Origin of the sequence: Pseudomonas sp. NMI542_15 (assembly GCF_021283425.1) — a bacterium.
Taxonomy (GTDB): Bacteria; Pseudomonadota; Gammaproteobacteria; order Pseudomonadales; family Pseudomonadaceae; genus Aquipseudomonas; species Aquipseudomonas fortuita.
Map to the genome: position 1 here is coordinate 1 of NZ_JAJSRO010000025.1, position 95,222 is coordinate 95,222.

At 61.8% G+C, this 95,222-nt stretch carries 89 protein-coding genes and 1 other RNA gene; 56 read left to right on the forward strand and 34 right to left on the reverse strand.

Annotation, left to right across the window (positions count from 1 at the left end; translation table 11 throughout):
• Positions 1-544: 544 nt before the first annotated feature.
• Positions 545-2,008, reverse strand: coding sequence for an ATP-dependent RNA helicase RhlB (rhlB, locus tag LU684_RS25600; protein ID WP_232895193.1), 1,464 nt, complete (start codon positions 2,006-2,008; stop codon positions 545-547).
• Positions 2,009-2,108: 100 nt separating this feature from the next.
• On the reverse strand, positions 2,109-2,765 hold the full coding sequence (locus tag LU684_RS25605) for an alpha/beta hydrolase (protein ID WP_016489000.1): 657 nt from the start codon (positions 2,763-2,765) through the stop codon (positions 2,109-2,111).
• A gap of 332 nt (positions 2,766-3,097) precedes the next feature.
• Between LU684_RS25605 and LU684_RS25610 the strand changes: the two genes are divergently transcribed.
• The 4 genes from LU684_RS25610 (at position 3,098) to LU684_RS25625 (ending at position 7,255) form a co-directional block, all read left to right on the forward strand.
• Positions 3,098-4,126 carry an amino acid ABC transporter substrate-binding protein gene (locus tag LU684_RS25610; protein ID WP_232895194.1) on the forward strand — a complete coding sequence of 343 codons (1,029 nt, stop codon included), beginning with the start codon at positions 3,098-3,100 and terminating at the stop codon, positions 4,124-4,126.
• Positions 4,127-4,193: 67 nt separating this feature from the next.
• Positions 4,194-5,372: an amino acid ABC transporter permease gene (locus LU684_RS25615; RefSeq protein WP_023048689.1), complete on the forward strand. Its 1,179-nt coding sequence runs from the start codon at positions 4,194-4,196 to the stop codon at positions 5,370-5,372.
• A 10-nt stretch (positions 5,373-5,382) separates the two neighbouring features.
• Positions 5,383-6,480 carry an amino acid ABC transporter permease gene (locus LU684_RS25620; RefSeq protein WP_232895195.1) on the forward strand — a complete coding sequence of 366 codons (1,098 nt, stop codon included), beginning with the start codon at positions 5,383-5,385 and terminating at the stop codon, positions 6,478-6,480.
• A gap of 10 nt (positions 6,481-6,490) precedes the next feature.
• Entirely contained in the window at positions 6,491-7,255 is a 765-nt protein-coding gene (locus tag LU684_RS25625; protein WP_016498022.1) for an amino acid ABC transporter ATP-binding protein, read from the forward strand.
• 129 nt (positions 7,256-7,384) lie between these two features.
• Here LU684_RS25625 and algW read toward each other — a convergent pair whose 3' ends face one another.
• A complete protein-coding gene (gene algW / locus LU684_RS25630; RefSeq protein ID WP_016488995.1) occupies positions 7,385-8,545 on the reverse strand; it encodes a Do family serine endopeptidase AlgW in 1,161 nt (386 codons plus the stop codon).
• 168 nt (positions 8,546-8,713) lie between these two features.
• Between algW and LU684_RS25635 the strand changes: the two genes are divergently transcribed.
• From LU684_RS25635 to cysN, 3 genes are all read left to right on the forward strand, one after another.
• Positions 8,714-9,472, forward strand: coding sequence for a Nif3-like dinuclear metal center hexameric protein (locus LU684_RS25635; RefSeq protein WP_016488994.1), 759 nt, complete (start codon positions 8,714-8,716; stop codon positions 9,470-9,472).
• Positions 9,473-9,641: 169 nt separating this feature from the next.
• A complete protein-coding gene (gene cysD / locus LU684_RS25640; RefSeq protein ID WP_003251799.1) occupies positions 9,642-10,559 on the forward strand; it encodes a sulfate adenylyltransferase subunit CysD in 918 nt (305 codons plus the stop codon).
• Between the two features lie 16 nt (positions 10,560-10,575).
• Complete coding sequence (gene cysN / locus LU684_RS25645) at positions 10,576-12,477, forward strand: sulfate adenylyltransferase subunit CysN (protein ID WP_232895196.1); 1,902 nt, start codon at positions 10,576-10,578, stop codon at positions 12,475-12,477.
• 223 nt (positions 12,478-12,700) lie between these two features.
• Here cysN and LU684_RS25650 read toward each other — a convergent pair whose 3' ends face one another.
• From LU684_RS25650 to LU684_RS25660, 3 genes are all read right to left on the reverse strand, one after another.
• A complete protein-coding gene (locus tag LU684_RS25650; protein WP_232895197.1) occupies positions 12,701-12,970 on the reverse strand; it encodes a bacteriocin immunity protein in 270 nt (89 codons plus the stop codon).
• A complete protein-coding gene (locus LU684_RS25655; protein WP_232895198.1) occupies positions 12,964-13,284 on the reverse strand; it encodes an S-type pyocin in 321 nt (106 codons plus the stop codon). Before LU684_RS25655 ends, LU684_RS25650 begins: the two co-directional genes overlap by 7 nt.
• 160 nt (positions 13,285-13,444) lie before the next feature.
• Positions 13,445-13,924: an Lrp/AsnC family transcriptional regulator gene (locus tag LU684_RS25660; RefSeq protein ID WP_016488989.1), complete on the reverse strand. Its 480-nt coding sequence runs from the start codon at positions 13,922-13,924 to the stop codon at positions 13,445-13,447.
• A 127-nt stretch (positions 13,925-14,051) separates the two neighbouring features.
• Here LU684_RS25660 and LU684_RS25665 point away from each other — a divergent pair, with 127 nt between their 5' ends.
• Complete coding sequence (locus tag LU684_RS25665; protein ID WP_210668276.1) at positions 14,052-15,245, forward strand: methionine gamma-lyase; 1,194 nt, start codon at positions 14,052-14,054, stop codon at positions 15,243-15,245.
• A 93-nt stretch (positions 15,246-15,338) separates the two neighbouring features.
• Here the strand turns inward: LU684_RS25665 and LU684_RS25670 are convergent, their stop codons facing one another.
• Positions 15,339-15,776, reverse strand: a complete 438-nt coding sequence (locus LU684_RS25670) for a YhcB family protein (protein ID WP_016488987.1) — start codon at positions 15,774-15,776, stop codon at positions 15,339-15,341.
• 135 nt (positions 15,777-15,911) lie between these two features.
• Between LU684_RS25670 and LU684_RS25675 the strand changes: the two genes are divergently transcribed.
• The 3 genes from LU684_RS25675 (at position 15,912) to zapE (ending at position 19,101) form a co-directional block, all read left to right on the forward strand.
• The gene (locus tag LU684_RS25675) at positions 15,912-16,547 is read left to right on the forward strand and encodes an alpha/beta hydrolase (protein ID WP_016488986.1); all 636 of its coding nucleotides are present in this window, start codon (positions 15,912-15,914) and stop codon (positions 16,545-16,547) included.
• A 25-nt stretch (positions 16,548-16,572) separates the two neighbouring features.
• Positions 16,573-17,922: a tryptophan--tRNA ligase gene (locus LU684_RS25680; RefSeq protein WP_060517465.1), complete on the forward strand. Its 1,350-nt coding sequence runs from the start codon at positions 16,573-16,575 to the stop codon at positions 17,920-17,922.
• Between the two features lie 84 nt (positions 17,923-18,006).
• Positions 18,007-19,101: a cell division protein ZapE gene (gene zapE / locus LU684_RS25685; protein WP_060517467.1), complete on the forward strand. Its 1,095-nt coding sequence runs from the start codon at positions 18,007-18,009 to the stop codon at positions 19,099-19,101.
• A 126-nt stretch (positions 19,102-19,227) separates the two neighbouring features.
• Here zapE and LU684_RS25690 read toward each other — a convergent pair whose 3' ends face one another.
• Both LU684_RS25690 and LU684_RS25695 read right to left on the reverse strand, forming a co-directional pair.
• Positions 19,228-20,148 carry a GlxA family transcriptional regulator gene (locus LU684_RS25690; RefSeq protein ID WP_172455912.1) on the reverse strand — a complete coding sequence of 307 codons (921 nt, stop codon included), beginning with the start codon at positions 20,146-20,148 and terminating at the stop codon, positions 19,228-19,230.
• Positions 20,149-20,337: 189 nt separating this feature from the next.
• Positions 20,338-21,378 carry an NADP(H)-dependent aldo-keto reductase gene (locus LU684_RS25695; protein ID WP_016488982.1) on the reverse strand — a complete coding sequence of 347 codons (1,041 nt, stop codon included), beginning with the start codon at positions 21,376-21,378 and terminating at the stop codon, positions 20,338-20,340.
• A gap of 258 nt (positions 21,379-21,636) precedes the next feature.
• Between LU684_RS25695 and rplM the strand changes: the two genes are divergently transcribed.
• The 7 genes from rplM to LU684_RS25730 all read left to right on the forward strand — a co-directional run bounded on the left by rplM (position 21,637) and on the right by LU684_RS25730 (position 26,498).
• Positions 21,637-22,065: a 50S ribosomal protein L13 gene (gene rplM / locus LU684_RS25700; RefSeq protein ID WP_003260798.1), complete on the forward strand. Its 429-nt coding sequence runs from the start codon at positions 21,637-21,639 to the stop codon at positions 22,063-22,065.
• A 14-nt stretch (positions 22,066-22,079) separates the two neighbouring features.
• Entirely contained in the window at positions 22,080-22,472 is a 393-nt protein-coding gene (gene rpsI / locus LU684_RS25705; RefSeq protein WP_003260797.1) for a 30S ribosomal protein S9, read from the forward strand.
• A 262-nt stretch (positions 22,473-22,734) separates the two neighbouring features.
• On the forward strand, positions 22,735-23,328 hold the full coding sequence (petA, locus tag LU684_RS25710) for a ubiquinol-cytochrome c reductase iron-sulfur subunit (protein WP_016488981.1): 594 nt from the start codon (positions 22,735-22,737) through the stop codon (positions 23,326-23,328).
• On the forward strand, positions 23,328-24,539 hold the full coding sequence (locus tag LU684_RS25715; protein ID WP_024717460.1) for a cytochrome b: 1,212 nt from the start codon (positions 23,328-23,330) through the stop codon (positions 24,537-24,539). The genes petA and LU684_RS25715 overlap by 1 nt, the downstream gene beginning before the upstream one ends.
• Positions 24,539-25,318, forward strand: a complete 780-nt coding sequence (locus tag LU684_RS25720) for a cytochrome c1 (RefSeq protein ID WP_016488979.1) — start codon at positions 24,539-24,541, stop codon at positions 25,316-25,318. The genes LU684_RS25715 and LU684_RS25720 overlap by 1 nt, the downstream gene beginning before the upstream one ends.
• 117 nt (positions 25,319-25,435) lie before the next feature.
• Positions 25,436-26,059 (forward strand): glutathione S-transferase N-terminal domain-containing protein, encoded by a 624-nt coding sequence (locus LU684_RS25725; RefSeq protein WP_016488978.1) that lies wholly within the window; start codon positions 25,436-25,438, stop codon positions 26,057-26,059.
• 10 nt (positions 26,060-26,069) lie between these two features.
• Positions 26,070-26,498: a ClpXP protease specificity-enhancing factor gene (locus LU684_RS25730; RefSeq protein ID WP_016488977.1), complete on the forward strand. Its 429-nt coding sequence runs from the start codon at positions 26,070-26,072 to the stop codon at positions 26,496-26,498.
• Positions 26,499-26,549: 51 nt separating this feature from the next.
• On the opposite strand, the gene LU684_RS25735 is transcribed toward LU684_RS25730, so the two are convergent.
• The 5 genes from LU684_RS25735 to LU684_RS25755 form a co-directional block, all read right to left on the reverse strand.
• On the reverse strand, positions 26,550-26,768 hold the full coding sequence (locus tag LU684_RS25735) for a YgdI/YgdR family lipoprotein (RefSeq protein ID WP_016488976.1): 219 nt from the start codon (positions 26,766-26,768) through the stop codon (positions 26,550-26,552).
• Between the two features lie 161 nt (positions 26,769-26,929).
• Positions 26,930-27,508 carry a BON domain-containing protein gene (locus tag LU684_RS25740; protein WP_016488975.1) on the reverse strand — a complete coding sequence of 193 codons (579 nt, stop codon included), beginning with the start codon at positions 27,506-27,508 and terminating at the stop codon, positions 26,930-26,932.
• A complete protein-coding gene (locus tag LU684_RS25745) occupies positions 27,505-28,098 on the reverse strand; it encodes a phosphoheptose isomerase (RefSeq protein WP_012274070.1) in 594 nt (197 codons plus the stop codon). Before LU684_RS25745 ends, LU684_RS25740 begins: the two co-directional genes overlap by 4 nt.
• Before the next feature lie 86 nt (positions 28,099-28,184).
• Positions 28,185-28,556: a YraN family protein gene (locus LU684_RS25750; protein WP_016488974.1), complete on the reverse strand. Its 372-nt coding sequence runs from the start codon at positions 28,554-28,556 to the stop codon at positions 28,185-28,187.
• Positions 28,556-30,373: a penicillin-binding protein activator gene (locus tag LU684_RS25755; protein ID WP_016488973.1), complete on the reverse strand. Its 1,818-nt coding sequence runs from the start codon at positions 30,371-30,373 to the stop codon at positions 28,556-28,558. The genes LU684_RS25750 and LU684_RS25755 overlap by 1 nt, the downstream gene beginning before the upstream one ends.
• A gap of 186 nt (positions 30,374-30,559) precedes the next feature.
• Between LU684_RS25755 and rsmI the strand changes: the two genes are divergently transcribed.
• The 18 genes from rsmI to lpxC all read left to right on the forward strand — a co-directional run bounded on the left by rsmI (position 30,560) and on the right by lpxC (position 50,000).
• The gene (gene rsmI / locus LU684_RS25760; RefSeq protein WP_016488972.1) at positions 30,560-31,435 is read left to right on the forward strand and encodes a 16S rRNA (cytidine(1402)-2'-O)-methyltransferase; all 876 of its coding nucleotides are present in this window, start codon (positions 30,560-30,562) and stop codon (positions 31,433-31,435) included.
• Positions 31,436-31,502: 67 nt separating this feature from the next.
• An RNA gene (rnpB, locus tag LU684_RS25765) (RNase P RNA component class A) lies at positions 31,503-31,878 on the forward strand.
• A gap of 309 nt (positions 31,879-32,187) precedes the next feature.
• On the forward strand, positions 32,188-32,643 hold the full coding sequence (gene mraZ / locus LU684_RS25770; protein WP_019439042.1) for a division/cell wall cluster transcriptional repressor MraZ: 456 nt from the start codon (positions 32,188-32,190) through the stop codon (positions 32,641-32,643).
• Entirely contained in the window at positions 32,640-33,587 is a 948-nt protein-coding gene (gene rsmH, locus LU684_RS25775; protein ID WP_016488970.1) for a 16S rRNA (cytosine(1402)-N(4))-methyltransferase RsmH, read from the forward strand. The genes mraZ and rsmH overlap by 4 nt, the downstream gene beginning before the upstream one ends.
• Positions 33,584-33,877: a cell division protein FtsL gene (gene ftsL, locus LU684_RS25780; protein ID WP_016488969.1), complete on the forward strand. Its 294-nt coding sequence runs from the start codon at positions 33,584-33,586 to the stop codon at positions 33,875-33,877. The genes rsmH and ftsL overlap by 4 nt, the downstream gene beginning before the upstream one ends.
• Entirely contained in the window at positions 33,877-35,616 is a 1,740-nt protein-coding gene (locus LU684_RS25785; protein ID WP_161775544.1) for a peptidoglycan D,D-transpeptidase FtsI family protein, read from the forward strand. The genes ftsL and LU684_RS25785 overlap by 1 nt, the downstream gene beginning before the upstream one ends.
• Entirely contained in the window at positions 35,613-37,103 is a 1,491-nt protein-coding gene (locus tag LU684_RS25790) for a UDP-N-acetylmuramoyl-L-alanyl-D-glutamate--2,6-diaminopimelate ligase (protein WP_371919270.1), read from the forward strand. Before LU684_RS25785 ends, LU684_RS25790 begins: the two co-directional genes overlap by 4 nt.
• Positions 37,096-38,463 (forward strand): UDP-N-acetylmuramoyl-tripeptide--D-alanyl-D-alanine ligase, encoded by a 1,368-nt coding sequence (locus LU684_RS25795; RefSeq protein WP_096426727.1) that lies wholly within the window; start codon positions 37,096-37,098, stop codon positions 38,461-38,463. The genes LU684_RS25790 and LU684_RS25795 overlap by 8 nt, the downstream gene beginning before the upstream one ends.
• Complete coding sequence (mraY, locus tag LU684_RS25800; RefSeq protein ID WP_016488965.1) at positions 38,463-39,545, forward strand: phospho-N-acetylmuramoyl-pentapeptide-transferase; 1,083 nt, start codon at positions 38,463-38,465, stop codon at positions 39,543-39,545. Before LU684_RS25795 ends, mraY begins: the two co-directional genes overlap by 1 nt.
• Positions 39,546-39,551: 6 nt before the next feature.
• The gene (gene murD, locus LU684_RS25805) at positions 39,552-40,898 is read left to right on the forward strand and encodes a UDP-N-acetylmuramoyl-L-alanine--D-glutamate ligase (RefSeq protein WP_232895199.1); all 1,347 of its coding nucleotides are present in this window, start codon (positions 39,552-39,554) and stop codon (positions 40,896-40,898) included.
• Positions 40,895-42,109, forward strand: coding sequence for a putative lipid II flippase FtsW (gene ftsW, locus LU684_RS25810; RefSeq protein ID WP_016488963.1), 1,215 nt, complete (start codon positions 40,895-40,897; stop codon positions 42,107-42,109). Before murD ends, ftsW begins: the two co-directional genes overlap by 4 nt.
• A complete protein-coding gene (gene murG, locus LU684_RS25815) occupies positions 42,099-43,178 on the forward strand; it encodes an undecaprenyldiphospho-muramoylpentapeptide beta-N-acetylglucosaminyltransferase (protein ID WP_016488962.1) in 1,080 nt (359 codons plus the stop codon). Before ftsW ends, murG begins: the two co-directional genes overlap by 11 nt.
• Complete coding sequence (gene murC, locus LU684_RS25820) at positions 43,171-44,619, forward strand: UDP-N-acetylmuramate--L-alanine ligase (protein WP_016488961.1); 1,449 nt, start codon at positions 43,171-43,173, stop codon at positions 44,617-44,619. The genes murG and murC overlap by 8 nt, the downstream gene beginning before the upstream one ends.
• Positions 44,616-45,572, forward strand: coding sequence for a D-alanine--D-alanine ligase (locus LU684_RS25825; RefSeq protein WP_016488960.1), 957 nt, complete (start codon positions 44,616-44,618; stop codon positions 45,570-45,572). The genes murC and LU684_RS25825 overlap by 4 nt, the downstream gene beginning before the upstream one ends.
• A gap of 5 nt (positions 45,573-45,577) precedes the next feature.
• Entirely contained in the window at positions 45,578-46,447 is an 870-nt protein-coding gene (locus LU684_RS25830) for a cell division protein FtsQ/DivIB (RefSeq protein WP_012274056.1), read from the forward strand.
• A gap of 14 nt (positions 46,448-46,461) precedes the next feature.
• Complete coding sequence (gene ftsA / locus LU684_RS25835; RefSeq protein WP_016488959.1) at positions 46,462-47,724, forward strand: cell division protein FtsA; 1,263 nt, start codon at positions 46,462-46,464, stop codon at positions 47,722-47,724.
• A 55-nt stretch (positions 47,725-47,779) separates the two neighbouring features.
• A complete protein-coding gene (gene ftsZ, locus LU684_RS25840) occupies positions 47,780-48,976 on the forward strand; it encodes a cell division protein FtsZ (RefSeq protein WP_016488958.1) in 1,197 nt (398 codons plus the stop codon).
• 112 nt (positions 48,977-49,088) lie between these two features.
• Positions 49,089-50,000: a UDP-3-O-acyl-N-acetylglucosamine deacetylase gene (gene lpxC / locus LU684_RS25845; protein WP_016488957.1), complete on the forward strand. Its 912-nt coding sequence runs from the start codon at positions 49,089-49,091 to the stop codon at positions 49,998-50,000.
• 80 nt (positions 50,001-50,080) lie between these two features.
• Here the strand turns inward: lpxC and LU684_RS25850 are convergent, their stop codons facing one another.
• Together LU684_RS25850 and LU684_RS25855 are read right to left on the reverse strand one after the other, a co-directional pair.
• Complete coding sequence (locus LU684_RS25850; protein WP_060517476.1) at positions 50,081-51,037, reverse strand: hypothetical protein; 957 nt, start codon at positions 51,035-51,037, stop codon at positions 50,081-50,083.
• A gap of 100 nt (positions 51,038-51,137) precedes the next feature.
• Complete coding sequence (locus LU684_RS25855) at positions 51,138-51,605, reverse strand: DUF721 domain-containing protein (RefSeq protein WP_023048838.1); 468 nt, start codon at positions 51,603-51,605, stop codon at positions 51,138-51,140.
• Positions 51,606-51,936: 331 nt separating this feature from the next.
• Here LU684_RS25855 and secA point away from each other — a divergent pair, with 331 nt between their 5' ends.
• The 4 genes from secA (at position 51,937) to LU684_RS25875 (ending at position 57,812) form a co-directional block, all read left to right on the forward strand.
• Complete coding sequence (secA, locus tag LU684_RS25860; RefSeq protein WP_016488953.1) at positions 51,937-54,672, forward strand: preprotein translocase subunit SecA; 2,736 nt, start codon at positions 51,937-51,939, stop codon at positions 54,670-54,672.
• Positions 54,673-54,865: 193 nt separating this feature from the next.
• Positions 54,866-56,083 (forward strand): bifunctional glutamate N-acetyltransferase/amino-acid acetyltransferase ArgJ, encoded by a 1,218-nt coding sequence (argJ, locus tag LU684_RS25865; RefSeq protein WP_096426724.1) that lies wholly within the window; start codon positions 54,866-54,868, stop codon positions 56,081-56,083.
• 155 nt (positions 56,084-56,238) lie between these two features.
• The gene (locus tag LU684_RS25870) at positions 56,239-56,871 is read left to right on the forward strand and encodes a glutathione S-transferase family protein (protein WP_023048840.1); all 633 of its coding nucleotides are present in this window, start codon (positions 56,239-56,241) and stop codon (positions 56,869-56,871) included.
• Positions 56,868-57,812, forward strand: coding sequence for a Nudix family hydrolase (locus tag LU684_RS25875; protein ID WP_016488950.1), 945 nt, complete (start codon positions 56,868-56,870; stop codon positions 57,810-57,812). The genes LU684_RS25870 and LU684_RS25875 overlap by 4 nt, the downstream gene beginning before the upstream one ends.
• A gap of 141 nt (positions 57,813-57,953) precedes the next feature.
• On the opposite strand, the gene LU684_RS25880 is transcribed toward LU684_RS25875, so the two are convergent.
• Genes LU684_RS25880 through LU684_RS25890 form a run of 3 tightly spaced genes read right to left on the reverse strand, consistent with a single transcriptional unit; the run spans position 57,954 to position 61,502 of the window.
• Complete coding sequence (locus tag LU684_RS25880; RefSeq protein WP_016488949.1) at positions 57,954-58,520, reverse strand: cob(I)yrinic acid a,c-diamide adenosyltransferase; 567 nt, start codon at positions 58,518-58,520, stop codon at positions 57,954-57,956.
• A gap of 1 nt (position 58,521) precedes the next feature.
• On the reverse strand, positions 58,522-60,546 hold the full coding sequence (locus LU684_RS25885) for a sensor histidine kinase (protein ID WP_102689063.1): 2,025 nt from the start codon (positions 60,544-60,546) through the stop codon (positions 58,522-58,524).
• 38 nt (positions 60,547-60,584) lie between these two features.
• Positions 60,585-61,502, reverse strand: a complete 918-nt coding sequence (locus LU684_RS25890; RefSeq protein WP_232895200.1) for a putative 2-dehydropantoate 2-reductase — start codon at positions 61,500-61,502, stop codon at positions 60,585-60,587.
• A 100-nt stretch (positions 61,503-61,602) separates the two neighbouring features.
• On the opposite strand from LU684_RS25890, the gene LU684_RS25895 reads away from it, so the two are divergent.
• From LU684_RS25895 to LU684_RS25905, 3 genes are all read left to right on the forward strand, one after another.
• A complete protein-coding gene (locus tag LU684_RS25895) occupies positions 61,603-62,088 on the forward strand; it encodes a YajQ family cyclic di-GMP-binding protein (RefSeq protein WP_016488946.1) in 486 nt (161 codons plus the stop codon).
• A 114-nt stretch (positions 62,089-62,202) separates the two neighbouring features.
• On the forward strand, positions 62,203-63,045 hold the full coding sequence (locus tag LU684_RS25900; protein ID WP_016488945.1) for a mechanosensitive ion channel family protein: 843 nt from the start codon (positions 62,203-62,205) through the stop codon (positions 63,043-63,045).
• A gap of 188 nt (positions 63,046-63,233) precedes the next feature.
• Positions 63,234-64,478, forward strand: coding sequence for an MFS transporter (locus LU684_RS25905; protein WP_023048842.1), 1,245 nt, complete (start codon positions 63,234-63,236; stop codon positions 64,476-64,478).
• Positions 64,479-64,609: 131 nt separating this feature from the next.
• On the opposite strand, the gene LU684_RS25910 is transcribed toward LU684_RS25905, so the two are convergent.
• The gene (locus LU684_RS25910; RefSeq protein ID WP_016488943.1) at positions 64,610-66,157 is read right to left on the reverse strand and encodes an AmpG family muropeptide MFS transporter; all 1,548 of its coding nucleotides are present in this window, start codon (positions 66,155-66,157) and stop codon (positions 64,610-64,612) included.
• Between the two features lie 43 nt (positions 66,158-66,200).
• A complete protein-coding gene (locus tag LU684_RS25915; protein ID WP_016488942.1) occupies positions 66,201-66,554 on the reverse strand; it encodes an MGMT family protein in 354 nt (117 codons plus the stop codon).
• Between the two features lie 151 nt (positions 66,555-66,705).
• On the opposite strand from LU684_RS25915, the gene LU684_RS25920 reads away from it, so the two are divergent.
• From LU684_RS25920 to groL, 5 genes are all read left to right on the forward strand, one after another.
• Positions 66,706-67,716, forward strand: coding sequence for a DUF481 domain-containing protein (locus LU684_RS25920; protein WP_016488941.1), 1,011 nt, complete (start codon positions 66,706-66,708; stop codon positions 67,714-67,716).
• Between the two features lie 91 nt (positions 67,717-67,807).
• A complete protein-coding gene (locus tag LU684_RS25925) occupies positions 67,808-68,539 on the forward strand; it encodes a HugZ family pyridoxamine 5'-phosphate oxidase (protein ID WP_145913712.1) in 732 nt (243 codons plus the stop codon).
• A 67-nt stretch (positions 68,540-68,606) separates the two neighbouring features.
• A complete protein-coding gene (locus LU684_RS25930) occupies positions 68,607-69,068 on the forward strand; it encodes an FxsA family protein (protein ID WP_023047345.1) in 462 nt (153 codons plus the stop codon).
• Between the two features lie 244 nt (positions 69,069-69,312).
• Entirely contained in the window at positions 69,313-69,606 is a 294-nt protein-coding gene (locus LU684_RS25935; RefSeq protein WP_016488938.1) for a co-chaperone GroES, read from the forward strand.
• 48 nt (positions 69,607-69,654) lie between these two features.
• Positions 69,655-71,298, forward strand: coding sequence for a chaperonin GroEL (groL, locus tag LU684_RS25940; protein WP_016488937.1), 1,644 nt, complete (start codon positions 69,655-69,657; stop codon positions 71,296-71,298).
• A gap of 185 nt (positions 71,299-71,483) precedes the next feature.
• Here the strand turns inward: groL and LU684_RS25945 are convergent, their stop codons facing one another.
• Positions 71,484-72,212, reverse strand: coding sequence for a phosphatase PAP2 family protein (locus tag LU684_RS25945; RefSeq protein ID WP_016488936.1), 729 nt, complete (start codon positions 72,210-72,212; stop codon positions 71,484-71,486).
• A 183-nt stretch (positions 72,213-72,395) separates the two neighbouring features.
• On the opposite strand from LU684_RS25945, the gene colR reads away from it, so the two are divergent.
• From colR to LU684_RS25970, 5 genes are all read left to right on the forward strand, one after another.
• Positions 72,396-73,079, forward strand: a complete 684-nt coding sequence (gene colR / locus LU684_RS25950) for a two-component system response regulator ColR (RefSeq protein ID WP_016488935.1) — start codon at positions 72,396-72,398, stop codon at positions 73,077-73,079.
• Complete coding sequence (locus LU684_RS25955; RefSeq protein WP_016488934.1) at positions 73,069-74,379, forward strand: sensor histidine kinase; 1,311 nt, start codon at positions 73,069-73,071, stop codon at positions 74,377-74,379. Before colR ends, LU684_RS25955 begins: the two co-directional genes overlap by 11 nt.
• A gap of 108 nt (positions 74,380-74,487) precedes the next feature.
• Complete coding sequence (locus tag LU684_RS25960; RefSeq protein WP_016488933.1) at positions 74,488-75,168, forward strand: class I SAM-dependent methyltransferase; 681 nt, start codon at positions 74,488-74,490, stop codon at positions 75,166-75,168.
• Positions 75,169-75,174: 6 nt separating this feature from the next.
• Positions 75,175-75,873 carry a lipopolysaccharide kinase InaA family protein gene (locus LU684_RS25965; RefSeq protein ID WP_016488932.1) on the forward strand — a complete coding sequence of 233 codons (699 nt, stop codon included), beginning with the start codon at positions 75,175-75,177 and terminating at the stop codon, positions 75,871-75,873.
• Entirely contained in the window at positions 75,873-76,103 is a 231-nt protein-coding gene (locus LU684_RS25970; RefSeq protein WP_232895201.1) for a hypothetical protein, read from the forward strand. The genes LU684_RS25965 and LU684_RS25970 overlap by 1 nt, the downstream gene beginning before the upstream one ends.
• Positions 76,104-76,192: 89 nt before the next feature.
• Here the strand turns inward: LU684_RS25970 and LU684_RS25975 are convergent, their stop codons facing one another.
• The 12 genes from LU684_RS25975 to LU684_RS26030 all read right to left on the reverse strand — a co-directional run bounded on the left by LU684_RS25975 (position 76,193) and on the right by LU684_RS26030 (position 92,382).
• Positions 76,193-77,380, reverse strand: coding sequence for an MFS transporter (locus tag LU684_RS25975; RefSeq protein ID WP_232895202.1), 1,188 nt, complete (start codon positions 77,378-77,380; stop codon positions 76,193-76,195).
• Between the two features lie 619 nt (positions 77,381-77,999).
• Positions 78,000-81,044, reverse strand: coding sequence for a multidrug efflux RND transporter permease subunit (locus LU684_RS25980; protein ID WP_232895203.1), 3,045 nt, complete (start codon positions 81,042-81,044; stop codon positions 78,000-78,002).
• A 12-nt stretch (positions 81,045-81,056) separates the two neighbouring features.
• A complete protein-coding gene (locus LU684_RS25985) occupies positions 81,057-82,205 on the reverse strand; it encodes an efflux RND transporter periplasmic adaptor subunit (RefSeq protein ID WP_016488928.1) in 1,149 nt (382 codons plus the stop codon).
• 235 nt (positions 82,206-82,440) lie between these two features.
• Positions 82,441-83,538 carry a DUF1513 domain-containing protein gene (locus LU684_RS25990; RefSeq protein ID WP_016488927.1) on the reverse strand — a complete coding sequence of 366 codons (1,098 nt, stop codon included), beginning with the start codon at positions 83,536-83,538 and terminating at the stop codon, positions 82,441-82,443.
• A 2-nt stretch (positions 83,539-83,540) separates the two neighbouring features.
• On the reverse strand, positions 83,541-84,605 hold the full coding sequence (locus LU684_RS25995; protein ID WP_060517493.1) for an imelysin family protein: 1,065 nt from the start codon (positions 84,603-84,605) through the stop codon (positions 83,541-83,543).
• Between the two features lie 20 nt (positions 84,606-84,625).
• Positions 84,626-86,053 carry a di-heme oxidoreductase family protein gene (locus LU684_RS26000; protein ID WP_232895204.1) on the reverse strand — a complete coding sequence of 476 codons (1,428 nt, stop codon included), beginning with the start codon at positions 86,051-86,053 and terminating at the stop codon, positions 84,626-84,628.
• A gap of 110 nt (positions 86,054-86,163) precedes the next feature.
• Complete coding sequence (locus tag LU684_RS26005; protein WP_016488924.1) at positions 86,164-86,550, reverse strand: hypothetical protein; 387 nt, start codon at positions 86,548-86,550, stop codon at positions 86,164-86,166.
• A 13-nt stretch (positions 86,551-86,563) separates the two neighbouring features.
• Positions 86,564-87,046 carry a hypothetical protein gene (locus LU684_RS26010; protein WP_024717456.1) on the reverse strand — a complete coding sequence of 161 codons (483 nt, stop codon included), beginning with the start codon at positions 87,044-87,046 and terminating at the stop codon, positions 86,564-86,566.
• A 142-nt stretch (positions 87,047-87,188) separates the two neighbouring features.
• Positions 87,189-88,526 carry an imelysin family protein gene (locus LU684_RS26015; RefSeq protein ID WP_016488921.1) on the reverse strand — a complete coding sequence of 446 codons (1,338 nt, stop codon included), beginning with the start codon at positions 88,524-88,526 and terminating at the stop codon, positions 87,189-87,191.
• Between the two features lie 158 nt (positions 88,527-88,684).
• A complete protein-coding gene (locus LU684_RS26020; RefSeq protein ID WP_016488920.1) occupies positions 88,685-90,739 on the reverse strand; it encodes a putative bifunctional diguanylate cyclase/phosphodiesterase in 2,055 nt (684 codons plus the stop codon).
• A 250-nt stretch (positions 90,740-90,989) separates the two neighbouring features.
• Positions 90,990-91,586 carry a superoxide dismutase gene (locus LU684_RS26025; protein ID WP_016488919.1) on the reverse strand — a complete coding sequence of 199 codons (597 nt, stop codon included), beginning with the start codon at positions 91,584-91,586 and terminating at the stop codon, positions 90,990-90,992.
• 196 nt (positions 91,587-91,782) lie between these two features.
• Positions 91,783-92,382 carry a LysE/ArgO family amino acid transporter gene (locus tag LU684_RS26030; protein ID WP_016488918.1) on the reverse strand — a complete coding sequence of 200 codons (600 nt, stop codon included), beginning with the start codon at positions 92,380-92,382 and terminating at the stop codon, positions 91,783-91,785.
• A 101-nt stretch (positions 92,383-92,483) separates the two neighbouring features.
• Here LU684_RS26030 and LU684_RS26035 point away from each other — a divergent pair, with 101 nt between their 5' ends.
• The 3 genes from LU684_RS26035 to LU684_RS26045 form a co-directional block, all read left to right on the forward strand.
• A complete protein-coding gene (locus tag LU684_RS26035) occupies positions 92,484-93,374 on the forward strand; it encodes a LysR family transcriptional regulator ArgP (protein ID WP_016488917.1) in 891 nt (296 codons plus the stop codon).
• 49 nt (positions 93,375-93,423) lie between these two features.
• Positions 93,424-94,419, forward strand: a complete 996-nt coding sequence (locus LU684_RS26040) for an NAD-dependent epimerase/dehydratase family protein (protein WP_016488916.1) — start codon at positions 93,424-93,426, stop codon at positions 94,417-94,419.
• Between the two features lie 87 nt (positions 94,420-94,506).
• A partial coding sequence (locus LU684_RS26045) for an ATPase (protein ID WP_232895205.1) occupies positions 94,507-95,222 on the forward strand: 716 nt, incomplete at its 3' end.

Here is a 95,222-nt window from a genome sequence, read left to right on the forward strand (position 1 = left end):
ACCCAAGGGCAGCGGAAAATCTGTGGGAGCGGGCTTGTCCCGCGAAGAGGCCGGCACAGGTCAGTGGTGTTTGCGCGTCACCGGCTTTAGCAGCTCATCGGGCGGCATTTCGCACTTGATCTTGCGCCCAGAAGGAAAACACCCAGGAAGGGCCGCGGCGGGGCGCTGGTAGATTGCTGTCTGATGGCCGGGGCTTTGCCCCGGTTCGCGGGGCAAGCCCGCTCCCACAGGTGCTTTGCTGAACCCAAGGGCAGCGGAAAATCTGTGGGAGCGGGCTTGTCCCGCGAAGAGGCCGGCACAGGTCAGTGGTGTTTGCGCGTCACCGGCTTTAGCAGCTCATCGGGCGGCATTTCGCACTTGATCTTGCGCCCAGAAGGAAAACACCCAGGAAGGGCCGCGGTGGGGCGCTGGTAGATTGCTGTCTGATGGCCGGGGCTTTGCCCCGGTTCGCCGGGCAAGCCCGCTCCCACAGGTTCTTTGCTGAACCCAAGGGCAGCGGAAAATCTGTGGGAGCGGGCTTGTCCCGCGAAGAGGCCGGCACAGGTCAGTGGTGTTTGCGCGGCACCGGCTTTAGCAGCTCATCGGGCGGCATTTCGCACTTGATCTTGCGCCCCAGCAGCTCTTCGATCGCCGGCAACTGGTACGAGTCATCCTCCCCGGCAAAACTGATCGACACGCCACTGGCCCCCGCGCGGCCGGTACGGCCAATGCGGTGCACGTAGTCGTCCGGGTCTTCTGGCAGGGTGAAGTTGATCACGTGGCTGATACCATCGATATGGATGCCACGCCCGGCCACGTCGGTGGCCACCAGCACCGTGATGCGCCCTTCGCGGAAGTTTTCCAGGGTGCGGATGCGCTTGTGCTGGGGCACATCGCCCGACAGCTGGGCGGCATTGATGCCGTCGCGCACCAGTTTTTCCTCGATGCGCCGCACTTCGTCCTTGCGGTTGGCAAACACCATCACCCGTTCCCAGTTGTTCTGGGACACCAGGTTGTACAGCAGCTTGTATTTGTCGCTACCCGCCACTGCATACACGTGCTGCTCGACCGTTTCGCTGGCCACGTTTTCCGGCTCGATCTCGACGATGGCCGGGTTGGTGGTCCACTGCTTCGCCAGGTTCATCACGTCGTCGGTGAAGGTGGCGGAGAACAGCAGGGTCTGGCGCTCGCTTTTCGGTGGTGTCTGGCGAATGATCTGGCGCACTTGTGGGATGAAACCCATGTCGAGCATGCGGTCGGCTTCGTCCAGCACCATCACCTCGACCATGTCCAGGTGCACTTCGCCGCGCTGGTTGAAGTCCAGCAGGCGGCCCGGGGTTGCCACCAGGATGTCGCAGTGGCGTGCTTCAAGGGCTTTGAGCTGCTTGTCGAAGTCCATGCCGCCAACAAAGCTCATGACGTTCAGGCCGGTGTACTTGGTCAGCGCCACGGCGTCCTTGGCGATCTGCACCACCAGCTCGCGGGTAGGGGCGATGATCAGCGCGCGTGGCTCGCCCATGTAGCGTTCCTTGGGCGGTGGCGTCTGCTGCAGTTGGGAAATGATCGAGATCAGGAACGCCGCAGTCTTGCCGGTACCTGTCTGGGCCCGGCCAATGGCGTCCTGACCACGCAGGGTATACCCCAGCACCTGCGCCTGGATCGGCGTGCAGTACGGGAAGCCCAGGTCGTGGATGGCGTGCATCAGCTCGTTGGACAGCTTGAAGTCGTGGAAGCGGGTCTTGCCTTCCTGCGGCTCGACCACGAAGTCTTCCGGTTTCCACAGGCTGGCCTGTGGCTTGGGCTTGCGCTCGCGACGCGGTTTGTCCTTGGCCGCTTTGTTGGCAGGTGGCGTAGCAGCAGCGGGTTGTTCAGCCTTTGGGGCGGGGTTGGCATGCGCTACGGCCGGTTTTGCTGCGGGCCGGGCCTCGCTGGCGGGTGCGGGCGCAGGCGGTGCCACGCTGGCAGCAGGAGCAACGGCGTGTGGCGCGGCGTCTCCCTTGCCGAATATTTTCTTGAGTGCTTTGAGCACGATCGTCTCATCAACTGATTAAGGAATGTACGCCGGGCAGTGTAATGCAAGATCCGGGCGCGGCGTAGTGGAATACTCCCACAACTACAAGAGAGCCAGCCTATTGCAGCTGTTTGCTCAACCATTCGTAGATGTCGTTCAGTTCTTCGACCACCACTTCGTGTTCCATCGGGTATTCGTGCCAGCGGGCGGCGACGCCCCAGGTGTTCAGGTACTCGAAAGCGGTGCGGCCCATGGACGGGATCACCACCGGGTCATGCACGCCATGCAGGCACAGGGCCGGGGTGCGCTGCTGGCAGGCACTCAACTGGTGCTGGTCGTTGAAGGTGGGGGCATAGGTGGACAGGGCAATCACCCCACCCAGTGCTTCTTGCCACTTTATATAGGCAGTGTGCAGCACCACCGCGCCACCTTGGGAAAAACCGGCCAGGAAGATACGGGACAGGTTGATGCCTTTGGCCTGCTCGGCCTTGATCAGGGCAACCACTTGCTCGGCTGACGCTTCCAGCTGCGCTTCGTCAATGGCGCGGGCCGGGGTCATGGCCTTGATGTCATACCAGCTGGGCATGGCATAACCGCCATTTATGGTGACTGGCCGGGTCGGGGCCTGGGGCATGATGAACCGGGTGCTGAGCAGGCGCTCCTGCATGAATTCGGCTACCGGTAGGAAGTCGTAACGGTCGGCCCCCAAACCGTGCAACCAGATCACACAGGCATCAGCGGTTTTCTGTGGTTCGAGAATCAGCGGGTTGGTCATGACTGCTCCGAAAGTGTGCGGGTCTTGTTATGGCGTGCGTGAAAAGAAGGCGCTGGAAATGATTGTCGGAAAAAGAATGTCGCAACGATACAACTTTCCCCACTTGACGAGCGCTTAAACGCTACAGCCAGAGAATCTGGTACGCGCTTTGCAATTCAATCTGCGATGCAAAGGGCAGGCCGAAACGGTAACACCCTTTGCACGCGAAGGCTGTCACAGAACAGTCCATTGCGCCAAGTGACCCAATAACAAGCCAATACGGGTCGGATACGCCTCAAAAGGGTGCGGTGCAATTCCGGCTCGATACAACAAGAGCGATTTGGAGGTTGTGAATGAAGATGTTGAAAACCACCCTGGCAGTCCTGACCGCTGCCGCCGCACTGGGCGCCGTGAGCAATGCCCAGGCCGGCGCCACCCTCGATGCGGTCAAGAAGAAGGGCTTCGTCCAGTGTGGCGTGAGCGACGGTCTTCCGGGCTTCTCGGTACCTGATGCGCAAGGCAAGATCGTCGGTATCGACGCCGATGTCTGCCGCGCCGTGGCCGCTGCCGTGTTCGGCGACGCGACCAAGGTCAAGTTCAGCCAGCTCAACGCCAAGGAACGCTTCACCGCCCTGCAGTCGGGCGAGGTCGACGTGCTGTCGCGCAACACCACCTGGACCAGCTCGCGCGATGCCGGCATGGGCCTGGTGTTTGCCGGTGTCACCTACTACGACGGGGTTGGCTTCCTGGTCAACAAGAAGCTGGGTGTATCCAGCGCCAAAGAGCTCGATGGCGCAACCATCTGTATCCAGGCCGGTACCACCACCGAGTTGAACGTGTCGGACTTCTTCCGCGCCAATAACCTGAAGTACACCCCGATCACCTTCGACACCTCGGACGAAAGCGCCAAGTCGCTGGAGTCGGGCCGTTGCGACGTGCTGACCTCGGACAAGTCGCAGCTGTTTGCCCAGCGTTCCAAGCTGGCCGCGCCGACCTACTACGTGGTACTGCCGGAAACCATCTCCAAGGAGCCACTGGGCCCGGTGGTGCGTAAAGGCGACGAGGAGTGGTTCAGCATCGTCAAGTGGACCCTGTTCGCCATGCTCAACGCCGAAGAAGCAGGCATCACCTCGAAAAATGTCGAGGCCGAAGCCAAGGGCACCAAAAACCCTGACGTCGCCCGCCTGTTGGGTGCGGATGGTGAGTACGGCAAGGACCTCAAGCTGCCCAAAGACTGGGTAGTACAGATCGTCAAGCAAGTCGGCAACTACGGTGAAGTGTTCGAGAAGAACCTGGGCCAGAGCACCGACCTGAAGATCGACCGTGGCATGAACGCCCTGTGGAACAACGGCGGCATCCAGTACGCGCCACCCGTGCGCTGATGGTTGCACCCTGCGGCGGCATCCCGCCGCTGCAGGCTGTTCGAATCCCTACTGTCCGGGGCACTTCATGCAAAATCAAATCGGCGCACCCAAGGGCTTGTCCCTTAACGATCCGCGTGTGCGCGCGTGGCTGTTCCAGATCCTCACGATCGTCTTCGTGGTCGGCCTGGGCTGGTACCTGTTCCACAACACGCAAACCAACCTGCAACACCGGGGTATCACCTCGGGCTTCGACTTTCTCGACCGCAGTGCCGGCTTCGGCATCGCCCAGCACCTGATCCCCTATGTGGAATCCGACAGTTATGCGCGGGTGTTCGTCATCGGCCTGCTCAATACCCTGCTGGTCACCTTCATCGGCGTCATCCTGGCGACGGTTCTGGGCTTCATCATTGGGGTGGCTCGCCTGTCACCGAACTGGATGATCAACAAACTGGCGACCGTGTATGTGGAAACCTTCCGCAACATTCCGCCGCTGCTGCAGATCCTGTTCTGGTACTTCGCCGTGTTCCTGACCCTGCCGGGACCGCGCGGCAGCATCAACATCGACGATATGTTCTTCATCAGCAACCGTGGCCTGAACATGCCGGGCGCGTCCATGGCCGATGGCTTCTGGCCGTTCGTCGTTGCCTTGGGGGTGGCGATTGCCGCCACTGTCGTGATGGTGCGCCTGGCCAACAAGCGCTTCGATGAGACCGGCGTGCCGTTCCACAAGTTCTGGGGGGGGCTGGCGCTACTGCTCGTCATCCCGGGCCTGAGCGTGCTGTTGTTCGGCAGCCCGGTAAGCTGGGAGGTGCCGCAGCTCAAGGGCTTCAACTTCGTCGGTGGCTGGGTGCTGATCCCCGAACTGCTGGCGCTGACCTTGGCGCTGACTATCTACACGGCAGCTTTCATCGCTGAAATCGTGCGTTCTGGCATCCGTTCGGTCAGCCATGGCCAGACCGAGGCCGCGCGCTCGCTGGGCCTGCGCGAGGGCCCGACCCTGCGCAAGGTGATCATTCCCCAGGCACTGCGGGTGATCATTCCGCCGCTGACCAGCCAGTACCTGAACCTGGCGAAGAACTCGTCGCTGGCGGCCGGTATCGGCTACCCGGAGATGGTCTCGCTGTTCGCCGGCACCGTGCTCAATCAGACCGGCCAGGCTATCGAGGTGATCGCCATCACCATGAGTGTCTATCTCGCCATCAGCATCAGCATTTCGCTGCTGATGAACTGGTACAACAAGCGCATTGCGCTGATCGAGCGGTGAGGATACGCCTGTGAATGCCCATGTTTTCAAACCCGATATGCCGCCACCGGTGAAAACCGTCGGCGTGCTCGCATGGATGCGTGCCAATCTGTTCTCCAGCTGGCTCAACACGCTGTTGACCCTGTTCGCCATCTACCTGGTATGGCTGATCGTACCGCCGCTTGTTCAGTGGGCGTTGATCGACGCCAACTGGGTCGGCACCACACGCGCCGACTGCACCAAGGAGGGCGCCTGCTGGGTGTTCGTGCAGCAGCGCTTTGGCCAGTTCATGTACGGCTACTACCCGGCCGAGCTGCGCTGGCGGGTGGACCTGACGGTGTGGCTTGCCGTCATCGGCGCTGCGCCGCTGTTCATCAAGCGCTTCCCGCGCAAGGCCTTCTACGGCCTGGGCTTCCTGGTGCTGTACCCGGTACTGGCCTACACCCTGCTGCACGGTGGGTACCTGGGCCTGGAGAGCGTACCGACCAGCCAGTGGGGCGGGCTGATGCTGACCCTGGTGATCGCCACCGTGGGTATTGTCGGCGCCTTGCCACTGGGCATCCTGCTGGCCTTGGGCCGGCGTTCGAGGATGCCGGCCGTGAAGGTGGTGTGCGTGACCTTCATCGAGTTCTGGCGCGGCGTGCCATTGATCACCGTGCTGTTCATGTCGTCGGTGATGCTGCCGTTGTTCCTGCCCGAAGGCATGAGCTTCGACAAGCTGCTGCGGGCGATGATCGGCGTGATCCTGTTCCAGTCGGCGTATATCGCCGAGGTGGTGCGCGGTGGTGTGCAGGCCATCCCCAAGGGCCAGTACGAAGCTGCCGCCGCCATGGGCCTGGGCTATTGGCGTTCGATGGGCCTGGTGATTCTGCCGCAGGCGCTCAAGCTGGTGATTCCCGGCATCGTCAACACCTTCATTGCCCTGTTCAAGGACACCAGCCTGGTGATCATCATCGGCCTGTTCGACCTGCTGAACAGCGTCAAGCAAGCCGCCGCCGACCCGGCCTGGCTGGGCATGGCTACCGAGGGCTATGTGTTCGCCGCCCTGGTGTTCTGGATTTTCTGTTTCGGTATGTCCCGCTACTCCATGCACCTGGAGCGCAAGCTGGACACTGGCCACAAGCGTTAGGAGTTTCGAAATGAGTGAAGCGATCAAGCAGCCTGCCGGCCCCGAAGGCATCATCCAGATGCAGGGTGTGAACAAGTGGTACGGCCAGTTCCATGTGCTCAAGGACATCAACCTGAACGTGCGCCAGGGGGAGCGCATTGTGCTGTGCGGGCCATCCGGCTCGGGCAAGTCCACCACCATCCGTTGCCTCAACCGCCTGGAAGAGCACCAGCAGGGGCGCATCGTGGTCGATGGCGTCGAGCTGACCAACGACCTCAAGCAGATCGAGGCCATCCGCCGTGAAGTGGGCATGGTGTTCCAGCACTTCAACCTGTTCCCGCACCTGAGCATTCTGGAAAACTGCACCTTGGCGCCGATGTGGGTGCGCAAGATGCCGCGGCGCAAGGCCGAGGAAATTGCCATGCATTATTTGGAGCGCGTGCGTATTCCCGAGCAGGCGCACAAGTACCCGGGGCAATTGTCGGGTGGCCAGCAGCAGCGTGTGGCGATTGCCCGTGCGCTGTGCATGAAGCCGAAGATCATGCTGTTCGACGAGCCGACCTCGGCGCTGGACCCGGAAATGGTCAAGGAAGTGCTCGATACCATGGTGGGCCTGGCCGAAGACGGCATGACCATGCTCTGCGTGACCCACGAGATGGGTTTTGCCCGCACCGTGGCGAACCGGGTGATCTTCATGGACAAGGGGGAGATTGTGGAGCAGGCGGCGCCGGATGACTTCTTCGACCGGCCGCGCAGTGACCGGACCCGGTTGTTCCTGAGCCAGATCCTGCATTGATGCTGTTTGGGCTGCGCGGCAGCCCTTCACGGGCACGCCCGCTCCCACAGGTTTAGCGCTGGCTTTGGAGCCAGCGTAGTTCCTGTGGGAGCGGGCGTGCCCGCGAAGGGCCGCAACGCGGCCCTGGGTTTATTTCTCTTCCTGGCTGGCAGCCGGCGCCGGCGGCGGCCGCAGCCCCACCTCGGCAACCAGCTTCAACTGCTGCCCATTGCGCATCACCTCGATGGTGATCTTCTCGTTGGGTTTGATCCGCGCCACTTGGTTCATCGACTTGCGGCCATCACCGGCCGGTTCGCCGTTGATGCTCAGGATCACGTCACCCAGTTGCAACCCGGCCTTGGCCGCCGGGCCTTCGCGGAAAATACCTGCAACCACGATACCCGGGCGGTCCTTCATGCCGAACGATTCGGCCAGCTCCTGGCTCAGCGGTTGCACCTCGATGCCCAGCCAGCCACGGATCACCTGGCCGTGCTCGACGATCGACTTCATTACCTCCAGTGCTAGTTTCACCGGGATGGCGAAGCCAATGCCTTGTGAACCACCGGACTTGGAGAAAATCGCGGTGTTGATGCCAACCAGGTTGCCATTGGCATCGACCAGCGCGCCGCCCGAGTTGCCGGGGTTGATCGCTGCGTCGGTCTGGATGAAGTCTTCGTAGTTGTTCAGGCCCAGCTGGTTACGGCCGGTAGCGCTGATGATACCCATGGTCACGGTCTGGCCGACACCAAACGGGTTGCCGATGGCCAGCGACACGTCGCCGATGTGAATGGTGTCCGAACGGCCTATGGTGATCGCCGGCAGGTTCTTCAGGTCGATCTTCAGCACCGCCAGGTCGGTTTCCGGGTCGCTGCCGATCACGCGGGCCAGGGTTTCGCGGCCATCTTTCAGGGCCACGACGATCTGGTCGGCGCCGCTGGTGACATGGTTGTTGGTCAGCAGGTAGCCCTCGGGGCTCATGATCACCGCCGAGCCCAGGCTCGACTCCCAGCGGCGCTGCTTGGGCAGGTTATCGCCGAAGAAGCGGCGGAACTGCGGGTCCTCGAACAGCGGATGTGCGCTTTTGTTCACCACCTTGGTGGTGTACAGGTTGACCACTGCAGGGGCAGCCAGTGTCACGGCGTCGGCGTACGACACCGGGCCTTGCATGATCCGCGTGGTCTGCGGTGCCTGTTGCAGGTTGACGTCCTGACTGGGCAGGCCTACCCACTCCGGGAAGCGCTGGATGATCAGCATGGCGATCAGTACGCCGGTAAGCAGGGGCCAGCCAAAGTAACGCAAAGCCTTGAACATGAACGAATCCTGGAAAGAGCGAGGGCCAGTGGCCGCGCAGTGGGGCATGAGCGCGCGGGATCATACACCGGTTCCCCCAGTGCCGGCGACGGCCCATAATGGCCGGCATTATACGGGCGTTCCATTGGCGTTGCGCCCGAGAAAAGCGCAGTTTTCGAGGAGATTTTCATGGCCGTCGCTCTAAACACCCTGGTCGAGGAAGCCGAGCGTTACCTGGGCAGCGCGAAGATCCAGGATTATTGCCCCAATGGCCTGCAAGTAGAGGGCCGGCCGCAGGTCAGCCGTATCGTCAGTGGTGTTACCGCCAGCCAGGCGTTGCTGGATGCTGCGGTCGAGGCCCAGGCCGACCTGGTGCTGGTGCACCATGGTTACTTCTGGAAGGGTGAGAACCCGTGCATCACCGGTATCCGCCAGCGTCGTCTGAAAACCTTGCTGAACAACGACATCAGCCTGCTGGCGTTTCACCTGCCGCTGGATGTTCACCCGGAGGTGGGCAACAACGTGCAGCTGGCGCGGCAACTGGACATCACCGTCGAAGGGCCGCTGGACCCGGAGAACCCCAAGGTGGTCGGGTTGGTCGGCTCACTGGCCGAACCTGTGACTGCCCGCGATTTTGCCCGGCGGGTTCAGGAAGTGCTGGGGCGTGAGCCATTGCTGGTGGAGGGGGAGCAGATGATCCGCCGGGTCGGCTGGTGCACCGGTGGCGGGCAGGGTTACATCGACACGGCGATTGCCGCCGGGGTGGACCTGTACCTGACCGGCGAGGCGTCGGAGCAGACCTATCACAGTGCGCGCGAGAATGGCGTCAGTTTCATTGCTGCCGGGCACCATGCCACCGAGCGTTACGGGGTGCAGGCGCTGGGCGATTACCTGGCGCGGCGGTTTGCCGTGGAGCACCTGTTCATTGATTGCCCCAATCCCATTTGATATCAGCGTTGCCCGCGAAAGGGCCGGCCCTGGCAGCCCAAACCCGCAGTCATATCGTTAGACCTTTTCGATCTAGCCCGCCTCCTAAATAGAAGCAGCCGCTGTGATAAAGTGGCTCGCTCGAACACGGCCCGCAGGCCGTCCATAAGATCGTTTTTCGTGAGTAGCCATGGTCGACAAACTGACGCACTTGAAACAGCTGGAGGCGGAGAGCATCCACATTATCCGCGAGGTGGCCGCCGAGTTCGACAACCCGGTGATGCTGTACTCGATCGGCAAGGATTCCGCCGTGATGCTGCACCTGGCGCGCAAGGCCTTCTTCCCGGGCAAGCTGCCGTTCCCGGTGATGCACGTCGACACCCAGTGGAAATTCCAGGAGATGTACAGCTTCCGCGACAAGATGGTCGAGGAAATGGGCCTGGAACTGATCACCCACGTCAACCCTGAGGGTGTGGCGCAGGGCATCAACCCGTTCACCCATGGCAGCTCCAAGCACACCGACATCATGAAGACCCAGGGCCTGAAGCAGGCACTGGACAAGCATGGTTTCGACGCCGCCTTTGGTGGCGCGCGCCGCGACGAAGAGAAGTCGCGGGCCAAAGAGCGTGTGTATTCGTTCCGCGACAGCAAGCACCGCTGGGACCCGAAGAACCAGCGCCCCGAGCTGTGGAACGTGTACAACGGCAAGGTCAACAAGGGCGAGTCGATCCGCGTGTTCCCGCTGTCGAACTGGACCGAGCTGGACATCTGGCAGTACATCTACCTAGAAGGCATCCCGATCGTGCCGCTGTACTTCGCCGCCGAGCGTGAAGTCATCGAGAAGAACGGCACCCTGATCATGATCGACGACGAGCGTATCCTCGAGCACCTCTCCGAGGAAGAGAAAGCCCGTATCGTCAAGAAGAAGGTGCGTTTCCGTACCCTCGGTTGCTACCCGTTGACGGGGGCTGTCGAGTCGGAAGCCGAAACGCTGACCGACATCATTCAGGAAATGCTCCTGACGCGCACTTCCGAGCGCCAGGGCCGGGTCATCGACCACGATGGCGCCGGTTCCATGGAAGACAAGAAACGTCAGGGCTACTTCTAATTTTCAGGGTTACTCCATGTCGCACCAATCCGATTTGATCAGCGAAGACATCCTCGCTTATCTGGCTCAGCACGAGCGCAAAGAACTGCTGCGTTTCCTCACCTGTGGCAACGTGGATGACGGCAAGAGCACCCTGATAGGGCGCCTGCTGCACGACTCGAAGATGATCTACGAGGACCACCTCGAAGCCATCACCCGTGATTCGAAGAAAGTCGGCACCACCGGCGAAGAAGTCGACCTGGCACTGCTGGTCGACGGTCTGCAGGCCGAGCGCGAGCAGGGCATCACCATCGATGTCGCCTACCGCTACTTCTCCACCGCCAAACGCAAGTTCATCATCGCCGACACCCCTGGCCACGAGCAGTACACCCGCAACATGGCCACCGGTGCGTCCACCTGTGACCTGGCGATCATCCTGGTCGATGCCCGCTATGGCGTGCAGACCCAGACCCGCCGGCACAGCTACATTGCCTCGCTGCTGGGCATCAAGCACATCGTGGTCGCAGTCAACAAGATGGACCTGAAGGGCTTCGATGAAGGCGTCTTCGAGTCGATCAAGGCCGACTACCTGAAGTTTGCCGAAGCCATCAACCTGACCCCGAGCAGCCTGCACTTCGTACCAATGTCGGCGCTCAAGGGCGACAACGTGGTCAACCACAGCGAACAATCGCCGTGGTACGCCGGCCCGACGCTGATGGAAATCCTCGAAACCGTCGAGGTTGCGGCCGACCGCAACTTCACCGATTTGCGCTTCCCGGTGCAGTACGTGAATCGCCCGAACCTGAACTTCCGCGGCTTCGCCGGCACCATCGCCAGTGGCGTGGTGCACAAGGGCGACGAAATCGTCGTGCTGCCGTCGGGCAAGAGCAGCCGCGTCAAGTCCATCGTCACCTACGAAGGTGAGCTGGAAAACGCCGGCCCAGGCCAAGCCGTGACCCTGACCATGGAAGACGAGATCGACATCTCCCGTGGCGACCTGCTGGTACATGCGGACAACGTGCCGCCAGTGACCGATCAGTTCGACGCCATGCTGGTGTGGATGGCCGAGGAGCCAATGCTCCCGGGCAAGAAGTACGACATCAAGCGCGCCACCAGCTATGTGCCGGGCTCGATTGCCAGCATCACCCACAAGGTCGATGTGAACACCCTGGAGCAGGGCGCTGCCAGCGCGCTGCAGCTGAACGAAATCGGCCGCGTGAAGGTAGCGCTGGACACCTCGATCGCCCTGGACGGCTACGACAGCAACCGCACCACCGGTGCGTTCATTGTCATCGACCGCCTGACCAACGGCACCGTCGGTGCCGGCATGATCATCGCGCCACCCGTTCTGCCACACGGCAGCACCGGCCAGCATGGCAAGCAGGCCCACGTGTCTACCGAAGAGCGCGCCCTGCGCTTCGGCCAGCAGCCAGCCACCGTGCTGTTCAGCGGCCTGTCCGGCGCTGGCAAGAGCACCCTGGCTTATGCCGTGGAGCGCAAGCTGTTCGACATGGGCCGTGCGGTGTACGTGCTGGACGGCCAGAACCTGCGCCACGACCTGAACAAGGGCCTGCCGCAAGACCGCGCCGGCCGCACCGAAAACTGGCGCCGCGCCGCCCATGTGGCGCGCCAGTTCAACGAAGCCGGCCTGCTGACCCTGGCTGCGTTCGTGGCCCCGGATGCCGAAGGCCGCGAACAGGCCAAGGCCCTGATCGGCAAAGACCGCCTGGTGACGGTGTACGTACAGGCTTCGCCGCTGGCATGCCGCGAGCGTGACCCGCAAGGCCTGTACGCGGCCGGTGGCGAAAACATCCCGGGCGAAAGCTTCCCGTTCGATGTGCCGCTGGATGCCGACCTTGTGATCGACACCCAGGCCATCAGCGTGGATGAAGGTGTGAAACTGGTGCTGGACGTGCTGCGTCAGCGCGGCGCGATCTAAGCGCTGGCCTGCAAGAAAAAACCCGCTTCGGCGGGTTTTTTTATGCGCGTAATCCTTGGGTTGTGCGGAGCCTTTAAGGCCAACCGCTTTGTTGAGAATCTGAAAGTTTGCGCGATCACTGTAGGAGCGGCTTTAGCCGCGAACACCGGCAGAGCCGGTGCCATGTACCGCCGCTGGCAAAGGTTCTTCGCTAAGCCTCTGAGCTGCATCCAGACCTGGCAGGCTAGTTAATTTTAATTCTGAACACTGCAAGACCCTTTGACGCTCTCCATTCCAAGACGCGCGCCATGACCTGCTCGGCGCATCTTCCCCGATCTTCCTCGGGGTAATAGATAAGGTCAGCGCCATCAGGATGCTGAACCACTTCGATAAAGTGTTCCAGCAATCGATCCTGCCAAGCACGCGAGCCTGTCGCCTGAATCAACGCCTCAACAATCAGCCGGAACTCACTGTATGAATAGTCGGCCAGGCTGTGTTTCAGGCAGATCACCATGACGTCTCCGATGAAAGCGCGTATTGCATGGCACTCATGATCCGCAGGTTTTCAGCGTCGTACATCAACCCACCCCACTCGGGCGGGCTCAGGTGGCCTATCTGATAAGAACGCAGACCCTTTACCGTCTCATGGAATGGCGCCCGAGGGGGCCAGCCTTTCTTGAGGCGGTTGAGTTGGGCGGGGATGAATTGCTGGCTGTAGACTGGGTCTTCTGCGATTGCCAGCCAGAAGGATTGGGAGAAATGGTCGAAGCTGTGGAATGTCCGACCTTCGAGTTTACGGATGATGAATTCTGGAAGAAGGCTGGCCATAGAGTCGTCCCTGAGTTGAAGGCAGGGAAAGTGTGCCTGGGGACGAGTTTTTTTTATGTCAGAGGTAGGGGGTATGGAAGTAGGCACGTTCCTGATGATTAGAAGGAGATTTCTTAGATGTGCTTTCCTACACCGGATTTTCCGTTTTCTCGGATTTGTCTTAAATATGTTTCTCTGACACTGGTATCACCCGTTTCTCCTTCACCGCCTTGTAGGAAAAACTCGAATAGATCTCCTTCACCCCCGGCAGGCGTTGCAGCACTTCACGGGTGAATTCCCCGAACGACTCCAGGTCCCGCGCCAGGATCTCCAGCAAAAAGTCATAGCGCCCGGAGATGTTGTGGCAGGCGACGATTTCGGGAATCTCCATCAGCCGCTGCTCGAACGCCAGCGCCATGTCCTTGGTGTGCGAGTCCATCATGATGCTGACGAACGCGGTCACGCCAAACCCCAGTGACTTGGGCGAGAGGATGGCCTGGTAGCCGGTGATGTAGCCGTTGTCTTCCAGCAGTTTGACCCGACGCCAGCAGGGCGAAGTGGTCAACGCTACCTGGTCGGCGAGTTCGGCAACGGTCAGGCGGGCATTGTCCTGCAAAGCGGCAAGCAGGGCGCGGTCGGTTCGGTCGAGGCTTGAAGGCATGTTTTGCCCTCCTGGTCCGTTGATTGTTGTTTTTATTCCAGCAAGCACGCAAATGCGTGGGCTATTTTGGAAAAAATCGGGCAGCTCGGTGGCATAAGCTTATAACAAACCACAAGAGGCTGTTGCCATGCGCGACTCCCATAACAACACCGGTTTTTCCACGCGGGCCATTCACCATGGCTACGACCCGCTTTCCCACGGAGGCGCCCTGGTGCCGCCGGTGTACCAGACCGCTACCTATGCCTTCCCCACTGTTGAATACGGCGCTGCTTGCTTCGCCGGGGAAGAGGCAGGGCACTTCTACAGCCGCATCTCCAATCCCACCTTGGCCTTGCTTGAGCAACGCATGGCCTCGTTGGAGGGCGGTGAGGCGGGATTGGCGCTGGCGTCGGGTATGGGCGCCATTACCTCGACCATCTGGACCCTGTTGCGCCCCGGTGATGAACTGATCGTCGGGCGCACCCTGTATGGCTGTACCTTCGCGTTTCTGCACCATGGGATTGGCGAGTTCGGAGTCAAGATTCACCATGTCGACCTCAATGACGCCAAGGCCCTCAAAGCGGCGATCAACAGTAAAACGCGGATGATCTACTTCGAAACGCCGGCCAACCCCAATATGCAACTGGTCGACATCGCAGCGGTGGTCGAGGCTGTACATGGGAGCGATGTGCTTGTGGTGGTCGACAACACCTACTGCACGCCGTACCTGCAGCGGCCACTGGAGCTGGGGGCGGACCTGGTGGTGCATTCGGCGACCAAGTACCTCAGCGGCCATGGCGATATCACCGCCGGCCTGGTGGTGGGGCGCAAGGCGTTGGTCGACCGCATTCGCCTGGAAGGGCTGAAAGACATGACCGGGGCAGTCTTGTCGCCCCATGACGCTGCGTTATTGATGCGCGGTATCAAGACCTTGGCGCTGCGCATGGACCGGCATTGCGCCAATGCCCTGGAGGTGGCGAAGTTCCTGGCCCGGCAGCCCCAGGTGGAACTGATTCACTATCCGGGCTTGCCGTCGTTTGCCCAGTACGACCTGGCACGGCGGCAGATGCGTTTGCCGGGCGGGATGATTGCCTTTGAGCTCAAGGGCGGTATCGAGGCCGGGCGGCGCTTCATGAATGCCCTGCAGCTATTTGCGCGGGCGGTGAGCCTGGGGGATGCCGAGTCGCTGGCGCAACACCCGGCCAGCATGACGCACTCCAGTTACACGCCCCAGGAGCGCGCCCATCACGGGATATCGGAGGGGCTGGTGAGATTGTCGGTTGGTCTGGAGGATGTGGAGGATCTGCTGCTGGATATCGAGGAGGCGCTGGGGCATCTGTAGAAGCGGCCTTGTGCCGCGAAAAGGGCCCGCAGCGGCAAGAACACGGCATACACAAAAAAGGCCTCTTGCGAGGCCTTTTACAGGTTCAGTGGATCAACGCTTGAGCCCGTAGCTCTCGTCCAGCATGCCCGGCGAGTTCGGCGCTTTTGGCGCATAGTCGCGCGGCACTTCGGCGGTGTCTTTCGGTGGGGTCAGGCGGTCACGCGGGCCTTGCGGCGCTTCGGAATGCAGGGCAGCCAGCAGGCGCTGGCGAGTGACTTCATCAAGGGCCAGGCTGTTGGCGCCTTCAGCCAGGTGATCCTGTACGTCCTGGTAGCTCTGGGTCAGTTTCTTGACCAGCATGGCAGTGCTGTTGAAGTGGGTGACCACTTCGTTCTGGTAGCTGTCGAAGCGCTTCTGGATGTCATCCAGTTGGCGCTGGGTGTTGCTGGGTGCTGCGTTGGGCAGCAGGCGGGCAACAATGAAACCGACCGCCACGCCAATGACCAGGGCCAGGGTTGGCAACAACCAAACAAGGAGCGAGAGTTCCACGAGTCCTTCCTCTATAAACGGCTTTGCTTTACGTTAACGGCTCAGACCTGCGCTGTATACCGCGAGCGATCGCAAATCAGAACAGAATTTCACACCTAGACGAATCGACCCTTCCCGAGGTCACGGAGTAGTGCCTTGCTTGTCCGCGAAACCCCCTTGTTCATCGATGGCCCCGCCGGCCAGCTGGAAGCCTTGTACCTGGACGTGGCTGACGCCCGTGGCGCGGTGCTGATCTGCCACCCCAACCCGGTCCAGGGCGGCACCATGCTCAACAAGGTGGTCTCGACCCTGCAACGCACCGCCCGTGATGCCGGTTACGCGACCCTGCGTTTCAACTACCGTGGCGTCGGCCAGAGCGCCGGCAGCCATGACATGGGGGCCGGCGAAGTGGCCGATGCCGAGGCCGCGGCAGCCTGGCTGCGTAGCTCGCACCCAGAGTTGCCGCTGGTGTTGATGGGCTTTTCGTTCGGTGGTTTCGTTGCCACCAGCCTGGCCGGGCGACTTGAAACTGCAGGCGTCGAGTTGCAGCACCTGTTCATGATCGCCCCGGCGGTCATGCGCCTGACCGCCGAATTCCCGCTGCCGCAGCGCTGCCCGGTGACCGTGGTGCAGCCGGACGCCGACGAAGTCGTCGCACCGCAGCTGGTTTACGATTGGTCCGACAGCCTGACGCGCCCCCATGAGCTGCTGAAAGTGGCAGAATGCGGACACTTCTTCCATGGCAAGCTGACCGATCTGAAGGATCTGCTGCTGCCGCGCCTTTCGAACTGAGCCAAGCCTGAATAAGCGAACACCCATGACCACGCGCATTCTTACCGGTATCACTACCACCGGCACTCCGCACCTGGGCAACTACGCCGGCGCCATTCGCCCTGCGATCCGTGCCAGCCAGCAGCCCGGTGTCGACTCGTTCTACTTCCTGGCCGACTACCACGCCCTGATCAAATGCGATGACCCGCTGCGCATCCAGCGTTCACGCCTGGAAATCGCCGCCACCTGGCTGGCCGGTGGCCTTGACCCGGACAAAGTGACTTTCTATCGCCAGTCCGACATCCCGGAAATTCCCGAACTGACCTGGCTGCTGACCTGCGTTGCCGCCAAGGGCCTGCTCAACCGCGCGCATGCCTACAAGGCCTCGGTGGACAAGAACGTCGAAAATGGGGAAGACCCGGACGCCGGCGTGACCATGGGCCTGTTCAGCTACCCGGTGCTGATGGCCGCGGACATCCTCATGTTCAACGCCAACAAGGTGCCGGTCGGCCGTGACCAGATCCAGCACGTGGAAATGGCCCGCGACATCGGCCAACGCTTCAACCACCTGTTCGGCCAGGGCCAGGACTTCTTCGCCCTGCCAGAGGCGGTGATCGAGGAAAGCGTGGCCACGCTGCCAGGCCTGGACGGGCGCAAGATGTCCAAGAGCTACGACAACACCATCCCGTTGTTCACCAGCGCCAAGGACATGAAAGACGCCATCTCGCGCATCGTGACCGACTCGCGCGCGCCGGGTGAAGCGAAAGACCCGGACAACTCGCACCTGTTCACCCTGTACCAGGCCTTCTCGACGCCGGAGCAATGCGCCGGGTTCCGCGAAGAGCTGTTGCAGGGCCTGGGCTGGGGTGATGCCAAGCAGCGCCTGTTCCAGTTGCTGGATGGCCAGCTGGCGGAAAAACGCGAGTACTACCACCAACTGATCGCCCGCCCGGCGGACCTGGAAGACATCCTGCTGGCCGGTGCCGCCAAGGCCCGCAAGATTGCCACGCCGTTCCTCGAGCAACTGCGCGAAGCCGTTGGCCTGCGTTCGTTCCGCAGCAGCGTGCAGGCCACCACCGAGGTGAAGAAGAAGTCAACCAAGAGCGCGCGCTTCGTCAGCTTCCGTGACGAAGACGGCAGCTTCCGTTTCCGCCTGTTGGCCGCTGACGGTGAGCAACTGCTGCTGTCGCGCAGCTTCGCTGACGGCAAGAGTGCTGGCGCCGTGAGCAAGCAGCTGCAGCAGGGTGGCGAGGCCGATGTACGGGTAGAAGGCCTGAGCTTCGGCCTGTGGCTCAATGGCGAGCAGGTCGCCGACGGGCCGCAGTTCGACAGCGCGCAAGCCCGTGATGCCGCCATTCAGAGCCTGCGTGATGCCCTGGCACCACAGCAGGACTGAGGCATATTGACGCAAGTCTGATTGCCATTAAGCGGGCCTGTCGCTACAGTGACGGCCCGTTTTTTGTTGCCTCGCTAACGAATTATGACTCCCTTAGAACGCTATCAAGCAGATCTGAAACGTCCCGACTTCTTCCATGACGCGGCGCAGGAAACTGCGGTGCGTCACTTGCAGCGCCTGTACGACGACCTGGTAGAAGCGCAGAACAACAAGCCGGGCATGTTCGGCAAACTGTTCGGCAAGAAGGAGCAGACCCCGGTCAAGGGCCTGTATTTCTGGGGTGGGGTAGGGCGAGGCAAGACCTACCTGGTCGATACCTTCTACGAAGCGCTGCCGTTCAAGCAGAAGATGCGTACGCACTTCCACCGCTTCATGAAGCGTGTGCACGAGGAAATGAAAACCCTCAAGGGCGAGAAGAACCCGCTGACCATCATCGCCAAGCGCTTCAGCGAAGAAGCCCGGGTGATCTGTTTCGACGAATTCTTCGTGTCGGACATTACCGATGCGATGATCCTCGGCACTCTGATGGAAGAGCTGTTCAAAAATGGTGTGTCGCTGGTGGCCACTTCCAACATCGTGCCAGACGGCCTTTACAAGGACGGCCTGCAGCGTGCGCGCTTCTTGCCGGCCATCGCCATGATCAAGCAGTACACCGACGTGGTGAACGTGGATAGCGGGGTCGACTACCGCCTGCGCCACCTGGAGCAGGCCGAACTGTTCCACTTCCCACTCAATGACGCGGCGCACCAGAGCATGCGCGCCAGCTTCAAGGCGCTCACCCCTGAGTGCACGCAGGCGATCGAGAACGACGTGCTGATGATCGAGAACCGTCCGATCAATGCCCTGCGCACCTGTGACGATGTCGCCTGGTTCGACTTCCGCGCCCTTTGCGATGGGCCGCGCAGCCAGAACGACTACATCGAACTGGGCAAGATCTTCCACGCCGTGCTGCTGAGCAATGTGGAGCAGATGGGTGTTGCCACCGACGACATCGCCCGCCGCTTCATCAACATGGTGGACGAATTCTACGACCGCAACGTCAAGCTGATCATCTCGGCCGAGGTGGAGCTGAAAGACCTGTACACCGGCGGGCGCCTGAGCTTCGAGTTCCAGCGTACCCTGAGCCGGTTGCTGGAGATGCAGTCGCACGAATTCCTGTCGCGCGCACACAAGCCGTAAGATTTTTGGGGCCGCTTTGCGGCCCATTCGCGACGCAAGGCCGCTGCCACATTGATCGGCGCACGCTGGGCATTTGTGGGAGCGGCCTTGTGCCGCGAATGGGCTGCAAAGCAGCCCCGCAAGGCCTCAAGCCTCTTGCATGAACTGCTGCCGATACTGGTTCGGCGACAGCTCGGTGTGCTGGCGGAACAGCCGCGCAAAGAAACTGGCATCGTCATAACCGACCTCGTAGCTGATGGTCTTGATGCTCTTGCGTGTGCTCGACAGTAACCCCTTGGCGGTCTCGATCCGCAGCCGTTGCAGGTAGTGCAGCGGCTTGTCACCCGTTGCGCCCTGGAAGCGGCGCATGAAATTGCGGATGCTCATGCCGTGGTTGCGGGCAACGTCCTCGAAGCGGAACTTGTCGGCGAAGTGCTCCTCCAGCCAATGCTGAATCTGCAGGATGATCAGGTCCTGGTGCAGCTTCTGCCCGCCAAAGCCCATGCGCCCCGGGGTGTAGTTGCGCTGCACTTCGTAAAGAATGTCGCGCGACACGGCGCGGGCCACGTTGGCACCGCAGAAGCGCTCGATCAGGTAGATGTACAGGTCGCAGGCCGACGTGGCCCCGCCGGCGCAATAGATATTGTCGGCGTCGGTCAGGTGCTTGTCCTGATTCAACCGGATCTTCGGGAAGCGCTCGGCAAAGCTGTTGAAGAAGCGCCAGTAGGTAGTCGCCTCCTTGCCATCGAGCAGGCCGGACTCGGCCAGCCAGAACACGCCACTGGCCTCGGCGCACAGCACCGCGCCGCGGGCATGCTGTTCACGCAGCCATGGGAGCACCTGTGGATAACGTTGCAGCAGGTTGTCGAAGTCGTCCCAGTAGGCCGGGAGAATGATGACGTCGGCGTCGTCCAGGCCACCGTCGACCGGAAGCTGCACATTGCTGAAGCTGTCCACCGGCTGGCCGTCGGGGCTCACCAGGCAGATCTCGAACATGGGCTGCAAGCCCAGGCCTAGCTGCTTGCTGTAACGTAGGCTGGCGAGGTGAAAGAAATCCTTGGCCTGCATCAAGGTCGAAGCAAACACCTTGTCAATGGCCAGGATGCTGACGCGCCGCAGCGACGCGGAGGGTTGGGTAAACATCATTGTCATTGTTCTTATAGGGTAGAGTGGTCAATCACCGGCTGGATCGTCTTATTTTTTGGCGATTGTGTCTACCCCGTGTAGCGGCGGGGCTGCAATGCAGCCCCTTTCAGCTCAAGGCGCCGGGTTCGGCTGCGCCTGGTGTATGGCTTCGATCGCTGCCAGCAACTCATCGCTCAGGCTCAGCTCAAGGCTCGCCAGGTTGCTGTCCAGCTGTTGCAGGCTGGTCGCGCCAATGATGTTGCTGGTCACGAACGGTTGCCGGGTGACGAACGCCAGGGCCATCTGCGCCGGGTCCAGGCCGTGCTCGCGGGCCAGCTGCACATAGCGGCTGCAGGCTGCGACGGTCTGCGGGTTGGAGTATCGGGCAAAGCGGCTGAACAGGGTCAGGCGCGCGTTGTCCGGCCGTGCGCCGTTCTCGTACTTGCCCGAGAGCATGCCGAAGGCCAGCGGCGAATAGGCCAGCAGGCCGCACTGCTCACGGATTGCCACCTCTGCCAGGCCCACCTCGAAGCTGCGGTTGAGCAGGTTGTACGGGTTCTGGATCGACACCGCCCGCGGCCAGCCCCGGCTATCGGCCAGTTGCAAGAATTTCATGGTGCCCCACGGCGTTTCGTTGGACAGGCCGATGTGACGGATCTTGCCCGCCCGTACCTGCTCGTCGAGTACCTCGAGGGTTTCTTCCAGCGGGGTGAAGTGGTCCTGTGGCAGGTGCTGGTAGCCCAGCTTGCCGAAGAAGTTGGTGCTGCGTTCCGGCCAGTGCAGCTGGTACAGGTCGATACGGTCGGTCTGCAGGCGCTTCAGGCTCTCCTCCAGCGCCGCCACGATGTGCTGGCGGTTGTGCTTGAGCTGGCCGTCGCGAATGTGGCTGATGCCGTTGCCGGGGCCTGCCACCTTGCTGGCCAGCACCCAGTCGTCGCGGTCACCGTTGTCGCGGAACCAGTTGCCGATGATGCGCTCGGTAGCCGCGTAGGTTTCCGGGCGCGGCGGCACCGGATACATCTCGGCGGTGTCGATGAAGTTGATCCCGGCGGCCTTGGCCCGGGCAATCTGTTCGAAGGCTTCGGCCTGAACGTTCTGTTCGCCCCAGGTCATGGTGCCCAGGCACAGGGCGCTGACATTGAGGTCGGTACGGCCGAGCTGACGGTATTCCATCGGTTAGACACTCCTTGGCAATAGATGCCCATCAAAGCAGGTTGAAATTTTTCTCGCAATCTGGATAATTCAGCCCCTCTCCGCGTGGCGGAAGTGATGCACCATCACGCAGGAAGAACCCCGTCGAACATTGGCGTGCCCGACCCGAGCCCCCAAAAGCGTCTGTGTTCGGCTGCGCGCTTGCCCTTGGCAAGCTGTGCACTATCCAGTAAGATTCGCCGTCTATTTTTCGCTGGGCGGCCTCTGAGGCTTTAGAGAATGAAAACTTTTACTGCTAAACCGGAAACAGTAAAGCGCGAGTGGTTCGTAGTCGACGCCGCTGGCCAGACCCTGGGTCGTCTGGCTACCGAAATCGCTAGCCGTCTGCGTGGCAAACACAAACCAGAATACACCCCTCACGTTGACACCGGCGACTACATCGTCGTTATCAACGCCGAGCAGGTTCGTGTGACAGGTGCCAAGTCTTCCGACAAAATGTACTACTCCCACTCCGGCTTCCCGGGCGGTATCAAGGAAATCAACTTCGAGAAGTTGATCGCCAAGGCCCCTGAGCGTGTTATCGAAACCGCGGTCAAAGGCATGCTGCCTAAGAACCCGCTGGGTCGCGACATGTACCGCAAGCTGAAAGTGTACGCGGGTGCTGCTCACCCACACACTGCTCAGCAGCCTCAAGAACTGAAGATCTAACGGGATAGTTCATTATGTCGGCGACTCAAAATTACGGCACTGGCCGTCGCAAGACCGCAACCGCTCGCGTATTCCTGCGTCCGGGTACTGGTAACATTTCCATCAACAACCGTTCTCTGGACGTGTTCTTCGGTCGCGAAACCGCTCGCATGGTTGTTCGCCAGCCACTCGAGCTGACCGAAACCGTTGAGAAATTCGACATCTACGTCACCGTTTCCGGTGGTGGTGTCAGCGGTCAAGCCGGTGCGATCCGTCACGGTATCACCCGCGCTCTGATGGAATACGACGAAACCCTGCGTGGCGCTCTGCGTCGTGCTGGCTACGTCACCCGCGACGCTCGTGAAGTTGAGCGTAAGAAAGTGGGTCTGCGTAAAGCGCGTAAGCGTCCTCAGTACTCCAAGCGTTAATACCGCTTCGGCAGTCGAAAAAAGCCCGGTTCCTTGGAACCGGGCTTTTTTTTTGGCTTGAACTAACCTGTCAGCATGTCAGTGGCCGCTTGTCGCATAGACGCAGATCAAGCAAAGCGCGGGTTGTGGCCCTTGCTTGGGTAATCACCTTGTCAGTGTGTGGTTTTGTTTCTTACCATGGCTGCCAAATTTTAGTGCCATTGACACAACCTAAGTACGAGCCTGGTTCAACAGGCCAAGCAAGCTGATGGGAGAGGACTGAATGAGCAATGACGGCGTCAACGCAGGCCGGCGCCGCTTCCTCGTAGCCGCGACATCCGTGGTCGGGGCAGCGGGAGCAGTGGGGGCTGCGGTACCGTTCGTGGGGTCATGGTTTCCCAGTGCCAAGGCGAAAGCCGCGGGTGCACCGGTGAAGGTCAATATCGCCAAGGTCGAGGCCGGGCAGCAGATGGTGGCTGAGTGGCGTGGCCAGCCGGTGTTCATCGTGCGCCGAACGGAAGAAATCCTTGGCAACCTGAAAAAAATTACGGGTGACCTGTCTGATCCAGAGTCCAAGGCTTCGGTGCAGCCGACCTACGTCGACCCTGAGGTTCGCTCGATCAAGCCGGAAATCCTCATTCTCGTCGGCCTGTGCACGCACCTGGGCTGCTCGCCCACCTTCCGCCCGGAAGTTGCGCCTGCTGACCTTGGTCCGAAATGGGTGGGTGGCTATTTCTGCCCGTGCCACGGCTCCCACTACGACCTGGCCGGCCGTGTCTACAAGTCGCAGCCGGCACCTCTCAACCTGCCAGTGCCGCCGCACTCTTACGAGTCGGACGATATCATCGTCATCGGCGTCGACCAGGAGAACGCATGATGAGCAAGTTCATGGACTGGATTGATGCTCGCTTCCCCGCCACAAAAATGTGGGAAGACCACCTGAGCAAGTATTACGCGCCCAAGAACTTCAACTTCCTGTACTTCTTCGGCTCCCTGGCATTGCTGGTACTGGTCAACCAGATCGTCACCGGTGTGTGGCTGACCATGAGCTTCACGCCCTCGGCGGAAGAGGCGTTCGCTTCGGTCGAGTACATCATGCGTGACGTGGAATACGGCTGGATCCTGCGCTACCTGCACTCCACCGGTGCGTCGGCGTTCTTCATCGTGGTCTACCTGCACATGTTCCGCGGCCTGCTCTACGGCTCCTACCAGAAGCCACGCGAGCTGGTCTGGCTGTTTGGCATGCTGATCTACCTTGCGCTGATGGCGGAAGCCTTCATGGGTTACCTGCTGCCGTGGGGCCAGATGTCGTACTGGGGTGCCCAGGTAATCATCTCCCTGTTCGGCGCCATCCCGGTGATCGGTGACGACCTCACCCAGTGGATCCGCGGTGACTACCTGATTTCGGGCATCACCCTGAACCGCTTCTTCGCCCTGCATGTGGTCGCTCTGCCCATCGTGATTCTCGGCCTGGTGGTGCTGCACATTCTTGCTCTGCACGAAGTGGGTTCGAACAACCCCGATGGTGTCGACATCAAGAAGAAAAAGGACGAAAACGGCATTCCGCTGGACGGTATCCCGTTCCACCCTTACTACACCGTCAAGGATATCGTTGGCGTGGTGGTGTTCCTCTTCGTGTTCTGTGCTGTGGTGTTCTTCTTCCCGGAGATGGGTGGTTACTTCCTGGAAAAACCGAACTTCGAGCAGGCCAACGCGTTCAAGACGCCCGAGCACATCGCGCCGGTGTGGTACTTCACACCGTTCTACGCGATCTTGCGCGCGGTACCTGACAAGCTGATGGGCGTGATCGCCATGGGTGCGGCCATCGCTGTGCTGTTCGTGCTGCCCTGGCTTGACCGCAGCCCGGTACGTTCCATGCGTTACAAGGGCTGGATCAGCAAGCTCTTCCTGCTGGTGTTCTGCGTGGCCTTCGTCATCCTCGGCGTGCTGGGCGTGCTGGCGCCGACACCTGGGCGTACCTTGCTGTCGCAGGTGTGCACGGTGTTGTACTTCGCCTACTTCCTGCTGATGCCGTTCTACACAAGGCTCGAGAAGACCAAACCGGTTCCGGAAAGGGTGACTGGCTGATGAAAAAGTTGATTGCAGTATTTTTGCTGGCAGTGATGCCTGCCTTTTCCTTCGCTGCCGAACATGGCCTGGAGCTGGACAAGGTCGATATCGACCTGACCGACAAGGCGGCCATGCAGGACGGTGCGCGCACCTTTGCCAACTATTGCATGGGTTGCCACAGTGCCAAGTTCCAGCGTTACGAGCGGGTGGCTGATGACCTGGGCATCCCTCACGAGCTGATGCTCGAGAAGCTGGTGTTCACCGGCGCCAAAATCGGTGACCACATGCAGATCGGCATGAAGCCCAGCGACGCAAAGACCTGGTTCGGCGCTGCGCCACCCGACCTGACCCTGGTCGCCCGTGTGCGGGGTACCGACTGGCTGTACAGCTACCTGCGCAGCTTCTACGAAGACCCGTCGCGCCCTTACGGGGTGAACAACAAGGTGTTCCCGAACGTGGGCATGCCTAACGTGCTGGTTGGCCTGCAGGGTAACCAGGTGGTTGGCTGCAAGCAGGTGCAGACCGTGGTCGATGGCAAGAAGCAATTTGACCCGTTGACCGGCAGCCCGATCACCCATGAAGCCTGTGACCAGCTGACCATTACGCCGAATTCCGGTACCCTGACGACCGAGCAGTTCGACGAGAAGGTCAAGAACCTGGTGACCTTCCTGGCCTATTCGGCCAACCCGGTCAAACTGGAAAGCCAGCGCATTGGTACCTACGTGTTGCTGTACCTGGCTTTCTTCTTCGTATTCGCCTACTTGCTCAAGCGTGAATACTGGAAGGACGTGCACTGATCACGCAGTAGTTTCTGGTTGTTGAACGCGCCCGGGGCGCCCTGGCAGTTTTGCCAGGGTACCCCGGGCGCGTTTTCATTTACAGTTGCACAAGCATCCCGTGCGAGGAGCCGCTACATGGGCGCAACCAACAGGTTAGCCTGCTATTCCGATCCCGCTGATCATTATTCTCATCGGGTACGCCTTGTGCTGGCCGAGAAGGGTGTCAGCGTCCAGGTCATCGATGTCGACCCCAGTCGCCTGCCGGCCAGGCTGGCCGAGGTGAACCCTTACGGCAGTGTGCCGACCCTGGTCGACCGTGACCTGGCGTTGTATGAGTCGACCGTGGTGATGGAATACCTCGAGGAGCGTTACCCGCACCCACCGCTGATGCCGGTGTACCCGGTTGCGCGGGGTAACAGCCGTTTGCTGATGCACCGCATCCAGCGCGACTGGTGTGCCTTGGCCGACACCGTTCTGGACGCGCGCAGCACCGAGGCCGCCCGTGCCGAGGCACGCAAGGCCCTGCGCGAAAGCCTGACCGGTGTTTCACCATTGTTCGGTGAGTACGCCTGTTTCATGAGTGAGGAGCAAAGCCTGGTCGATTGCTGTCTATTGCCCATACTCTGGCGTTTGCCGGTGTTGGGTATCGAATTGCCGCGGCAAGCCAAGCCGCTGCTGGATTACATGGAGCGGCAGTTCGCTCGCGAGCCTTTCCTGGCGAGCCTGTCCTCTGTAGAACGTGAAATGCGCAAGCTTTAAGGAGCTGTTGATGAACTCCAGTCGCCCCTATCTGGTTCGAGCACTGTATGAGTGGATCGTCGACAACGATTGCACGCCCCACATGCTGGTCAATGCCGAATACCCGAAAGTCCAGGTGCCGGATGGTTTCGCCAGTGATGGTCAGATCGTCTTGAATATCTCGCCAAGTGCCGTGCGCAGCCTGCACATGGATAACGACGCAGTCAGCTTCGAGGGCCGCTTCAGTGGCGTGGCCCATTCGCTGTTCGTGCCGGTTGGCGCCATCCTGGGCATCTATGCCCGTGAAAATGGCCAAGGCATGGTCTTCGAGCTGGAGTCGCCGATGGATGGCGACGAGCTGGAAGAGGATGATGTGCAGCCGGACGACGATGGCCCGCCGGAAGGGGGTGGCCAGCCGCCGCGCCCAAGTGGTCGGCCAAGCCTGAAAGTGGTCAAGTAACAAAAAAGGCGATCCAAATGGATCGCCTTTTTCTTTGCCGCCAACTTCGGGTTACAGGTCGCTGATAGTGCGTACCTGGTCCTTGTTGATGCGGGTGCGCTTGCCATCGAGTTGCTGGAACTCGTAGAAGCCTGCATCGCGGTCGTACTTCGGTGCGTCGACAGCCTGGATTTCACGGCCATCGTTGAGGGTGATCAGGCTTGGCGTGGAGCAGCCGGCCAGGGTGGCGAAGGTGCCGATCAGCAGGGCAGGCAGCAGAAGCTTTTTCATGCGGTGTTTCCTGGGTTTCTGAAAGGTGGGGCATTGTTGTTGCTTGTACTGGCCCTTTCGCGGGTAAAACCGCTCCCACAGGAATGCACAAGGCTTGAAAGCTGTGAGATCCCTGTGGGCGCGGGTTCACCCGCGAAGAGGCCGGTGCAGGCAGCAATGAATCAGTCGATGTACTCGAACAGCTTGACGATCTTCTGCACACCCGACACGCCCTGTACCACGGCGGTGGCCGAATTGGCCTCCTGTTGGGTCACCAGGCCGAGCAGATAGACGATACCGTTTTCGGTAATCACCTTGATGCGCGAGCTTGGCACGGCGCTGTCACCCAGCATCTGGGTCTTGATCTTGGTGGTCAGCCAGGCGTCGTTGTTGCGTGCCAGGATGGAGGAGGGTTGCATCACCTGCAGTTCGTTGTGCACTTTCTTGACGCGCTGTACCTGGCTGGCGGTTTGCTCGGCGAGGCTCTTGAGGTCGGCGCGTGGGGTCTGGCCGGCCAGCAGGACGATGCCGTTGTAGCTGCTGACAACAATGTGCGAGCCCTTGTCCAGGTCAGGGCTGGCCTTGGAAATGTTCACCGAGGCCTTGGTTTCGATCAGCGAGTCGTCGATCTTGCTGCCAATGGTGCGCGTACCGCGATCGTCTTCGATCGGCGAATTGCGCGTAGAAGTAAGTACCGAGCTGCAACCGGTGACGCTCAGGCACAGAGTCAGGGCCATCAGGCCGAGGCGCATAGGGGTCATTCTTCACTCCCGAACAGTTGGCTGTCGATCAGATCGCACAGGCAGTGGATCGCCAGCAGGTGGACTTCCTGGATGCGTGCAGTAACCGTCGAGGGTACGCGGATTTCCACGTCTTCGGGCAGCAGCAGCGAAGCCATGCCGCCGCCGTCGCGGCCGGTCAATGCTACGACAATCATTTCGCGGTCATGTGCGGCCTGGATCGCCTGGATGACGTTGGCCGAATTGCCGCTGGTGGAGATTGCCAGCAGAACGTCGCCGGGCTGGCCCAGGGCGCGAATCTGCTTGGAAAAGACTTCGTTGTAGCTGTAGTCGTTGGCGATCGAGGTCAGGGTCGAGCTGTCGGTGGTCAGCGCGATGGCTGGCAGGCTCGGGCGCTCGCGCTCGAAACGGTTGAGCAGTTCCGACGAAAAGTGCTGGGCATCACCGGCCGAGCCGCCGTTGCCACAGGCGAGCATCTTGCCCTCGTTGAGCAGCGCATTGACCATGACCAGGCTGGCCTGCTCGATGTGCGGTGCCAGGATGTCCATTGCCTGTTGCTTGGTATCGATGCTGGCCTGGAACAGCCGGCGAATTCGGGATTGCATGTCCATCTGGTGACCTTAAGTGGGGCGGTGGCCTTTGCGACGCGCAACAACGACCAGCCCGCGAAACATAGAGCAAAAAAAACGAAGTGGGTTCAGCATTCGAAGGCGTTTTTCAGCCATTGAAGCGGCCTGCCTGCATGGTGGCTGCCCTGCAGGGCGACTACGTCGAAGCGGCAGGGGTGGTTGCCCCAGTGGGGCGCCTTCTGCAGGTACCGGCTGGCGGCGAGCACCAACCGTTTCTGCTTGCGCCCGTCGATGCTGGCGAGGGCGCCACCGAAGCACGCGTGCAACCGGTAGCGGACTTCGACGAATACTACTGTATCGGCGTCAAGCATGACCAGATCAAGCTCACCGCCTTTGCATCGCCAGTTACGCGCCAGCAGCTGCAGGCCCTGCCCTTGAAGGTACTCAAGGGCTTGGGTTTCTGCTGCTTGCCCGGCGCTTGTGGGCGACGCTGTTGGCATCAGCGCGCGGTGTCAGGCAGGCGCTTGACCTGGCCGCCGGCAAACTCGGCCCATGGCAGCTGGCGCTCGATACGCTGGTTGGCGTTGATGCTCAGGCTGCCCGAAAGGCCCTGGACACGGTTGTCCGGCAGCGCTTTCAGCTGGCCCAGGCGCGGCGCCAGGCTGTAGGCATCGACGCCCATGGCATACAGGCGGCCAAGGCTGCCAGCGGCCTGCGGCCACTGCTGTACCACTTGCTGGCGCAGGCTGTTGCTGGTGTCGAGCAGCCACGGCGTTTCGCAGAAGCGGATGCCGTTCATGTCATTGTACTGGTTGACGTCGCCGCTGGCGCTGTACAGGTTCGAGGTGGCATAGACCGGGACGTCACCGGCGTACTGGAAGTTCAGGGTCGGCTTGATCTGCTGGGCCTGTTGCGGGGTCGAGGCCAGGAAGATGAAATCGATATCCTGGCGGCGCGACGGTTGTGCGGCGATGCTGCCGCCTACCGTGCTTTGCAGGCTCTTGGCGCGGCCTTCGCTCTGGCGCAGCTGGAACAGGTCGGCGATCTGTTGGGCGAGGGCAACCGGCTGGGCAATGCGCTCGGCAGCGAGCAGGGTGCCGCCATTGCCTTCCCAGTCCTGGCGGAAGGCGGCCAGCACGCGGTCACCCCATTCGCCACTCGGCACCAGGGCCACGGCGCGGACCATGCCGTCGGCGCGAGCGCGGCGGGCGACTTCGCGTGCTTCATCTTCGGCAGCCAGGCCGAACTGGAACAGTTGCGGCGGGGCCTTCTGGCCGGCGTCGGCGTAGTTCAGGGCCAGTGTGGTGATCGGCAGTTGCGGTTTGGCGGCCAGTTGTTTGACCAGTGGCTTTTCAAGCGGGCCGATGACCAGTTGCACGCCGGCGGCCTGGGCCTGGCGATAGAAATCGTCTAGCGAGCCGATGCGCGAGCTGTCGAACACTTGCACCGCAGGCGCTGGCTGGCCAGCTTGCTGGGCCTGGAAGTGGGCGGCCATGAAACCGTCACGCAGGGCGCGGGCAACACCGGCAAGCGGGCCTTCCTGGGGCAGCAGCAGGGCGATCTTGGTCAGTGGCTGGCTGGCCAGCTCCTTGAGCTTGGTCAGCGCCAGCGGCAGTTGCTGGGCGGCAGGGTGGCCTGGGTGCTGTTTGACCCAGGTATCGATGGCCGCTTGCTGCTGCTCCAGGGTGCCGGCGCTCTTCACGGCGAAGGCGAGGCTGGTCCAGCCGGCCAGGGTCTGGTCGTTGGCTGGCTGCTGCAGTTGCTCTGCCGGCAACGAGGCGACCAGTGCCCAGATGGCGTCATTGTTGGCGCTGGCAGCCTGGCCGCTGAGCAGCGGGGCCAGCAGCACGCGCTGTTGCGCGGCAGCCAGGGTCTGGCCGTCGGCTTCAAGGGCGGCGGCGTGCACATTGTAAGTGCGCGCTTGCTGCTCCGCCGGCAGCTCGGCTACACGTTGCAGGCTGGGGTGAGCCAGGGCAGTCAGGGCCGCCTTGGGCTGGTTTCGACTCATGGCCAGCTCGGCCGCGAGGGTGCTGGCGAACACTTGCTGGGCCGGCTTGAGTGTGTCCAGCGGGACTTGCTCAAGAATGCGTGCGGCGCGTGGGAAGTCCTTCTGCTTGTAGGCCAGGTCGGCCGCGCTCAGGCGCAGCAGGGCGGCATCTTCCGCTGACTTGCTGGAAGCGGCTTTTTCGAGCAGTTGCTCGATGCTGGCATCCGGGGTGCGTGGCAGTTCGCCCAGGCTGGATGAGGGCGAGCTGGCGCAGGCTGCCAGCAGGGCAGCGAGGCAGAGGGCTGTGAGCAGCCGCAGGCAAGCGATCATGTAAAGGTCCTGTTACTCGATCAAGTTGGCCGGCAATTGTACCCAAGCACTGGCCGGGGCGCGATGTTGCTGTGCTGATCCTTCACTATAGGTGGCCTGCCGCCGATCGCTGGCGAAGTTCTTTGCGCCCTGTTGCAGGCGCTCGGGCTACAATGGCGCCTTTGATCCGAATGACAGGTGTGCGCAGTGACTGATGTGGCAGGGGCTTCGAAATCCACGGTGGGGACGCTGTATGTGGTGGCAACCCCCATCGGCAACCTCGACGACATGAGCGCCCGGGCGCTGAAGGTGCTGGCGGATGTGGCGCTGATCGCCGCCGAAGACACCCGCCATTCGATCCGCCTGCTGCAACACTTTGGCATCGACACACCGCTGGCGGCCTGTCATGAACACAATGAGCGTGATGAGGGCGGGCGTTTTCTCACCAAGCTGCTGGCTGGCGAGAACGTGGCACTGGTTTCCGATGCCGGCACGCCGCTGATTTCCGACCCGGGCTACCACTTGGTACGCCAGGCGCGGGCTGCGGGGGTGAGCGTGGTGCCGGTGCCGGGCGCCTGCGCCTTGATCGCCGCACTGTCGGCGGCCGGCCTGCCGTCGGACCGCTTCATTTTCGAAGGCTTCCTGCCGGCCAAGCAGGCCGGGCGCCGGGCGCGCCTCGAGCAGGTGAAGGAAGAGCCGCGTACGCTGATTTTCTATGAGGCCCCGCACCGTATCCTCGAATGCCTCGAAGACATGGAGCTGGTTTTTGGTGGCGAACGCCCGGCACTGCTGGCGCGCGAGCTGACCAAGACCTTCGAGACCCTGAAGGGCCTGCCGCTGGCCGAGCTGCGCGCGTTCGTTGCCGGCGACAGCAACCAGCAGCGCGGTGAGTGCGTGGTACTGGTTGGCGGCTGGAGCGCGCCGGAGGGCGAGCAGGCCATCAGTACCGAGGCCCAGCGAGTACTCGACCTGCTGTTGGCCGAGCTGCCACTGAAGCGGGCTGCGGCGCTGGCGGCGGAAATTACCGGTGTGCGCAAGAACCTGTTGTATCAACTTGCGCTGGAAAAGCAGAAAACCGAATAGTGGCAGTTTGATATAATTGCCGGTATTGCTTGTTCTTGTGCGCGCGTGCCGGTAACCTTGGCGGCGGAGAGTCGATCGGACAGTCGCTGCCTGTTTTTGTTCCGCAACTTTTTGTTGTGTGAGCAGCAGGGGGAGGAAAGTCCGGGCTCCATAGGGCAGAGTGCCAGGTAACGCCTGGGAGGCGCGAGCCTACGGAAAGTGCCACAGAAAATAACCGCCTAAGCACTTCGGTGCCGGTAAGGGTGAAAAGGTGCGGTAAGAGCGCACCGCACGTCTGGCAACAGTTCGTGGCTAGGTAAACCCCACTCGGAGCAAGACCAAATAGGGTTCCATCAGGCGTGGCCCGCGTCGGAACCGGGTAGGTTGCTAGAGGCGTCCAGTGATGGCCGTCGTAGAGGAATGACTGTCCTCGACAAAACCCGGCTTACAGATCGACTCTCCACCTTTTCCTCCCCTGCTTGATTCGATAGCAGATCCTCTCTGGTAATACCGAAAAAATCTTACTCTTGATAAATCACTTTAAGTTCGAACTCCATTTGCTTGCGTGGGTTTGATTTTTCTCGTGTTTTCTCTTCCTCGGTAGTGCTTCCACATTCCCTTATCGCGCTAAATCTCGGTCCTGTAAGGCTTTTCCTTATGAACGTGCCTTGACGGTGCTGCGGGCGGATTCCTATAGTGTGCGCAAGTGGCAGAAAGTGGGATGAAGTGGGTTTTCTGGCACAAAAAAGCTAACATTGTGGGGAATCACAGCCGTGTTCCGCGGAGCCAACGCCGTCAGCCTCGATGCCAAGGGACGTCTCGCCATGCCGAGTCGGTACCGTGACGAGCTGGATTCGCGTTGCAATGGCCAGCTGATCGTGACCATTGACGCCGTTGACCCCTGCTTGTGCGTATACCCCCTCGATGAGTGGGAACAGATAGAAGCCAAGTTGCGAGCCTTGCCATCGTTGCGTGAGGAAAACCGCCGTCTGCAGCGTTTGCTGATCGGTAATGCGGTTGACCTGGAGCTCGATGGCAGTGGGCGTTTCCTGGTGCCGCCCCGCCTGCGTGAGTACGCCAAACTCGACAAGAAGGCGATGCTGGTGGGGCAACTGAACAAATTCCAGCTGTGGGATGAAGATGCCTGGAACACGGTTTCGGCAGCCGACCTTGCAGCTATTCAACAACCGGGCGCTATGCCCGACGAATTGCGTGACCTGATCCTGTGACCATAGATAGCGGCTTCAACCACATTACCGTCCTGCTCGACGAAGCTGTCGAGGCATTGGCCCTGCGCGCCGACGGTTGCTATCTGGACGGCACCTTCGGCCGTGGCGGACACAGCCGGCTGATTCTCAGCAAGCTCGGGCCGCAAGGGCGGCTGCTGGGCTTCGACAAAGATCCACAGGCGATTGCCACGGGGCAAGCGCTGGCGGCCGAAGACGGCCGCTTTGTCATTGTGCAGCGCAGCTTTGCCGAGCTGGGTGCAGAAGTGGCCGAACGCGGCCTGCACGGAAAGGTCAGCGGTGTACTGCTGGACCTGGGCGTGTCCTCGCCGCAACTGGATGACCCAGAGCGTGGCTTCAGTTTCCTCAATGATGGCCCGCTGGACATGCGCATGAACCCGGATCAGGGCATCAGTGCCGCCGAGTTCATCGCCACTGCGCCTGTGGAAGAAATTGCCCGTGTCTTCAAAGAGTACGGTGAAGAGCGTTTCTCCGGCCGCATGGCGCGTGCCGTGGTCGAGCGCCGCGAAAAGGAGCCGTTCACCCGCACTGCCGACCTGGCGGAAGTGCTGAAGGTTGCCAACCCGGCCTGGGAAAAAGGCAAGAACCCGGCTACCCGTGCCTTCCAGGGGCTGCGGATCCATGTCAACAACGAGCTGGGTGACCTGGAGGCTGGCCTGGAGGCCGCGCTGGATGCACTCGAGGTCGGTGGCCGCCTGGCAGTGATCAGTTTCCACTCCCTTGAGGACCGTATCGTCAAGCTGTTCATGCGCAAGCTGGTCAAGGGCGAGGCCGACAACCTGCCACGCAACCTGCCGGTACAGCACAAAGTCTTCGAGCCGAAAATCAAGCTCATCGGCAAGGCCCAGTTCGCCTCCGAAGCCGAGCTCAAGGCCAACCCACGCTCGCGTAGCGCCGTGATGCGTGTGGCGGAGAAACTGCGGTGAGCAGGCTCTTTGCCAAGCCTTTGCCAGGCGGAAGCTTCCTGATGCTTCTGCTGTTTATCGGCGTGCTGGTTTCGGCCGTCGCCGTGTCCTACAGCGCGCACTGGAACCGTCAGTTGCTCAATACCCTTTACGGCGAGTTGAATGAGCGTGACAAGGCCCAGGCCGAGTGGGGCCGGCTGATTCTGGAACAGAGCACCTGGACCGCCGCCAGCCGTATCGAAAACCTGGCTTCCGAGCAGTTGAAAATGCGCGTGCCTGCGGCTGACGAAGTGCGGATGGTGGCGCCATGATGAAGCTCGAAGGCGCACTCTACCCGTGGCGCTTCCGCGTGGTGATCGGCTTGCTGGCAATCATGGTCGGCGCTATCTGCTGGCGCATCATCGACCTGCAAGTGGTCGACCGTGACTTCCTCAAGGGGCAGGGCGATGCGCGCAGTTTGCGTCACATCCCTATCCCTGCGCACCGTGGCCTGATCACCGACCGCAACGGTGAGCCATTGGCTGTGAGTACCCCGGTCACCACCCTGTGGGCCAACCCCAAGGAAATGCAGGCGTCCAAAGACCGCTGGCCACAGCTGGCCGCAGCGCTGGGGCAAAACCCGCAGCAACTGGTCGAGCGCCTGACCCAGCAGGCCAGCAAAGAGTTCATCTACCTGGTCCGCGGCCTGACCCCGGAGCAGGGCCAGCACGTGCTCGACCTGAAAGTGCCTGGTGTGTACGGCCTGGAAGAATTCCGCCGCTTCTATCCGGCCGGCGATGTCACCGCGCACATGGTCGGCTTCACCGACCTCGACGACCACGGTCGCGAAGGGGTGGAACTGGCCTATGACGAGTGGCTGGCCGGCGTGCCCGGCAAGCGGCAGGTGATCAAGGACCGGCGTGGCCGGCTGATCAAGGACATCCAGGTAACCAAGAACGCCAAGGCCGGCAAGACCTTGGCGTTGTCGATAGACCTGCGCCTGCAGTACCTGGCTACCCGCGAGCTGCGCAACGCCATTGCCGAGCAGGACGCCAAGGCCGGCAGCCTGGTGATCATGGACGTCAAGACTGGTGAAGTCCTGGCCATGGTCAACCAGCCAACCTACAACCCGAACAACCGCCGCAGCATGTTCCCGGCAGCGATGCGCAACCGGGCAATCATCGACGTGTTCGAGCCCGGTTCCACGGTCAAGCCGATTTCCATGAGTGCGGCACTGCAAAGCGGCCGCTGGAAGCCGACCGACAAGGTCGAGGTTTACCCGGGCAGCTTGCAGATCGGCCGCTACACCATCAAGGACGTGTCGCGCAGCGAGGGCCCGATCCTCGACCTGACCGGCATCCTGATCAACTCCAGTAACGTCGGCATGAGCAAGATCGCCTTCGACATTGGTGGCGAGGCCATCTACCGCGTCATGTCCCAGGTCGGCCTGGGCCAGTACACCGGCCTTGGCTTCCCGGGTGAGCGTGTCGGCAACCTGCCCAACCACCGCGAGTGGCGCAAGGCTGAAACCGCGACCCTTTCCTATGGCTATGGCCTGTCGGTGACCGCCCTGCAGCTGGTGCATGCCTACGCGGCGCTGGCCAACGACGGCAAGATGGTGCCGCTGTCGATCATCAAGGTCGACAAGGCTCCGGAAGCTGTGCAAGCCATTCCGAAGGAAACCGCCGAAACCGTTCAGGGCATGCTGCAGCAGGTGATTGAAGCACCGCGTGGTGTGTTCCGTGCCCAGGTGCCGTTCTATCACGTGGCCGGCAAGTCCGGCACAGCGCGTAAAGCCACGGTGGGGTCCAAGGGGTACACCGAAAACGCCTACCGTTCGCTGTTCGCCGGCTTCGGGCCAATGAGCGACCCGCGCTACGCCATCGTCGTGGTCATCGACGAGCCGGGCAAGGGTGGTTACTTCGGTGGCCTGGTTTCGGCGCCGGTATTCAGCAAGGTCATGTCCGGCACCCTGCGTTTGATGAACGTACCGCCAGACAACCTGCCGCCACCGGCACCCGCCGAACAGTCGCAAGTCAATGCAGCAGCCGCCAAGGGAGGGCGTGGATGATGACAATGCCATTGAGCAAGCTTTTCGCTCACGCCAGCCGTGACCCGCTGATTCGTGAACTGACCCTGGACAGCCGCAATGTACGCCCCGGCGATCTGTTCCTGGCCGTGCCGGGCGCCAAGGTTGATGGCCGCGAACATATCGCCGATGCCTTGGCCCGTGGCGCTGCCGCCGTGGCCTATGAAGAGCAGGGCGCCAACGTGCTGCCGCTGACCGATGTGCCGCTGATTCCGGTCAAGGGCCTGATCGCCCAACTCTCGGACATCGCCGGGCGCTTCTATGGTGAGCCCAGCCGCCAGCTGAACCTGGTGGGTGTGACCGGTACCAACGGCAAGACCAGCGTTACTCAATTGGTGGCCCAGGCGCTTGATGTGCTCGGCCAGCGCTGCGGCCTTATTGGCACTTTGGGGACCGGCTTTTACGGTGAACTGCAAAGTGGTCGCCTGACCACGCCAGACCCGATTGCCGTACAGTCCACCCTTTACGACCTGAAAAAGCAGGGCGCCAAGGCCGTGGCCATGGAGGTTTCCTCTCACGCCCTGGAGCAAGGGCGTGTCGCTGCGTTGGCGTTCGACATCGCGGTCATGACCAACCTGTCCCGTGATCACCTGGATTACCACGGCAGCATGCAGGCGTATGAGGCGGCCAAGGCCAAGCTGTTCGCCTGGCCAAACCTGCGTTGCCAGGTGATCAACCTGGATGACGACTTTGGTCGTCGCCTGGCCGAAGACTTTGCTCGCCGCCCGAGTGTCGACCTGGTCGAGACCCGGCTGCTCAGCTATAGCCTGGAAAACCCCGACGCCTCGCTGTTCTGCCGCGAGGCCGTGTTCAGTGACGATGGCGTGCGAGCCACGCTGGTGACTGCTCAGGGTGAGCGCACCCTGCGCAGCCAGCTGCTGGGCCGCTTCAACCTGAGCAACATGCTGGCCGCCGTGGCAACCCTGCTGGCGCTGGATTACGCGCTGGACGAAATCCTTGAGGTCACCCCGCGCCTGCAAGGGCCTGTGGGCCGCATGCAGCGCCTGGGTGGCGGTCAAAAACCACTGGTGGTGGTCGACTACGCGCACACCCCGGATGCCCTGGAAAAAGTGCTTGAAGCCCTGCGCCCGCATGCCCACGGCCAACTGTTGTGCCTGTTTGGCTGCGGCGGCGACCGTGATCGCGGCAAGCGCCCATTGATGGCTGAAGTGGCCGAGCGCCTGGCCGACCGTGTGCTGGTCACCGACGACAACCCGCGCACGGAAGACCCGCTGCGCATCTTCGACGACATCCGTCCCGGCTTCACCAAGCCTGAAGACGTCGAGTTCGTCGCCGGCCGTGGCGAAGCCATTGCGCACCTGATCGCCTCAGCCGCTGCCAACGACGTGATCGTGCTGGCGGGCAAGGGGCATGAGGATTATCAGGAGATCAATGGCGAGCGCCATGGCTTCTCCGACCTGACCGAAGCCGAGAAGGCCCTTGCAGCCTGGGAGGCTCCACATGCTTAAGCCGATGACACTCAGCCAGCTGACCACAGCACTGAGTGGTCAACAAGTCGGTACCGACGCCACTTTCACCGGTGTCAGCATCGACAGCCGCAGTGTCAGCGCCGGGCAGCTGTTCGTCGCCTTGGCCGGCCCGCGTTTCGATGGCCATGACTACCTGGCTGATGTCAAAGCCAAAGGCGCAGTCGCCGCCCTGGTCGAGCGTGAGGTGGCCGGTGTCGACCTGCCGCAGTTGCGGGTCAATGATTGCCGGGTAGCGCTTGGTCAGCTCGGCGCCCTGAACCGCGCTGCGTTCGACAAGCCCGTGGTGGCGATTACCGGTTCCAGTGGCAAGACCACGGTCAAGGAGATGCTTGCCAGCATCCTGCGCACCCGCGGCCTGGTGCATGCCACCCGCGGCAACCTGAACAACGACCTTGGCGCGCCGCTGACCCTGCTGGAAATCGCTCCGGAGCACAGCGCTGCAGTGATCGAGCTGGGTGCGTCGCGCATCGGTGAAATCCGCTACACCGTCGGCCTGACCAAACCTCAGGTGGTCATCATCAATAACGCAGGTACCGCCCACGTTGGCGAATTCGGTGGGCCCGAGAAGATCGTCGAAGCCAAGGGCGAAATTCTCGAAGGCCTGGGTGAGGGCGGTGTCGCCATCCTCAACCTGGCCGACAAGGCGTTCGAAATCTGGCGCAAACGTGCCGGCAACCACCGCATCTTCACGTTTGCACTGGATAACCCGCAGGCCGATTTCCACGCCAGCGACATTGGTCGCGACGCGCGTGGCTGCCCGTCGTTCACCCTGCACGGGCCTGATGGCAGCGTGCAGGTACAGCTGAACCTTCTGGGTACCCATAACGTCAGCAACGCCCTGGCTGCCGCCGCTGCCGCCCATGCCGTTGGTCTGACCCTGAACGGCATTGCCGCCGGCCTGGCTGCCGTGCAGCCGGTCAAGGGCCGCACCGTGGCGCAGGTCGCGCCGAACGGTGTGCGGGTGATCGACGACAGTTACAACGCAAATCCCACCTCCATGTGCGCGGCCATTGATATACTCGCCGGCTTTTCCGGACGCACCGTCCTGGTGCTTGGGGATATCGGCGAATTGGGGCAATGGGCGCAAGAAGGCCACCGTCAGGTGGGTGACTACGCGCGTGGCAAGGTCGACGCCCTGTACGCAGTGGGTTCCAACATGATGCATGCGGTCACGGCGTTCGGCGCCAATGGCCATCATTTCGCTACTCAAGCTGAGCTGATCGACGCTGTTCGCGCTGAAAATGCCAGCGACACCACTATCTTGATCAAGGGCTCGCGCAGCGCTGCGATGGAAAACGTCGTGGCGGCATTGTGCGGTGCCAGCGGGGAGAAACATTAATGCTGCTGCTGTTGGCCGAGTATCTGCAACAGTTCCACAAAGGCTTCGCGGTCTTCCAGTACCTGTCCCTGCGCGGGATTCTTGGTGTACTGACCGCGTTGTCCCTGGCGCTGTGGCTGGGGCCGTGGATGATCCGTACCCTGCAAATTCGCCAGATCGGCCAGGCCGTGCGTAACGACGGCCCGCAATCGCACCTGTCCAAGTCCGGCACCCCGACCATGGGTGGCGCACTGATCCTGTCGGCCATCGCCATCAGCACCCTGCTGTGGGCTGATCTGTCCAACCGCTACGTGTGGGTGGTGCTGATCGTGACCTTGGCATTCGGTGCGATCGGCTGGGTTGACGACTACCGCAAGGTGATCGAAAAGAACTCCCGTGGCCTGCCAAGCCGCTGGAAGTACTTCTGGCAGTCGGTGTTCGGGCTGGCTGCGGCCGTGTTCCTGTACAAGACGGCGCCGACCAGCGTCGAGACCACGCTGATCCTGCCGTTTATCAAGGATGTCACTATCCCGCTGGGCATTGGCTTCGTCGTGCTGACCTACTTCGTCATCGTCGGCTCCAGCAACGCGGTCAACCTTACCGATGGCCTCGACGGCCTGGCAATCATGCCGACGGTGATGGTGGGCGGTGCCCTGGGCATCTTCTGCTACCTGTCGGGTAACGTGAAGTTCGCCGAATACCTGCTGATCCCCTACGTGCCGGGCTCGGGTGAGCTGATCGTGTTCTGCGGCGCGCTGATCGGCGCCGGCCTGGGCTTCCTGTGGTTCAACACCTACCCGGCACAAGTCTTCATGGGTGACGTCGGCGCGCTGGCGCTGGGCGCCGCGCTGGGCACCATCGCCGTGATCGTCCGCCAGGAAATCGTGCTGTTCATCATGGGCGGCATCTTCGTGGTGGAAACCCTGTCGGTGGTGATCCAGGTCGCCTCCTTCAAGCTGACCGGCAAGCGCGTGTTCCGCATGGCGCCGATCCACCACCACTTTGAACTCAAGGGCTGGCCAGAGCCACGGGTGATCGTCCGCTTCTGGATCATCACCGTGATTCTGGTGCTGATCGGCCTTGCAACCCTGAAACTGAGGTAGATGAGCGTGTCTTTGATCGCTTCCGACCAATTCCGCATCGTTGTCGGCCTCGGCAAGAGCGGCATGTCCCTGGTTCGCTTCCTGGCGAGCCGGGGCATTGCCTTTGCGGTCGCCGATACCCGCGAGCAACCGCCGGAACTGGACACCCTGCGCCGTGATTACCCGCAGGTGGAAGTGCGCTGTGGTGAACTGGACGTCGACTTCCTGTGCCGCGCCAACGAGCTGTACGTGAGCCCCGGTCTGGCCTTGGCCACCCCGGCCCTGCAGCAGGCCGCCGCGCGTAGCGTGAAGCTGTCCGGTGATATCGAGCTGTTCGCCCACCACGCCAAGGCGCCGATCATTGCCATCAGCGGCTCCAACGCCAAGAGCACCGTTACCACCCTGGTCGGCGAAATGGCCGCCAAGGCAGGCAAACGTGTGGCTGTGGGCGGCAACCTCGGTACCCCGGCGCTGGACTTGCTGGCTGATGACGTCGAGCTGTACGTGCTGGAGCTGTCCAGTTTCCAACTGGAAACCACTGACCAGCTCAATGCTGAAGTGGCCACTGTGCTGAACATCAGCGAAGACCACATGGACCGCTACAGCGGCCTGCCGGCCTACCACCTGGCCAAACACCGGATCTTCCGCGGTGCCCGCCAGGTGGTGGTCAACCGCCAGGATGCCCTGAGCCGACCGTTGCCTGTGGAAGGCCGCCCATGCTGGACATTCGGCCTCAACCAGCCCGATTTCAAAGCCTTCGGCTTGCGTGAAGTAGACGGTGAAAAATACCTGGCGTTCGAGTTCCAGGCGCTGATGCCAGCACGCGAGCTGAAGGTGCGTGGCGCCCATAACCAAAGCAACGCCCTGGCAGCCTTGGCCCTGGGGCACGCGGCCGGCCTGCCGTTCGAGCCCATGCTCGAAGCCCTGCGTGAATTCGGTGGCCTGGCCCACCGTTGCCAGTGGGTACGTGAGCGTAACGGCGTGAACTGGTATGACGATTCCAAGGCCACCAACGTCGGTGCGGCCCTGGCAGCCATCGAGGGCCTGGGTGCCGATATCGAAGGCAAGTTGGTGCTGATCGCCGGTGGCGATGGCAAAGGTGCCGATTTCACTGCGCTACGCGAGCCAGTCAAGCGTTTCTGCCGCGCCGTGGTATTGCTTGGCCGTGATGCCGAGCGCCTGGCCGAGGCCTTGGGTGATGACGTGCCGCTGGTGCGGGTCAAGACCCTGGACGACGCCGTGCAGCAGTGTGCCGAGCTGGCCCAGGCGGGCGATGCGGTGTTGCTGTCGCCGGCGTGCGCCAGCCTCGACATGTTCAAGAACTTTGAAGAGCGCGGGCGCCTGTTTGCCCAGGCAGCGGGAGGCCTTGCATGATCTTCGGCATCTTCAAGCCCTACCCGTCGCCGCTGATCAGCGGTCGTGGCATCGACCTGGACTTCCCGATGCTCGCCGGCTGCCTGGCCTTGCTGGGCCTTGGCCTGGTGATGATCACCTCGGCGTCCTCGGAAGTGGCTGCGGTGCAGTCGGGCAACCCGCTTTACCACATGTTCCGCCACTTGGTGTATGTGTTCCTGGGCCTGGTTGCCTGTGGCGCGACCATGCTGGTGCCGATCGCCACCTGGCAGCGCATGGGCTTCATGATGCTGCTAGGCGCTTTCGGGCTGCTGGTACTGGTGCTGGTGCCGGGTATCGGCCGTGAAGTGAACGGTTCCATGCGCTGGATCGGCTTCAGCTTCTTCAACGTCCAGCCTTCGGAAATCGCCAAGGTGTTCGTGGTCGTCTACCTGGCGGGTTACCTTGTGCGCCGGCAGACCGAGGTGCGCGAAACCTGGATGGGCTTCTTCAAGCCGTTCATCGTGCTGCTGCCCATGGCGGCCCTGTTGCTGATGGAGCCGGACTTCGGTGCCACCGTAGTGATGATGGGTGCGGCGGCGGCCATGCTGTTCCTCGGCGGGGTTGGGTTGTTCCGCTTCAGCCTCATGGTGGTGTTGGCGGTACTGGCGGTGTTCGTGCTGGTACAGGCGCAGCCCTACCGGATGGCGCGGCTTATCACCTTTACCGACCCGTGGTCCGACCAGTTCGGCTCGGGCTACCAGCTGACCCAGGCACTGATCGCCTTCGGCCGCGGCGAGTGGCTGGGTGTTGGCCTGGGCAATAGCGTGCAGAAGCAGTTCTACCTGCCCGAAGCACACACCGACTTTGTGTTCTCGGTACTGGCCGAAGAACTGGGCGTGGTCGGCTCGCTGCTGACCATTGCACTGTTCGTGTTCGTGACCGTGCGTGCCCTGTACATCGGTCTGTGGGCCGAGAAGGCCAAGCAGTTCTTCGCCGCCTATGTGGCCTTCGGCCTGGCGTTCCTGTGGATCGGCCAGTTCCTGATCAACATCGGGGTGAACGTCGGCCTGCTGCCAACCAAGGGCCTGACGCTGCCGTTCCTCAGCTACGGGGGCAGCTCGCTGGTGATCTGTTGCGCCTGCGTGGGCCTGTTGCTGCGTATCGAGTGGGAGAGCCGCACGCACCTGGGTAGCGAAGAACACGAGTTCAGCGAAAGCGATTTTGCCGAGGAGACCAGTCATGGCCGCTGACGGCAAAAACATATTGATCATGGCGGGCGGCACCGGGGGGCATGTATTCCCGGCCCTGGCCTGCGCCCGGGAGTTCCAGGCGCGTGGTTTTACCGTGCACTGGCTGGGCACCCCGCGTGGCATCGAAAACGAACTGGTGCCCCAGGCTGGCCTGCCGCTGCACCTGATCCAGGTCAGCGGCCTGCGCGGCAAAGGCAAGCTGTCGTTGCTCAAGGCGCCGTTCACCCTGATCAAGGCGGTACTGCAGGCGCGACGCATCATTCGCCAGCTCAAGCCGGTATGCGTACTGGGCTTTGGCGGTTATGTGACTGGCCCCGGCGGTGTGGCCGCGCGGCTGTGCGGCGTGCCATTGGTGATCCACGAGCAGAACGCCCGTGCCGGTACCGCCAATCGGTTGCTGGTGCCACTGTCTGCGCGGGTCTGCGAAGCTTTCCCGAACACCTTCGAGGCGAGCGACAAGCGTCGTACCACCGGCAACCCGGTGCGCCCGGAGCTGTTCATGGATGCACAACGCGCGCCCCTGGCCCAGCGCCGAGCGCGCCTGCTGGTGCTCGGTGGCAGCCTGGGTGCGGAACCCTTGAACAAATTGTTGCCTAAGGCCCTGTCCGAAGTCCCTGCTGCGCTGCGGCCAGAGGTGTTCCACCAGGCCGGCAAGCAACACGCGCCAATCACCGCCGAGCGTTATCACGAGGCGGGCGTCGAGGCTCAGGTAGAGCCCTTCATCAAGGACATGGCCCAAGCCTATGGCTGGGCCGACATGGTGGTGTGCCGGGCCGGTGCCCTGACCGTTAGCGAGCTGGCGGCAGCGGGCCTGCCTTCGCTGCTGGTGCCATTGCCCCACGCCATCGACGATCACCAGACCCACAACGCCCAATATCTGGCCCGTGAAGGCGCTGCCTTCCTGATGCCACAAGCGACAACTGGCGCAGCGCAGCTCGCTGAACGCCTGAACGAGGTGCTGATGCAACCCGAGAAACTCACCGTAATGGCAGGCACCGCACGGCGCCTGGCCAAACCTGCTGCAACCAGCACCGTGGTCGATATCTGCCTGGAGGTGGCCCATGGTTGAGAGCCAGAAAGCCATGCCCCAGCCCAAGATGGGCCGTATCCGCCGTATTCACTTTGTCGGTATCGGCGGCGTGGGCATGTGCGGTATTGCCGAAGTGTTGCTGAACCTGGGCTATGAAGTGTCCGGTTCGGACCTGAAAGCGTCGCCGGTGACCGAGCGCCTGGAATCGTTCGGTGCCGAGATCTTCGTCGGCCACCGCGCCGAGAACGCCGCCACCGCTGATGTGCTGGTCGTGTCCAGTGCCATCAACCCGGCCAACCCGGAAGTGGCTACCGCCCTTGAGCGACGCATTCCGGTGGTGCCGCGTGCCGAGATGCTCGCCGAGCTGATGCGCTACCGTCACGGCGTGGCGGTTGCCGGTACCCACGGCAAGACCACTACCACCAGCCTGCTGGCCTCGGTGTTCGCTGCCGGTGGCCTGGACCCGACCTTTGTCATCGGTGGCCGCCTGACCGCTGCCGGTACCAATGCCCAGCTGGGCACCAGCCGCTACCTGATCGCCGAAGCAGACGAAAGCGATGCCAGCTTCCTGCACCTGCAGCCGATGGTGGCCGTGGTCACCAACATCGACGCCGATCACATGGCGACCTACGAAGGTGACTTCAACAAACTGAAGAAAACCTTCGTCGAGTTCCTGCACAACCTGCCGTTCTACGGCCTGGCGGTGATGTGCCTGGACGACCCGGTGGTGCGCGAAATCCTGCCGCAGGTGAAGCGCCCGACCGTGACTTATGGCTTCAGCGAAGAGGCAGACATCCGCGCCATCAACGTGCGTCAACAGGGCATGCAGACCCACTTCACCGTGCTGCGCCGTGACTGCGAGCCGTTGGACGTGTCAGTGAACATGCCTGGCAACCACAACGTGCTCAACGCCCTGGCCACCATTGCCATTGCCACTGACGAAGGCATCACTGACGAGGCCATCATCCAGGGCCTGTCAGGCTTCCAGGGGGTCGGCCGACGCTTCCAGGTATACGGCGAACTGCCGGTCGAAGGCGGTAGCGTGATGCTGGTGGACGACTACGGCCATCACCCGACCGAAGTAGCTGCAGTGATCAAAGCCGTGCGTGGTGGCTGGCCTAGCCGCCGCCTGGTGATCGTTTACCAGCCGCACCGCTACAGCCGCACCCGCGACCTGTACGACGATTTCGTGCAGGTGCTGGGCGATGCCAACGTGCTGCTGCTGATGGAAGTCTACCCGGCCGGCGAAGAGCCAATCCCTGGAGCCGACAGCCGTCAGCTGTGCCACAGCATCCGTCAGCGCGGCAAACTGGACCCGATCTACATCGAGCGTGGCGCAGAACTCGCGCCGCTGGTCAAACCACTGCTGCGCGCTGGCGACATCCTGATCTGCCAGGGTGCCGGTGATGTCGGAGGCCTGGCCCCACAGTTGATGAAAAGCCCGCTGTTCGCAGGCGCCAAGCAGGAGAAGTCGAAATGACCAGCGCCTACGAAAAGCTGCACTCGACCCTGGACGTCAAGGCGTTCGGCCGTGTTGCCGTGCTGTATGGTGGCAAGAGCGCCGAGCGTGAAGTGTCGCTGAAGTCCGGCGCAGCGGTGATCCACGCGCTGACCACGGCCGGTGTCGACGTCGTTGCCATCGACGTGGGAGATGACCTGCTCGAGCGCCTGCAACGCGAGAAGATCGACCGTGCGTTCATCATCCTGCACGGCCGTGGCGGTGAAGACGGCAGCATGCAAGGCCTGCTGGAGTGCCTGGGCATCCCCTACACCGGCAGCGGCATCCTTGCCTCGGCGCTGGCCATGGACAAGCTGCGCACCAAGCAGGTGTGGCAGAGCCTGGGCATTCCGACCCCTCGTCACGCGGTGTTGGCGAGCGAAAGCGATTGTTTGTTGGCCAGTACGGAACTGGGCTTCCCGCTTATCGTCAAACCCGCCCATGAAGGCTCTAGTATCGGCATGGCCAAGGTGAACAGCGCCCAGGAACTGGTCGCCGCCTGGCAGGACGCCGCCAAATACGATTCCCAGGTACTGGTGGAGCAGTGGATCCACGGCCCGGAGTTCACCATCGCGGTCTTGCGCGGCCAGGTGCTGCCGCCGATCGCCCTGGGTACGCCGCACGTGTTCTACGACTACGACGCCAAGTACATCGCCAACGATACCCAGTACCGCATCCCGTGCGGCCTGGATAGCGTCAAGGAACAGGAACTGATCGACCTGACTGCACGTGCCTGTGATGCCATCGGCATCGAAGGCTGGGGGCGGCTGGACGTGATGCAGGACGAGCAGGGCCGGTTCTGGCTGCTCGAAGTCAACACCGCACCGGGCATGACTGATCATAGCCTGGTGCCAATGGCGGCCCGCGCGGCCGGCCTGGACTTCCAGCAACTGGTGCTGGCAATCCTGGCTGAAAGCGTGACGACGCGAGGTTAACAACCATGCAAGGCGCGATGATACGTCAGCAGCAACCCGTTACCGGCCGTAGCAAGCCGGTGCCGCGTGGTGCCAGCCGGCTGGTGGCCGACGAGCCCGTATCGGCGCGCCTGCCGCGGCCAAGCCTGGGAGGCCTCAAGCGCCTGCTGTGGCCGGTGCTGCTGGTGGCGGCCGGCTTTGGTGCCTATGAGGGCGCCATTCGCCTGATGCCGTATGCCGACCGGCCGATCACCAAGATCGACGTGCAGGGCGACCTCAGCTACATCAGCCAGCAGTCGGTGCAGCAGCGCATCGCACCGTACGTGGCGGCGAGCTTCTTCAGCGTCGACCTGCCGGCGATGCGTGCGGAGCTCGAGCAGATGCCATGGATCGCTCACGCCGAAGTGCGCCGGGTGTGGCCTGACGAGGTGGTGATCCGCCTGGAAGAACAACTGCCGGTGGCGCGCTGGGGCGACGAAGCCTTGCTCAACAACCAGGGCCAGGCCTTCACCCCGCGCGAACTGGCCAACTACGAGCACCTGCCGCAGCTGGCTGGGCCGCAGCGTGCTCAGCAACAAGTCATGCAGCAGTATCAGGTATTGAGCCAGATGCTGCGCCCCCTGGGCTTTTCCATCGCTCGCCTGGAGCTGCGCGAGCGGGGCAGCTGGTTCCTGACTACCGGTGCGAGCAGCGCCGGGCCCGGTATCGAGCTGCTGTTGGGGCGCGACCATCTGGTGGAGAAGATGCGCCGTTTCATTGCCATTTACGACAAGACACTCAAAGACCAGATCACCACTATCGCCCGCATTGATCTGCGTTATTCCAACGGACTTGCCGTTGGTTGGCGGGAACCGATTGCACCGACGACGGCCCAACCCGCCGTTGCGAAGAATTAGAGAGAGGCAGGACCATGGCAAACGCGCATAGCGGCAAAATGATCGTCGGGCTGGACATTGGCACCTCCAAGGTGGTGGCGCTGGTGGGCGAAGTGGGCGAAGACGGCACCCTGGAAATCGTCGGGATCGGCACCCATCCGTCCCGCGGCCTGAAGAAAGGCGTGGTGGTGAACATCGAGTCCACCGTGCAGTCGATCCAGCGCGCCGTCGAAGAAGCGCAGCTGATGGCCGGCTGCCGCATCCACTCGGCTTTCGTCGGGGTGGCCGGCAACCACATCCGCAGCCTGAACTCCCACGGCATCGTCGCCATCCGCGACCGCGAGGTCAGCCTGGCCGACCTGGAGCGTGTACTCGACGCTGCCCAGGCTGTGGCGATTCCGGCCGACCAGCGCGTGTTGCACACCCTGCCGCAGGACTACGTGATCGACAACCAGGAAGGCGTGCGCGAACCGCTGGGCATGTCTGGCGTGCGTCTGGAAGCCAAGGTCCACGTGGTCACTTGCGCAGTCAACGCGGCGCAGAACATCGAGAAGTGCGTACGCCGCTGCGGCCTGGAAATTGACGACATCATCCTTGAGCAGCTGGCCTCGGCCTACTCGGTGCTGACCGACGATGAAAAAGAGCTGGGTGTTTGCCTGGTGGACATCGGTGGCGGTACCACCGACATCGCCATCTTCACCGAAGGCGCCATCCGTCACACCGCGGTCATCCCGATTGCCGGCGACCAGGTGACCAACGACATCGCCATGGCCCTGCGTACCCCTACCCAGTACGCCGAAGAAATCAAGATCCGCTACGCCTGTGCCCTGGCCAAACTGGCTGGCGCCGGCGAAACCATCAAGGTGCCGAGCGTGGGCGACCGCCCACCGCGCGAGCTGTCGCGTCAGGCGTTGGCTGAAGTGGTAGAGCCACGTTACGACGAGCTCTTCACCCTGATTCAGGCCGAACTGCGCCGCAGCGGCTACGAAGACCTGGTGCCAGCCGGCATCGTACTCACCGGTGGCACCGCGAAGATGGAAGGTGCCGTGGAACTGGCCGAGGAAATCTTCCACATGCCGGTACGCCTGGGTGTACCGCACAGCGTTCGGGGGCTGAGCGACGTGGTTCGCAACCCGATCTATTCCACCGGCGTGGGCTTGCTCACTTACGGTCTGCTGAAGCAGTCCGAGGACCTGATCCTGACCGGTAACACAAACAGCAGCAACAACAGCTATGGCGATGAACCGAAGGCCCCAGTGCTTGAGCGCTTCAAGAAGTGGGTCCAGGGCAACTTCTAAGTTTCAAAGCAGTAGTGGTAGGCGCAACAACTAGAGAACTGTAAGGAGAGGGAAAATGTTCGAGCTCGTAGACAACGTCCCGCAAAGCCCGGTCATCAAGGTGATCGGCGTTGGTGGTGGTGGCGGCAACGCCGTCAACCACATGGTCAAGAGCAGCATCGAGGGCGTGGAATTCATCTGCGCCAACACCGATGCCCAGGCGCTGAAAAGCATTGGCGCGCGCACCATCCTGCAATTGGGCACTGGCGTGACCAAGGGCCTGGGTGCCGGTGCCAATCCGGAAGTGGGCCGTCAGGCTGCGCTGGAAGACCGTGAGCGCATCGCTGAGGTACTGCAGGGCACCAACATGGTGTTCATCACCACTGGCATGGGTGGCGGTACCGGTACCGGTGCAGCGCCGATCATTGCCGAAGTGGCCAAGGAAATGGGCATTCTCACCGTAGCCGTGGTGACCCGTCCGTTCCCGTTCGAAGGCCGCAAACGTATGCAGATCGCCGATGAAGGCATCCGCATGCTGGCTGAAAGCGTCGACTCGTTGATCACCATTCCCAACGAGAAACTGCTGACCATCCTGGGCAAGGATGCCAGCTTGCTGTCTGCCTTTGCCAAGGCCGACGATGTGCTGGCCGGTGCCGTTCGCGGCATCTCCGACATCATCAAACGCCCAGGCATGATCAACGTCGACTTCGCCGACGTGCGTACGGTGATGGGCGAAATGGGCATGGCAATGATGGGTACTGGCTGTGCCAGCGGCCCGAACCGCGCCCGTGAAGCCACCGAAGCGGCGATCCGCAACCCATTGCTGGAAGACGTCAACCTGCAGGGCGCCCGTGGCATCCTGGTGAACATCACCGCAGGTCCGGACCTGTCGCTGGGTGAGTACTCCGATGTGGGTAGCATCATCGAAGCCTTCGCCTCTGACCACGCCATGGTCAAGGTCGGCACCGTGATCGACCCGGACATGCGCGACGAGCTGCACGTTACCGTTGTGGCCACTGGCCTGGGCGCGCGCATCGAGAAGCCGGTCAAAGTGGTCGACAACACCCTGCAGACCGCCCAGCAGGCATACGAGGCGTCCAATCCTGCGCCGGTACGCCAGGAGCAGCCAGCGGTCAACTACCGTGACCTGGAGCGCCCGACCGTGATGCGCAATCAGGCCCATGCAGGTGCTGCTGCAGCCGCTAAACTGAACCCTCAGGATGACCTGGACTACCTTGATATCCCGGCTTTCCTGCGTCGTCAGGCTGATTAATGGAATTTATCAGGGGTATAAAGGTGATTGGTATTCATCAAAGGTTGGGTCTGTTATCATCCCCAGCCTTTGTTGATACCTGTTCGCAATTTGCGCTGAAGCGGCCAATGCCATGATTAAACAACGCACCCTGAAGAATACCATCCGTGCCACAGGTATCGGTCTGCACTCTGGGGAGAAGGTTTACCTGACCCTCAAGCCCGCACCTGTTGACACCGGCATCGTCTTCCGCCGCGCCGACCTTGACCCTGTGGTCGAGATCCCTGCGCGTGCGGCCAACGTCGGCGAGACAACCATGTCGACGACGCTGGTCAACGGTGACGTCAAGGTCGATACGGTCGAGCACCTGCTCTCCGCCATGGCGGGCCTGGGCATCGATAACGCCTACGTCGAGCTCTCCGCCTCGGAAGTGCCGATCATGGATGGCAGCGCCGGACCCTTTGTATTCCTGATTCAGTCTGCCGGCCTGGAAGAGCAGGACGCAGCCAAGAAGTTCATCCGCATCCTGCGTGAGGTAACCGTGGAAGAGGGCGACAAGCGCGCCACGTTCCTGCCTTTCGAAGGGTTCAAGGTGAGCTTCGAGATCGACTTCGATCACCCGGTGCTTCGCAACCGGACCCAGAGCGCCAGCGTCGACTTCTCCAGCACCTCGTTTGTGAAGGAAGTCAGCCGCGCGCGTACTTTCGGCTTCATGCGTGACATCGAGTACCTGCGCAAGCACAACCTTGCATTGGGTGGCAGTGTCGAGAACGCCATCGTGGTCGATGAGGACGGCGTGCTCAACGAGGACGGCCTTCGTTACGAAGACGAATTCGTAAAGCACAAGATCCTCGACGCCATTGGCGACCTTTACCTGCTGGGCAACAGCCTGATTGGCGAGTTCAAGGGCTTCAAGTCCGGCCACGCGCTGAACAACCAGCTGTTGCGCAAGCTGATTGCTGAAACCGATGCCTGGGAAGTGGTCACGTTCGAAGATGCCAGCACGGCACCGATCTCTTATATGCGCCCTGTTGCGGCCGTGTAAGTTCGAGCACTCTCTCTAGTGATTAAGGCCACCCTCGGGTGGCCTTTTTTATTCGCTGAGTTCCCCAAGCGTGCTTGGGGTTATGCGTCGTGGCTATCTCTGTCGTAGGCACTCAGGACAGCATGGGTTTTCAGCAGGATGAAATCGATGTAACTGTGGTCTGTCGAGGTGCACTCCACGCGTGTGATTGGCTTGCCGTACGGCGACCGGAAACTCACCAGAAAGTGCTTGGGTGTGCCGTCGCTCGCCAAGTTGATCGTTTTCAGCGGGTCTGGCTCAGTCGAGGTGAAGAAACTCACGGACCCCTCGTAATGAATCAGGCTCCAGGCGAACTGCATGTACCCGTACTCACCGTTCAGATCCAGTGCGATTTTATTGCTGTCGGAACTTTGGCCTTTGGAAAGTACAATTGCCTTTCCCTCAGCCATGTTTTCGACGGTTTCATTGACTGTCTCAATGCCTGTTTTAGAGCCATAATTGCTACTGAGATGGTGCAGCGTAAAATGCGGAAGTACGAGTGATTGCCCGGGTAGAATGAGCTGCTCGCCAGGTTGCTCCTCGAAATTGATATGCAGTACGTGCGGGTAAATGCGGATATCGTCGAAAGCGAAATGCACATGCGTATTGTCAGGCTCGAAACTGCCAAGTGTCAGGGTATGAGTCGGGGATGTCGCGCGGAAGTCGACAACGAAACGTTGCCAGTCCTGGTGGTTTTCAAGCTTTGAGCGATGCTGGACAGTATCGTCTATGTACCAGGTGAGGTGTGGGACGGGGTCCTTGGGGAATCGCTTGACACGCAAGCTGATAGAGTAGAGGTGTCCCTGGACCAGACCGCTTATCGTCTTCTGGATCAGCAGCACGCCATCGTGTCGGGGAAGCGGTGGGAGGTTTGGCGGCGAGTCATATTCAACATAAATGTTGCTTTGATTTGCGGTGTTGAATGTTAATGAGTGTCCGCTGCGTATTGCGTTCCAGCCGTTGTATGCCTTATCAGTGAAAGTTGTATGTTCGCTATAGTCAGTCGTGGGCAGGGTCATGATGCAGTTCCTGGGTTAAGAACGCTCAATAAACCATCTCCAAAACCTACCGGCTACTGGTAAAATTGTCAGTCTTAAAGTGCAGGTTTTTTAGCTTGTTTTATTCTGAAGGCTTTTTTTTGCGCGAAGCATTGTTAGCCAAACGCTCCAATGCGGCGCGCAGCTTCTCGTCGGTAATGCCTTCAGCGGAACCGCGAATACTCTGCGCGGCATTGGCCGACAGCTCGGTGGTGTTTAGGCCACGCTTGGCCGGCACCAGCGGTGGCTGCACCTTGAACAGGATGCGCCTGAGGTTGCCGAACGCCTCCATGGCCTGCAATGCCGCCAGCAGGCGCTTCTGCTGGTAGCGCAGGCGGGTTGCCCAATGGCCGTCAGTCACAACCAGCAGCAAGGTGCCATCGCGCCATGACGCGACATGGCAGTGCTCGCGGGCAGCGGGTTGCAGCTGGCTTTCCAGCAGGCGTTGCAGGTGCTCCAGGCGCTCGGCCTGGTTCAGCAGCAGGCGCAGCGGGCGGACCTGGCGCAGCAGTGCGGAGGGCGGCTGGGCAGGGGAGGGTTTGTAGGCCATGGGACTGTGCATGAGGTTCAAGGTCAGCAGTTTAACACCTCTGTAGCCGGTGCCGGCCTCTTCACGGGCTTGCCCGCTATTACAGGCATTCCCCAGTGCAGGCCAGATAAGACCAATTCTCGATAGCTTTCATGTTGCCAAGCCTTGAACTCACGGAGAATGCCCCTATCTAAGACAAGCCCCTGCCAAAACGCTGTAATAGCATCGTGGAAATCCACCACTTTCCTCACCATCGTTTCCGGGTAGAATGCTCGTTCGCATGCGGCCTCAGGGCTGCACGGGCGACTCATGGGGCCGCCCTCCATCCCTACGTGTGGAAGATCCTGCCGATATGTTTGCGCCTTTGTTAAAAAAACTTTTTGGAAGCAAGAACGAGCGTGAAGTGAAACGCATGCTCAAGACGGTGAGTATCGTCAATGCCTTCGAAGAGAAGATGGTGGCCCTCTCCGACGAGCAACTGCGGGGCAAGACCGCAGAGTTCAAGGAGCGCCTGGCCAAAGGCGAGACACTGGACCAATTGCTGCCTGAAGCTTTCGCCGTGGCCCGAGAGGCCGGCAAGCGTGTGATGGGCATGCGCCACTTCGATGTGCAGCTCATCGGTGGCATGACCCTGCACGAGGGCATGATCGCAGAAATGCGCACCGGTGAAGGCAAGACCTTGGTCGGTACCCTGGCCGTGTACCTGAACGCACTGTCCGGCAAGGGCGTGCACGTGGTCACCGTCAACGACTACCTGGCCCGCCGTGACGCCAACTGGATGCGTCCGCTGTACGAGTTCCTCGGCCTGTCGGTCGGTATCGTCTCGGCCTTCCAGCCGCCAGAAGAAAAGCGTGCCGCCTATGCGTCCGACATTACCTACGGCACCAACAACGAATTCGGGTTCGACTACCTGCGCGACAACATGGCGTTCAGCCAGGAAGAGAAGTTCCAGCGTGAGCTGAACTTCGCCGTGATCGACGAAGTCGACTCCATCCTCATCGACGAAGCACGCACCCCGCTGATCATCTCCGGCCAGGCTGAGGACAGCTCCAAGCTGTACATCGAGATCAACCGCCTGATCCCGCGCCTGACCCAGCATATCGAAGAAGTGGAAGGCCAGGTCACCCAGGAAGGCCACTTCACCATCGACGAGAAGAGCCGCCAGGTCGAGCTCAACGAAGCCGGTCACCAGTTCATCGAAGAAATGCTCACCCAGGCCGGCCTGCTGGCCGAGGGCGAGAGCCTGTACTCCGCGCACAACCTGGGCCTGCTGACCCACGTTTACGCTGGCCTGCGCGCGCACAAGCTGTTCCACCGCAACGTCGAGTACATCGTCCAGGACGGCCAGGTCCTGCTGATTGACGAGCACACCGGCCGCACCATGCCGGGCCGTCGCCTGTCCGAGGGCCTGCACCAGGCCATTGAGGCAAAAGAAAACCTGAATATCCAGGCCGAGAGCCAGACCCTGGCTTCGACCACGTTCCAGAACTACTTCCGCCTGTACACCAAGCTGTCCGGCATGACCGGTACCGCCGACACCGAAGCGTTCGAGTTCCAGTCCATCTACGGCCTCAACGTGATGGTGATCCCGCCGAACAAGCCGCTGGCACGTAAGGACTTCAACGACCTGGTGTACCTGACCGCCGACGAGAAATACGCCGCGATCATTGCCGACATCAAGGAAAGCATGACCCAGGGCCGCCCGGTGTTGGTGGGTACTGCGACCATCGAAACCTCCGAGCACATGTCGAACCTGTTGCTCAAGGAAGGTATCGAGCACAAGGTCCTGAACGCCAAGTACCACGAGAAGGAAGCCGAGATCATCGCGCAGGCTGGTGCTCCAGGCGCACTGACCATCGCCACCAACATGGCCGGCCGTGGTACCGACATCCTGTTGGGTGGTAACTGGGAAGCCGAAGTGGCCACCCTGGAAAACCCGACCGCCGAACAGATCGCCCAGATCAAGTCCGACTGGCAGAAGCGTCACCAGCAAGTGATCGAGTCGGGCGGCTTGCACGTGATCGCCTCCGAGCGCCATGAGTCGCGCCGTATCGACAACCAGCTGCGTGGCCGTTCGGGCCGTCAGGGTGACCCGGGCTCCAGCCGCTTCTACCTGTCGCTGGAAGACAGCCTGATGCGCATCTTCGCCTCTGACCGGGTGAAGAACTTCATGAAGGCACTGGGCATGCAGTCGGGCGAGGCCATCGAACACCGCATGGTCACCAACGCCATCGAGAAAGCCCAGCGCAAGGTTGAAGGCCGCAACTTCGACATCCGTAAGCAATTGCTCGAATACGACGACGTGGCCAACGAACAGCGCAAGGTGATCTACCACATGCGCAACAGCCTGCTGGCCGCCGAGAACATCGGCGACACCATCGTCGAATTCCGCAAGGAAGTGCTGGACGCTACCATCAGCCAGCACATCCCGCCGCAGTCGCTGCCAGAGCAGTGGGATGTGGCCGGTCTGGAAGCCTCGCTGGCCAGCGATTTCGCCATGAAACTGCCGATCCAGCAGTGGCTCGATGAGGACGATCACCTCTACGAGGAAACCCTGCGCGAGAAGCTGCTGAACGAGATCACCACTGCCTACACCGAGAAGGAAGACCAGGCCGGTATCGAAGCCCTGCGTACCTTCGAGAAGCAGATCCTGCTGCGCGTGCTGGACGACCTGTGGAAAGACCACCTGTCGACCATGGACCACCTGCGCCACGGTATTCACCTGCGTGGCTATGCGCAGAAGAACCCGAAGCAGGAGTACAAGCGCGAGTCGTTCAGCCTGTTCCAGGAGCTGCTCGAGTCGATCAAGCGCGACACCATCCGCGTGCTGTCGCACGTTCAGGTTCGCCGCGAAGATCCGATCGAGGAGGAAGCACGCCTTCGCCGCGAGGCCGAGGAACTGGCCAGCCGCATGCAGTTCCAGCATGCCCCTGCCCCAGGGTTGGAAAGCGAGCAACTGAGCGAGGAGGGCGCCGAAGTGGCGGTGGCCGCAGCGCCAGTGCGTAACGACCAGAAACTGGGCCGCAACGAGCCGTGCTGGTGTGGTTCGGGCAAGAAGTTCAAGCATTGCCACGGGCAGATCGAGTGATCTGATTCATTGCTGTAACGTGACAAACCGGGGCCGCTTTGCGGCCCATTCGCGGCACAAGGCCGCTCCTGCAGGGACCGCGCCCGACCGGAAGGCTGCGATGTCCTTGTGGGAGCGGCCTTGTGCCGCGAATGGGGCGCGAAGCGGCCCCGCTCTTCCATCATCACTTCACCGTTTTTCTAGGAGCGCTCTAATGGCTGTTGGTCTTGGTCCTTTGCCCACCCTGCACCCGGTACCGGGTTTTGAACTCGGCATCGCTTCTGCCGGCATCAAGCGCCCGGGGCGCAAGGATGTGGTGGTCATGCGCTGTGCCGAAGGCTCCAGCGTGGCTGGTGTGTTTACCCTCAACGCCTTCTGCGCAGCACCGGTGATCCTGGCCAAGCAGCGTGTACAGGGCACCGTGCGCTACCTGCTGACCAACACCGGTAACGCCAACGCAGGCACGGGCGCGCCAGGCTTGGCTGCAGCCGAACGTACCTGCGCCAAGCTGGCCGAGCTGGCTGGCGTGCCGGCCGAGTCTGTACTGCCGTTTTCCACCGGCGTGATCGGCGAGCCACTGCCGGTCGAGAAGATCGAAGGTGCATTGCAGGCTGCCCTCGACAACTTGTCGGAAAACCACTGGGCGGAAGCTGCCACCGGCATCATGACCACCGATACCCTGCCCAAGGGTGCCAGCCGCCAGTTCCAGCACGATGGCGTGACCGTTACCGTCACCGGCATCAGCAAGGGTGCAGGCATGATCCGCCCGAACATGGCCACCATGCTCGGCTACATCGCTACCGACGCCAAGGTTGCCCCGGCGGTACTCAAGAACCTGATGCTGGACGGCGCCAACAAGTCGTTCAACCGCATTACCATCGATGGCGACACCTCGACCAACGATTGCTGCATGTTGATTGCCACCGGCAAGGCCAACCTGCCAGAGGTCACCGAAGCCAGCGGCGCGCTGTTCGAAGCCCTGAAAAAGGCGGTGTTCGAAGTGTGCATGGAAGTGGCCCAGGCCATCGTCCGTGACGGCGAAGGCGCCACCAAGTTCGTGACCGTGCAGGTCAACGGTGGTGGCAACCACCAGGAATGCCTGGATGTCGGCTATGCCGTGGCCCACTCGCCATTGATCAAGACCGCCCTGTTCGCCTCCGACCCGAACTGGGGCCGCATCCTGGCCGCCGTTGGCCGTGCTGGCGTGCCTGAGCTGGATGTAAGCCTGATCGACGTGTACCTGGACAGCGTGTGCATCGCCAGCAAAGGTGGCCGCGACCCGAGCTACACCGAAGCACAGGGTTCGGCAGTGATGGCCCAGGAAGAGATCACCATCCGTATCGAACTGGGCCGTGGCCAGTGCAGCGAAACCATCTGGACCACCGACCTGTCCCACGAGTACGTGAAGATCAACGCTGAATACCGTACTTGATCTACTGATCCGAAGGCCTCTTCGCGGGCAAGCCCGCTCCCACAGGTTTTGAAAGGCCTGTAGGAGCGGTGCGGTCCTTGTAGGAGCGGGCTTGCCCGCGAAAGGCTGCGCAGCAGCCTGCGGGTTTTGCAATACAAACCTGATGGAGCCGAACCATGAGCTATCACCTGATCATCGGCGACAAGCTGTATTCCTCCTGGTCGCTGCGTGGCGCCCTGGCCCTCGAGCTGGCCGGCGTGCCCTACGAAGAAACCGTGATCAAGCTGAACCAGCCTGATACTCGTCAGCGTATCCTTGCATTTTCCTCCACTGGCAAGGTGCCGTTGCTCAAGAGCGAGCACGGTGTGATCGCCGATTCTCTGGCCATCGCCGAATACCTCAACGAACAGCACCCCGACGCTCAACTGTGGCCTGCTGACGCAGCCGCCCGCGCCCAGGCCCGTTCGGCTTGCGCGCAGATGCACAGCGGTTTCTTTGCCCTGCGCGGGGCCATGCCGTTCGACTTGTCGCGTGACCAGGCCCTCGACACTGTGCCGCTGGACGTGCAGGTCGACATCGACCGTATCGTCGCGCTGTGGTCCGAATGCCGCGTGGTGGCCAAGGACAGCGGCCCGTTCCTGTTCGGCAAGCCGACCCTGGCCGACGCCTTCTTCGCCCCGGTGGCCGTGCGCCTGCGCAGCTACCGCGTGGAGGTGCCGGCAGAGGCGGCAGCCTATATCGAAACCATTTATCAGTGGCCAGCCTTCCAGGCGTGGCAGCAGGCCGGCCTGGCGGAGCGTGAAGGGTGAAACGGATACATGTTGTAGCGGCGGTCATTCGAGGTACTGACGGCCGAATTCTGATTGCACGCAGGGCCGATACCCAGCACCAGGGCGGCCTGTGGGAGTTTCCCGGCGGCAAGGTGGAAGAGGGCGAAGGCGTTGAAGCGGCCCTGGCCCGTGAGCTGCGCGAAGAGTTGGGCATCGAGGTGACCCGTTCGCGTGCACTGATCAAGGTCAGCCATGACTACCCGGACAAACAGGTGCTGCTGGACGTGCGCGAGGTCGAAGCGTTCACGGGCGCACCTCATGGCGCAGAAGGGCAGCCGCTGGAGTGGGTGGCCCCGCGGGATCTGTCGCACTATGAATTTCCTGAAGCCAACAAGCCCATCGTTGCTGCGGCGCGGCTGCCGGATCAGTACCTGATTACCCCGGATGGCCTGGAAGTGCCACAGATGCTCAAGGGCATCCAGAAGGCGGTGGCCAACGGTACTCGCCTGATCCAGCTGCGGGCGCCGGACATGTACGACCCCAAGTATCGCGATGTCGCGGTGGATGCAGTCGGGCTGTGTGCAGGCAAGGCACAGCTGATGCTCAAGGGGCCGCTGGAGTGGCTGGGTGACTTCCCTGCGGCCGGCTGGCACCTGACGGCCGCGCAACTGCGCAAGTACGCGGCCAAGGGCCGGCCATTTCCCAATGAGCGCTGGCTGGCAGCGTCCTGCCACAGCGCCGAGGAGCTGGCGCTGGCGGAGCAGATGGGCGTGGACTTTGTCACCTTGTCGCCGGTGCAGGCGACCCAGACCCACCCTGAGGCAGTGCCGCTAGGGTGGGATGAGGCGCAGCGGTTGATAGCCGGGTTCAACAAACCGGTCTACCTGCTGGGTGGGGTAGGGCCTGATCAGCGCGAGCAAGCCTGGGAAGCCGGGGCACAGGGTGTTGCCGGGATCCGGGCGTTCTGGCCCGAGAGGTGAGTTGCCTGTAACAGGGGCCGCTGCGCGGCCCATTCGCGGGGCAAGCCCGCTCCCACAGGTAATGCGCCGAACCTCAGGGCAGTGAGGTACCTGTGGGAGCGGGCTTGTCCCGCGAATGGGCTGAAAGCAGCCCCAGAAATATCAGCCTTTGGGTTTCTCGGCAGGCTGCCACAAAACCTCGTCCACCCCCTGGCGCCGCCCGATGATCCGCGCCGCCACGAACAATAGATCGGAAAGCCGGTTGATATACGCCAACCCAACGCCTTCCAGTGGCTCCACGGCATTCAACTGCTGACAACGTCGCTCTGCACTGCGCGCCAGGCTGCGGCACACATGCGCTTGCGCCACCAGCGCCGAACCACTGGGTAAAATGAAGTTCTTCAACGGCCCCAGCTCTTCGTTCCACACATCGATGGCTGCTTCCAGGCGTTCCACCTCCGCCAGGGTCAATGCCTGGTAGCTCGGCATCGCCAGCTCACCGCCCAGGTCGAACAAGCGGTGCTGACACGGCATCAGCACGGCGCTCACCTCGTCCAGGCCTTGCTCGTCCAGCCCCGCAAGCAGCAAGCCCAACTGGCTGTTCAGGCTGTCCACCTCGCCAATTGCCTCGATCCGCGGGTGGTCTTTGGGCACCCGGCGTCCGTCGCCCAGGCCGGTTTCGCCCGTGTCGCCGGTGCGTGTGTAGATCTTCGACAGGCGGTAGCCCATGTCACTTCTCCGTGTTGGCCGGCGTCGCCGGCTGGCCAAGGGGCAGGCGCAGGGTAAAGCAGGTGCCCTGGCCGGGCGTGGACTGCACTTCCATCTGCCCCTTGTGGTTGTTGGTGATGATGAAATACGAAACCGACAGGCCCAGGCCGGTGCCTTGGCCGATTTCCTTGGTGGTGAAGAACGGCTCGAAGGTGCGTTTGCGCACCGCCTCGGGCATGCCGACGCCATTGTCCTCGACCTGGATTTCCGCCCATGGCGGGTTCAGCCGGGTGCGCAGGGTGATGCGCCCGGGCTCGCTGGGCTGTGGCCGCACGTGGATGGCCTGAGCCGCATTTTTCAGCAGGTTGAGCAGTACCTGTTCCAGTTCGTTGGCGGTGCATGGCACAGGGCCCAACTCCGGGTCGAATTGGCGCACGATGGCCTGGCCCTTGAAGTCGAAGCCGATGGCCAGGTCAAAGTCATTGCCAGCAATTTCCACCGCCTGGTCGATCAGTGCCGGCAGGTCGCACGGCGCCAACTGGCGGTTGCTGCGGCGGCTGAAGCTGAGCATGTGGGTAACGATCTTCGCTGCCCTGGCACCGGCCTGCTGAATGCCATCGAGCAACTGTGGCACCTCACGGCTGTCCAGGTAGCGGTTGACCGTGGCCAGGTCGATGCCCAGCTCTTCGGCCTGCTCCTGGTTGCGCGGCAGCTCGGACGACAGGCGCCGGCGAATGTTTTGCACGTTGTGCAGGATGGCGCCCAGCGGGTTGTTGATCTCGTGGGCCATGCCCGCCGCCAGTCCACCGACCGAGAGCATCTTTTCGGATTGCACCATCATCTCTTCCAGCGACAGGCGCTGGGTAATGTCATCGATACGGATCACCACGCCGCGCCCACCGCCGCCGGTCAGGGGGTAGAAGGTCAAAGCGTAGTGGCGCAGGTCATCGCCTTTGGGCCAGGTGACCCGCTCGATTTTCGCGACGCGGTGTTTTTCCACGGTTTCCTTCAACTGTGGCAAGAACGGCTTGAGCGGCTCGAAGGCAATGAATACTGGCTGGTTCAGCGCTTCGTCCAGTGGCGTACCGGAAAGCACCGTGGCTTCGTGGTTCCACTGGGTCACGTAGAGCTGTTCGTCGAGGGCGATCAGCGCCGAGGGCATCGAGTCGATGATGCTGTTGAGGTAGTTCTGGAAGCCTGTGAGTTTTTTCTCGATCTTGCTGCGCACCTGCACTTCCAACTCAAGTTTGCGGTTGGTATGGCGGGTTTCCTCGGCCAGGCCCTGGGCCTGGTCGTAGGCGCTCTGGAATTCGTCTCGTGCGCGTTTTAGCTGCTGCTCGCGGCCTTCGATGCGCGAGAGCATGGTGTTGAAGGCTTCGGCCAGGCTGCCGATTTCGTCGTCGTTGCCGCGCTTGGCCCGCAAGGCGTAGCTCTCTTCGCGGGTGACCTGGCGGCTGAGCTCTTCGAGCTGGTTGATCGGCTGGGTGATCAGGCGTTTTATCTGCCGGGCGACCACAATCCACAGCAGGATGCTGAACACCAGTATGCCCAGGCTGGCGCTCAGTGTGCCGGTGTAGAACGCCATGGGCAGCTCGCTGCTGGCCACCAGCAGCAGGTGTGCAGGCGGGTTGGCGTCGCGCGGTATGCGGATCAGCTGGGTGCTGCGAAACTCCATCAGGCGCCAGCCGTCTATGTTGCGAAAACGCTTGGGCAGGGCCAGCGGCTCGCCATGCTGCAGCTGTGCCAGCATACGCCCGTCGCCGCCGTAGACAGCGGCGGCGCGTAGCGGCGTGTAGCTGTCCAGTTCCTTGAGCAGGGCACCGGCGGTTTCCGGGGTGTCGCCAGCGCGGGCCGCCAGCTGCGGGTTGGCCACCAGCCGGCCGATGGTCTGCAGTGCCTGCGGCGCCATGCTTTCCTGGGTGATCCAGTAGGCGGCGCTAATGAAGGTGAGGTTGGCCACCAGCAGGATGGTCACCAGCAATACCAGCAGGGCCGCCAGCAGCTTCTGCCCGACCGGGAGGTTTTCCAGGCGTTGGCGCAAGGTCATGGGCTAGGCAATGTCCGTATCCGGTTGAAAGGGGCGCGTTAGTCGCAGGGCAAGCCACGCATGCGCAAGTTATCGACCAGGCGCTGCAGCAAGTGTTCAAGCTGTGGCAGTTGCAGGCCGTGGCGCCCGGCCGCCCGACAGGCATGGCCGAGCAGGTAGTGCACCTCGGTGCGTCGGCCCGCGCGCACATCCTGATACATGGAAGAGTAGTTGGCTGCGGTGGCAAGGATCACCCGCTGCACTTCTTCGCTGAGCTCATCTGCCGCTTGCGGCTGGCCGCAGCGCCGCAGCAACTGGACCAGTTCGGCGCACAGTGCATCGACTTCAGCCAGGTGCCCAAGCAACACTCCGTTCTGGCATTCGTGTAGCACGGTCAGCGGGTTGATGGCGCAGTTGAGCGCCAGCTTGCGCCACAGGCGGGTGAGGATATCGACCGTCCACTCGGCAGGTATGCCGGCTTGGTGCAGGTCATCGAACCAGGCGGGTGTTGTCGGGTTGCGTGGGTCGCCCAGCCAGTTGAAACCGTGGCCGGCAAAGCGCACCTGCCAGTCCCCCTCGCGAAAGGCCCCTTCGGTGCTGGAGGCGAAGATGCAGCGTGCGTGGGGCACCAGGTCGGCCACTTCGTCCTGGCTGCCCAGGCCGTTTTGCAGCAACAGTACTTCGGCCCCCTCGGCCAGACGCGCTGCCACACTGGCGATCGCCGGTGCAGCGTCGTAGGCCTTGCAGGCCACCAGCAGGCGGTGGATGGGGCCCTGTGCCTGCGCGGTTTCGGCAGGGATGGCGTAGTGCTGGGAGTGGTCCTGTTCGACCAGTGTCAGGCCGCCAGCCTGCTGATAAGCCTGCAGCCGTTGCCCGTCACGCAGGATCAGGCGCACTGCCTTGCCTGTGCGCGCCAGGCGGCAGGCCCATAGGCTGCCCAGGCTACCGGCGCCGAGAATATGCCAGGTGCTGCTCATATGCGTTTCGCAACCCGTTATAATGAGTCCGCATTTTAACCGTCAAACCCAGCGCGCTCCATCTTCAGCCTGAGCGCGCTTTTATTTTGGGAGAACAACCATGCCTTCGTTCGACGTGGTATCGGAACTGGACAAGCACGAAGTGCAGAACGCCGTTGATAACGCCATCAAGGAACTTGATCGCCGTTACGACCTGAAAGGCAAGGGCACCTTTGAGTTCAAGGACAAAGATCAGACCGTGATGCTCACCGCCGAGGAAGAATTCCAGCTCGAAGCGATGCTGGAAATCCTGCGCCTTGCATTGGTCAAGCGCAAGATCGACGTGAAGTGCCTGGAAACCAAGGACCCGTACCCTTCCGGCAAGGAAAAGAAGCAGGAAGCCAAATTCCGCGAAGGCATCGACAAAGACCTGGCGAAGAAGATCGTTGCCACCATCAAGGATGGCAAGCTGAAAGTGCAAGCCGCCATCCAGGGTGAGCAGGTGCGGGTCACCGGCAAGAAGCGTGACGACCTGCAGGAAGCCATTGCGCTGCTGCGCACCAAGGAATTCGACATGCCGCTGCAGTTCAACAACTTCCGCGATTGATGCGGTTGCGGGCCGGAACCCCGATGGCGCAATGATGTCCATGGGGGCCGGGGCTGTGTGAATGCGCGCAGCCTGTTCTACCGTGTACTTGCCGCTCGGCATCAGGAGATGAATATGGATTTGAACGCTGAAGTCGATCAGCTCGTCCGCCAATCCCAGACTTGGATCCCCTTGATCATGGAGTACGGCAGCCGTGTGCTGCTGGCACTGCTGACCCTGGCGGTGGGCTGGTGGATCATCAACAAAGTCAGCGCACGCCTCGGCAAGCTGGTGGGCTTGCGCAACGCCGACCTGGCGCTGCAGGGTTTCATCAGCACCCTGGCGAACATCGTGCTGAAGGTGCTGCTGTTGGTCAGCGTGGCCTCGATGATCGGCATCGAGACCACCTCGTTCGTGGCCGCTATCGGTGCTGCGGGCCTGGCTATCGGCCTGGCCTTGCAGGGTAGCCTGGCGAACTTTGCCGGTGGTGTGCTGATCCTGATGTTCCGCCCCTTCCGCATCGGTGACTGGATCGAGGCGCAGGGCGTTGCCGGGACAGTCGACAGCATCCAGATCTTCCACACCGTGTTGCGTACCGGTGACAACAAGACTGTGATCATGCCTAACGGCAGCCTGTCCAACGGCATCATTACCAACACCAACCGCCAGCCTACTCGCAAGGTGGTATTCGATGTGGGTGTGGACTACGAGGCCGACCTGCAGAAGGCCCGCAACGTGCTGCTGGAGCTGGCAAAGGACCCGCGTGTTCTGCCCGACCCGGCACCGCAGGCGGTAGTGGCGACGCTGGGCGACAGCTCGATTACCGTCTCGCTGCGCTTGTGGACCAAGACGTCCGATTACTGGGACGTGATGTTCATGCTCAACGAGCAGGCGCGTGACCGCCTGAAAGCCGAGGGGATCGACATTCCGTTTCCGCAGCGGGTGATTCGTGTGGTGCAGGAAACGGCCACGCAGTAGTACCGCGTTGTCATCAAAGGGGCCGCTGCGTGCCCCTTTCGCGGGCTTGCCCGCTCTCACAGGGATTGCTTGACCTCTGTGGAAGCGGGCAAGCCCCGAAGCGGCCCCGGTTTTACACTTGTTCACAGCAATTGCTCGACTTTTCTGGCATATACCCTGGCCCCACCTGCCACACCCGATATGCCATCATGAAACCACTGCTGTACATCACCCCGCTGCGCGCCTTGTTGTTCGGCCTGACCCTGGCCTTGTTCGAGCTGCTGACTTATTTGGCCAGCGACGCCGTCATGCCGGCCATGCCGGTGGTGGTGGGCGACCTGAACGCCAGCCCCGACTACATCCCCCATGCCCTGAACCTCTATCTGTTGGGGGGCGTGGTGCTGCAATGGCTGATCGGTCCACTGGCCGACCGTTATGGCCGGCGTCCGCTGCTTCTGGTTGGCTGCGCGTTTTTCGGCCTGGCCTGTCTGGCCACCTTCTGGGTTCACGACATTGGCCTGTTCAACCTGCTGCGCCTGTTGCAGGGCATCGGCCTCGGCTTTGTCGTCACAGTCAGCTACCCGGCCCTGAACGAAGCCTTCAGCGAGGCTGACGCTGTGCGCATGATGGCCTTGCTGGCCAACATCGCCTTGCTGTCACCCCTGCTTGGGCCATTGGTGGGAACCCTGCTGCTGCAGTGGCTGGACTGGCGCTGGCTGTTCGTGGCCTTTGCCATTGGCGCGGTGCTGGTGTGGGGGCTGTTGTACCGCCTGATGCCGGAGACTCTCGGTGTGGAACGCCGCGACGGCTCGCGCCTGGCGTTCACGCCGATTCACCTGCTGCCACTGCTGGCGGGCTACGGTCAGTTGCTGACGAACCGGCGCTTTGTCGCTGGCAGCGCTGCGTTGGGCCTGGTCGGTTTGCCGCTGATTGGCTGGATCGGCCTCTCGCCGGTGCTGCTCATCCACGATGAGGGGCTGAGCACGATGGAATATGCGTTGTGGCAGCTGCCGGTGTTTGGCGGGCTGATCCTCGGTAACCTGATCATCAACCGCATCGCCGATCGCTACCCACTCCCGGCCCTGGTGCGTGGCGCGCTATGGCCTTACCTGGCCGGCTTGTGCCTGATGGTGCTGGCGACCTGGTACTGGCCGAGCGTTACCAGTGTGGTGGCGGGCATGTCGCTGTACGCGCTGGGGCTGGGTGTGGCCAACGCTGTGCTGTACCGCATGACATTGTTCTCCAGCGAACAGAGCAAAGGCCTGGTCTCGGCCATGCTGGGCATGATCACCATTGCCCTGCTGGGGTTGGGCGGTGCGGTGCTGGCGATGATCGGCGCCGGGGCCAGCTTGTTGCACTTTGCCATGGCGGCGGGTGTGGCGGGGGCTCTGGCGTTGTGGCCGTTGTGGTTTGTCGTCGGTGGGCGGCCTGGGGAAGGGGCTGTTGCTCAGTAAATTCAGTTGGCTGTACCGGCCCTTTCGCGGGTAAACCCGCTCCCACAGGTACGGCACCGTCTTTGAGCGCTGTGCAGTACCTGTGGGAGCGGGTTTACCCGCGAAAGGGCCGGTACAGGGATAGAGTTCTTTCAGGGCCGCTCAGCGGCTGAACCTTCCTCTGCCACCGGCTTGCCTCGCCCGGCTTCCTGGCGCCACTGCAGGGCGATCAGAATCAGCGTAGGCACACCCAGCAATGCGGTGATCAGGAAGAAGTCGTGGTAGCCGAACTTCTCCACCATAACCCCTGAATACCCGCCGATCAGCCGCGGCAACAGCAGCATGATCGAGCTAAGCAGCGCGTACTGGGTCGCCGAGAACTTCAGGTTGGTCAGGCTCGACAGGTAGGCAACAAAGGCCGAGGTGGCCATGCCGGAGCTGAAGTTGTCCAGCGAGATGGTCACCACCAGCATTTCCAGGTTCGGCCCCATGTCGGCCAGCATCAGGAACAGGATGTTGGTGCCGGCCGAGGCTATACCGCCGATGAACAGGATCGGCATGATGCCAAAACGCACGATCAGCAGGCCGCCAACCCCGGCGCCGACCAAGGTCATGATCAGGCCGAAGATCTTGCTGACACTGGCGATCTGGTCCTTGGTGAAGCCCATGTCGATGTAGAACACGTTGGCCATCACGCCCATCACGGTATCCGACATGCGATACGTGGCGATCAGACCAAGCAGCAGCAGGGCCTGCCAGCGATAGCGGGTGATGAAGTCGTTGACCGGGGTCAGCACCGGGGCCAGGCCCCGGCGGCCCAGGCTGGACAGGCACGCCCAGCTCAGCAGCACATAGAGGATCAGGCGCAGGAAAGCGCGGTCTTCCAGCAACAGGTCGAGCGGCGTGGCATCACCGGAAATGACGCTGGACCAGCCGGTATTGAACATCTGGGTAAAGCTGGCGGGTACCGACACCAGCAGGATGATCAGTACGAACACCGACGCCAGCTGGTGCATCAGCCCATAGCGCGCTGCCGACAATTGGGTACGCATGGGCACTGGCGGCTCGCGCATGACCAGCGTGGTGAACAGGGCGGGCAGCATCATCACCCCGAACATCACATACGTGCCGGCCCAGGCCTTGTGCAAATAACTGAAACCCGTGGAGCCGAACCATTCGGCGAAGAACAGTGCGCCTGCCGTGGCGAGCAATGCGGCCACCCGGTAACCGGCCATGTAGCTGGCGGCGAGTGCGGCCTGGCGTTGGTCGTCGGCGATTTCCAGGCGATAGGCGTCGACGGCGATATCTTGTGTGGCAGAGGCGAACGCTACCAGCACCGCCATGGCAATCAACCACGACAGGTGTTGTTGCGGGTCGCACAGGCTCATGCCAACCAGCCCGACCACCACCAGCGCTTGCGACAGCAGCAACCACGAGCGCCGGCGCCCCAGGCCGCCGAGTAGCGGCAGGCGCCATTGGTCCAGCAGCGGCGACCACACCCATTTGAAGGCGTAGGCCAAGCCGATCAGGCTGGCGTAACCAATGGTTTCGCGGGCAACGCCGGCTTCACGCAACCACACGGACAGGGTCGAGAACACCAGCATGTAGGGCAGGCCAGCGGCGAAACCGAGCAGCAAAAGTACCAAGGTTGACGGGCTGGCATAGGCAGCAAGCGCAGCGCGCCAGGTTTTACGGGGCATGGGCCAACATCTGCCTCAAGTTTACGAAAACAAAGCGCGCACTCTAACCGCTGTGCTCCATTGGGCGCCAGCCATGGCGCGACATATCCACACGATTGTTGGCTACATTCACACCCTCTGCGCGTAATCGCGCCCGCTGTTCATCCCCTGATGGCGTACCCAATGCCAGGCTCAGCCGGCCACCTGCGCCGAGTACCCGGTGCCAGGGCAGCCGGGTGTCTGCCGGCAGCTGCCCAAGGGTGCGCCCGACCCAACGTGCCGCGCGGCCAAGCCCCGCCAGCTCGGCCAGTTGGCCGTAGCTCACCACCTTGCCGGGCGGCACTTGGCCGAGTACCGAGTACAACACCGTTCGTCGGCCCTCGGCACTCCCCAGTGCGTGCTCATATCCATCAGACATCACGCCCCCCTTGGGCTGCAGATGAAACTGGACCGGTGGTCCGGCAAATGAGAGTTGAACTCAACGCCATGTGCTCGGTCTGTCCTTGCTCTGGCCGTCGGTATCTGGATAATGCCCGGCTTTTTTGTCAAATCGAACCCATAGCCCGCTTATGTATTCTAGATCGTTGTTGTGCCTGCTAGCTGCCTCCTTGTGCGCCTCTCCGGTGTTGGCCGACACCGTATGGATGAAGAACGGTGACCGGCTCAGTGGCAAGATCAAAGTCTTCGACGGCGGCAAGCTGCTGCTGGAAACCCCGTACGGTGGGTCTATTGCGCTGGACTGGAAACAAGTCCAGACCTTGGAAAGCGACCAGGAGATGCTGGTCAAGCAAGACGCCTACACCGGTGAAAAAGCCAAGTCGCTGAAAGCCGCAGAGCCCGGCAAGGTGACCTTGGCCAACGGCGAGGCGCCGAAGACTGTGGAACTGGCCAGCATCGAGCAGATCATGAAGCCCAAACCGCTGGTCGAGGACTTCGTGTGGAAAGGCAACGTCGATGTGGCGCTGGACTACAAGCGCGCCGAGAACGACACCGACGATTACGACGTAGGCTTCAAGACCACCGCTCGCCATGGCCGCTGGCGGCACAATGCCGAAGGCGAATACAACCGCGAGACCAAGGACGACGTCACCACTACCGACAACTGGAGCGCCGAGTACGCACTGGACCGTTTCATTACCGAGAAGTGGTTCTGGCAGGGGCGTGCGGAATACAAGCGTGACCGCATCGAAGACCTGGCCCGTCAGCGCACTGTCGGTACCGGCCCGGGTTACCAGTTCTGGGACGATGAACTGGGGGCGTTCTCGCTGGGTTCACTGATCAACCGCACCGACTTCGAGTACCAGGACGGCGGCAAGGACAACTTCTATTCCGCAGCGGTAAAGTGGGACTACACCCGCTACCTGATCGGCAAGAACGTGCAGCTGTTTACCAACGGCGAGTTCGCCAAGCCGCTGGGTGGCGTGGCCGACTACTCGCTGGATGCCGAAGTTGGCCTGCGCTACAAGGTCACCGAGTGGGCCTCGCTCAACCTCAAGGCTGAAAAGGACATCATCACCGGCACGCGTGAAAGTGACCTGGACAAGACCCGCTATACCGCTGGCTTCGGCGTTACCTGGTAAATCGCCGGGGGCTGCACGGCAGCCCCATTGGCAGCATTGGGTGATAATGCTTATCTTGTCCCCCTCCCAGTCCGCCAGGAGCTGCCCTCAAGTGAGTACCAACGCCATCCGCCCAGCCCGGGAACTGCTGCTCAAGGAGTACCGCGGCGTGCTCTCGACCCATTCCAAGTCAATGCCGGGCTACCCGTTCGGCTCGGTCGTGCCGTATTGCCTTGACGCCGACGGTAACCCGTTGATCCTGATCAGCCGCATCGCCCAGCACACCCACAACCTGCAGAAAGACCCCAAGTGCTCGCTGCTGGTGGGTGAGCGCGAGGCCGAGGATGTGCAGGCAGTAGGGCGCCTGACCGTGATGGCCGAGGCGCACAAGCTGGTCGACGAGGCCACTGTGGAAGCGGCTGCCGAGCGCTACTACCGCTATTTCCCGGACGCGGCCAACTACCACAAGGCCCACGACTTCGACTTCTGGGTATTGCAGCCCGTGCGTCACCGCTACATTGGCGGCTTTGGCGCGATCCACTGGCTCGACCAGGTGACCTTGCCCAACCCGTTCGCCGGCAAAGCCGAGGCGAGCATGGTCGAGCACATGAACAGCGATCATGCCAACGCCATCGCCCACTATGTAGCGCTGACCGACCTGCCACAGCATGTGACGGCGCAGATGGCCGGGGTGGACAGCGAGGGCATGCACCTGCGCATTGGCCAGGCGGTGCACTGGTTGCCTTTTCCCAGTATTTGCAATACGCCGACACAAGTCCGCGAAGCCCTTGTTTTGCTGGCGCGCGCTGACCAGTGGCCCACTGCGGCGCAGGTCGAGGGTTGAAAAACCGAGCATCTGCATCCATCTGTAGGTCTTACAGGAAGGTTGTCTTCCAACGAGGATTGCTTTGATGCGTGCTTTTCTACTGTTGTTTCTGCTGTTTCCCGTGCTGGAGCTGTTCGTCTTCGTGAAGGTCAGTGCCGCGATCGGGTTCTTCCCGGCGCTGCTGCTGATCATCGCCGGCTCCGCCTTGGGCGTGCTGGTGATGCGGGTGGCCGGGCTGGCCACCGCATTGCGTGCCCGTGAGAGCCTGCAGCGCGGTGAACTGCCCGCCGAAGACATGTTCCAGGGCATGATGCTGGCCGTCGGTGGCGGCCTGCTGCTGTTGCCAGGCTTCATCAGCGACGTGCTCGGCCTGGTGTGCCTCCTGCCTTTCACCCGTCATCTGGCTGCGCGCAAGATGCGCGAGCGTGCCGAGGCCCAGGCCATGCGCCAGCGAGCGTTCCAGGACGACCCGTTCCAGGCGCAGCCGCGTGAGGGCGGCCATCGCCCGAACGTGATCGAAGGCGAGTACGAGCGCCGCGACAAGTAGAACGCACCGGGGCCGCAAAAGCGGCCCCGGTCTTTTTCGGCCTGATGAAAAATTTTGTGTACCTAGCCTTGTAATTGATTATGGCGGCCTCATGTATGTGGTCACCGCAAGGTTTCTGGTGGCAACACCAGACATTACACAAGTGGTTCGCCCAACGCGGGCCACTTCCCGGCAACGCCGGACAGCATCAACCCGCCGGTGTCGATACCGGCCGATGAAAACCACAATTTGGGAGAGATCGACAATGAAGCTTCGTCCTCTGCATGACCGCGTAGTCATCCGTCGCAGCGAAGAAGAATCGAAAACCGCTGGCGGTATCGTCCTGCCGGGTTCGGCCGCTGAAAAACCAAACCGCGGCGAAGTTGTAGCCGTCGGCACCGGTCGCATCCTGGACAACGGCGAAGTTCGCGCGCTGGCCGTGAAAGTGGGTGACAAAGTGGTCTTCGGCCCTTACTCGGGCAGCAACACCGTGAAAGTCGATGGCGAAGACCTGCTGGTCATGGCCGAGAACGAAATCCTCGCCGTTGTCGAAGGCTGATTTCCCCGACTTCCCGTTACTCCAAAGAATTTCAAGGATTAAACGATCATGGCTGCTAAAGACGTAAAGTTTGGCGATTCCGCTCGTAAGAAAATGCTGGTTGGTGTCAACGTACTGGCTGACGCTGTAAAAGCGACCCTGGGCCCGAAAGGCCGTAACGTGGTACTGGCCAAGAGCTTCGGCGCGCCAACCATCACCAAGGACGGCGTTTCCGTCGCCAAAGAAATCGAGCTGAAAGACGCCTTCGAAAACATGGGCGCCCAGCTGGTCAAGGAAGTTGCTTCCAAGGCCAACGACGCTGCCGGTGACGGCACCACCACCGCTACCGTTCTGGCTCAGGCCATCGTCAACGAAGGCCTGAAAGCCGTCGCTGCCGGCATGAACCCGATGGACCTGAAGCGCGGCATCGACAAGGCGACCGCCGCCGTTGTTGCCGAGCTGAAAAACCTGTCCAAGCCATGCGCCGATTCCAAGGCCATTGCTCAGGTAGGCACCATCTCCGCCAACTCTGACGACTCCATCGGCAACATCATTGCCGAAGCCATGGAAAAAGTCGGTAAAGAAGGCGTGATCACCGTTGAAGAAGGCTCGGGCCTGGATAACGAACTGTCTGTTGTAGAAGGCATGCAGTTCGACCGCGGCTACCTGTCGCCGTACTTCGTCAACAAGCCGGACACCATGGTTGCCGAGCTGGAAGGCCCACTGCTGCTGCTGGTCGACAAGAAGATCTCCAACATCCGTGAGCTGCTGCCAGTTCTGGAAGCCGTTGCCAAGGCCGGCCGCCCTCTGCTGATCGTTGCCGAGGACGTTGAAGGTGAAGCGCTGGCTACCCTGGTAGTCAACAACATGCGCGGCATCGTCAAGGTTGCTGCTGTCAAGGCTCCGGGCTTCGGCGACCGTCGCAAGGCCATGCTGCAGGACATCGCTGTCCTGACCGGCGGCCAGGTCATCTCCGAAGAAATCGGCCTGTCCCTGGAAACCGCTACCCTGGAGCACCTGGGTAACGCCAAGCGCGTCATCCTGTCCAAGGAAAACACCACCATCATCGACGGCGCTGGCGTTGAAGATGACATCCAGGCACGCGTCAAGCAGATCCGTGCCCAGATCGAAGAGACTTCCTCGGACTACGACCGTGAGAAGCTGCAAGAGCGTCTGGCCAAGCTGGCTGGCGGTGTTGCCGTGATCAAGGTCGGTGCCGGCACCGAAGTTGAAATGAAAGAGAAGAAAGCCCGCGTTGAAGACGCCCTGCACGCTACCCGTGCAGCCGTTGAAGAAGGCGTGGTGCCTGGCGGTGGTGTTGCCCTGGTTCGCGCCCTGAACGCAATCGTTGACCTGAAAGGCGACAACGAAGACCAGAACGTCGGTATCGCCCTGCTGCGTCGCGCTGTTGAAGCGCCGCTGCGCCAGATCACTGCCAACGCCGGCGACGAGCCAAGCGTTGTCGCTGACAAGGTCAAGCAAGGTTCCGGCAACTACGGTTACAACGCTGCTACCGGCGAATACGGCGACATGATCGAGATGGGTATCCTGGACCCGGCCAAGGTCACCCGTTCGGCCCTGCAAGCTGCTGCTTCGATCGGCGGTCTGATGATCACCACCGAAGCCATGATTGCTGACGCTCCGAGCGAAGCCCCAGCTGGCGGCGGCATGCCAGATATGGGCGGCATGGGTGGCATGGGCGGCATGATGTAAGCCAGCCTTACCCCCTGCACCATTAAAAAGCCCCGGTTCGTGAGAACCGGGGCTTTTTATTTTCCTGTGAGGGCCTCTTCGCAGCACAAGGCTGCTCCTACAGGTATCGCGTACAGTCCGGCACCGACGCGTCCCCTTGTAGGAGCAGCCTTGTGCTGTGAATGGGCCGCAAAGCGGCCCCTCTGTCAGGCGACGCTAGGTTCGACAGATGGCGCTTCCACCACGCCCCGCCGATACAGAACCAGGTAATACGACCCTAACCCGATCAACCAGCAGAACACGGCCGTCCACACGTTGTGCGACAAAAAGTGCGCCCCCTGCATCATCCGCCCCACACCCAGCACTGATCCGGCTATCAGCGCCACTACGAACGCCACCCGTGCCAACCGCGGCTTGCGATCACGCAGCATGAAGAACAGACCAAACAGGCAGAACCCGGTAGCTGCATGCCCACCCGGCCAGCACAGCCCAGGCTTGTCGGTGGCCGGACGCGGCTCCAGCAGCTTGCTGTAGGTTTCCGTGCCGCCAAACTGGGTCAGGCTCCACGGGCACTGCACCTGGGTCACCTTTTTCAGCGGCGTGACAAAGGCTGTGGACAGGCCCAGGGCCAGCACCAGGCAGCCCAGTTCGCGGCGCCAGCCGAACAGGCGCTTCCAGAAGAAACTGGCGGCAAACGTCAGCAGCGACAACACACCCAGCAAGATCACCAGTTGCTTGACCCGGTCGTGCAGGATGGTTTCCAGCAGATAACTGTGGCGGCCAATGAACTGCCCGGCAGCGGGATCGAAGAACAGGTTGGCCACATCCATGTCGACTGAAGTCAGCTCCAGCAGGATCAAGGCCAGCGCAGTCGCCAAGGGTATGCCGAGGTACAGCCAGTAATTGATCGGGCGAGGGCGGGTTCGTTGCTGCATGACGGCTCCAGGGCACGAAAAAGATCGGGCATTGTCGGCCGCCCGCTATCCTGTGTCCGTGAAGGATCAGTGAAAAAACCGTCAAGTGCGGTGAATTTTGCTTGGGGCTGGCACCATGCAGGCATTGGCCTTAAGCTGCGCCTGCCGCGCACCACAGCGAGAAGCGCCGCACAGGAGAAACCGATGCGCATTCTTTTGGTTGAAGACAACCGCGATATCCTGGCCAACCTGGCCGATTATCTGGGCATGAAGGGCTATACCGTCGACTGCGCCCAGGACGGCCTGTCCGGCCTGCACCTGGCGGCCACCGAACACTACGACCTGATCGTGCTGGACATCATGCTGCCCGGCATCGATGGCTACACCCTCTGCAAGCGCTTGCGTGAGGACGCCCGCCGCGACACGCCGGTGATCATGCTTACCGCCCGCGACCAGCTGGACGACCGCCTGCAAGGCTTCCGCTCCGGTGCCGACGACTACCTGCTCAAGCCGTTCGCCCTGTCGGAGCTGGCGGCCCGCATCGAAGCGGTGCTGCGCCGTGCCCAGGGCGGTGGGCGCCGCACGCTGCAGGTGTCCGACCTCAGCTACGACCTCGACACCCTGGAGGTTACCCGTCAGGGGCGCTTGCTCAAGCTCAACCCGGTCGGTCTCAAGCTGCTGGCAGTGCTGATGCAGAAAAGCCCGCACGTACTGCGCCGCGAAGTGCTGGAAGAGGCTTTGTGGGGCGACGACTGCCCTGACAGCGACAGCCTGCGCAGCCATGTACACCAGCTGCGCCAGGTGATCGACAAACCGTTTGAAAAACCGTTGCTGCATACCGTCCATGGCGTCGGCTATCGCCTCGCCGAGGGTCGCGATGGAGTTTAAGCAAAGCCTTGCCCAGCGCATCATCATCGCCTTTGCCTTGATGAGCGCGCTGGTGGCCGGGGCGTTCGCCTTCGGCATCGTTGCCACTGTGCACCTGGTCGAAGAGCGGTTGATTTCCTCGGTATTGGGCGGTGACCTGCAGCGCCTGCTGCGCATGGACAGCGTCAGCGACTGGAGCCACCGGCCACGCCCCGATCAGCTGTTCTACTTCAGCGGCGGGCGTGACGACTTCGAGCTGCCCAAAGATCTGCGCCACCTCGACCGGGGCTTTCACGAGGTGTTTCGCGACCAGCTGTCGTACCACGCCATGGTCGAGATCGTCGATGGCCGCCGTTATGTGCTGCTGCAGGACCAGAGCGACTTCGAAGAACGCGAGCGCGTGCTGTTCGCGGTGGTGGTGGTGGGCTTCGTGCTCAGCCTGGTGCTGGCCGTTATCCTCGGCTGGCTGGTGGCGCGCCGGGTGATGGCGCCGGTGATCCGCCTGGCTCGCCAGGTACGCCACCGTGACCAGCTGCTGGGCCTGGCCCCGCCGCTGGCACCGGACTATGCCGCGGACGAAGTTGGCCAGTTGGCAGTGGCTTTCGATGACACCCTGGGCCGCCTGCGCGACGCACTGACCCGCGAACGGCTGTTCACCAGTGACGTCAGCCACGAACTGCGTACGCCTTTGATGGTGTTGGCCACGTCCTGCGAACTGCTGATGGAGAACCCCAACCTCGACGCCCGCGCGCGTAGCCAGGTGGAGCGCGTGGCGCGGGCCACCGAAGAAATGCGCGAACTGGTCAAGACCTTCCTGATGCTGGCGCGGGCGCAGCGTGACGAGGGGGCGGTGGCTTCGCAGGCGACCCTTCGCGAAGTGGCCGACGAGCTTATCGGCGTGTGGCGCGATACCATCGAGCAGAAGGGCCTTACCCTGTACTTCGATGGCCGCGTCAGCGCAAGCCCGGTGCTGTACAACGCCACTTTCCTGCAGTCAGTGATGGGTAACCTGCTGCGCAATGCTGCGCACTACACCGACAGCGGCTACATCCGCCTGAGCCTGGAAGCCAACGGTTTCAGTGTGGAGGACAGCGGTGTGGGCATTCCCGAAGAGCAGCGCGAGGCCATGTTCAAGCCGTTCGTACGCGGCGATGAGCGGCGCGGCGAGGGCCTGGGGCTGGGGCTTTCGCTGGTACAGCGGATCTGTGATGACCAAGGCTGGCGTGTCACGCTGACATCCACCTTGCCGCATGGTTGCCGTTTCCAGGTAGACCTGAGCAGTACCACGGGCAAAGGCGACCTGAACGCCATGGCCGAGTAATGGCTTGTAACAGGTCAAAGGGAGGGCAACATTTTTTTCACATTGGCGTGACCTGATTCCAACGCTTGCTTGCCTAAGGTGAGCGGCACTGGAGTCAGGAGATGCCCAATGCGTAGCCCCATCAAGCTTGAATTTTCCGAGAAGTACGACAAAGACCATGCGCGTGAGTACTTTCTCAAGCACCAGGACGGCCTGGCGCGACGCCTTTCCCACAAGCGAGATGAGCAACTGGCGCGCCGCGCCCTGGCATTGGCAGGTGAGCCTGGCCTGGTACTGGACCTGCCGTGCGGTGCGGGCCGCTTCTGGCCGCTGTTGGCAGAAAAGCCCAACAGGGTGATTATTGGTGCCGACAATTCCGAAGCGATGATCGAGACAGCGTGCGCCGCGCAACCGCCAGAAGTGGTGGCGCGGGTACGTCCTTTGCAGACGTCAGCGTTTGCCATTGACCTGCCGGATAACGCGGTGGACAGCATTTTCTGCATGCGCCTGTTCCATCACATTGGCGAATCTGCCCACCGAAAGACCATTCTTTCGGAATTTCAGCGGGTTAGCCGTGATAGTGTGATCCTTTCACTGTGGGTGGATGGCAATTTCAAGGCCTGGCGCCGGAAAAAACTGGAACACCGCCGCAGTGCCAAGGCCGAGCAGGACAATTACCAGAACCGTTTCGTGTTACCTGCCGAAACGGTTGAAGAAGAATTCAGGGCCGCCGGCTTCAGAATCCAGGAACGCCTCGACTTCCTGCCGTTCTATGCCATGTGGCGGGTCTATGTATTGCGTAAGGGGTAGTGTTTGATGGCTGTAGCCCAGAACGGGGAGTCGCGGTTCGATTTTTACTGGCGCCAACAGGGCGAGTGGGTCGAGGAGCCTAACCAGCGCCGCGGCGGCGAGAGTGGTGTGCAACGCCTCAACGATGCCAGCGGCAAGCTGCTGTATGCCAAGCGCCAGGTCGGGCATATCTACCGCAGCCTGCTGCACCCTTTCGGCCGGCCGACCGTATTGCGTGAACTCGATGCGTTGAACAGTTTCGAGCAACTGGGTGTGCGTGTACCCCGCATTGTCTTCTGTGGTGCCGAACGCGATGCCGACCACCAGTGGCGTGCGCTGCTGGTGAGCGAAGCGCTGGATGGCTTTGTCGAGCTAGACACCTGGCATGCCGAAGGTGCCCGCGAGCGCTACCCGCAGGTGGTGCATGAGCGCATGCTCAAGGACCTGGCGGATAACCTGGCGCGCATGCACCTGGGGCACTGGCAGCACGGCTGCCTGTATGGCAAGCACGTATTCATCAAGGTAATTGGCGAAAGCGAGCAAGCGCGCGTCGAAGTGGCGCTGCTGGACCTTGAGAAGTGCAGGCGGCGCATCAGTTGTCAGCGTGCGGCTGGCAACGACCTGCGCCAACTGCGCCGCCATTCGTCGCTCAATGACGCAGAATGGCAGACGCTGCTCTACTTTTACCAGATGGCGTTTGGCAGCGCTGTCAAAGGGTTAGGGTAATGAAACTAGAAATAGCTCGAGCTTTGTTCCTGGTAGCTGGCCTGGCGGTCACCACCGTGGCGGTGGCTGCCTGGGAAGAGCCCAGGCCGACCGTGTTCAGCAAGGCTGAAATGGCCGACCAGTGCGCGTTGCCGCGGGAAGCGAAACAGCAGCAGGCACAGTTTGCGCCGGACCAGGACCTTTTGCTGTTCCTGTTTGGCTTGCGTCAGGGGTTACGGCCATTTGGTTGAACCCTGCGGTAGCTAGAAATGCCAGAGGCCTCGCGATTGCGGGGCCTCTGGCATTTTTGTGTCGGGCTTTCTGGCCTCTTCTGCAAAAGTTAGCAGTGCTGCAGGCTATTGCCTTTGAGGCGCGTGAGCAGCAGGAAACCGCCAAGGGCGCTGCTCAAGAACAGAATCCCCAGGCTCAATGGAAGCAGCTGTTCAGCTGACGCAATCACAGTGCTTGCGAAACCACCCCCGGCAAATAGCACTGTTGTGTTGAGCGACGCTGCTGCCCCTGCCTGCTGCGGATAGCGGGCTAATGCTTGCGTAGCCGCAGCGGGGCGTACCAACGTCGTTCCTGCTGTACATAAAATCATCGGTATCATGAGGCCTATTACTGTCAGCCCTGCTACCCACTGCCAAATCAATAGGGCCGCACCTGCGGAGCCTATCAGTAGAAATCCCGCGCAGATCTGAGCTTGTGCGCTGATGCGATTGTTCAAGAAAGTCGCGATGGCACCACCAACGACATACGCCAGCCCGTAGGCGATGAATACAACGGAAAACTGATACGGCGTAAGGCCTAGCTGCTCCATCAGTACCAGTGGTGCAACGACGATGAAGGAAAAATGGCAGGCGAACGCTAAAGTGGCCTGTAGGGAATAGGTTACATAGAAGGCGTCGCGCAACATCACAATATAACTTTGAACACCTGAATTACCCGCGCATAAAACAGGTGTTTCGTTCAGCAGAACCCATGCAAGCACGATGACTGAGATGGCTATTCCAATAAATACAGTAAAGCTGCCTGTCCAGCCGATTGATTGTTGGATAGCTGCACCGGCGACGGGCGAGATGGATATGAATAAACCACTTGCACTCGTCAACAAGATGCGCATGGTGTTGCGCTGCTTTCCACTATACAGGTCCTGTACAAGTGCTTGGCCAAGAACCAAGCTGCCACAGCCGGCGGCTTGCAACAACCGAAATGCCAAAAAAATCTCATAGTCAGTTGAAATTAGGCAGCCAATAGCCCCAGCAATGGATACCCCCAAACCAACGATTAATAGCCTTTTACGCCCAGTTCGGTCAGACAGAGGGCCAATAAATATTTGCGCCACAGCTACGCCAAACGCGAATAAGCTTACAGAGTAAGCTATTTGCTTTGGTTCTACTTGAAAGGCTTCTGAAAGCGCAGGGAACGAAGGAAGGATGACGTCCAGAGGAAAAACGCCTAATAGACATAAAAGAATCAAAAGCAATGGGCGAAGAATGGTGATTTTAAAGTTTTTGGCCTGACTCATAGAGAGACGATTCCCGCTGCCCTGAACTGTAACGTATAGCCTGAATCTTTCAATACATCGGTGCGTTTAATTGCCAACATCGTGATTTTGGATATTGCGGATATCCGAAGCATGCAATTGTCTTTTAGAGGGTCAATAACCACCTTGCCGGTAGAGGGGTGGTTTTTGAAAATTATTGATTTATCCATGTGTGCGTCGCGTCATTGCGACGTTTTTGATAATAGCGTTAAGCCCAAGATGTACAAGCCGAAGAGGGTGGCGAAACTTCTGATCAAGGTGTAGGATTTTTTACCGAAGCCATTTCCAGGAGTGTTTGAATTTTGCTGGAAGACGTCTGGCTCGCGGGTAGCCTGCCATTCTGAGTCTAATAGTTACCGGGCAGAGTGGATGAGACAGTTGTTCAGTCTTTCACTGGCGAGCAGGAAGATCAGCCGTGAATCTGAATGATGTGGGAGCTTGTGAGCGGTAATTATTAGATTGTGTTGCGTAGCAGTGATTTTCTATCGGCCTTCTGTACCCATACTGCCTCTTCGCGGGCTTGCCCGCTCCCACAGGTACTGCACCCATGTCAGGCCCGATGCCCTGTCTGCGGGAGCGGGCAAGCCCGCGAAGAGGCCGGTCAGGCTATTGCAGGTTCCTTGGCATTCGTCTTGTGCGCCAACAAGGTGTAGATACAAGGCAGCACGAACAAGGTAAACAGTGTGCCAATCGACATCCCGGTGGCGATCACCGTCCCGATGTCAAAACGGCTGACCGCCCCGGCGCCGGTCGCCAGAATCAGCGGCACCATGCCGAACACCATCGCCGCCGTAGTCATCAGCACCGGCCGCAGGCGAATGGCCGCCGCTTCTTCGATGGCCTCGCGCACGCTCAGGCCGCGCTCCTCACGCAGCTGGTTGGCGAACTCGACGATGAGAATGCCGTGCTTGCTGATCAGCCCGATCAAGGTCACCAGCCCCACCTGGGTGTAGATGTTCATGCTCGATATACCCAGGAACAGCGGCAGCAGCGCCCCGCAGATGGCTAACGGCACCGTCACCAGGATTACCAGCGGGTCGCGGAAGCTTTCGAATTGCGCTGCCAGCACCAGGAAGATGATCGCCAGTGCCAGGCCGAAGGTCACCCACAGCGCGCTGCCTTCCTGCACGTATTGGCGGGCCACGCCGGCATAGTCGAAGGCGAAGCCTTCGGGGGCCTCTTCGCGGGCGATGTCCTGCACGGTCTTCAGCGCTTCGCCCAGGCTGACCATGGGCACGCCCTGGATGATCGCCGAGTTCAACTGCTGAAACTGGTTGAGCTGGCGCGGGCGGGCGCGGTCGGTGAGGGTGATCAGGGTCGAGAGTGGCAGCAGTTGGCCCTGGTCGTTCTTCACGTAGTAGTTGTTCAGCCAGCCGGGGTTGTCGCGGTATGGCCGCTCGACCTGGGCAATTACCTTGTAGCTGCGTCCTTCCAGCGTGAAGCGGTTGATCTCCGCCTCGCCCAGCAAGGTGGCCAGTGTGCCGCCCAACGTGTCCATCGACACCCCCATCTGCGCCGCCTTGGCCCGGTCGATGTCGACCACCACTTCAGGCTTGTCGAAGGCCAGGTCGATGTCGAGGAAGGCGAACTTGCCAGATGCCTGGGCGCGCGTCTTGATGCGCTGGGCCACCTCCAGCAGCGCCGGGTAGTCGCCAGCGGTATTGATCACGAACTGGAACGGCAGGCCCTCGCCAGTGCCGGGCAACGAGGGCAGGTTGAAGCCGAAAATCTGCAGGCCGCCGACTTCCTCAAGTTTGGCCTGCACCAGCGGCAGCAGCTCCATCTGTGTACGTTCGCGCTCGTTCCAGGGCTTGAGCAAAAAACCACCAATGCCGCTCTGCACACCATTGAAACCATTGATCTGGAACGACGAGTAATACTCGGGGAAGGTTTTGAACAGGGGTGTGAACTGGTCGGTGTAGGCGTTGAGGTAATCGAGGTTGGCCGGCTGCGGCGAGCTGCTGATCATGAAGATCACCCCCTGGTCCTCGTTGGGTGCCAGTTCGTTCTGGGTGAACTTGAGCAGCACCGGGATCAGGCACAGCACGATCACGGCAAACACCAGCACCACCGGCCGACTGTCGAGGGTGGCGTGCAGCAGGCGCTGGTAGCGTACCTTCAGGCGTTCGAACAGCTGGTCAAGGCGATGGGCCAGGCCGCTGGGGTTCTGCTCCCGGCGCAGCAGCAGGGCGCACATCATCGGTGAAAGGGTCAGGGCCACGATGCCGGAAATGATCACCGCCCCGGCCAGGGTCAGGGCGAACTCCTTGAACAAGGCCCCTGTAAGCCCGGTGAGGAAGCCGATCGGCGCATAGACGGCAGCCAGGGTGATGGTCATCGACACCACTGGCATGGCAATTTCCCGGGCGCCCTCAAGTGCCGCGTCGAACGGCGACTTGCCTTCCTCCATGTGCCGGTGGATGTTCTCCACCACGACAATGGCATCGTCCACCACCAGGCCGATGGCCAACACCATGGCCAGCAGGGTCAGCAGGTTGAGCGAGTAGCCCATCATTTGCATGAAGAACAGCACGCCGATCATCGACAGGGGAATGGTCACCACCGGGATCAGTACCGAGCGCAGGGCGCCGAGGAACAGGAACACCACCACGATGACGATCAGCACCGCTTCACCGAGGGTTTTGACCACTTCGTCGATGGAGGCCTGGATGAACAGGGTGGCGTCGTAGGCGATCGACACCTTGAGCGCCGAGGGCAGCTGGCTTTCCAGCTCGGGCATGATGCGCCGAACTTCCTTGATCACATCCAGCGGGTTGGCTGCCGGGGTGGCCTTGATGCCGATATACACCGACGGAGTACCGTCGAACGAACTGACCGTGTCGTAGTTTTCTGCCCCCATCTCGACCCGCGCCACATCGCCCAGCAGCACACGGCTGTCACCGCTGGTCTTGACCGGCAAGGCGGCGAATGCCTCGGCCGATTTCAGCTCGGTACTGGCGTTGATACTGGTGACCACGTACTCGCCCTTCACCTCACCGGCGGCAGACAGGAAGTTGTAGCGGCGTACCGCATTGGTCACGTCAGTGGCAGACAGGCCGAAGCCGGCCAGCTTCACCGGGTCGATCCAGATCCGCATGGCAAACACCTGGTTGCCGAGAATCTCCGCCTCGGCCATGCCTGGCAACGTGGCCAGCTTGGGCTGGATGACCCGCGACAGGTAGTCGGTGATCTGCGGGTTGCTCATTTCCTTGCTGTAGAAGCTGACGTACATCAGCGCCGAGGCATCGGCGGCTTCCTTGCTGAGCACCGGGTCTTCGGAGTCCTGAGGGAGTTTGTTGCGCACTTCGTTGGCCTTGGCCAGCAGCTCGGTGAACAACCGGTCGCTGTCGGCGCCGATACGCGCGTAGATGGAAATGATCGAGAAGTTCTGCCGGCTCACCGAAGTCATGTAGTCGATGCCTTCGGCGCTGGCCAGGCTTTGCTGCAGCGGCTGGGTGATGTAGCCCTGGATGGTCTCGGCGTTGGCCCCGGGGTAGGCGGTGGTCACCGTGATCAGGGCGTTTTCCATTTGTGGGTACTGGCGGATCTGCAGCTTGTTCCAGGCCTGGAAGCCCAGCAGCAGGATCAGCAGGCTGACCACGCTGGCCAGCACCGGGCGACGGATGAACGGATCGGTAAACGCCATGCCAGCCTCCTGTCAGTCCTTGCCCGGGACGCCCTGTTCGGGCTTGAGGGCTTGGTCCTGGCCGATGCGGATCGCGGCGCCCGGGGTGAGCTTCAGTTGCCCGGCGGTGACCACCTGTTCGCCGGCCTGCAGGCCCTTGCTGACCACCACCACACCGTCGCGGCGCTCGCCGGTTTGAACCGTGCGTTGTTCGGCGACCAGCCTGGGTTGGCCCTTGTCGTCGGTTTCGGGCTGGCCATCCTTGTCCTTCTTTGGCGTGGCGACGTACACCGAGTTGCCATACAGGGTGTAGGTGATCGCGCTTTCCGGCACCACCACTTGTGATTGAGGGTTGGGCAACAAGATCAGCAGGTTGGCGAACATGCCTGGCAGCAGCTTGCCGTCGGGGTTGGCCAGGACGGCACGGACCAGCAGGTTGCGTGTGGTTTCTTCCACCTTGGGGTTGATGGCGCTGAGGCTGGCGGGGAAGGTCTGGCCCGGGTAGGCGGCCACCTGTAACAGCACCTGCTGGCCCAGGCTCAGCTTCGGCAGGGCCTGTTCCGGTACGTTGAAGTCGACGTACAGGCTGGACGTATCCTGCAGGGTGGCGATCATCGTGCCGGCGGCGAGGTATTGGCCGATGTCTACCTGGCGGATGCCGATGGTGCCGCTGAACGGGGCGTTGATGCTCTTCTTGATCTTCTGCGCCTTGAGCTGCTCGACCACCGCCTGGTTTCGGCGGTACTGGGAGCTTAGGCGATCAAACTCGCCACGGGAGATGGCCGAGTCACCGACCAGCTGGCTGCCCCGGCCAAAATCGACCTTGGCCAGGCCCAGGTCAGCCTGGGCGGTGCCGAGCAGGGCCGTTTCCTGGTCGTCGTTGAGTTGCAGCAGCAGTTGCCCGGCCTTGACCTGCTGGCCCGAGTCGAAGTGCAGGGATTTGACGATCCCTTCTACCTCCAGGCTCAGTTCCACACCCTGCAGGGCCTTGAGGCTGCCGACGGCGGGCAGGCGCTCCTGCCACTGGCGCTGTTCGGCCAAGGCTGCCGCTACGGTGATGGGCGGCTTGGGGGCAGTGAACATCTGGATCTGCTGGTAGATGGAGAAAGCCTTGTAGCCCCCCAAGGCCAGCACGATCAGCAGAACCACGGCCAACATGATCAGCATGCGGCGGCGCAGCATAGGTCCGGTTCCCTGGATACGGTTGTTATTAGCCTGGACACGACAACGGGCGATCCTGCCCACGTGTGGATGGGGGAAGTATTGACTGTTTTTTGATTGAAGGGGAGTGAATTGTCTGCACCGGCCCTATCGCCGGCAAGCCAGCTCCCACAGGTACACCGTAGGTTTCAGGACCTGTGGTGTACCTGTGGGAGCTGGCTTGCCGGCGATAGGGCCGGTGCAGGCAGCGGATCAATCAGACAAGATGCAGGTGATTGTCCCAGAAACCGGACGGCAGGTTCATCGGCTGCCCGACCAGCTCGGCCTTGCGGCAATCGTAGAAGCGGCAACGGCCCTGCCCGGAGGTGACGACAAAGCCGTCTTTCACCGCGCCAACCCCCGCGCAATCGGGCATGGGCGCGTCCAGCCGCACCGCGCCGCTGTCCAGGTCCCAGACGAACAGGCGGTTGGCCCTTGGCGCAGTCAGCGCCACCAGTCGCAGTTCGCTGTGGATGGCGACACTGGCAGTGTACTGGGCCATGGCCTGCAACTGGCGTTCCGGCACCGGGAAGGCCTTGAACGGCTCGCCCGGGCGTTTGATCGCCAACAGCTCGGCAGTTTCGTCGGCATCGCCCATGAACTGCTGGCAGGCAGCAATGGTGCCATCGCTGCCCACCGCCAGGTGGCGCACGCTGTTCATCTGCTGGGCCAAGGTTTCCTTGCTCAGCAGGGTACCGTCGCGCTGCATCAGCACCAGGCTTGGCTGCATGGCGTCGAGGTTCATCTCTACCCGGCTTTCGGCTTCGGTACGGATACCGCCATTGGCCACGATCAGTGTTTCACCATCGGGCAGCCAGGCGACCTCATGCGGGCCAATGCCGTGGGTCGGGATCTCGCCGGTGTGCACCAGGCGTTCGCCCTCGAAACGGTATACGCCAAGCACGCCGCGCCCCGGGTCGGTGGTGTCGTTCTCGGTGGCATACAGCCATTCGCCGCCCTTGTGTACCACCGCGTGGCCGTAGAAGTGCCGGTTAGGCTGCGAAACCACCGTTTGCAGCAGGCGCCCGTCGCGCAAGTCGACCAAGTAGCTTTCGGTACCGGGGCGGCGGGCGACGAACAAGGCGATCGGCTGCTCGGGGTGGTGGACGATGGCATGGCAACGCTGGGCGACCTGGGTGCTGAATACCTGGGTGCCGTCCAGGCGAAAACCGACGGCATAGTGCTTGCCGTCGCCATCGTCACGCGCCGAGAGCAGCAAAGGTTCGCTGCCTTTGTTGCGGAACAGGCTCCAGCCGCCCAAGGTGAGGGCGCTGAGCAATACGCTACCGAGTTTGAGTGCCTGGCGTCGCAGCATGATCAGTCACCGTCGTTGGCATTGAAGCCCAGCTGGATGTTCAGCGCCTTGGCCAGCTCGCCTTCGTGCAGGCGATGGACGGCGTTGAGGCTGTCGTAGAGCTGGTTGAGGGTTTGCTGGCCTGCGTCGTCGGCCAGCAGCTCACCGAGCGTTTTCTGGTTGTCGGCCAGCAGTTTGAGCGAGGTAGCGTAGGCGGCGTCGATCTTGTCTGCCAGCGCTTTCTGATCGCTGGGCAGGAGGCCGCGCAGGCCCTGGTTGTCGACCCCGACCCAAACGGTTTCGGCGGCCTTGAGGGTGGCCTCCAGGCTCTTCAGCGAATTGTGGCTGCGCCAGGCTTCGGCTTGCAGCGGCTGCGGGATGCCCTTGCTCTGGCGACCCATCGGCGCACCCAGCTTCTTCTTCAGGGTATCCAGGGCGGTGACCTGGGAGCGCAGCAGGTCTGCGATTGCCTCGTGAGAGTCTGCGTAGCGCTGGTTCGGGAACTTGGTCATCTGCGAAAGCATCCCGTCGGTGCTGTTCCAGCCCTTGAGGATCTCCTCGGCCAGGACCTTCTGGTGTTCACCGATGGCCACCAGCAGCGGGCAGTAGCGGGCTTTCTGCTCGGCAGTGGCGATGTCCGGCTTGCTGTCGAACAGGATGTACTCGTAGGCTGACAAGCCACGTACCACCACGCTGGCCTTGCCCAGAGTCGCGGCATCGACCGGCTTGTCGCCATTGACGAGCTGTTCGACCTGGCGGCCGACCAGGTTCTTCTTGTCGGGCCAGAACTGCACCTGCCAGGCGCGGTTGCCTTCGGCCAACGGGCCGACCAGCAGCGGCTGCAGCTCGGCCCAGGCCTTCTGCGCGTTGAGGAAGTCGGCGCGGGCCTTGGCCAGGTCTTCCTTGCCTTCGCAGTAGGCCAGGGCGCTGGCGGCCAGCGTGCGGTCGGCTTCGACCCAGCGGCTGTAGGTGGGCAGGATCACTTGCTTGGCGATGGCGGCGGAGGTCACGGCTTGCGGGTCCTGCGGCGAGCAGGCGCCGAGGGCGAGTGCGGCGAGGCTGGTGAACAACAGTTTGGGTCGGAACATGCCCGGCTCCTTAGCGCGTTTTAAAGTGAGTTCAGGAACGCCAGCAACGCAGTGCGTTGCTCGGCATTGAAAGTGAGTACGAAGTTGCGTGCCGCCTCGGCTTCACCACCATGCCAGAGCACGGCTTCAAGCAGGTTGCGGGCGCGGCCGTCATGCAGGAACTGGCTGTGGCCTGCCACTGTTTCGCTCAGCCCGATGCCCCACAGTGGCGCGGTACGCCAGTCTTGGCCGTTGGCGGCGAATTCGGTGCGTTCGTCGGCCAGGCCTGGGCCCATGTCATGCAGCAACAGGTCGCTGTAGGGGCGGATGACCTGGTTGGCCAGTTCTGGTTCGGTAGTCTCGGCAGCCGTGGTGAACTGCGGTGTGTGGCAACCCTGGCAGCCAGCCTGGTAGAACAGGTTCTTGCCCGCCAGCACCTGCGGCGCGCCCACATCGCGGCGGGCCGGCACGGCCAGGTTGCGGGTGTAGAAGGTGACCAGGCGCAGGATGTTGTCGCTGACTTCTTTCTCGCCGTTGGCGCCGTCGCCGTTGGGGGCGGCCAGGCAGTCGGCCTGGGCCGGGGTGCAATCATCGTGTGGCTGCAGGGTGCTGGTCAGGCCCATGTCACCGGCAAAGGCATGCACGTTCTGCTGGTTGACGTTGGGCTGACCGGCTTTCCAGCCGAAGCGGCCGATCACGGTCTTGCCCTGGGCATCGTCCCACACCCGGTTGGCCCGCCCGCGGATGCCATCGTGGTTGCGGTCGTCCGGGTCTTCGTTGGCCAGCAGGTCGGCTTCGGGAATGGCTTCGAGCAGGCCCAGGCCGATCATGGGCGGGGCGACCCGCGCCGAAAACCGCGTGTCGGGGTGCATCACGCCATAGCCGAGCTGGGTGATCTGCAGGGCAGGTTTGCGCAGTTCGACCTGGTGGCCGTCCTTGAACGACACGGTTTGCTGTGTATAGCTGACCCGCACCTTGCCTTCAGGCGCCACGCCGGGGATGGCCATGTCCTGCAGCTGGGTGCCGTACACCGGCTCCGGTACCACGCCGAGGCGCTCGATCACTTTGGCCAGGTAGGGCTGGTCGGGGATCGACAGGCGTACCAGCATGCCCACCGCGTTGCTGTCACCCGGCGATGGCGGGTGGCCACGGCCATCGCGAACATGGCAGTTCTGGCAGGCATTGGTGTTGAACAGCGGGCCCAGCCCGTCGCGGGCGGTGGTGGTGGACGGCGCGATGACCCAGGGGTTGCGGAAGAAACTGTTGCCCACGGCGAAGTCCACGCGGCGCTCGGGCGAGAGGTTGGCCGAAGGCAGGGAATAGGCGTTGCGGTCAGCGCGCTGCACGGTCGCCTTGCCGGCCGACAATGCTTCGCCAGGCTCGGCCTGGGTGAAACGCGGGGCGTCGTCACAGGCGGCGAGGGCAAAGGCCAGCAGCAGAGGAGAGAGTCGGAACAGCGACGAGGACATCAAGGATCCTGGGCGTGAGCGAAAAACCGGCGTGCAAGCTTAGCAGGCCCAGGATCATTGAATAAGAGCAATTTGCGTTTGCTTGATGAAATCGTCGCTGCCGAGGGGGCTCAGGCCATCAACAGTTTGAACTCTCTGTTGACCAGGCTGATGATCAGGTTCTTGCTACCGCCATCACGGTTGTCGCCTGGGACCTCGATGACTTCTTCGCTGGCGTACTCCATGGATGAGGCGGTGAGGCACTTGATTGCATCCTTGTGCGCGGGCTGCCAGTAATCCTGAAATACCCAGATGTTGGTCTCGGCATTCGGGCCGAGGATCAAGCGCAAGGCCTTGTGGTTTTCACTCGATTTGCCGATCCAGGGTACGGCGAGCGAGCCATTCCATGCTTGCTGGGCGCCTATTGCCAGGCTCTGGCTGCGGTTTTCACCGTCGATCAGGGTCAGGGTATAGGGCGTGTTGTTGGCGATGGAGTGCAGGTAGGTGAGGCTGGCCATTTGGCGTTTCCTTCTAGTGTTGGATTTCCGGGCGTGGCAACGGGGCCGTCGGGGTGCGGTAGACGTAGGCTGCGAGCAGGGTGATCTCGTTGAAAGGGGGCGCGAGTTCAGCGGGCACGAAGCGGCCCATTGGCTGCAGCCCCTGGGCGAAGGCAACGGCCTCGAACATTTTGCGGTCGGTTTCGTTGGGGTCGTACAGGTAAACCTTGCCGGGGCGAGCAACGACCCGGCAGATTTCCTCGGCCACATGGTGGGTGATCGGAGCGCCCATCAGCGTTACGTGAGGGACTGCGTGATCGTCGAGGGGAAAGTCCGGAGCATCGTATTCGTATACGACAATCAGGTTGGGAATATGCCTACCCGTAAACGGCCCGTTGGAGATGAGCTGGCCCGCCTTGTTCAGGTTGTAGGCATGGGTGAATCCGGTAACAAGGTTCCTCCCATTTACACGCTGGACGATTCGGCCTTCGCCCCAGACATCAAGAATCTGCAGCACTTTGCCTCCTGTTTGGGTTGCTTGAAGGGCTACAGGATGGGCACTTGCGTGTACCTCAGGCAGCAGGAAGCGCTTTACCAGGCCTACAAATGAAAACGCCCGGCACTAGGCCGGGCGTTTGCGATGAGGCGCTACAACAGGATCAGAACTCGTGGTCCGCAGTGTCCGGGTTCAGATTGGCAATGCCCAGCTTGCCAGCGGCCTGTTCAATCGAGCCGGTCTGTTTGACCAGGGCCGCGATGGCATCACGCACGATCTGGTTGCCGGCAGCATTGTCAGCTGCAATCAACTGGTCGTAGTGCTCGCCTTTAAGGGCGTGGTCGACCATCACCTGGATCTTGGCTTCAGTGGCTTCCAGGTCGGCCTTCAGGGTGGCGTCGGCAGCAGGATCGGCTTTGGCCACCAGCGACGACAGGCTCGGGCCGCTGACCTTGGTGCCGTCCGGGCGGGTGTACTCGCCCAGGTAGACATTGCGGATGCCCTTGGCGTCGTAGAAGTGCGAGTAGTGAGTGTTGTCGCTGAAGCAGTCCTGCTCGTCTTCCGGCGAGTTGGCTTCCAGCGAAACCTTCATGCGCTCACCCGCCAGTTCACCCAGCGACAGGCTGCCCATGCCGAACAGCATCTTGCGCAGGCCGTCGTTGACAGGCTCGGCTTCCAGCTTGGCGCGGTAGTTGTCGGCCACGTTCGGTGCCCAGTTGCCGACCATCTCTTCGAGGTCGGTGACCAGCAGGTCGGTGACCGCTTTCAGGTAGGTACGGCGGCGGTCGTTGTGGCCACCGGTAGCGCCTTGGCCTTCCAGGTAGTCGGACGCCGGGCGGTTGCCAGCGCCTGGACCGGTACCGTTCAGGTCCTGGCCCCAGAGCAGGAACTCGATGGCGTGATAGCCGGTGGCAACGTTGGCCTCGGAGCCAGCCAGCTCGTTCAGGCTGGCCAGTTTTTCAGGGGTAATGTCCTTGACGTCGACCTTCTCTTCGCCTACCTGGATCTCGGTGTTGGCGATGATGTTGGCACCAGCAGCCGGGTTGCCCAGGGCGTGCTCGTAGCTCTTGTCGACGTAGTCGATCAGGCCTTCGTCCAGCGGCCAGGCGTTCACCTGGCCTTCCCAGTCGTCGATGATGGTGTTACCGAAGCGGAAGGCCTCGGTCTGCAGGTACGGTACGCGCGCGGCGACCCAGGCTTGCTTGGCGGCTTTCAGGGTTTCGTCGTTGGGCTTGGCCAGGAACGCATCGACTGCGCTCTGCAGGGTCTTGGCGGTGCTCAGCGAGTCGCTGTACACGGCGTAGACCATTTCGGCGTAGTGCTTGACCACGGCTTTGCCGGCGGCTTCGTCAACAGCCCCAGGCGCAGCAGCGGTGGTGCTGGCGGCGGCAGGTGCCTGAGCTTGCGGCGCGGCGGCTTTGTCGTCCTTGCCTTCACCGCAACCGGCGAGAGCGATGGCAATGGCCAGCAGACTGGCGGAGGCCAGAGGCATTCGAATCATTGTTGGTTTTCCTGCGTCGTGTGGTTGGACCAAGGGGTGGGCCGTGCGCCGTGGCACGCGAAAGCGCAACATCATGCGAAAGATTTGCATTTGCTGTAAAGGGGCGGGCGCGCAATTCATGTAAATGCGGGTCACAGCCTGTAACCAGGCCTGCCAGCTCAGAGCATCGAAACCTGATTGCGCTGCGCCTGCTTGAGGAAGTGGGTCAGTTCACGGGCTGACAGCGGCTTGCTGTAGTGATAGCCCTGGCCCTCGTGGCAGCCTTGGGCAATGATGTAGGTTTCCTGTTCGGCGGTTTCCACGCCTTCGGCGATCACCTGCATGCCCAGGCTCTTGCCCAGCTGGATGATGGCGCGAACGATGGTGGCGTCGTCATCGTCGTCCAGCAGGTCCTGGACGAAGCTCTTGTCGATCTTGATCTTGTCCAGCGGCAGCGATTTCAGGTAGCTGAGCGACGAATAGCCGGTGCCGAAGTCGTCGATGGCAATCAGCGCCCCGGAGCGGCGCAGGCTCAGCAGGTGCTGGGCGGCAGTGCTGATGTCTTCCATCAGGCCGGTTTCGGTGACTTCCAGCTCCAGGCTGCGTGGCGGCAGACGGTAGGCCTGCAGCAGGTTGTTGACCACCCGTGGCAGTTCACTGTGGTGCAGCTGCACGGTGGACAGGTTGACCGCCATGCGCAGCTCGCTGAAGCCCTGGTCGTGCCATTCGCGCAGTTGCCGGCAAGCCTGGTCCAGTACCCATTCGCCAATGCTGATGATGCTGCCGTTCTGTTCGGCCAGCGGAATGAACTGGTCCGGTGGCACCATGCCCAGCTCTGGATGCTGCCAGCGCAGCAGCGCCTCGACGCCGACCACACGGTGGTCGCGGTAGCTGATCTGTGGTTGGTACACAAGGTACAGCTGGTTGCGCGGAAGGGCTTCGCGCAGGTCCTTTTCCAGCTCGCGGCGGCGGCGCATCTCGCTGTCGACGCTGGCAATGTAGAACTGGTAGCGGTTGCGCGAACGGGCCTTGGCCAGGGTCATGGTCTGTTCGGCTTTCTGCAGCAGCTTCTCGGTGCTGTCGCCGTCTTCGGGGAACAGGGTGATGCCGATGGTGGCGCGCAGACGGATCTGCTGGTGGTGGTCGAGGTCGAACGGCACTTCCAGGTCGTCGAGGATGCTCTGCGCCAGTTCGGCCGCCTCGTAGGGCTGCTCGATATTGGCCTGTACCAAGGCAAACTGGTCACCACCCAGCCGCGCCAGGGCGCCCAGGCGGCCGCTGTGGGCGCGCAGGCGGTCGGCCAAGGCCAGTAGCAGTTGGTCACCAACTTGGTAGCTGAACTGTTCGTTGATGCCCTTGAAATCGTCCAGGCCCACGCACAACACTGCCACACGGTGTTGCAGGCGACCGCCATCGACGAGGATCTTGTCCAGTTGCTGCTGCAGTTGCTGGCGGTTGGGCAGGCCTGTGAGGAAATCGTACTGGGCCATGCGCTGCAGGCTGTTTTCGGCTTCATGGCGTAGGTGAGTGTTGCGCTCGATCGACGCCAGCAACTGGTTGGCCGTGTTGACCCAGAGACCCAGTTCGTTCTTCTCGTGGCCCTTGAGCAGCGGGATCTGGTGCTGGCTCGGGCGGTCGGGGTTGATCTGGGTGAGGTGCTCGATGATCTTGGACAGCGGTTTGGTCAGCAGCCAGTGGTAGACCAGGTACAACACCAGGCCCATGGCCAAGGCCCGCAGTACGCCGGAAATGAAGATGATCACCGCGTTGATCAGGAAGTCTTCGCCGTAGGACGAGGTGTCGAGGGTAATGCTCAGGTCGCCGTAGTATTCGCTATAGGGGCCGCGGCCAACCAGTTGCGTGGTGTAGGTGCGTTCCTGGCCGAGGATCGGGTCGGTCAGCCAGCGCATGGGCATGTCCTGCAGCGGGCGGGACTTTTCGGCCAGCATGGTTTCGTTGGGGTGGCCGATGGACGCCATGCGCACCGATTCGTCCTGGAACAGGCCTTCCATCACCTGCATGCCCATTTCGCGGTCGAGGCTGTATACCGCCTGGGTGGAGGGGTCGCGGAACATGTCGAGGATACGCTGGGCATCGTTGTTCACGGCCTGGCGGGTCTTGTAGGTGTCGTAGACAATTTGCGCACAGCTGAGCACGACGCCAACCGCCAACGCCGACAGCAGCACGACCCTGAGCAACTTGACCGACAAGCTGTTCCGCAATTCCAGCTTCAATGGGGTTTCCTTAATCCATGCGCATGGCATCATTTTGCCATCAACGATGACGATACACTATCGGCCGATCATGAGCAGTGTATCGGTTGCCTGACCCCGCAACTTGAGTGCGCTGCGTCAATCTTCCAGAGGTTTGATGTTAGCGCGCTATGCAGGCTGAGCAAGCAAAACCGTGCAGGCCTCTTCGCGTCTGATTCAGGCACAAAAAAACCCGGCACATGGCCGGGTTTTTTGATCAAGGCTGGATGACTCAGGCCTTGAAGGTCTTGCCTTCGAACTGCTCGGCAACGAAGGCCCAGTTGACCAGGTTCCAGAACGCCTCGACGTACTTCGGACGCAGGTTGCGGTAGTCGATGTAGTAGGCGTGTTCCCAGACGTCGCAGGTCAGCAGCGGGGTGTCGCCGCTGGTCAGCGGGCAGCCGGCGCCGATGGTGCTGGCCAGGGCCAGGGAACCGTCAGCTTTCTTCACCAGCCAGCCCCAGCCGGAACCGAAGGTGCCAACCGAAGTCTTGGTGAACTCTTCCTTGAACTTGTCGAAGGAACCGAAAGCGGTGTTGATGGCCTCAGCCAGGGCACCGGTAGGCTGGCCGCCGCCGTTTGGCGACAGGCAGTTCCAGTAGAAGGTGTGGTTCCAGACCTGAGCGGCGTTGTTGAAGATGCCGCCCGAAGAGCTCTTGACGATCTCTTCCAGGGTCTTGCCTTCGAATTCGGTGCCTGGGACCAGGTTGTTCAGGTTCACGACATAGGTGTTGTGGTGCTTGTCGTGGTGAAACTCCAGGGTTTCCTTGGAGATGTGCGGCTGCAGGGCATCGTGGGCGTACGGCAGCGGCGGCAATTCAAAAGCCATGGTGGATCTCCTGATTCAGGTCTAGTTCGCGGTTTGCGCAGGGCCGATCACGGGCGGCCCTATGAGCGTCGGCGAGTTTGTACTCTTTGCGACGCAAGGGGCCGATCATAGCACCAGCCCCGGCGCATAACCACGCAACAAAGATAGGGAATAGAGGTTCCAGAGCGGTTACACGATACCGACCGGTGGTGTCTGTTCAGGAAAAGATCAGTTGCGCCGCCACTGCGAACATCATCACCGCCACCATGAGGTCGAGCATGCGCCAGGTCGCCGGCCGTGCCAGCCACGGTGCCAGCCAGGCCGCGCCAATCGCCAGGGTCGAGAACCACAGCAGCGAGGCACTGGCCGCCCCGGCCACATAGGCGCCAGGCTCAGTCTGCTGGGCGCCCAGCGAACCGATCAGCAACACCGTATCGAGGTAGACGTGCGGGTTCAGCAGCGTCACCGCCAGGGCACTGAGCAGCACGGCACGGCGCGAGCGTACGCCCTGGCCCTGCTGATGCTTCAGGCTCTGGCTGGAACAGGCGCTGCGCAGCGCCTTGGCGCCGTACCAGACCAGGAACACGGCGCCGCCCCAACGCGCCACCGCCAGCAAGGTCGGGTTGTGGGCCAGCACCGTGGCCAGGCCGAATACCCCGGCAGCCACCAGGAGGGCATCGCAGACGATGCACAATGCTGCTACCGGCAAGTGGTGCTCACGGCGCAGGCTCTGGGCGAGGACGAAGGCGTTCTGTGCGCCAATGGCCATGATAAGGCCGAAGGCCACCAGCATGCCGTTGAGATAGCTTTGCCACATGGCGTGCTCTCCATAAAAGGAACCTTAAAGATGCTGGCCATTGTGGTGGGTTGCGCTGTATAAGAAAAACAAATAAAGCTGATCCGTCATTAGGAAAATCGATGTTCGACTACAAGTTGCTGGCCGCCCTGGCGGCGGTGATCGAACAGGGTGGTTTCGAGCGTGCCGCGCAAGTGCTGGGCTTGTCGCAGTCGGCCATCTCCCAGCGCATCAAGCTGCTCGAAGCGCGGGTCGGGCAGCCCGTGCTGGTACGTGCCGCGCCGCCCAGCCCAACCGAAGTCGGTCGCCAGTTGCTCAACCATGTGCAGCAGGTGCGCCTGCTTGAACGAGACTTGCAGCGCCAGGTGCCGGCGCTGGACGAGGAGGGCATGCCGGAACGCCTGCGCATTGCGCTCAACGCCGATAGCCTGGCCACCTGGTGGGCCGGTGCGGTGGGCAACTTCTGTGCGCAGCAGAACGTATTGACCGACCTGGTCGTAGAAGACCAGGAAGTGGGCCTGAAGCGCATGCGTGCTGGCGAAGTGGCGGCCTGCCTGTGTGGCAGTGAACGCCCGGTAGCCGGGGCGCGCAGCCTGCTGCTGGGGGCCATGCGCTACCGGGCATTGGCCAGCCCCGGGTTCATGGCGCGGCATTTCCCCCAAGGCTTTGTCGCCAGCCGCCTGGCCCGCACCCCGGCGATCGTGTACGGCCCGGATGATTTCCTACAGCATCGCTATCTGGCCTCACTGGGCATCGAGGATGGTTTCCTGCACCACCTGTGCCCGTCATCCGAAGGCTTCCTGCGCATGACCGAGGCCGGGCTGGGCTGGGGGCTGGTGCCCGAATTGCAGGCCCGTGAGCAACTGGCCAACGGGCAGTTGGTGGAAATCTGCAGCGATACCCCCATCGACGTGCCGCTGTACTGGCATCATTGGCGCAATGGCGGGCAATTGCTCGCGCAACTGACCGACCACCTGCGGCACACCGCACGGCAATGGCTGGTGCCCTTGTAGCCACGGCTGGCGTCAGTTGCATCTGAAATCTGGCAAGACGGAGTCTTACATGCGAATTCTGGTCACCGGCGCGAGTGGCTTCATTGGCGGGCGCTTTGCGCGCTTCGCCCTGGAGCAGGGCCTGGACGTGCGGGTCAGCGGCCGCCGCGCCGAAGGGGTCGAGCACCTGGTCAAGCGCGGCGCCCAGTTCATCCCTGGCGACCTGGGCGACCCCGAGTTGGCCCGCCGCCTGTGCCAAGGCATCGAGGCGGTGGTGCACTGCGCCGGCGCAGTGGGCAACTGGGGGCGCTACCAGGACTTCTACCAAGGCAATGTGGTCGTCACCGAAAACGTGGTCGAGGGCTGCCTGAAGGAACATGTGCGGCGCCTGGTGCACCTGTCGTCGCCTTCGATCTATTTCAATGGCCGTTCGCGCCTGGACATCCGTGAAGAGCAAGTGCCGCGCCGTTTTCACGACCATTATGGGCAAACCAAGCACCTGGCCGAGCAAAAAGTGTTCGGGGCCCAGGAGTTCGGCCTCGAAGTACTGGCGCTGCGCCCGCGCTTTGTCACCGGTGCCGGCGATGCCAGCATTTTTCCGCGGCTGATGCAGATGCAGCGCAAAGGCCGCATGGCGATCATCGGCAACGGTTTGAACAAAGTCGATTTCACCAGCGTGCACAACCTCAACGAAGCACTGCTCAGCGCGTTGTTCGCCGACGAGCGTGCGCTGGGCCAGGCCTACAACATCAGCAACGGCCAGCCGCTGCCGCTGTGGGACGTGGTCAACTACGTGATGCGCCAGATGCAACTGCCACAGGTGACCCGCTACCGCTCCTACGGCCTGGCCTATAGCCTGGCCGCGCTGAATGAGGCCGCTTGCATGTTGTGGCCGGGGCGCCCGCAACCGACCTTGTCGCGCCTGGGGATGCAGGTCATGAGCCGTGACTTCACCCTGGATATCAGCCGCGCCCGGCAGTACCTGGACTACCAGCCCAAGGTCAGCCTGTGGACGGCACTGGATGAATTCTGCGGCTGGTGGAAGCATTTGCCGCCTGCGCAGTGAGGCCGTCTGGCTGACAATGGTCATCAATGCGCCGCGCTTGCGGTTTATACTCGTGCCTCTGTGCGACTACCGCGGTTGAATGTATCCATGCGTAACCATGCTCACGATGACTACGATGATGTGCCTACCTTGCGGGCGGGCACCGTTGATGATGACGAACTGATACCGGCGCACGTGGTGCGCAGCCGGCAGAAAGCCGCCCGTGGTGCCAGCACGGGGCCGTTGTGGGCGCTGCTTTGCGCTTCGTTCATCGCGTTGGCGGGCCTGGGCTGGTGGAGCTTCCAGCAGATCTCGCTGATGGAGCAGCAACTGGTGGCGACCCAGGAGAGCTTTGCCCGCATCAGTGAAGAAGCAGCCGGGCGCTTGCAGGCGATCAGTGGCAAGGTAGAGGCCAGCGAGTCCGGTGTTAATACCAGCAGCGAGGCGCTGAAGCTGCAGTTGCGCCAGTTGCAGCAAGGCGTAGCCGGGCAGACCGGCGACCTGGGTAAGCGCCTGGAGCAGGTGCTGGCCGATACCCGTGAACAGCAGAAGGCTGTGACCGAGCTGCAAAGCCAGCTGCAGGCGCAGTTGAAGCTGGTGAATGGCGAGCTGGCCGCGTTGCGTTCAGGGCAGGTTGATGGCGGCAAGCTGGATGCCCAGTTGAAGGGCCTGAACGAGCAGGTTGCCGCGCTGAAGGCCGCGCAGGTGGATGGCGGCACGCTGGACGGGCAGCTCAAGAGCCTGGGCAGCGATGTGGCGGCGCTGAAGAAGCAGGGCAACCCGAGCGCGGCAATCCAGGGCCTGGAACAGGATATTTTGGTGTT

Bases quoted from the DNA above. Each gene is read 5' to 3' on its own strand.
- LU684_RS25605 (WP_016489000.1), bottom strand. From the start codon at position 2,765: ATGACCAACCCGCTGATTCTCGAACCACAGAAAACCGCTGATGCCTGT.
- LU684_RS25610 (WP_232895194.1), top strand. From the start codon at position 3,098: ATGAAGATGTTGAAAACCACCCTGGCAGTCCTGACCGCTGCCGCCGCA.
- LU684_RS25615 (WP_023048689.1), top strand. From the start codon at position 4,194: ATGCAAAATCAAATCGGCGCACCCAAGGGCTTGTCCCTTAACGATCCG.
- LU684_RS25625 (WP_016498022.1), top strand. From the start codon at position 6,491: ATGAGTGAAGCGATCAAGCAGCCTGCCGGCCCCGAAGGCATCATCCAG.
- algW (WP_016488995.1), bottom strand. From the start codon at position 8,545: ATGTTCAAGGCTTTGCGTTACTTTGGCTGGCCCCTGCTTACCGGCGTA.
- LU684_RS25635 (WP_016488994.1), top strand. From the start codon at position 8,714: ATGGCCGTCGCTCTAAACACCCTGGTCGAGGAAGCCGAGCGTTACCTG.
- cysD (WP_003251799.1), top strand. From the start codon at position 9,642: ATGGTCGACAAACTGACGCACTTGAAACAGCTGGAGGCGGAGAGCATC.
- cysN (WP_232895196.1), top strand. From the start codon at position 10,576: ATGTCGCACCAATCCGATTTGATCAGCGAAGACATCCTCGCTTATCTG.
- LU684_RS25650 (WP_232895197.1), bottom strand. From the start codon at position 12,970: ATGGTGATCTGCCTGAAACACAGCCTGGCCGACTATTCATACAGTGAG.
- LU684_RS25655 (WP_232895198.1), bottom strand. From the start codon at position 13,284: ATGGCCAGCCTTCTTCCAGAATTCATCATCCGTAAACTCGAAGGTCGG.
- LU684_RS25660 (WP_016488989.1), bottom strand. From the start codon at position 13,924: ATGCCTTCAAGCCTCGACCGAACCGACCGCGCCCTGCTTGCCGCTTTG.
- LU684_RS25665 (WP_210668276.1), top strand. From the start codon at position 14,052: ATGCGCGACTCCCATAACAACACCGGTTTTTCCACGCGGGCCATTCAC.
- LU684_RS25680 (WP_060517465.1), top strand. From the start codon at position 16,573: ATGACCACGCGCATTCTTACCGGTATCACTACCACCGGCACTCCGCAC.
- zapE (WP_060517467.1), top strand. From the start codon at position 18,007: ATGACTCCCTTAGAACGCTATCAAGCAGATCTGAAACGTCCCGACTTC.
- LU684_RS25690 (WP_172455912.1), bottom strand. From the start codon at position 20,148: ATGCAGGCCAAGGATTTCTTTCACCTCGCCAGCCTACGTTACAGCAAG.
- LU684_RS25695 (WP_016488982.1), bottom strand. From the start codon at position 21,378: ATGGAATACCGTCAGCTCGGCCGTACCGACCTCAATGTCAGCGCCCTG.
- rplM (WP_003260798.1), top strand. From the start codon at position 21,637: ATGAAAACTTTTACTGCTAAACCGGAAACAGTAAAGCGCGAGTGGTTC.
- rpsI (WP_003260797.1), top strand. From the start codon at position 22,080: ATGTCGGCGACTCAAAATTACGGCACTGGCCGTCGCAAGACCGCAACC.
- petA (WP_016488981.1), top strand. From the start codon at position 22,735: ATGAGCAATGACGGCGTCAACGCAGGCCGGCGCCGCTTCCTCGTAGCC.
- LU684_RS25715 (WP_024717460.1), top strand. From the start codon at position 23,328: ATGAGCAAGTTCATGGACTGGATTGATGCTCGCTTCCCCGCCACAAAA.
- LU684_RS25720 (WP_016488979.1), top strand. From the start codon at position 24,539: ATGAAAAAGTTGATTGCAGTATTTTTGCTGGCAGTGATGCCTGCCTTT.
- LU684_RS25725 (WP_016488978.1), top strand. From the start codon at position 25,436: ATGGGCGCAACCAACAGGTTAGCCTGCTATTCCGATCCCGCTGATCAT.
- LU684_RS25730 (WP_016488977.1), top strand. From the start codon at position 26,070: ATGAACTCCAGTCGCCCCTATCTGGTTCGAGCACTGTATGAGTGGATC.
- LU684_RS25735 (WP_016488976.1), bottom strand. From the start codon at position 26,768: ATGAAAAAGCTTCTGCTGCCTGCCCTGCTGATCGGCACCTTCGCCACC.
- LU684_RS25740 (WP_016488975.1), bottom strand. From the start codon at position 27,508: ATGACCCCTATGCGCCTCGGCCTGATGGCCCTGACTCTGTGCCTGAGC.
- LU684_RS25745 (WP_012274070.1), bottom strand. From the start codon at position 28,098: ATGGACATGCAATCCCGAATTCGCCGGCTGTTCCAGGCCAGCATCGAT.
- LU684_RS25750 (WP_016488974.1), bottom strand. From the start codon at position 28,556: ATGCCAACAGCGTCGCCCACAAGCGCCGGGCAAGCAGCAGAAACCCAA.
- LU684_RS25755 (WP_016488973.1), bottom strand. From the start codon at position 30,373: ATGATCGCTTGCCTGCGGCTGCTCACAGCCCTCTGCCTCGCTGCCCTG.
- LU684_RS25785 (WP_161775544.1), top strand. From the start codon at position 33,877: ATGAAGCTCGAAGGCGCACTCTACCCGTGGCGCTTCCGCGTGGTGATC.
- LU684_RS25790 (WP_371919270.1), top strand. From the start codon at position 35,613: ATGATGACAATGCCATTGAGCAAGCTTTTCGCTCACGCCAGCCGTGAC.
- LU684_RS25795 (WP_096426727.1), top strand. From the start codon at position 37,096: ATGCTTAAGCCGATGACACTCAGCCAGCTGACCACAGCACTGAGTGGT.
- mraY (WP_016488965.1), top strand. From the start codon at position 38,463: ATGCTGCTGCTGTTGGCCGAGTATCTGCAACAGTTCCACAAAGGCTTC.
- ftsW (WP_016488963.1), top strand. From the start codon at position 40,895: ATGATCTTCGGCATCTTCAAGCCCTACCCGTCGCCGCTGATCAGCGGT.
- murG (WP_016488962.1), top strand. From the start codon at position 42,099: ATGGCCGCTGACGGCAAAAACATATTGATCATGGCGGGCGGCACCGGG.
- murC (WP_016488961.1), top strand. From the start codon at position 43,171: ATGGTTGAGAGCCAGAAAGCCATGCCCCAGCCCAAGATGGGCCGTATC.
- LU684_RS25825 (WP_016488960.1), top strand. From the start codon at position 44,616: ATGACCAGCGCCTACGAAAAGCTGCACTCGACCCTGGACGTCAAGGCG.
- LU684_RS25830 (WP_012274056.1), top strand. From the start codon at position 45,578: ATGCAAGGCGCGATGATACGTCAGCAGCAACCCGTTACCGGCCGTAGC.
- ftsA (WP_016488959.1), top strand. From the start codon at position 46,462: ATGGCAAACGCGCATAGCGGCAAAATGATCGTCGGGCTGGACATTGGC.
- ftsZ (WP_016488958.1), top strand. From the start codon at position 47,780: ATGTTCGAGCTCGTAGACAACGTCCCGCAAAGCCCGGTCATCAAGGTG.
- lpxC (WP_016488957.1), top strand. From the start codon at position 49,089: ATGATTAAACAACGCACCCTGAAGAATACCATCCGTGCCACAGGTATC.
- LU684_RS25850 (WP_060517476.1), bottom strand. From the start codon at position 51,037: ATGACCCTGCCCACGACTGACTATAGCGAACATACAACTTTCACTGAT.
- LU684_RS25855 (WP_023048838.1), bottom strand. From the start codon at position 51,605: ATGGCCTACAAACCCTCCCCTGCCCAGCCGCCCTCCGCACTGCTGCGC.
- secA (WP_016488953.1), top strand. From the start codon at position 51,937: ATGTTTGCGCCTTTGTTAAAAAAACTTTTTGGAAGCAAGAACGAGCGT.
- argJ (WP_096426724.1), top strand. From the start codon at position 54,866: ATGGCTGTTGGTCTTGGTCCTTTGCCCACCCTGCACCCGGTACCGGGT.
- LU684_RS25870 (WP_023048840.1), top strand. From the start codon at position 56,239: ATGAGCTATCACCTGATCATCGGCGACAAGCTGTATTCCTCCTGGTCG.
- LU684_RS25880 (WP_016488949.1), bottom strand. From the start codon at position 58,520: ATGGGCTACCGCCTGTCGAAGATCTACACACGCACCGGCGACACGGGC.
- LU684_RS25885 (WP_102689063.1), bottom strand. From the start codon at position 60,546: ATGACCTTGCGCCAACGCCTGGAAAACCTCCCGGTCGGGCAGAAGCTG.
- LU684_RS25890 (WP_232895200.1), bottom strand. From the start codon at position 61,502: ATGAGCAGCACCTGGCATATTCTCGGCGCCGGTAGCCTGGGCAGCCTA.
- LU684_RS25895 (WP_016488946.1), top strand. From the start codon at position 61,603: ATGCCTTCGTTCGACGTGGTATCGGAACTGGACAAGCACGAAGTGCAG.
- LU684_RS25900 (WP_016488945.1), top strand. From the start codon at position 62,203: ATGGATTTGAACGCTGAAGTCGATCAGCTCGTCCGCCAATCCCAGACT.
- LU684_RS25905 (WP_023048842.1), top strand. From the start codon at position 63,234: ATGAAACCACTGCTGTACATCACCCCGCTGCGCGCCTTGTTGTTCGGC.
- LU684_RS25910 (WP_016488943.1), bottom strand. From the start codon at position 66,157: ATGCCCCGTAAAACCTGGCGCGCTGCGCTTGCTGCCTATGCCAGCCCG.
- LU684_RS25915 (WP_016488942.1), bottom strand. From the start codon at position 66,554: ATGTCTGATGGATATGAGCACGCACTGGGGAGTGCCGAGGGCCGACGA.
- LU684_RS25920 (WP_016488941.1), top strand. From the start codon at position 66,706: ATGTATTCTAGATCGTTGTTGTGCCTGCTAGCTGCCTCCTTGTGCGCC.
- LU684_RS25930 (WP_023047345.1), top strand. From the start codon at position 68,607: ATGCGTGCTTTTCTACTGTTGTTTCTGCTGTTTCCCGTGCTGGAGCTG.
- LU684_RS25935 (WP_016488938.1), top strand. From the start codon at position 69,313: ATGAAGCTTCGTCCTCTGCATGACCGCGTAGTCATCCGTCGCAGCGAA.
- groL (WP_016488937.1), top strand. From the start codon at position 69,655: ATGGCTGCTAAAGACGTAAAGTTTGGCGATTCCGCTCGTAAGAAAATG.
- LU684_RS25945 (WP_016488936.1), bottom strand. From the start codon at position 72,212: ATGCAGCAACGAACCCGCCCTCGCCCGATCAATTACTGGCTGTACCTC.
- colR (WP_016488935.1), top strand. From the start codon at position 72,396: ATGCGCATTCTTTTGGTTGAAGACAACCGCGATATCCTGGCCAACCTG.
- LU684_RS25955 (WP_016488934.1), top strand. From the start codon at position 73,069: ATGGAGTTTAAGCAAAGCCTTGCCCAGCGCATCATCATCGCCTTTGCC.
- LU684_RS25960 (WP_016488933.1), top strand. From the start codon at position 74,488: ATGCGTAGCCCCATCAAGCTTGAATTTTCCGAGAAGTACGACAAAGAC.
- LU684_RS25965 (WP_016488932.1), top strand. From the start codon at position 75,175: ATGGCTGTAGCCCAGAACGGGGAGTCGCGGTTCGATTTTTACTGGCGC.
- LU684_RS25970 (WP_232895201.1), top strand. From the start codon at position 75,873: ATGAAACTAGAAATAGCTCGAGCTTTGTTCCTGGTAGCTGGCCTGGCG.
- LU684_RS25975 (WP_232895202.1), bottom strand. From the start codon at position 77,380: ATGAGTCAGGCCAAAAACTTTAAAATCACCATTCTTCGCCCATTGCTT.
- LU684_RS25980 (WP_232895203.1), bottom strand. From the start codon at position 81,044: ATGGCGTTTACCGATCCGTTCATCCGTCGCCCGGTGCTGGCCAGCGTG.
- LU684_RS25985 (WP_016488928.1), bottom strand. From the start codon at position 82,205: ATGCTGCGCCGCCGCATGCTGATCATGTTGGCCGTGGTTCTGCTGATC.
- LU684_RS25990 (WP_016488927.1), bottom strand. From the start codon at position 83,538: ATGCTGCGACGCCAGGCACTCAAACTCGGTAGCGTATTGCTCAGCGCC.
- LU684_RS25995 (WP_060517493.1), bottom strand. From the start codon at position 84,605: ATGTTCCGACCCAAACTGTTGTTCACCAGCCTCGCCGCACTCGCCCTC.
- LU684_RS26000 (WP_232895204.1), bottom strand. From the start codon at position 86,053: ATGTCCTCGTCGCTGTTCCGACTCTCTCCTCTGCTGCTGGCCTTTGCC.
- LU684_RS26005 (WP_016488924.1), bottom strand. From the start codon at position 86,550: ATGGCCAGCCTCACCTACCTGCACTCCATCGCCAACAACACGCCCTAT.
- LU684_RS26015 (WP_016488921.1), bottom strand. From the start codon at position 88,526: ATGATTCGAATGCCTCTGGCCTCCGCCAGTCTGCTGGCCATTGCCATC.
- LU684_RS26025 (WP_016488919.1), bottom strand. From the start codon at position 91,586: ATGGCTTTTGAATTGCCGCCGCTGCCGTACGCCCACGATGCCCTGCAG.
- LU684_RS26030 (WP_016488918.1), bottom strand. From the start codon at position 92,382: ATGTGGCAAAGCTATCTCAACGGCATGCTGGTGGCCTTCGGCCTTATC.
- LU684_RS26035 (WP_016488917.1), top strand. From the start codon at position 92,484: ATGTTCGACTACAAGTTGCTGGCCGCCCTGGCGGCGGTGATCGAACAG.
- LU684_RS26040 (WP_016488916.1), top strand. From the start codon at position 93,424: ATGCGAATTCTGGTCACCGGCGCGAGTGGCTTCATTGGCGGGCGCTTT.